The following is a 115,343-nucleotide window of genomic DNA, read 5'->3' as shown; positions in this document are numbered from 1 at the left end:
TGAGCCTACTTTGCCCGAAGCTCCCAAAATAAACACCCGAAGCTTTTCCGGTTTTGAAACAGAGTTGCTCTTCATAGCTTATTATTCATCCTGACTTCAGTCCCCAACACGCAAAGCCGGCATGTTGCGCCCGTTCTGATGCAGGGTCAGCTTTGTGGCTTTTCCGTCTTCCACAGTGAAACTGATTTGCGCATCAACTTCGCGCAGAAAGAATTTCGTATCGCTCTCCGGATAGGCTGCAAAACGCTGCTGACCGGTCAATTGCAGAAATAACTGCCCTTTTTCTTCGGTTATGCTCATAATTGCACCGGGGGCGAGCAGATACTGGCCGACATAAGCGGGCAGTTTTGCGGTATCAATCGCAACAGCAATGCGTATCGGAGGCTGGGGCAGCAGTTCTTGCCGCGCGTCCAGCAAATGAGCGCCGATATCATCAATACCCGTAATGCTCAGGCGATTGGACAAGACAATAACGCCATTGCCATTCTCACGGTCGAAACCGGCGAAACTTTCAAAGCCGCCTGTCCGGCCATTGTGCCAGACAATCGTACGGCGGGCGAGTTTGGAAATGACCGGACCAAGACCAATCTTACGTGTTTTCCCGCCAGCCGGTCGGCTATGTTCCGTGAGCAAGGCAAAGGCATGTTTAAGCGGGGTTTCCGTTTGTCCTGAAGCTGCAGCTATAAATTTGGCAAGATCACCAGCCGAAGTGATGAGCGCGCCTGCCGGTGCAAATGCATCAAAATCCCAATGGCTCACCGGTTCCCCGTCCCGCCCATGACCTGTTGCCATATCCGGCGGCGTATTACCGGTCAAAGCCAGCACGCTTTGTTTCATGCCCAGCGGATCAAGAATTTCCTGCTGCACCATCTGGGCATAAGAGCGGCCATCAATATGGGTAATCACCAGCCCCAGCAAAGCGGTACCGGCATTGGAATAGGAAAAATCCTTACCAACCGGCCGGTTCAGACGATATGTCGCCAGCCAATCGAAAAGACCCTGACTGCCATATCCGGTATAGGGATTATTAATATCCGCAGTCATCAAATCATCCGGCAAGCTCGGCAAACCGGATGTGTGCGTGGCAAGATCAAACGCTGTAATTGCCTTGCCCTTATAGGTCGGCAGAACAATATTTGCAGGCAGATAGTTGGCAATCGGGGCGTTGAGATCAATCCGACCGTCCAGTACCAGTTGCGCCAACAGCAGATTGGTGAAAACCTTGGTAATTGAACCGGCTTCAAACAGAGTATTCTCATCCACCGGTCGCGGATCATTACGGCCAAACTGACCATGTGATACAAAGCGGGATCTGCCATTCTCGATCAAGGCAACAACAATGCCGGTCTGACTTCCATCAATTCGGTCAGTCAGAGTTTTCTTAACGTCATCATCAGAAGGCAGTGTCACTTCTTCAGCAAAGACCGGCACCAGCATCAGAGCTGTGGCCATAAATGCAGACAGAACGCGCTTCATATTTATCTCCAGTCACTGGTGTTCAAATCTGGAATAAAACTGCGAAGATATGGCGGGGAATTTACCCAAATTGGCCTTATAGAAGATGTTTTTCGCAGGGCTGTTTTTCCGTCGCGATGTTAGAGCATAATTCCTTAAACTTGGATCAGTTTGAAGTAAAATTATGCTCTCATTTTAAAGTGTTAGAGCGACCTTTGTGTGCCAAGTCTGGCACACGGCGCTCTAATTCAGATGTTTTCAATAAAAAAGGCCGGAGCCGTGTATGACAACACCGCTCCGGCCTTCCTCGTTAATATCACACTGCGATGCTTTAGAAATCAAACGAAGCGGAAAGCATGAATGTACGCGGTGCACCGGCCGAGATAAAACCACGGGCTGACGATGCCCAGTAATTTTCGTTGAGAACATTTTCAACTGTTGCTCTGAACTCTACCGGCTTGCCATTCTCACGGAGCATTGTGTAACGCGCGCCCAGATCAACGCGTGTCCAGTCCGGCACTTTCTGCAGGTTTTTCTGGTCATAATAAGTGCTGCCCGTATGGACAACACGACCGGTCAGCGTCAGCCCCTCAACCCACGGCGTGTCATACTCACCATAGAGGCTGATAGCTGTTTTCGGAACACCCGGAACTCTGTTACCGTTCGTTTCGGGATTTCCTGTTTTATCCAGCTCGGCATCCATAAATGTAATACCACCGAGCAAACGAATACCGTCAACCGGCTCGCCGAACACAGAGAGTTCCAGCCCGCGATTGACCTGAAGACCGTTCACCGCAAAATTGTTTTTCGCATCAGTAAAACCGTTCGGCTGTCTGATCTCAAACAGAGCTGCGCTCAGCATCAGATCGCCAAGATCATATTTGACCCCGACTTCCTTCTGCTTGTTTACAACAGGAGGAAAGCTCTCTGTATTATTCGCAGCGCGGGACGGTGGCTGCGGCCCTTCAGTCAGTGCTTCTGCATAATTTGCATAGACCGACAAGCTGTCAGTCACATGGGCAACAGCAGCGACGGCAGGGCTGAATCTAGATTCCGAATAATGATAAATCTGCGCACCAAACGGCACATCCGGATTTGGACGTGTATTGAAGGTACGTGTGCTCATATGCTGATAACGTCCGCCAAGCGTCAGCTGGAAGCGATCATCCGCAAAAGACAGCGTGTCAGAAATCGCGATACTGTTAGCGACCAGCTCGGAGAACGGATAGAGATTATCCGAGCGCGGCAGCCCGCTTATATCTACCCAGTTATCAGGCACATAGGCCGGATTGTAGATATTGATCGGGTATTTTCTGAAACCCAGTTTTCCCGGATGGAAGCGACCGCGATGGTTCTCATTTTTCGCGCCACTCACCGAAATATTGAACTTATGGCCGACAGGTCCGGTATCAAATTCAGAGCGGACACCAATCTCACCCGACAGCCCCTGAATCTGCTGCGGATTATAGCCAAATTCAACTTCTGCATCGCCGTTGGAATTGAGAATTGTGTATGATGTAGACAGGAAATCCTCACGATAACGGCTGATGCCACCGGCGGCATAGACAGTCGTATTATCCAGAACATCAACCTCGACACGGGCAGCGGCCATATTGTGCTTGCTGTCGTGATATTCGAACGGATTGGCTGTGTTAATCCGACCATTCGGTGCATCCGGAATTTCAACACCTTCTTTTACCGCATTAAACAGCGAAGTCGGCGCATCGATATTCTGTCGGGAATGATTGAGATCAAGCGAGGCACGTACCCGTTCACCGCGATAATCAAGCCCCAGTGACAAGACACCAACCTGAATGTCATTATGTTTCATCGCAGTCTCGCCGCCGCGATAGGAACCATTGAAGCGAATGCCCCATTCCCCATCCGGTCCGAAGCGACGACCAACATCAACATGTGACCATAATTGCGCATCGGACATATAGGTCGTTGTCAGGCGTGTCAGCGGCTCATCCGCAGCACGTTTTGGCACCAGATTGATTGTACCCCCGACGCGGCCGACACCGCCATTGACCAGAGCGCTTGGCCCTTTGAGCACCTCAACGCGTTCAATGCCCTCAAGATAGCTGCGACGCGGATTGGCAAGGTAGAAAAGTCCGTCATATGCAACATCCAGATTAGTCACAGAAAAACCACGGATGAAGAAAGAGTCACGCTCACTGAAAGTCGGCGCATCCTGACGCACGGACGGATCATTGAGTGTAATATCAGCGATCGATTTTGCCTGCTGGTTGCGGATCAGCCTATCTGTATAGCCGGTCAGGCTGAATGGTGTATCGCGAACAGACCGGTTTCCGAGTGTTCCGAGCTGCGCACCGGTGGCAACCTGCCCGCCGGCATATTCAGCCGGTGGTTGGCCTATAGTGCCGGTAGAAGGATGTCCCTGCCCCACCACCACAATTGTATCCAGCACTGTTGCACCAGTGGTATCGGAAACCTGTTGAGCCTGCTTTTGGCGCGGCACGCGATCAGTCTTGCCTGTTTCCTGAGCGAAAGCCGCCACAGCACTTACAGCAAGCAATGAGACACCGGCTAAAGCGGCACAGCCGCGCTCATAGGTAACCAATTGATATCTGCCCCTCATTCCAATCCCCAAGTTTTCAAAAAATGTAAAAATTCAATGGTCATCATTGCTTGTCAGCAAAACCGACATGTCATAAGAACGCGCGCATTCGGTTTTGGGGTGTCATCACATCTGCCCAAACTTAGCCGTCTTAAGAACAATAATATTATCTGCGATATTAAACATGATTATATAAGTCAAGTTTATGCGCCCGTCTTGTGCACACGCAGATCAGTTCTTGATGAAATATCCACACATTCCGAAAACACCTCTGCCTGATCACTGACAGATCAGATGCCGATGCGTGGCTCCATGCCCAAAAAAGTGAATGTTTTCCGAATGATTTCACCCGCAACCGGTGCTGCGGTTACACCGGCTGTCTGTCCGCGCGTGGCAGATTTCGGAGCCGGATCATCAACGATAACCAGATAGACATATGTCGGATCGTCCATCGGCATGGCCGCTGCAAAAACATTGAAATTCCTGTTCTTTGCATAGCGGCCGTTGACCACCTTCTCAGCCGTACCGGTTTTTCCGCCGACATTAAGGCCGCTGATATTCGCACGGCGGCCGGAGCCTTTTTCCGCGCTCAAGCGATATAAATGCCGGACAATCGCACTTGTTCTTTCGGTGACAAGACGGCGGGCAGGCAAAGCAGAATGGTCGGAATCGCGCTTCAGGAGTGTCGGGGTAACGAGAACACCGCCGTTCAATATTCCGCCGATACCGGCGGCTGTTTGCAATGGTGTGGTTGCAAAACCATGACCGAAAGCTGCGGTAATCGATGTCGGCACAGACCAGTGCCGCGGTTCCATTGGTTTTGCTATTTCCGGCAGTTCCAGCGCCGCTCTCTCCAGCAGGCCGGAACGGATAAGAAAGTTCCGGTGCCCTTCCACCCCGACAGAAAGCGCTTCCTGTGCGGAGCCGATATTGGAAGAAAACAGAAACACTTCCTCCAGCGTCAGCGGCCGTTTCTTGCCAAAATAATCACGCACAAGCTGATTACCGACCCTGATCGGATAGGTCGCGTCATAGATTGTATCAAGTCCGGCACCCGCATGTTCAACTGCCATCGCCGTTGTAAAGGTCTTAATGATAGACCCCATTTCCGAGGCACTGGCTGTTATACGGTTCAGGCGGTCGGCCAGATGTATCTCCGCAGGCGTATTGGGATCAAAATCCGGTAATGAAACCAGCCCTAAAATTTCACCTGTTTTAATATTGAGGATGAGACCACCGACACCCGCCGCGCCATATTTAACAAGCGCTTTTGACAATTCATCATGCAAAGCATGCTGCACACGTAAATCGATGGATGTCACAACCGGCGCAAAATGTTCAGGGACTGAGAAACCGGCATTGCGGATATCGGCAATGCCCTGCCCGTCGATCCATTTCTCCAGACCGGCAACACCGGTATTGTCAATATTTGTCAGGCCGACAATGTGCGAAGTGGTACGTCCGGCCGGATAGGCTCTTTGTAATTCGGTACGGAAGCCAATGCCGGGAATACCTTCTGCCATCAGCCTGCTTTTAACCGACGGCGTTAATTGCCGTGCGAGCCATATAAAACGGCGCTGCCCTGACAGTTTCTTATGAAGCGTTTGCAGCGGAATCTCGGGAATGATGCGGTGCACTTTTTCTGCCACTTCATCAATATCCGTAATACGGCGGGGCTCCGCATAAAGTGAATATGCCTTGATATCTATCGCGAGGATTTTTCCGTTCCTGTCCAGAATAAGCGGCCTGTGCATGCCGACAGGAGACATTGCCGCATGTTCTGAAGCAGGTACAATCGTGCCGAAGTAAACCATCTTTGAAAACAGCACACAATAAATCGCCACGAACAATAATATCGCAAGTATATATCTGTTTGTATTATACGACTTCTTCATACACACACTAAAATTAATAATTAAAACTTCTTGAGCAGATTTTTTGTTATTCACAAAAATTCACGAATGATTTCACATAGAAATAAATGATGTGATGGTATATTAGGGCTCGATAAGTCTCAATTCACCGCAATTTTCACTCACTTTCAGCGCGGATAATGCAATGCCCGATCAAAACAAGCTGGATGATTACGATAAATCGCTTCTCAGACTGCTTCAGGAAGATGCCTCAAGATCACAAAAAGAATTAGCCGAGCTTATTCATCTGTCACCCGCCGCCGTACAGCGCCGCATCGCCAAACTTCAGAAAAAAGGCATCATCAAAAAATTTGCAGCCGTTGTTGATCCTGCTGCCGTCGGCCTGCCCGTGACCGTTATTGTCGAGGTCACGCTCAGCGACGAGCGGTCAGTGACGGTCGCCGCGGCCAAAAAAATGTTCAAAAATGCTGAGGAGATTCAACAATGTTATTGGGTTGCGGGCAGTGCGGGTCTTATCCTGATCATGACCGTTCCGACGACTGAAGAATATGAAAGCAGGACAGCGCAATTATTAGGAGAAAATCATCTGGTAAAATCTTACAGAACCATCGTTGTACTGGACAGAGTGAAAGTCGATCTGTCCCTTCCCTTGTAATAGTCTTCCTGTCATATTTATTAAATTCGCCTTATTCATAAAATGTCAGACTGACTTGATATTTACAGAGTTATTTTTTGTTTTCTTAAAAACATGAAACACTAACCTGCGAGAGTTTTCATGCCAGCAAAGTTCATTATAAACGCACCGGTATTTTTCGGATCCATCATTGTCATCAGTGTGTTTCTAGCAATCGGGATCGTGGTTCCCGATCAGGCTGCGAGTATTTTTACCCAGCTTCAGACCGTTATTCTCGCAAATTTCGGATGGTTCTACCTGCTATCCGTCGGCATTTTTCTGGTGAGCGTATTGCTTCTCTGTCTGGGACGGTACGGACGTCTCAAACTCGGCCCCGACGATTCAACACCTGATTTCAGCTTCCTCTCGTGGATTGCAATGCTTTTCGCTGCGGGTATGGGTATCGGACTGATGTATTATGCCGTCGGTGAGCCGATGACGCATTTCATGGCACCGCCAACCGCAGAACCGCGCTCCATTGCAGCAACACGCGAAGCCATGGCGGTTACATTTTTCCATTGGGGAATTCACGCCTGGGCTATTTATGCCGTTGTCGGCCTGTCCCTTGCTTATTTCGGATATCGTTACAATCTGCCGCTCACCATCCGCTCCGGCCTTTATCCGCTGCTCAAAGAGCGGATTAACGGCCCGATAGGCCATGCGGTCGATATTTTCGCCATCGTCGGCACCATGTTTGGTATTGCAACCTCGCTGGGACTTGGCGTTTCACAGATTAATGCCGGACTTCACTATCTGATCGGCCTGCCAATCGGGTTGCAGGTTCAGCTGCCACTTATTATTGCAATCACGGCACTGGCAACGATTTCCGTTGCAACAGGTCTGGATAAAGGCGTGCGCATTCTCTCTGAGACCAACCTGCTGCTCGCTATTCTCCTGATGCTTTTTGTGCTGATTGTAGGGCCTACAGCAGAGCTTTTCCGCGATTTTGTGCAGAATATCGGCCTCTATCTCGATACAATCGTCCTGCGTACCTTCAATATTTATGCCTATGAACCAACGCCGTGGGTCGATGCATGGACGCTGTTCTACTGGGCATGGTGGATATCGTGGTCGCCTTTTGTCGGTATGTTTATTGCCCGTATTTCGCGTGGCCGCACGGTCAGGGAATTTGTGACAGCGGTGCTGTTTATCCCGGCCGGTTTCACATTCTTCTGGATGACCGTTTTCGGCAATTCGGCAATTCTTATTGATACGACAGTCGCAGGCGGCAAGTTAGGAGCAGAAATTGCTGCTGATGTTTCCGTCGGCCTGTTTCATTTCTTTGAATATTTGCCATGGACGACACTGACCTCGACTTTGGCGGTCATGCTGGTTGCTATTTTCTTTGTTACATCTTCGGATTCCGGCTCTCTTGTTATCGATTCAATCGCCGCGGGCGGGGAAACAGAAACAACAACCGGACAGCGGGTTTTCTGGTGCACATTGGAGGGTGTGGTTGCTGCAAGCCTTCTGGTTGCAGGTGGTCTGGGAGCCTTGCAGGCTGTGACCATTGCAAGCGCCCTGCCATTCAGCATCGTCATGATCGCGCTTGTCTGGTCACTGTTTAAGGGGATGAAAGCCGACCTTGCACAACAAGCCGCCCATGCCGCAATTCCGGTTGCACCAAGTGCGCAACCAGCCTCGGGGCTCACATGGCAACGCCGATTGTCACTGATTTTGCATGCGCCAACCCAGCGTGAAGTTGCAACATTTATCGCAGGTCCCGCCAAGGATGCTTTGAATGCAGTTACCACCGAACTGAACAATCGCGGTCGGGAAACCGTTGTTGTTACAGAAGACAATGGTGCAATCGCACTGCGTTCCACGGCAGAAGGCACACGCGATTTCATCTACGGTATCATGCCCGTTGCCCAGCACATCCCTGCTTTTTCGACACTGGGGGTCGGCAAGCCAAATCTCCGTCATGAAGCACGGACATATTTCTCAAGCGGCGGCAGAGGTTATGATGTGATGGGTTTCACAAAAGAGCAGCTGATCGTGGATATTCTGGTGCAATTTGAAAGATATCTGGCTTTGGTTCATGCGCCGGAAACACAACTGGTACACAGCGCGCCGGAACATTCAGCGGATATGTAAATTTCCCACATGCTGAAGGCCGGATGAGGCCGTTAATATACACATAAAAGCACGCGTTGCTCCATATGGCAGCGCGTGCTTTGCGTATACCTCAAAAAACGACGCTTTAAGACTGATAAGTTCACTCAGAGATTTTATTTTAAATTGAAATTTATACTTAAAAAATCACCTTATTTATTTTCATTTTTACCTGTAAATAATCAAAAAGTGTTAGTTCAGCAGTACAAATTCAGACCATAAATTTTATACATTGACATATAATTATAGTTGTAAGATTTAAAGGCAGAACACTTTGCTGTTCATATTGTTGGCGGACAATTCGAAAACCGCGCCGGTTTAGTTAACCGGCTATTTCTCAAAACAGGACTTATCCATGAGTGAGATTACAATCTCGCGGGACTCCGAAATTTCATTTCGGCGTATATCTGCGTTAACTGTCGAAGATGTCTGTGATCTGAGTGAAACGCTTTCCGATGAGCATCGCGGCATGGTTGCCGACAATGGTACATCCATTGCCGCAGCACATTTTTCCGAAAATGCCTGGTTCCGTGCAATTTATGCTGACGATACACTGATCGGTTTCATAATGCTGCATATTGGCGCCGACCATGATGACGGAATTGACTGTCCGGGGGTCTTTTTATGGCGTTTTATGATCGCAACACCATTCCAGAAATTCGGCTTTGGCCGTCAGGCTATCGGGCTTTTAAAACGTGATATGAAGCTCAAAGGCTACAACGAGATTTTCACAAGCTACGGCACCGGAGAAGGTAGTCCGGAAGGTTTTTACACTCTACTTGGCTTTGAAAAAACCGGTGATAGCTATGGCGATGAACTGGAAGCCGTGTTGAAATTCTAAATCAGACTACGGGCGTTAGCGATGACACACTAACGCCTGTTCTCTCAGCACTGATCCTTGTATTATCGGATTTGAACGATACAAAAAACAGGTGTGGCTACGTGGCAAAAGGCTCGTTCAAAATAGCGCCTTGCAAAATCAACGGGATCACGGCGGTTGCGGCGGACTCATCCCACACATTCGGCCGCCATACGCATGACCAGTTCGGCATTGGCGTCATCATCCGCGGTGCGCAAAAATCCTTGAGCGGACGGGGCATTGTTGAGGCGACAGCCGGTGATATCATCACTGTCAATCCGAATGAGGTTCATGACGGCACCCCGATCGGTGACCATGGCCGTGCGTGGTATATGTTATATTTTGATACCGATATTTTAGCCGAGCCGATGAAGGAAATTCGGGGCGGTAACACGAGAATATCGGAGCTTGCAAAGCCGGTCTTGCACGACACGGCTGCAACAAAGCATTTCCGCTCTCTGTTCAAAAGCATAACCAATCCGTCAGATATTTGCAGCGAGTTTGAAATACAAGAAAACCTGCATCTGTTGCTGACACGGCTTGTTACAAGCCACAATTCTGCCGACAAATACAATGCACCCTCAGCAATCGAACTGGCACGCGAGCGCATAGATGATGACCCTTGCTCGCCGCTTTCTCTCGGCGAATTATCTGCGCTTGGCAATGTCAGCCAGTTTCAGTTGATACGGGGTTTTTCAAAACACACCGGTCTGACACCTCACGCCTATCTCATTCAGCGCAGACTGCAATATGCGCGAAAAATGATCATAAATGGCTCAACGCTGAGCGATGCAGCCTATGCGTCCGGCTTTGCAGATCAGAGCCATATGACCCGTTTATTTGTAAGCACCTATGGTATCTCACCAAAGCAATATGCCGGTGTCAGAGCCTGAGCTGCAATTTTCTTCAAGACTTTGCGGTCAATAACGACGCAAATGGCTCAAAAAACGAGCCAGAGCAATGTCCATTCACTACCGCTATTCCCCGTCTGTACTGACTTCTTTCCCGCAAATGCAATCCCGTGGTTTGCTGATTGACGGCATCAACCGCAATGCCGACCCAAATGCTGCAATGTCTCAACTGACTGCCATTGCCGAAAACCGTCTCGCTCTTGCTACTGAAGGGGAGTTTCCTGAAATCAAAGCATGGCGCCGCGCCTTTTCCGCCATGGGATATAAACCGACCCAATACAGATGTGCTTCGGAAGCATTGCTGCGTCGTTTCCGCATGGAAGGTTCACTTCCGGTGCTGCACCCTCTGGTTGATCTCTGCAATGCAACATCGCTGGCTTTTGCAATACCCGTTGCCGTTTTTGATGTCGAAAAAATCAACGGCATTCTCAGTATCCGGCACGCTGACGGCGATGAAATTTATGAGACATTCGGCGGGAATATGGAAAGCCCCGAGCAAGGCGAAATCATATATGCCGATGACGACAGGCGAGCACATGCCCGCCGCTGGACAAACCGGCAGAGCGGCTGCTCTGCGATAAATAGTGAAACAAAAACTGCGCTGATTGTGACTGAAGCACTGCATGAAACTGCACAACAAGACACGGATAAGCTTATAAATTCGCTGATGACAACATTGAAACAGCTATGGCCTGCGTCGAAAATCACTCGGGTTAATCCGGCATGACTTTCGAATATTTACTGACAGCTTTTATTGTCAGCGCCATCCCCGGTGCAGGCGTTGTTTATACCGTTGCGGTCGGTCTTGCGGGCGGCAGGCGCGGCTATATCATTGCAGCACTAGGTTGTACGCTTGGCACCTTGCCCCATATTGCAGCGGCAATCAGTGGCCTTGCGGTTTTGCTGCACACCAATATTACGATCTTCATCATCATTAAATGGCTTGGCATTGCCTATCTGTTCTACATGGCATGGAAGATGGTGAGCGACCATACGATGCTGCAACTGAATGAAAAGACCAAAGATAAAAGCGCGCAACAAATAATCAGCTCAGCGGTTTTCATCAATCTGCTGAACCCGAAACTGTCCTTGTTCTTTCTTGCCTTTTTACCGCAATTTATCAGCCCGCAAGAAGCATCGCCGGTTTTGCGCATGCTGGAGCTGAGTGTAGTTTTCATGATAATCACATTTGCGGTTTTCATCGCCTATGGTGCTTTTGCCGCCTCAGTCCGGCACTATCTGATTTCCGATCCGTCAGTGCAAAAACGGGTTCGCTATGGCTTTGCCTTTGCTTTCATGGCACTGGCGCTGCAACTGGCTTTCACCAACACCAATCCTCATGCGGAAAACAACAGGTCAGCCAGAGCAATGCCGGTGAGTGTCAGCTCTTCAGGCATGATCTGGCCGTCTGTTTTTACCTATGACTTGTTCAGTTCAGAAGAGATGCAGCAATCAAGCCCGAGCCTGAATGTCCCTTTCCGGCGCTTTTTCCTTGTCAGATTTTAGGCCGGAATCCGTATCAAAACTCAACAAGCTCTACATCGCCTGTTGCTGCACTCACCATAATTTCAACGCGCATGGACGGATCGCCCAACTCGACTGCGCAGCAACATCTGACCGGCGGCGCATAAGTGGCAATCCAGTCTTTCCAGACCTGATCCATACCCTCAAAATCTGCCATAGATGTGATCCAGATTTCCGCGGTCAACAGACGGGATTTATCACTGCCTGCACGTTGCAGCAGATCATCAATTTTACCAAGCGTCTCTTTCGTCTGCTCTTCAATCGTGCCGCCTTTATCAGAGAACTGACCGGACAGATAACAGACACCATTATATTTCACCAAGCGGCTGCGACGGGCATTAATATCACTGCGTTCAAGCTTCATTTCATCCTCACGATACTCAGATTTCAAGTCCGGCTTTGCGGCTTTCAAGAGCGGAAATCACACGGAAACCGATGCTGCGGAAAGGCTCCGGCGCTATAAAACTGGCCTGTCCCATAACCTGCTCAAGAACGGAATGATCGCCAAAGCCGCACATCAGTTCCGCCAAATGCCGCCCAAGCATTGTGCCCTTGGCAATGCCGCTGCCGTTGCAGCCGCCGGAAGCATAAAGCCCGTCTTCCAGCTTGCCCCACCATGGTGCACCGTTCATAGTCAGGGCTGTGGTGCCGCCCCAAACATATTCAAATTGCACATGGCGCAACCCGGGCCAGCGGCGTTCAAAGCGGTGCCGTAATTCTGCTTCCACGTAAGTCTGTGTCAGTTCTTTTTCATGGGCATAAAGGCTGCGCACCATCAACCGGTCAGAACCGATGCGCCGCAATGTTGTGCCAAGCCGGTGAGACGGCAGCAAGCCCCATGACGGATCTTGTCCCAGCAGCGCTCTGTCCGCCTCGGGAACGGATTCTGTCACTGCCGCATAGGTATAAATAGTCGTCATTTTGGTATTCAGATAACCAAAACGGCGGATAAAACCATTATTTGCCAAAGCAATATTCTTCGCCCTGATCTGCCCCGACCGTGTGGATAATAGCCAGTCACCCTGATGCTGAATCCGTTCAACCGGTGTGTTCTCATAGAGTTCAACATCAGCAGGCAGAGCATCGGCCAAACCGCGGATCAAGGCTGCAGGCTGTAACAGCCATGTATCTGAGAGATACAGACCGAAGCGGTAATAATCGGTGCCGATCCTCTCTGCGATATCGCTCCGTGACAATTCCTGATGTGTTACACCAAGTTTTTTCGCCACTTCAAGAACAGAGCGGACAGAGGCCTCTCCGCGTTCTGTTGCAGCGCCGCGAATGGCACCGACCTGCTGCATATCGCATTGGATATTATTCTCACGGATAATATCCGTCAGCCATTTGAAGGCTTCCGAAAACAGGTTTGATTGCAGCCGCGCTTTCTCGGACATTTCCACGGTAATATTCCGTGGCAGAACATCTGTGCCGGTAAAGCCGGAATTGCGAGCGGAAGAGCCCTCGCCCACGGTCGTCGCTTCAACAACAGCAATATGGGCATCGGGGCGAAGTTCACGCAGACGACGTGCAACAGCAAGTCCGGTATAACCTGCGCCGATCACGGCAAAATCTACGTTAATGTCGCCATCAAGCGCAGGTCGTGGTGTGCGCGGCGGAAGCATCGCATTCCAGCCGCAAATATTGGAATAATCAGGATAAGTCAGTTTTGACATGTTCAAACCACAGGAAATGTGGCTGGCGCAGAGCCAGCCACGTACGGTTTCAATCAGTGAAATGCGTCTGTTCAGTTACAAGCGGTCCGAGCGACAAAGAGCCTTTCAACTCAAAGCCCCAATCAAGGCTCTTTTTGCGAACCCAGACCTGCGCGGTTTCATTCAGCGGAATTGCGCAGACATCCGCGACAATCAGTTTCTGGGCTTCATGCCAGAGCTGGAGCTGCTTATCCGGATCCACTTCTGACCGTGCCGCAACAATCTGCTCATCAGCAACCGCACAATGACTGAAATTGGTCACTGCGGTTGGTTTGCCGACAATACTGTCTGAATGATAGAATTGTGTGAGGTAATAATCCGCGACCGGAAAACGTGCGGCGCCATACATCACAATCGGGCTGAGATCCTTGCGGATCATCTGGTGCCAGGTCGCATGTTCCACCGGTTCCAGTTCCAGCTTGATACCCGCTTTGGCAACCTGTGCCTGCAACATCTGTGCCGACTGCTCCAGACTTGGCAGCTGGCTGGACAGCATTTTAATCGTTACGCCGTCCGGATAGCCTGCTTCGGCCAGCAGGGCCTTGGCTTTTTCCGTATCATTGGAGACAACGCCAGCCTCATCCGTATAACCAAGATTATTACTCGGAATGACCGATTTCACTTCACGGGTGAATTCCTTGCCGCGGAACTGTGCCATCTGGGCGGCATTGACCGCATAGGCCAGCGCCTGTCTGACGCGGATATCGTCAAACGGTTTCTTGGTCCGGTTTACATGAAGCAGCGTCAGTTCCGCCGGATCGAAAATATCAACTACGGATTCCGGTACTTCCCGTGTCCGCGCCAGCCATTTTTGATCTGTGGTGCCAGCGGAGACATCAATCTCACCGGAGATAAAGGCCAGATCGCGTGCGGAAGCCGCATTCAGAAAGCGATAGATGATTTTCTCAAGTTTCGGCTTACCGCGGAAATAGCCATCATGGGCTTTGAACTCGATGGAAACACTAGGCTCAATTTTTTCCAGTGAGAAAGGCCCGAAACCAACCGGACGACGCTGAAACTCGTCGCCGCGCTCCTCATAGGCTTTTTTACTCAGGATAAAGCCGCCGGAATAATTCGACACCAGTCCGAGCAGACTAGGCACCGCTTTGGCAAGCGTGATCTTCACCGTATAGGGATCAACCGCTTCGACAGATTTCAGAGCAGCATAATCAGTCGCGAAAGCTGATGTTTCCGGTTTCCCAGCTTTATTGAGGGAGAACACGACATCATCGGCCGTTACCTCGCCATAACCCTGCTGAAACTGTACGCCTTTGCGCAAATGGAATGTCCATTCCATTTTATCTGCTGAATGCTCCCATTTTTCAGCAAGATCAGGCTCAATTGTTGAAGGATCGGTGCTGCCGGGTGCAAAGCGCACCAGTCCGCCGAAAATCCATGCAACCAGTGTGCGATCCGATGTCGAATTGGCAAAATGCGGATCAAGCTTGCCGACATCTGCTGCCGCAGCCCCTAAAACGAGTTCTGTTTTAGCCGCAAAAGCCGGCATCGATACCAGTGCCGAACAGGCCATAAAGGCTGCCAGTGCTCCGGTTTTTAAAACTGTTCTGTACATATTATGCTCCTCCTCTTTTATTTTATAATTTGTCTGCTCAAAGCAGCGTGCACGGGGGTAAATCCTGCCTGCGGAAAATCCGCAAAAGCCTGAAGCAAAGACTGCTGGTCATCGGGGGTGATATACGCCGCATTAATCCGCCGGAATTTCGTGACAATATCCGCATAGCCAAGCGGATTGGCCACATCTCCGCGTGGATGCAGCACTTCCATGATCTCAATGCCTTGCCCCTGATCCAGTGAGACACGCGCCGGTGTTGATTTTGGAAAAGCCGAAGCAAAATCAGAGGTGGCCTCGAGCGTAATCCGCTCCGCCAGAGCCAGTATTTCAGGGTCGGCCAGCGTGTCCGGATTAACCGGCTGCAATGCAGCTTCGCCTTTCAAGGCTGCCAAGGCACAGCTGAAATAAAAACTATATTGCCCGCCTTCGAGTGTTTGCGGTGAGCGTTCATTGGACAGGCGTAAACTCTGCGGAAATGTTTCGATTTTCAGTGAAAGCACCGGCAGCTCCGGCTTACGCATTGCCAAAATAGCATCGACAGCTGCATGCATATAACGGCAGCAGGCATAGGGTTTGAGATAACACTGCATCAACCACCATTGCTGACCATGGTCAGACAGCAATATTGCAGGGTCATATTTTTCTGCATTATCCAGCAAATCGCGGGGGCCTGTAGCACCGGCCGCAGCGCGATAGGCAGCGGTAATCCCTGCTACAACCGCAGGCGGGATCATTTCTTTCACCGTCGTGCCCTGATAGCGCGACGTACCGGACGGATAACCGATCGGCCCTTCCGCACCGGCAATCGCCAATGCATGAGCCATGGCCGGAGCACTCAGTTTTAAAAGTCGCCCTGCGGCAGCGGCAGCACCATAGCCGACCCAGCGACCGCTATTATAACTGTCAATCGCAGCGGTTGGTCTGGAAGTGGCAATGCGCAGCGCAATATCGTAGCCAAGCGCTATCGCATCATAAATATCCTCATCGGCACTGCCCAAAGCTTCAGCCACCGCTAAAGCTGCCGGAATAACACCGGCACCGGCATGACCTGCAGCGCCGCGATGGCCGTCATCAATATCCAGCGCACTGGCCGCAGCACTATTCGCCTGAGCAGCACCGGCAACAGAGGACTTTTCTCCGGAAAGCCAGAGTGTGGCTGCACTTCCCCCGTAAGCATGAATTGCCGTATAACGCGCCGCTTTTGCCAGATCAGATGTAAAGCCTGCGCCGGTTGCCGCAACCAGATCCAGAACCAGCAACCGGATGCGCTCTTTCACATCCGCAGGCAATTGTCCCTGCGGATGTTCCGCAGCAAAAGCAGCAAGTTTATCGATGATATGCATTGAATAAATGCCCCGTTCTCATTGCATTTCGTTATGCGGATTGCCGGATATAATGCCCGTCGGATGCTCTCGCCCATCGGCTGACCGGTGGGCTGTAATCAAGCGGCTTCAGCGGGCTGCGTGGTTTCTCCTTATCGGCGGCGGTTATAATGCGCTCTTTTCTCTGTGCCGGATGCGTGACCGGTATCGCGGATAGCAAACGCTGCGTATAAGGATGAACCGGATTGGCGATGACATCTTTCTTGGCACCGATCTCTACGATCTCGCCAAAATACATGACCGCAACGCGGTCACAGATTTTCTCGACCGCTGCCATGTCATGGCTGATGAAGAGATAGGAAACGCCAAACTCCTGCTGCAGATCAATCATCAGATCAATGATCTGTCCTTTGATCGCGACATCGAGAGCGGAAACCGCCTCATCCGCGATAATCAGTTTCGGTGACATCGCAAGCGCACGGGCAATACAGATACGCTGCCTTTGCCCGCCGGAAAATTCATGCGGCAGGCTGGCAGCGCGGCGCGGATCAAGCCCCACTCTTTCCAGCAGCCAGTGCATTTTCTCCCGTGCCTCTTTACGCTGAGCCAGACCATGCACAGTCATCGGTTCCATGATTGCGGAACCGATGGTTTGTCTGGCATTCAGGGAGCCGAAAGGATCCTGAAAAATCATCTGCACATCGCGGTGCAGAGCCGACAGGCTCTTGGAATCTTTGTAGTCAATCTCCCGTCCGGAAAGCTGAATCCGACCTGCATGAACGGGAGCGAGATCAATAATTGCTTTGCCGATCGTTGATTTTCCTGAACCGGATTCCCCGACAAGTCCCAGTGTCTCGCCTTTGCCGATTGCGAAGGAGACATTCTCAACAGCATGAACATTGCCGGTCAGTCTGCTGAGAAGACCGGAGCGCACCGGAAAGCGCACGCAAAGATCATTGACCGTAATCACCGGAGCATCTTTTGTGTCGCTTGAGCCTTCAGTCAGCGGCAGTTCCTGCAAAACTTCCAATGACTCGACCTGTTTCACCGATCGTCCGACAAGGCTTGGCGCTGCTGCAATCAGCGTGCGGGTATAGTCATCTTTCGGGTTCGAAAATATCTCGTGAACTTCGCCCCGTTCAATCTCGCGCCCTTTTTGCATGACCAGCACATGGTCCGCCATTTCAGCGACCACACCCATGTCATGGGTAATGAACAAAATGGCTGTGCCGGTTTCACGCTGCAATTCCCGCAGCAAATCCAGAATTTGTGCCTGAACCGTCACATCCAGCGCCGTTGTCGGCTCATCAGCAATAATCAGTTTCGGGCTACAGGCCAGTGCCATGGCAATCATGACACGCTGGCGCATACCGCCGGAAAATGTATGCGGATATTGTTTCATGCGTGTTTCAGGATCAGGTATCCGCACCTTGCGCAGCATCTCCAGCACAGCCTCACGCAAGGCCGCTCCTTTCAACCCACGATGCAACCGGATAACCTCTGCCAGCTGATCGCCGATCCGCTGCACCGGATTGAGCGATGTCATCGGCTCCTGAAAAATCATGCTGATCTGACTGCCGCGAATACTGCGCATCCGGTCTTCTGGAATACCCAGCAATTCTGTATCTCCGAGCCGGACAAAACCTGTTGCATGGCCGGTTGCTTCCGGTAGCAGTCCCATAACCGCAAGCGAGGTTACACTCTTACCGGAGCCGGATTCACCGACAAGCGCCAGTGTTTTTCCTGCTTCAATCTCAAGATTAAGGCCATGAACAACGGGAACGGCACCAAAAGAGATATGCAAATCCCTGATAGACAAAATGGAATTATTCTTCATCACGATGCATCCTTCAAACGGGGATCAATCGCATCACGCAACCCGTCACCGATCAGGTTAAACGCAAGCACCAGCAGCAGAATTGCCAGACTTGGAAACAAAGCCAGATGGAAAGCATTGAGAATATTGTCGAAACCTTCACGCACCATGCCGCCCCATGTCGGAGTTGGTGGGGCAAGACCCAGCCCGATAAAAGCCAGCGATGCTTCAGTACGCACAGCCGTTGCCATCCAGAGGGATGTCATCACCATCACTTCGGGCAGAATGGCCGGAAGAATATGCCGGAACAGAATACGTGGTCCTGAAAACCCCATTGAACGACCGGCCTGCACATATTCACGGTCACGCTGGGTCAGCACCGCCGCGCGGGCAATACGTGCAAAGGCGGGCGTGGCAGTAAAGGCAATCGCGATAATAATATTGGTCAGTGTCGCCCCCATAAGCGCCACCAGTGCCAGTCCGAGAATGAGCGAAGGAAAGGCCAGCACCACATCCATGATCTGCATGCAGATAATATCTGTGCGTCCGCCGAGATATCCGGCAAGCATACCAATCAGCGAGCCGATAATGGTTGCGGCGGCAATCGCCAGCAGACCAATGGTAAGACTGTAACGGGCACCCCAAAGCAAGCGGGAGAGTATATCCCGCCCGAAATTATCCGTGCCAAACCAGTTCTCAGAACTCGGCGGCATCAGTTGTTTGAAAATATCCTGCTCTGCCGGATCGTAAGGTGCAAGAAGCGGTGCAAATATTGCAGCACCGATCAGCAGCACAACAACAAGAATGCCGATCCATGTCGAGATACCCAGCCTGCGCAGAAACGGTATGACAGAACTGAAGGCTGTCTTTTCGTAAGATGTGGAAATCGTGCTCATTTGTACTGAATCCTCGGATCAAGCAGGCCATAGGTCAGGTCTGTCACAAGGTTCACGATGACAACCATGAAGGTGTAGACCACAATCATGCCCTGCAGCAGTGTGTAGTCACGCTGGGTCAGAGCCGACAAAATCAGCTTGCCAAGCCCCGGACGGGAAAACACAATTTCTGTCAGAACCGAATTGCCGATCAGAATGCCGAGATAGAGACCCACAACCGTTGCAATCGGTACGAGACAATTGCCAAGCGCATGTTTCCAGACCACACTATATTGCGATGCACCTTTAGCGCGGGCAGTGCGCACATAGTCCTGACTGAGGACTTCCAGCATGGCAGAACGTGTCACACGGGTGATGTAAGTCATCATAATCAAGGCAAGAGATAATGTCGGCAGTGCCATCTGACGCAAGCGCTCCAGAATATCTCCCGAGCCGCCGGCGCTGATAACCGGAAACCATTTCAGCTGAATAGCAAACACCATCAGCAACAGAATGGCGGCAACAAAAGCAGGCAGGGACAGGCCAAGCAATGAGATGAAGCGGATAATGTAATCCGGCATTTTATTACGTTTTACAGCCGCCCATACACCGGCCGGAACACCGAGGATGAGACCCAGTGCCAGTGCCGCAATGGTCAGTTCGAGCGTATAAGGTAAAACATTGAGAATTTCCGCCGAGACCGGCCTGCCGGTGATCATGGAGTTCCCCAGATCACCTTGCAAAGCATCCCAGAGAAAACTGCCATATTGAACCAGAACCGGCTTATCCAGCCCGAGTTTCTGGTGCACCGCAGCAATACTGGCAGGGCTGGCCTGATCGCCAAGCAAAACCAGAGCAGGATCTCCGGGCAATATCCGTACAAGTAAAAATACCAGCGTTAATACGCTGAAAAGAGTTATGGCGGCAAAGCCAAGTCTCCTCGTCACAAAAGACAGCATCTCCCCTCCGAGATTCCCGTCACCGTGAAAGCAGCAAATATTTTTCTGTTCCCATCCAGCTGTTTCAGCCGCGGGTTATGCCTGTCAATTCATGGTCACGATTTATGTGTTCTCCTGCCTGTAATGACAGCTAAAAAATTTGTTTGTGTCAATCTATTTCTTTTAATGGAATTATTATTTATAATTATTCTGATTATTAGAATATGAGATTCTTTATGACGACAAATAATTCATCTTCAAATGCCTCACGGGCTTTGGATATTTTGCTATTGCTCGGCGATTATGGTGAAGACGGTGCTGCGCTTGCCGAAATCGCCAAATCTCTGAATGTCGCCAAATCGGCAGCCCACAGAACTCTGATGGCGCTGACAGAACAGGGCTTTGCGGAACCTGCAGAGCGCTATGGTCATTACCGGCTGGGCTCGGCTATTTTCCTGCTGGCTCAGCGCCAGCAACGGCTCACGCCGCAAATTCAGAAACTGCAACCCGGCATGACTGAATTCACCAAAAAAACCGGATATACGACCTATATTATAGCACAATCGGGCTTTGATGCGGTGTGTGCTGAAATGATAAGCCGTTCCATTCTGCCGCAACAGCAATTCGGCATCGGCGAAAGAATGCCTTTAGGGATTGCGGCAGGCAGTGTTGCTTTGATGGCCACTTTGCCGGAAGGTGAGCGCGAAGCAATTTTACAGGCAAATACAGAGCGGTACACGCAATATCCTGCCGTGCGCCATGTGGACGTGGATGTCGTAAAACAACAAATTAATGAGACACTTGCGCGGGGTTACGCGGTTAATATGGGTTATTACCTGCCGGGTGTCGGCGGTCTGGGTTTGCCTTTGCCAAAACCAAACCCGTTCCGCGTCAATGTTGCTATTTCTTTCAACATCCCGTTGGAAAATATGAAGCCTGATGTGATGGACAATCTCATTGATCAGCTCAAAGAATGTTTGAATGTAACGAACTGATTGCTACTTTTTTAAAGCCCGCTCTGCCTCAAACTTTCTCTGCATGTTGGCGGGCTTTTTCAAGCCAGCGCCGGTCATTTTCCTGTTGCGGTTCGGCAGCCGGTCTTGTGATCCACTCGAACGGCGGTAAATCTGCGAAAATCGTATCCTTGGTGTTTTTGATACGCTCCTGTTGCAGTCGTTGCTGAAAGCGCTTCATCATATTGGAAAAAGCACTTGCCGTATAACCAAGATCCGCAGCGACAATCTTGGCCGCAGTGCCACGCTCCAGTTCCGCACAGGCATAATTAAACCGGATTGTCTCAAGCCAGTGCCGGTAACTCATACCCAGCTCATTTTGAAATTGACGTGCAATGGTCTTTGGGGTGCTCGCTGCTTTTTTAGCAAGTTGCGCAAGAGACAATGTTTTTGACAAGTCCTGCATAATCTCTCTGCACAACACTGCCAGCTTTTCGCCGGCAGGCATCGGAACTGTGCAGGAAACGCGCTGTGCCGAAGCAATTTCTCCGCGTAATAATTGCAAAATTGCCTGTTCACGTTTGATATTCCGCTGATTTTTATGAAAGTTCAGCGTCTCAACAAGCAAAGCACGCATCAGAGGCGGCATTTCAATAACACGGCAATCCAGCAGTTCCAGTTCCGCACCGTTCTGTAACAGCAGAGAAGTAATATTAGTATCTGTCAGCATGGTGACTTCGTGCTCGCAATAGGGCGGCAGCCACATGGCACGGTAAGGAGGGATAATAAAATTGCCGTGTCTGGTAATAACACTGACAACACCGGAGCTCGCATAAAGCAATTGTCCGAACGGATGCATATGATTTTCAATGACCAGCCCGCGGCTGAAATTGCGCACGAGCGGCGCAAAACATATTACATCGCCCGCCACAACATTATCCGTTGTTTGCAAGGCACTTCTCCCGTTTTTATTCTGCGTTCCACTTTTTGTGACCGTTAACCGGCCGCTTTTGTTGTCCTGTTAGCGCAATCGAATGTCCGTTTCGCAATAGCAGAACAACTCGTATCAATCCCCCGCATCGTCGGATAGTACACCGCGATTGCCGCTGGCAACAAGACAGAATCTCTCCGCTTTCTGCATCTGACGCCACGGCACATTCTGAATATTCGGGAGGATTTTAAAATGACGATTACCCGCAAAGAGCTGTTCCGGCTCGGGGCTGCTGGTCTGGCAACAGCTGTTGCCACCGGCCGCAGTTCCGCCGCATCAGCCACAAAACCGGCCGAAGCAAAGACCGGTGCGAAGGCAGATCCGTCTCGCGCAACACTGATCCGCAATGCGGATATTCTTACAATGGATAAAAAACTCGGTGAGCTGAAAGCCACCGATGTTCTTATCAGGAACGGTAGAATAGTTGCCATTGCTAAGGGTATGAAAGTTGATGATGCGGAAATCATCGATGCAACCGGTAAAATTCTGATGCCCGGCATGATCGACGGTCACCGTCATGTCTGGCAGATCATGAATGCCGGCACTCTGGTAAAAACCCATGCCGCAAAATACGATCATTACCAGACCTGGAAAGAGCGCACCGTCGTTTGTATGACACCGGAAGATTTTCATCTGGCGGGATATGTCGGTGGTTTGCTGGCGATTGATTCAGGCGTAACCAGTGTGGTTGACTACGCCCATGGCCAGCACAATCGTGAGAAAGCCTTTGCCGGTGCACGCGGATTGATTGAATCCGGTGTCGGCGGAACTTTCTGCTATCAGGTTGCCCATGATCCCACCTATGGTCCGGGCGATACGATTTCGCTTGCAGAGGCTTCGGCTCAGCGTCTTGCCCCGCCTGCAGATGCGCATTTCGAAACTGCCAGAATGCTGCGCGATGAACTGTTTTCCGCAAGCGACAGTCTGATCCGCTTTGGTATTGCCTCCAGTAACGGACTGGGACGCCACACTATGCGGCAAACAAAATCAGAGTTCGACCGCGCCCGCGCGCTTGAGCCCTATCTGATTGCACTGCACATTCATAAACAAAACCCCATGCCTCCGGAAGGTATCTACCGCAACATTGCCGATCTGCACAAAGCCGGTTTGCTGGGACCAGAAATTCACGTCTCCCACGGCGTACAGATGACCGATGAAGAAATTATCATGCTGCGGGATACAGGTGGCATGTTATGCGCAACGGTTATGGGTGAATTTCCTTATGTTGCCCCTGCAATTCATGGCAAAGCACGTCAAATGGGATTGCCATCCGGTATCGGTATCGATGTTAATCTGGCCTTGACCCAAGACTATTTCGAGCATGTGCGTGCCGCGTTATGGAATATGCAACGCTCGGAAGAATATGCCCGTATTGCCCGTGAATATGAGCCAGCCGATCTGCTGGATTATGCAACCGGTTCCGGTGCCGCCGCCATCCGCATGGGTGACATGACCGGCACAATCAGTGTCGGCAAACAGGCTGATCTCGTTTTGCTGAGCACCAGCCGCTACGGTTTCGCCATCGCCGGAACTCTGGCTGACCGTGTGTTCAGCTTTGCCAACCTGTCCGATATCGACAGCGTCTGGGTGCGCGGAACTTTACGCAAGCAAAACGGAAAAATGCTGAATGTGGACTGGGGCAAGCTCAAAGCAGACATGCGTGAGGCGCAGGCACGGATTGTACGCGATGCCGACACAATCACCTTCACATAAAAGCTTTTAACCTACCTCCATACGTTATTTTCAGCCGGTTCAGAGCACAGTCGGGATTTCTTATTTTTCCCGCGCAGGCCTGCCGGACAAGAAGGAACCAGTTCATGGAACTAACACGCAAAGAGTTTTTGAAACTCAGCGCTGCCGGTGCAGCCGTTGCAGCCAGCGGTCTGCCCCTGCATGCAGCACAAAGCGTTGCTGCCAGCGCAAAATCTGCTGTGCCTACACTCATCAAAGGCGCAGATATTCTGACAATGGATGCAAAGTCAGGAGAATTATCCGCCACGGATGTGCTGATTACCAACGGGAAAATCACCGCTATTGATAAAAATATCAAGCATGACAATGCAGAGATTATTGATGCAACCGGCATGATTTTGATGCCCGGCATGGTCGACGGTCACCGCCATGTCTGGCAAACGGCAGAAGCCGGACAAATTGTAAAAGGTTCCAAACTTTATCGCCATTATGACCGTGAGAATAATCTGAAATATGGATTATGTTTCACACCGGAGGATATGTATTTTTCTTCCTATATCGGTGGTCTTGTCTGTCTGGATTCCGGCGTTACCACAGTGCTTGATCACATGCATGCAACCAATGGCAATGAGATTGAAGATGCGGCGGCACGCGGGTTGAAAGATTCCGGTGTCGGCGGCTATTTCTGCTATCAGATGCGTCAGTCTCCACGCTACGGGCCCGGTGACACCTATCCGCTGGCACAAGCGCGCGCCGATCGTGACGGCCCGCCGGATGAACGCCATTACAAACAGGCTGAATTACTGCGTGACCGTTATTTTTCCGATGAAAACGGTCTCTTGCGGTTTGGCATAGGGCTAACCGGCTCGGTCGGCACACAGAGCATTGCACAAGCCGCTGAGGAGTTTAAACGCTGCCGTGAATTGCAGGCGGCAATTCTGACGCAACATATGAACCAGACATTCCCCGAGCCTAATCCGCCAATTTTACGCGGTATACGTGATCTGCATGAAGCAGGCCTGTTAGGGCCGGATTATCATATTTCTCACGGCAATGACGTAACCGATGAGGAATTGCTGATGATGAAAGCCGCCGGTTCAAAACTCTGCTCCACCACGCTTGGTGAATTTACCTATGACACGCCAAGTCTGCATGGCCGCGCCCGCGCGCATGGCGTGGATACCGGTATCGGTCTGGATGCTGCCATTGCCATGTTACAGGATTATTTCGAGCATGCGCGTTCCGCTTTCTGGATTCTTTACAAGACGGAAGACGGTGCAGCCATTGCCAATAATTATACCTCAACTGATGTTCTGGAATTTGCAACCATCGGCGGCGCACGATCGCTTGGCCTTGGCGATGTGACGGGGTCCGTTACGGTCGGCAAGCGGGCTGATCTTGTGCTGTTACGCACGGACAGAATGGGCTTTGCCAATCTGGGAACACTCGCTGACCGCGTGCTCAATTTTGCAGCCATGCAGGACATTGACAGTGTGTGGGCAGCAGGTCGTGCAGTAAAACGCAATGGCATTATGTCCGGTGTGGACTGGGCAGCAGCACAAAAACAAACCGCACAAGTGCAACAACGTGTTTTCTCACTGGCACAGACCATCAATCTGACCGAGTAAACTGTGTTTTACCCCCCGCATAGCCACACTATGCGGGGGCAACATTTCCTATGCCAGAGCAAAATAAAGCTAAAAAACAAGCGGCTAGAGCAATTACCCTTCCCCATTGTCTGTACGGGGTGCTATCGGTCGTGTCAGCAGGAATTTATTGCAGGCTTTTCTCATGACACACTATTCGGATCCGCAACGCCTCCAGACCCTGATCGACGGACTGGATCAGTTCAACGCCACTCCCGGTAAAGGCACCACTCGCCTGACCTATAGTCCGGAATTCCGGCAGGCCGCGGATTATCTGCGCAACCGGATGGAGGAAGCAGGTCTTACCGTGCGCGAAGATGCCGTTGGTAATATTATCGGCCGGATGGAAGGGAGCAATCCGGAGCTTGCACCGGTTATGGTCGGCTCCCATTTTGACTCCGTGCCAAATGGCGGAAAATTTGACGGACAAGCAGGCGTCATTGCCGGCATAGAAATTGCTTTCCAGCTGAAAAGCCGCGGGCTGACACCCGTCCGTCCTGTTGAATTTATCGCCATGATTGAAGAAGAAGGCACCCGTTTCGGTGGTGGCTTGCTGGCCTCGCGCATCATGACCGGCAAGGTGGACATGCAGCAGCTTGTCACTTTTACTGATGGTGACGGCATATCCGTTGCGGAGGCAATGCAAGCCTATGGACTTGATCCCACACTGGCACATCAGGCAATCCGCCAGCCCCATTCAATTCATGCTTTTCTTGAACTGCATATTGAACAGGGTCCTGTATTAGAGAGCCATGGCGAGGACGTGGCTGTTGTTGACGCTATTGTCGGTCTCGGCCAGTTGAAAGTCGCATTTCGTGGACAAGCAGGCCATGCCGGTACAACCCCGATGAATGCGCGTCGCGATGCGCTCACCGGCGCTGTCACCGCTCTTGCGCAATTGCCTGATCTGGCACTTGCTATCGGACAGGACGCGGTTCTGACTGTCGGCAAGCTGGATGTTTATCCGGGCGGTGCCAATGTCATCCCCGATCTGGTCGTTTTTACTGCCGATATTCGCGCACCAAAGGAAGAGGTTGTCCGTACATTGATGGATCAGACCCGTGCTGTCATTGAGCGGGCAGGCGGCAACGGACTTTCGGTAGAGGTCGAAGAACAGCTCTTTGTCGCGCCGGTGCCGTTATCCTCCGAACTGCATAAATGCCTGTCGCGCCATGCTGATGCGCTTGGCCTGAAAAGCCGGACAATGGTAAGCGGTGCCGGTCATGATGCCATGATTATGGCTGATTTTGCACCGACCGGTCTTGTCTTCGTTCCGAGCCGTAACGGTATTTCTCACGCTCCTGAAGAATGGACGGATTATGACCAGCTGGCTAAAGGCGTTGACGTGCTTTTTCTCACAATTTGCGATCTCGCTGAGGTAAAACTCACAGATTAAAGCCGCTGCTTGTTCGTATTTCTATATCGAACCTTAATGGCGAACCAATTGTAAATTGGTTCGCCATTATTTTTACTAAACATCTTGAATTACAGCAGATAATTTGCATTATTAAACAAAAGTATAATAAATCGGGAAAATTACCAGCACAATGGCCGTTACCAATTCATCAAATTCAGAACCAATCTGTATAATGGTTCGATTGATTCATGGTTCATGCCATGCATGACCTCAATGATAATACCGGTATTGCCTTAGAAAACCTGCGCACATTACTGACTGAGCAGACGGAGGGGCAGGAAAACCGCCTTCCCTCTGAACGTGAACTGGCCCTGCGCTTCAATGTCAGCCGCCGTGCCTTGCGTGCAGCCCTTGATGTGCTCGAAAACGAAGGGCTGATCTGGCGCAGGCAGGGTCAAGGTACTTTCAGCGGTGAACGTCGTCCCGATGGCAATATGCTGGCCCAGCAGATTGCCGACTTCACCAATCCTATCGAAGTTATGGATGTACGGATTGAAATCGAACCGGCGCTGGCGCGCATGGCCGCAGCCCGCGCTACACCTGCTCTGGTGGAACAACTGGAAAAGCTGGCTCTGAAAGCCGAGCAGTCAACTGATATTGCCTCATGGGAGCGATGGGATTCAGCCTTTCACAGCAAGATCGCTGATGCATCCGGCAATCAGCTGTTTATAGCCATTATGGGCATCATTGATGAAATCCGGCGCAATGATGCATGGCAGCAATTTCGCACCCGCGTGCGTTCGGCAGGCCGTAATTCGCTGTCGGTAAACCAGCACAATGCCATTCTGGATGCGATCCGGCGCTTTCATCCGCGCGATGCGGAAGATGCCATGCGTACGCATCTTATGTCGCTGCGCGAAGCAGTGATCGGCGAAATTGGCGGAGCCGCACGAACACAAATACCGGCACCACAGCCTGTAACGACCGACTAAAGGAGTTTTCGCATAGCGGATGAAAGCCGCATGCAAAGGGAAGAACGGATTTAGCTCAGGAGGAGGAGCCCGTTCCGACCATTCAAGTGCAGACCACAGAATAATCTGGCTATCAGCAGAACAAAATAAGGGGTGGAGAATGAAATCTGTTTATAGAACTGCTCTCAAAACTGCGGCGCTGTCCGCAGCAGCAATTGCTCTGACTTTACCGGCACTGGCCGCTGATTTACGCATCGGCTTGCAGGATGATCCCGATGTGCTTGACCCGCATCGTGCACGCACATTTGTCGGTCGTATCGTTTTCACGTCCTTATGCGACAAGTTGTTTGATATTAATGACAAGCTGGAAATTCAGCCGCAGCTCGCCAAGGAATGGAGCTGGTCTGAAGACGGTAAAACACTGCATATCAAATTGCGTGATGACGGGAAATTCCATGACGGCTCGGCCATTACCGCGGCCGATGTGAAAGCCAATCTGGAACGGGCAAAAACACTGCCGGAATCCCTGCGTAAAAGTGAAGTCGCAGCGATTGATAAGATTGAGGTTGTGGATGATACGGCGCTCGATATTCACCTCACCAGACATGATGCGGCACTGCTGTCCCAGCTTTCCGACCGCGCGGGTATGATCCTGTCGCCAAAGGCATTTGCCGGTGGTGAATTTGCCCAGAACCCTGTCTGTTCAGGCCCGTATAAATTTACCAACCGCGTACAGAATGACCGGATAATTCTGGAGAAATTCGCTGATTACTGGGACGCCGCCAATTACCACTTTGACAAGGTAACCTATCTGCCGATTCAGGATTCAACCGTGCGCTTTGCCAATCTGCGCTCCGGTGATTTCGACATGATCGAGCGCCTTGCCTCTTCAGATATTGAAGCCGCAAAAGCCGACAGCAATCTGGCCTTCTTGCCGGTCACAGGTATCGGTTATCAGGCTCTGACTTTCAACATGACCAAGGGCGACAAAGACAGTTTCCCGATCGGCCACGACAAGCGTATCCGACAGGCTTTCGAGCTTTCCCTCGACCGGAATGCAATCAATGAAGTTGTCGGTCAGGGCGTATTCCAGCCCGCTTATCAGGCCTTTCCGCCATCGAGTTTTGCCTATAACCCGAAATATGAAACTGTGACCCGCGACGTTGAAAAAGCCAAACAGCTGCTTAAGGAAGCCGGTCATGAACGGGTCAGTTTTGAACTGGCTTTCGGCAACTCCACAACATCCCAGCAGGTCTATGAGCTGATACAGGCCATGTCTTCCGAGGCAGGTTTTGATATCTCTCTGCGTCCGACTGAATTTGCTGCCCTGCAATCCGCATTAAAAGAGAAGTCTTTTGATGTCGGCCAGAGCGGTTGGTCAGGCCGTGCTGATCCGGATGGCAATATCCATCAGTTTGATACCTGTAAAGGCAGCCTCAACGATGCCGGTTTTTGCAGTGAAAAAGTTGATGCCCTGCTGGAAGAAGCCCGCGGTATCAAAGATCAGGCACAGCGCAAGGCACTCTACGATCAGGCACAGGAAATCCTGCAAGATGAGCTGCCGATCGTCTATCTCTATTATCAGCCATGGACATTTGCCACCCGCGCAAATCTGAAAGGCTTTACTGCGCATCCGGACGGCATGATCCGCCTGAAAGGCGTGACACTGGAAAAATAAGCAAGCCGTCTCCTTCTTTTTGAAAACACCTTTCGAAAGAAGGAGCTGAAACGGCTCAGCGGGAAGGAACAGGCGGATTAAATTCTGTCACTTCCATCCCGCTGCCTGCTGTTCTGTTTTCATGCGAATGGAACTCATTCTATGTTTGAATTAATTATCCGGCGTTGTCTTGTGGTGATCCCGACCCTGTTTCTGGTATCGGTTATTGTTTTCGGTATGCAGAAATTGCTGCCGGGCGATCCAATTTTGGCACTGGCCGGTGAAGACCGTGATCCGCAGACGATTGCCTATCTTCAGGAAAAATACCGGCTGAATGATCCGGTTATCACGCAATATCTGAGCTGGCTCGGCCGCATCATGACCGGCGATTTCGGGGTATCCATCCGCACGGAAAAACCGGTGCTGGAACTCATCTTGCAGAAACTGCCGGTTACTTTGCAGCTTGCAGCTTTTGCGATGTTCGTTGCGCTGCTGATCGGCGTGCCTGCAGGGATCATTTCTGCTGTACGCAAAGGCACATTGACCGATTATTCGATCAATATTGCCGCGCTGTCCGGTTTATCAATCCCGAATTTCTGGCTCGGCATTCTGCTCATTCTGTTTGTTTCCGTACAATGGCAGTTGCTGCCTTCATCCGGCTATACATCACCGTTTGAAAATCTGGGACAGAATATCCGCACCATGATTATGCCAGCTTTTGTGCTCGGCACCGGCCTTGCCGGCGTATTGATGCGCCATACGCGTTCGGCCATGCTCGGTGTGCTGCGCTCGGACTATGTGCGCACCGCACGCGCCAAGGGGTTGAATGAAAAGACTGTTATTCTGCGCCATGCGCTGCGCAATGCTCTTGTACCGATCATTACCCTGACCACCCTGCTTTTTGGCGAATTGCTCGCCGGTGCAGTGCTGACCGAACAGATTTTTACCATTCCGGGTTTCGGCAAGCTGATCGTGGATGCGGTCTTCACCCGTGACTATGCCGTTGTGCAGGGTGTTGTGCTGTGTACCGCTGTCGGTTTCATTCTGATGAATCTTCTTGCCGACATTCTCTATATTATCGTCAATCCGAGACTGAGGGATGCAACATGAGTGCGCTCGCAATTCCGGCAAAAAAATCCCGCAACCGCACTTTGCAAAAATTTCTCTCCAACAGAGCAGCGGTTCTCGGTGCAATATTGGTTGGCTTTTTTGCTCTGCTGGCCATTCTGGCACCACTGATTACCGGTTATGATCCGTTGCAGACAAGTTTTACCGCTATTCGCAAACCGCCTTCTGCCCTGCATTGGCTGGGGACAGACGAATTGGGACGCGACCTGTTTTCCCGCATGGCCTATGGCGCACGTACCTCGCTGATGGCGGGCGTTGTCTCGGTATGTATCGCGATGATTGTCGGCGTACCTTTCGGGATTATCGCAGGCTATTTCGGCGGCTGGGCAGACAGTATTATCTCCCGTCTGATTGATGCTATGCTCGCAATACCATTTCTGATTATGGCAATTGCACTGGCTGCCTTTCTCGGTGCCAGCCTTACTAATGCGATGATCGCAATTGGCCTTTCCGCAGCACCGGTTTTTGCCCGTCTTACCCGTGGTCAGGTGCTTTCCATCCGCAATGAAGAATATATCGAAGCCGCTCAGGTTCTGGGTCTGCGTCATCCGCGCATCATTCTGCGCTACATTCTGCCCAATGCCATGTCACCGATTATCGTTCAGGCAACTCTGACCATTGCGGCAGCCATTATTGCCGAGGCCAGCCTGTCCTTTCTCGGCCTTGGTCAGCAGCCGCCGAACCCGTCATGGGGATCAATGCTCAACACTGCAAAAAACTTCATCTCACAAGCGCCATGGATGTCTGTATGGCCGGGAGCCGCAATCTTTCTCGTGGTTCTGGGTTTCAATCTGCTTGGCGATGGTCTGCGCGACGCCATTGATCCGCGCGAATATTAATAGCTTACAGGAACATAACCATGAGTATGTTTACAACCCGCCCTGAAATTCTCGGTACTTTCGGTGTTATTACTTCCACCCACTGGCTGGCTTCGGCCGCCGGTATGGCGCTGCTGGAGCGCGGCGGCAATGCTTTTGATGCAGCCGTGGCCGCAGGCTTTGTCTTGCAGGTTGTCGAGCCGCATCTCGTTGGTCCTGCCGGTGAAGTACCGATTATTTTCCACTCTGCCAAAACCGGTAAAACCGAAGTGCTGTGCGGTCAGGGCGTGACACCTGATGCAGCCACGATCGAGCGTTACAAACAGGAAGGGCTGGATCTGGTTCCGGGTTCCGGCCTGCTCGCAGCCGTGGTTCCGGGGGCGTTTGATGCATGGATGCTGATGCTGCGCGATCATGGCAGTATGAGCCTGCGCGATGCGTTGGAACCGGCAATCTATTATGCCCGCACCGGTCATCCGATGCTTCCGCGCGTTGCCAATACAATCCGCGATCAGGCCGAGTTTTTTAAAAAAGAATGGCCGACATCCTATGCCACATGGGCGCGCAACGGTAATCTGCCTCAGGCGCATGAACTGTTCGTCAATGAAGCGCTGGCAAAGACCTATCAGCGTCTGGTGGATGAAGCTGAAGCCAAAGGCGGCAGCCGCGAAGAGATTATCGATCATGCGCGTGACGGTTTTTATCGCGGCTTTGTTGCGCAGGCGATTGAAGATTTTTGCCGGAATACTGAGGCGATGGATACCAGTGGCAAACGTCACAAAGGCATTCTGACCGCTGATGATATGGCGCGCTGGAGCGCCACTTATGAAACCCCGTTGAGCTATGATTATCACGGCTGGACGGTTTCCAAGACCGGCCCTTGGGGTCAGGGGCCTGCCCTGCTACAAAGCCTTGCTTTGCTGAAAAACAGCGATATAGGCGCTATGGGGCCGGACAGTGCGGATTTCATTCATACCGTAACAGAGGCCATGAAACTGGCCTATGCCGACCGCGAAATCTATTACGGTGATCCTGATTTTGCAGATGTGCCGATGAAGCAGCTGCTTTCGGAAGACTATAATGCACAGCGGCGTAAACTCATCGGCTCTGCGGCTTCTCATGAGCTGCGCGCCGGTATGATCACAGGTTTTGAAACTCAACATGCCCGCAGCGTAGCACAGTTCCGCTATGCCGAGACCAACGGCAATGTGGCACCGGGTGCCGGTGAGCCGACTATGGCGCATCTGCGTACCGAGAAACGTGGCGACACGGTACATGTGGATGTGATTGACCGCTGGGGCAATATGGTTTCCGCCACCCCGTCCGGCGGCTGGCTGCAATCATCACCGGTTATTCCGGAACTCGGCTTCCAGCTCAATACCCGTGCACAGATGTTCTGGCTGGAGCCGGATCTGCCGACCAGCCTCGCGCCGCGCAAACGTCCGCGCACCACGCTCACACCGTCACTGGCAAGCTATGAGGGTAAACCACGGCTTGTCTTCGGTACGCCGGGTGGTGACCAGCAGGATCAATGGCAGCTCATCCTGTTCCTGCGCCGTGTCCATCACGGGCTGAACCTGCAGGAAGGTATTGATCTGCCGCTGTTCCACACCATGCATTTCCCGTCATCTTTCTATCCGCGTGAAGCCATTCCGGGACGGCTTGTGATCGAAAAATCGATTGGTGAGGCCGTGATTAATGATCTGAAAACACGCGGTCATGATCTGGAAATCGTTGATGAGTGGACAGTCGGGCGACTGACCGCAGCCGAACGTGAGAGCAACGGGCTGTTGCGGGCAGCGGCCACACCACGCCTGATGCAAGCCTATGCAATCGGGCGCTAAAACAGGGAATTGATGCAGTGATAATGGGTATTGAATTTCAGGAGCTGCTGTGGCTTGCCCTGAGCATGCTGATTGCCGGTGGTATCACCGGCCTGCTCGCAGGTCTGTTCGGTGTCGGCGGCGGTACTGTGGCGGTTCCGGTGCTGTATGAGCTGTTCCGCTATCTGGGTGTGCCGGAAGATGTGCTGATGCCGCTGAGTATCGGCACATCGCTTGCCATCATCATTCCGACATCCATCCGTTCTTACCGCGCCCATCTGGCACGCGGAGCCGTGGATACAAGTCTGCTGAAAGCATGGGCTGTACCGGTCGTTGCGGGTGTGATTGCAGGGAGTGTGATTGCCCGTTATGCACCGGCGGAGCTGTTTAAATTCGTCTTCATCGTGGTTGCCGGTGTTTCGGCAATCCGGCTGCTGTTCGGCAAAGACAGCTGGAAACTCGCCGATCAGTTGCCGGGCAAACTGGCCATCCGGTTTTGCGGGTTGATTATCGGCGTATTGTCCTCACTGATGGGGATCGGCGGCGGACAGCTCTCCAACCTGTTCATGACCTTTTATAACCGGCCTATCCATCAGGCTGTTGCCACATCTTCGGGCTTGGGCATCCTGATTTCAATACCGGGTGCGCTCGGCTATATTTATGCAGGCTGGCCGCGTGCCGCCCAATTTCCGGATGTTGCCGCTTTGCAGCCGCCGCTTGCACTCGGCTATGTCTCCCTGCTCGGATTTTTCCTCGTTATACCGACAAGTATTCTCGCAGCCCCTGTCGGCGTAAAGCTGGCGCATAGTCTTTCAAAACGGAAACTGGAAGTCGCTTTCGGCGTCTTCCTGCTGCTGATCTGCCTGCGTTTTTTGATAAGCGTCATTTATTGATAGAAAGATCGAGTCATGCAAGAAACACTTCTTTCTGTAAAAGATCTGAAAATCTCTTTCTCTACCGGAGGCCACTGGGCACCGGTCGTGCATGGTATTTCCTTTGAGATTAAAGCCGGCGAGACGCTTGCTATTGTCGGAGAGTCCGGCTCCGGCAAAAGTGTTACCGCGCTTTCCCTGATGCGTTTGCTGCCGCCGCTCAATAGCCGGATTGAAGGTACGATCCGTTTTAACGATACCTCGCTGACGCAGATGAATGACAGCGCAATCCGTCATATTCGCGGCAATGAAATCGCAATGATTTTTCAGGAACCGATGACCTCGCTCAATCCGAGCCTGACCATCGGTTTCCAGCTTGCCGAAGTGCTGATGACCCATCGCGGTATGAGCCGTGAACAGGCTGAAACCGAGGCTGTGCATCTGATGGAGCGTGTACGGATACCATCTGCCGCCACACGGGCGAAAGATTATCCGCACCGTCTGTCCGGCGGCATGCGTCAGCGTGTGATGATTGCCATGGCACTCGCCTGCAAGCCGAAATTGCTGATTGCTGACGAGCCGACGACCGCATTGGATGTGACCATTCAGGCGCAGATTCTTGATCTCATCAAAGACCTGCAAAAAGAAGAAGGCATGGCCGTGCTCTTCATCACCCATGATATGGGCGTGGTGGCAGAGATTGCCGACCGTACCATCGTGATGCTGCATGGCAATATTGTTGAAAGCGGCAATACAGAGGTTATTTTTGCACAGCCGGAACATCCTTATACCCGTGCTCTGCTGTCTGCCGTGCCGAAACTCGGCTCGATGAAGGGTGAAAATGCACCGCTGAAATTTCCTGAAATCGACCGCACAACCGGCCTGCCGGTTGAACAGCCTGTCTCAGAACCTGATACCATCACAGACAGCAAAACTGCTCAGACGCAAACCGTGCTTGAAGTGCGCAATCTGCGCAAATATTTTGACCTGCCAAACGGTCTTTTCCGTAAACCTGCCGGACGGGTTCATGCGGTTGAGAATGTATCCTTCTCGATTGCGGCGGGTGAAACGCTGTCTCTGGTGGGGGAATCCGGTTGCGGAAAATCCACCACCGGCCGTGCAATTATCCGGCTTACTGAGCCGACATCCGGCGAAGTCCTGCTGAATGGCCGCGATATTCTCAACATCAGTCAGGCGGAGTTCCGTGACACACGCCGCCAGATACAGCTGATCTTTCAGGACCCGTTTGCAAGTCTGAACCCGCGCATGAAAATCGGTGAAGCGGTTGCAGAACCGATGATTGTGCATAGCATTGCCGGTGCTGCGCAGGCACGGCAAAAAGCCCGTGAACTGCTGGAACAGGTCGGTATTAATCCCGCAACTTATGACCGCTATCCGCACGAATTTTCCGGCGGGCAGCGCCAGCGCATCTGTATTGCCCGTACATTGGCACTCGATCCGCAATTGATTATTGCTGATGAGGCCGTGTCCGCACTCGATGTTTCCATCAAGGCGCAGGTCGTCAATCTGATGCTGGAATTGCAGGAAAAGCTTGGTCTGGCCTTCCTGTTTATTTCCCATGATATGGCTGTGGTTGAGCGTATCAGCCATCGTGTGGCCGTGATGTATTTAGGCGAGATTGTCGAAATCGGCAGCCGTGCGGATATCTTCGGAAATCCGCAGCATCCCTATACCAAGCGCCTGCTCTCAGCCGTACCGGTGCCTGATCCTGCAACGCGCGGCACCAAGGCAAAACTCCATGTCGGCGAGCTGAAAAGCCCTGTGCGTCCGGTTGATTATCAGCCACCGGTGCGGATTATGCAGGAAGTCAGCTCCGGCCATTTTGTTCAGCAATGGGGCGATGAATGGGAATTGCGTAAAGCAATCTAGTAAAAAATAAATAGTCCGGCTAGCATGTTGATCTGAAAGAACACATGCTAGAGCGGTTTACGTCCAGATTGGATCATAGTGCTCGCTCTGGATTGTTTATTTGGTCGCATTATCACGGGCGTCAAGTTGATCCAACTTGACATAATCAAGAAGTCAAGTTGATCCAACTTGACTGTGAAATGCTCTAGCCGGCGACGAGATGTCCCCCGCCGATATCCACGAGTTTCACGCGCTCAGGCTGCTGACCGGCTTTCCAGACAGGGCTTGGAATTTCACCGGTGAGCCGCAGGCTTTCACCACGCTGACGGCGCGGATCAGGTACCGGCACCGCAGAGAGCAGACGCTTTGTATAGGGATGCTGCGGATTGCTGAACAGCTGCGCGCGTGTTCCCATTTCCACAATCTGCCCCAGATACATCACCGCCACACGGTCGGAAATATTCTCAACAACCGCCATATCGTGACTGATAAATAAATAGGTAACGCCGGTTTCTTTCTGCAGATCACGCAGCAATTCCAGAACTCTTGCTTGAATAGACACATCAAGTGCAGCAACACTTTCATCACAAACAATGAGTTTCGGTTTCAGTGCCAGCGCACGGGCAATACAGATGCGCTGGCGCTGCCCGCCGGAGAACTGATGCGGATAACGGTCATAGACTGCAGCGGAAAGCTCCACGCGCTCCAATAATTCGCAGACCCGCGCTTTTTGTTCCGCAGCTGTGCCAATATTATGAATAACCAGAGGTTCGCGAATAAGCTCACCTATTGTCATCCGCGCATCAAGCGCCGCCATCGGATCCTGAAACACGATCTGCAACTCGCGGCGCATGGCTTTGCGCCCTTTATAATCGAGTTCGCTCAAAGCCTGCCCGCCGACATCAATCCGGCCGCTATGCTGCACAAGTCCGACCAGTGCTTTGGCCATAGTGGATTTACCGCAACCGGATTCACCGACCAGAGACAGCGTTTCCCCGCGATAAATATCCAGCGACACATGTTCAACCGCATGAACATTGGCTGCCACGCGCCCGAGCAGGCCTTGCCTAATTGCAAATTTTACCGATACATCATCATAGCGCACCAGAACCTCACGCCCCTCATGCAGAGGGCGTTTGGCACCGGCACCGATACGCGGCACCGCCGCCAGCAAATCCTTGGTATATTGTTCTTTGGGCGTATCAAACAGATCAACCGTGCTTGCGGTTTCAACCATTTTCCCTTTGCGCATAACAATAACGCGGTCGGCCATTTCCGCGACCACGCCCATATCATGGGTAATCAGAATAACCGCTGTGCCCAGTTCCTTCTGCAAATCACGCAGCAGATCCAGCACTTCCCGCTGAACCGTCACATCAAGTGCTGTGGTCGGCTCATCAGCAATCAGCAAAGCCGGTCGCAGCGCAATAGCCATGGCAATCATCACACGCTGGCGCATACCGCCGGATAATTCGTGCGGATATTGTTCCAGCCGTTTCTCCGGCTGCGACAGTCGCACCGCGCGGACAGCTTCCAGTGCACGGGCACGCGCTTGCGCAACTGAGAGCGGTTCATGCGCACGGATTGCTTCTGTCAGCTGGCGTCCGATAGTCATCACCGGATTAAGCGCCGTCATCGGCTCCTGAAAGATCATGGCAATACGCGCACCGCGTACTTGCTGCATTTTCTTTTCAGGCAGACCGGTCAGTTCCAGATCACCGAAGTGAATGGAGCCGCCGGTTACCCGTACCTGAGGCTGTGGCAGCAGCCCCATACAGGCAAGCGAGGTGATCGACTTGCCTGAACCGCTTTCCCCCGCAATTGCCAGAGTCTCACCCCGATGCAGATCGAAACTGAGCCCCTGAACAAGCGGCATCAACCCGTCTTCAGTACGGGCGGAAACCTGCAAATCCCGTACCGACAAAACAATATCAGCCGCAGGATCAGCAACGGGAGAAAGCATCGCTACACTCATTCGAATACTGCCCTCGGAAAGTAGAAGCTGACGACAACATTCGGCATATCCACGATCTCGGAGATACGCAGATCACCGCAGGTCGAAACCAGCATATAAGCATCAACCGGATCCATCTTCTGTGTGGTGGCCAGAAGATCGACCATATTGGCCACGGCATCACGTGCGGCAGCCCAGAGATCAGGGCCAATACCTGTGGTGACTTCATAACCCTTGGCATCGAGATGACGGGTTACAGGCCCCGGCGTGGTGAAGCGCGGGGTTTTCAGCGGCTGATTTTTGATGAGGTCAAGCGTCAGCACAACATCGAACGGACTTTCGATAGCCGTACCGCAGACTTCTCCGTCGCCCTGTGCGGCATGAGTGTCGCCGACCGAGAATAATGCACCATCCACTTCAACCGGCAGATAGAGTGTCGTGCCCGCGGCCAGATCCCGGATATCAAGATTACCCCCAACACGGCGTGGCGGCACCACGCTGTGATGACCTTTTTCCGCCAGTGCATTGCCGATTGTCCCTGCAAAAGGCTTGAGCGGTACGCGACCGTTCTTACCGAACAAGGCAGGCTCCATGCTGGTGGCATCAAATTTCCACACATGCAAAGCAGGATCAGGAAACTGGTCAGTCAGCAGGCCGAAGCCCGGAATATTCGCTGTCCAGCCGAAACCTGCACCGTCCCGCAGCTGCGGCGTGAAGCTTTCAATCGTCACCTTCAGCACATCACCCGCTTTTGCGCCGTCGACAAAGATCGGGCCCGAAACAGGATTAATCTGACCAAAATCCAGCGCCTGAACATCCTCAACAGTGGACCGGGGGCCAAGCTGGCCCCCTGAACTGTCAAGGCACTGAAACAGGATCGTTTCACCCGGAGCGGCAGTCAGAACAGGCGCAAAGCTGTTATCCCAGCCGAAATGATGCTGACGGGCGTGAATCGTGTGGTTGCAGTGCTTGCACATGCCTGCTTACTCCTTGATATACACGTAATCGTAATTGACCGGTATCGACACCGGATCAACATAAAGCGCATCGTCACCGCCCATACGCGCTGACTTCAGCGTGAAGCGCTGCTCGTTGAAAACCGGTGCCCATGGCGCATCTTCCATCACCTTGGTGTAGATTTCCGACCATTTGGCCAGACGCTCATCAGCCTTTGCAGGATCGACAATGGAATCTGCCTCCGCAGCTTTCTTGTCGAGATCTTCACTGCAATATTTCGACCAGTTCCAGCCGCCCTCTACCGCACCGGCACAACCAAGGATCGGGCCGTAGAAATTCGCCGGATCAGGGAAATCGGCAATCCATGCCATACCGCCGGACCAGATCATCGGAGCATTGCCCGCACCGCCTGCTTCAATCACATTGGCCTGCGCCAGCGATTTAATACCGGCCTTGATGCCGATTGCTTTCAGATCCTGCTGGATTGCCTGCGCAATACGTGGGTTCGGATCGGTGTTCATGACATAGAGTTCAGTCTCGAAACCATCCGCATAGCCTGCATCGGCCAGCAGTTTCTTGGCCGCGGCCTGATCATAGACATAGCCTTTATAGTCTTTTGTGTAACCCGGCATTGACGGTGGAAGCGGCTGGGTGGCAGGCACCGCACGGCCGTTAATCACCTGAATGATACGGTCTTTATTGATCGCCATATTGACGGCGCGGCGCACTTCCACCTTGTCAAAAGGTGCTTTGGTCACATTCATCGTGACATAACCGGTGTGGAGCTGGCCGCCTTCGACAACATTCTTGGACTGTTCAGGATCTTTCATCACTTCGACAAATTTTGCCGGCGGAATGCCGTCGCCCGGAATGTCAATTTCGCCTTTCTGCGCGCGCAGCAGGGCTACAACCGGCTCCTGCCCGACTTCCACGGTGAAACGGTCGAGATAAGGAACGCCGGAAATCCAGTAATCAGCATTTTTCTCAAAAACAAGACGCTGGCCGAGTGTCCATTCAGTCAGCTTGAAAGCACCGGTGCCGACAGGTTTTTTACCAAAATCCGCGCCCGCAGCCTCCACAGCTTCCTTCGGTACGATGAAAGAGAAATTCAGCGCCATAATGTGCAGGAAAGTTGCATCCGGACGTGAAAGCTTAATCACAACCGTATTGGCATCCGTGGCACTGACACCGGAAAGTGTCGCGGCTTTACCGGCAGCGGCATCATCATAGCCTTCGATCATCGAGAAGAAGCCCTGCCCCGGGGACTGGGTTGCCGGATTAACAACACGGTTCAGGGAGTAGAGCACATCATCTGCGGTGAATTCACGGCCGTTGTGGAATTTCACGCCTTTACGCAGTTTGAATGTATAGGTCTTGCCGTCTTCTGAAATCTCATAGCTTTCGGCCAGACCCGGACGCAATTCCGTGGTGCCCGGCTTATAATCCATCAAGCCGTCAAAGACCGATTTAATCATCGACCAGTTCTGCCAGTCATAGCCGATCGCCGGATCGAGTGTTGCCACATCATCCTTATAGGTCACGATCATATTGCCGCCGGATTTCGGCTCTTGCGCCTGTGCCGGAGACATCGCCTGCATTGCCACCAGACCCGTCAGAGCAGTCGCCAGAGCGGTTGAAAGGAATAGTTTCTTCATTGCCTCACTCCTGTTTAGAATAATTAACGTAGCTTGATGCGCGGATCGATAAGCGGGGAGATCAGATCGGCGATGAGATTGCCCAGCACAATGCCGCAGGCAGAGACGAGCGTTACACCCATGATGATCGGAATATCGACACGCTGAATGGCCTGCCATGCCAGCTGTCCGATGCCGGGCCAGCCGAAAACACTTTCCACCACGACAATGCCCGACATGAACATGCCGATATCGATGCCGATCATTGCAATAATCGGCAGAATGGCATTGGGCAGAGCATGGCCGAAAATAACGCGGCTGCGGCCAAGCCCTTTGGCACGGGCAGTGCGGATAAAATCGGCACGCAGCACATCAATCATGGACGAGCGCACAATGCGCGAATACCAGCCGGAGCCGAGAATACCGAGGGTCAGCGCGGGCAACACAATATGCGAGAAACTGCCATAGCCGCCAATCGGGAACCAGCCGAGTGTGACCGCGAAAACAAATAACAACAGCAGAGCCACCACAAATTGCGGTGCTGAAACGGTCATGAAACTGGTCAGCATCAGCGCATTATCAAGCAGCTTGCCGCGATTGAGCGCTGCAACAATTCCAAGCGGCAGGCCGATCAGCAATTCGCAGATAATCGCCGCCACCAGCAGTTGCAAAGTAGCGGGCAGACGTGACAGGATGAGGTCGGTTACTTCCGTTTTCTGCAAGTAAGAACGACCGAGATTCCCGTTGAGCAGGTTCCAGAGATAATCGCCATATTGCACGATAAAAGGCTGATCCAGCCCGAGCTGTTGCCGGATACTGGCAACGGTTTCCGCTGTGGCTGAACGTCCTGCAATCTGCCGTACGGGGTCGGCAGGCAGCACATAGAGCAGCACAAAGGTGATGAAAGAAACACCAAGCAGGATCAGCGCGGACTGGATCAAACGTCGGAGAATATAGGCAAGCATCAGTCACGCCCCTGTTGTGTCGGGTCGAGAATATCGCGCAGCGCATCCCCCACGAGATTAAAGGCAAGCGCCAGCAACAGGATCGCGGCACCCGGAATGAACACCAACCAGGGCGCGGACTGAAAATAGGTCTGGTTTTCGAAAATAATATTACCCCATGATGGTGTCGGCGGCTGCACACCGACGCCCAGATAGGACAGAGTTGCCTCCAGCAACACAGTCGTGGAAATGCCGAGCGTTCCCCAGACAATCAGTGTCGGGATCAGATGCGGCAAAATATGCCGGAACAGAATACGGCCATGGCCTGCACCCAGTGTTTTTTCCGCAGCGATATAATCACGCTCGGCCAGAGACGAGGTTTGCGTATAGATCACCCGTGCCGTCTGCACCCAATTCACAAAGGCAATCACCATCGCCACAATCCAGAGTGACGGCGAGAAAATCGCCGCCAGACAGATCGCCAACAGCAGTGCTGGAAAAGCCATCATCAGATCGGTAAAGCGCATCAGCACCGCACCGGTAATGCCGCGAAAATAGCCCGCTGTCACACCGATCAGCGTGCCGATCAGCAGGGCTGCACCATTGGCCACAACCCCGATCACCAGAGATGTCTGCGCACCATAAAGCAGACGCGAAAACAGATCGCGGCCAAGCAAATCCGTGCCGAACCAGAACTGCTCTCCCGGCGGCATCGGCGCGCCTTCAATCGTCAGCCCGTCAAAAAACTGCTCATTGGGATCAAATGGCGCAATCCATTTGGCGAAAACCGCGCCGCCGACACAGATCAGAATGATGATCAGCCCGAGCAGTGCCAGCTTGCGCTGCAACAAGCGCCGCATAATGGATGAGCCGCGTTTTGGTGCCGTAAACGGTTCAGGCGAGGTCGATGCGTCTGCCATCATTGGCGCCCCTCTCTGCAGAATGATTGGCGACAATGCGTTCGGCCGCAGTCTCGATTGTAACCTGCCAGGCCATGGCAACCTGCCGCAGCAGATCATAGGCCTCGGCTTCGGTTTTACCCTTCATCATGGAGATCATCACAGCCTGCACAATGGTCTGGCGGGCGGACAGCCGGTTTTCCAGATCCGTAATCAGAGCTTGTGATGCTTTCGCCTGATCGAAATTACTGCGTGCCACCAGCAGTGCCGCATAGACGCCTTTGTCGCTGACAGGCTTGAGCAATTGCGCATGAGCGCCCATATCCATCGCCCATTTTAACCGCCCCGGAACTTCCGAACCGATAAGCGCAATCATCGGCATAGGCGAGCCGCCTGCACGCCATGGAAACTGCTCATTATGGCCGCTATCGGCATCGTAGAATATAAAATCAGCGTTGAGGGCTTCAGCCGGCAGTTCCGGCCATGCCTCCCGCACATTCAGCCCGATAACACTTAATTGCCGGATCAGACCCTGAACGGACGGATGCGGACGATGGAGTATCCACGCTACGGCCCCGCCGAGATTTTCCGTTCTGATCCGCATTATGACACCACCTTCAGAAATCCTGTGCTTTGCGGGCGCTGGACATGATGCGTGAGATAAGGATCTGCCCGCATTTGCGGCAGGCGTTTGATTTCTTTGAACTGATTGCCTTCGAGACGGGCAATGACTACCGGCTGCGCGGCATGAAGATTTGTCGGGTCAAGCCTTGGCTGATAGCCATGCTGCAATGCAGCCAGCAACAATTCCGATAAAGACAGTTTTTCCGCATGCGGACGATTATGCAACAAATTTGCCAGCTCATGCACGGCTTGCCGCGACATTTCCAGCAATGAGCCGCCCTGACCATTTTCAGGCTCAAACCACGGCCCCGCCGAGATAAGGCCTGCGGCCGCACCATTGGCAGGAGCGATTTCGCACTCTGTAAAATTGCAGGACAAAACTGCCGGACTGTTCTCAGAACCAAATTCAGCTTTCAGACCGGCCAGCCGCTGCAAAAACGCATAGGAACTGTCACCGACCAGAGAATTCAAAATAAAATCCGGCTTCAGCGCGCGGATATCATGGATAATATGATCGAGCTCCGTATCGCCGATTGCCAGATAACGGTCGCCGAGAACTGTACCGCCCGCATAAGCAATTTGCTCACGGGCAATCCGCGCCATTTCCCAGCCCCAGATATAATTCGAGCCGACAAAATAAGCCCGCTTGCCTAAGACAGGCAGCGCCCAGTCCAGCAATGGCAGCAAATGCTGATTGGGACATGAATGCATATAGGCCACACGTTCCGAGGCTTCAAAACCCTCATAAGGCAGCGGATACCACAACACGCCATCGAAACGCTCAAGCTCGGGAATAACCTCTTTTCGGGAAGCGGAAGTTACACAACCAAAAATATGACGTACCTGAGAGTTTTGCAAAATCTCGCGGCAGAGCGGCGCATAACGATCCACCCTTCCCTCAGGGTCACGCTCGATCACATGAAAGGCGACATCCAGCGCATTGTCCGCATTCACTTCATCAACGCCCTGCAAAACACCGGCACGGCTGGCGCGCGAAATAGCGGAATAGTTTCCGCTCTGTGACTGCAAAAGGCCGATTTCAACAATGCGTTTCATCTTACCCCGAAAAGAAAAAACCCCGCATCGAACCTCACCACTCTGGAGAGGCCGAAACGGGGCTTGGATGCCATTTATTGAATGGCATTTAATATAAGATTTTCGCGCTTTGCAAGATGTATAATGAATAGGAGCACAAAGAGAAATTTAATTGCGCTAAAAGCGACAAAAATGTCGCTTTAATTATTTACAGTCCCATGTGATGTTCAGCTATATCATCCTCATATTCACGCACAGTTTCGTCCTTGGCGAATAGAACGCACGGGCCGTAAGACCCGCGCGGATCATAAGCATAACCTTTTTCCGCCAGCGCCTGTGTTATATCGCGGATACCGGCCAGACCGTAGAGATGATCATGAAGCTCAAGAAAAATACGTTCAATGCCGCTCAGATCCGCTTTTTGCAGCAGATCGCGCTCGGCACCTTCAATATCCATCACCAGCACATTGATATCATGCGCAGCTATAAAATTATCAATATTGGCTGAGGCCAGCGAAATTTCATGCTCATAAGGCCCCTGCTCCTTGTCCATTGAAGACATCCAGAGATCTTTGCGGACATAAAAACGGTGATCGGCCGGTTCACCTGCAGCGAGAATACCCTGCGTCAGCAACACATTGCCCGCAGTATTTGTATCCAGCACACGCTGTGCAAGTGCTGCGGTTGAAGGATTGGCTTCAAAAGCCCAAATCCGCACATCGGGGATCGTGGCCATCAGAGAGGTGATCACACCGATACCGGAACCGAGCTCCAGAACACGGTCGCCGCGTTTCACCGCTTTAAAAACCCATTTGGCTTCTTTAGCCTCATAACGCCCGCTGATAATTGCCTGCCAGATAACAGGCGAAACTTCATCAGGGGCGAAAGGGATCTTAATACCGTGCAATGTGACAGTGTCCACGCCTGTGCTCCTTTGGCGCTTGAAATTTGCGACATTTCAGGAGCACAAACAGGCTGCCCATGCGCTCTTCTGAAAGAATAGGCAGGACATAACATATATATGAAATTTAGTATATTTTTTAACGCATTATATTGCTTATATTATGTGCGAAGATGCGCCAGCTCAGAAGCTGAAACCGGACGGCCGAACAAATAACCCTGAACCTGATCGCAGCCGACCCGTTTCAGACATTCCAGCTCTTCTTCGGTTTCAATCCCTTCTGCAATCGTAATCATACCAAGGCTCTGACCGATCCCTGTCACCAGTTCCACGATAGCCAGAGCATCAGGATTGGTGGTCACATCACGGATGAAAGACCGGTCAATTTTGATCTTATCAAAGGGGAAGCTGCTCAGGCTGCCCAGCGATGAATAGCCGGTACCAAAATCATCCATGGCAATCTGAATACCAACGGCTTTCAATTGCCGCAGCGTATGCAAAGTCTGCTCATTCTTGTCGAGCAAAACGGATTCTGTAATTTCCAGTTCCAGCCGCTCAGGATTGAGTCCGCTTTCCCGCAAAATTGACGTGACGCGCTGGATCAGATTTTTTGTGATGAACTGTACCGGTGACAGGTTGACGGCAACTTTAAACGGTCTGCGCCAGCGGACAGCCTCCTGACAAGCCTGTTGCAGAACCCAGTCTCCCAGCTCATGGATCAGGCCGGTTTTCTCGGCAACCGGAATAAATTCTGATGGCGGAACAGCACCGCGCACCGGATGTGTCCAGCGCAGCAATGCCTCATAACCGCAAATCTCACGCGTATAGGTGTCGGCCTGCGGCTGATAGAAAACTTCCATCTCGCCGTTTTTCAGCGCATCACGAAGATCGGCCTCGAAGGCTTTTTTCTCGACAAGCCGCGTTTGCATATGCGGCTGGAAAATGCAGGCATGGCCGGTACCCAGCGCTTTGGCCTCATAGAGCGCAAGATCGGCATGTTTGAACAGCTCTTCCACATCAGGTTCGGTCGAGGAAATAGCAACACCGATACAGGTGCCGATCTTAATTTCCCTGTCATTGATATTATAGGGAGAGCTGATGACGCGCATCAGATGGCGGGCAAATTCAAGGGCTTTTTCAGGAAAAAGGCCCGCTGATAAAACCGCAAATTCATCACCGCCCAGACGGCAAATCAGTTCATCTTTATGGCTGAACTCAACCAAACGGTTGGCAACCGCCTGCAAAAGCACATCCCCGACATCATGCCCCAGCGTGTCATTCACATCCTTGAAACCGTCAAGGTCAAACAACAAGACCACGGCAGGCGGCCCGCCTTCCCTCGCATCCTTCATACGCGCATTGAGATCCTGACGGAACAGAACACGGTTCGGCAAGCCCGTCAGCGCATCATGATGAGCTGAATGCTCAAGCCGGTCATTCTGCGATTGCAATTCACCCGATGTTTCACGCAGGTCTTCTGTCAGACGCTGCATATGCCCGTGTGCACGGTTCAACATACTGTTCTGGCGCAGCAGCAGGATAATCATGGTGATACCGCAGAGGATAAGTCCTGCTGCAAGGGCAGTATAAATATAATGGAGATTGCCCACTTCAAGCTGTGCGGCATCAATCACACTCACATCATATTCAACAGAAGAAGATGCCAGCCCAGTCAGCGGCCCGACCAGCTGGCTCATTTCCGGCAAAAGCTCTTTCGCCCGTTCCGGTGTGAGTTCCGCCAGCTGATGATCCAGCTTATTAAGCGCGGCGCGGAGATTTTGGATAACCAGATAGCGGGATGGGTCTTTATTGACGAATTCCTGCAAGGTACCTTGCTGCACAAATTCCATGCGGCTGATCATGATATCGAGCCGGAGCGAAATCTCGTCAATATCCGCATTTTTCAAGCCGAGAGCATAAGCGGCAAGTTGCTGTTCAAGGCGCAAATATTCTGACACCATCTGGCTGACAGCCCAGGAGTCATTATAACGGGCAACCTTCTGCAGTGCAGTTTGTCGCTCAGCAATGACATAGGCTATGTAGCCTGTTGCCAATACAAAACAGCAAATAACAATACCGAGTATGCGTCTCACACAAGCCTCTATTCGACTATGAGCTTCGCCACCTGCCACGCGGAGCGTGTGTAGTAAGTCTGGCTTTGCAATTGCGGATCACTGTCATACGGGTAGATAATGAAAAGCGGCCCTTTCTCGCGGACCGTGATAAAACTTCCGTCACGCTTCATGGCCAGTATGACCTTAAATTTCTTAAAGTCTTCTAACGGAATTTTCGTCACATAATCATTCAGTGCCACAGCTGTAACAGTTGTGCCCTTGGCACCGACCGTTTCCATGAGCTTGTCGAGAGACACGCCTTCAAAACGGGTTCGGCCGTTATACCACGGGTTAGCGGTCTCTGTGACCTGCATCCCCATCGCCACCAGCATGTCGCGGTCAAATTCTGCGGTATCGCCGTTGTTCTTATTTTCAATCGCACCGGATATCACCAATATCGGCTTACCTTCCGGCTTTGCGAGTGAACCGGCAGCTGCACCGGAAACCATCATACAGGTCAGAATCAGATAGATCACCAAGCGCTTTAAGATCATTATATTTCTCCCTGATAATTTAGAATAATATATTGAAATCCATCAATCAGTACATGGGAAAATATGCACATCCCAATCTATTTGTTTTAAGGTAAATTAGCCGTTCATTTTTAACGCGTCCTTGCGAATCACATAAGTCTATGCTTATCTGTTAGGCATGACAGAAAACGATATTTTCAAGGCTCTGGCCGATCCGACACGACGCGCTGTTTTTGAAAAACTGGCAACCGGCAGTATGAATGCCAGCTCCCTGCGCGAAGGTATGGACATCAGCCAGCCGGCAATGTCCCAGCATCTTGCGGTTCTTCGCAGCGCTAAACTGATCAGAGAACAGCGGCAGGGACGCTTTGTGAATTACGAAGTCGATCCTGAGGGGCTTGCCCTCATCGCCCAATGGCTTGCAAAATACCGCGCTTACTGGCCTGCACGTGTTGATGCCCTCAAAACCCTGCTGAAGGATATGGATCAATGACACAGGAAGAGCATACAGAAAACGCAGTCCGTCTTGTCTTTGAATATGATCTGGATGTCAGCCCGCAAAAAGTCTGGCGTGCGATCAGCATTCCTGAACTGCGGGCAGACTGGCTGCCGGACGCCGGTCTGAGTGAGACAGAACCGTCTGCCATTATTCCGCAGCAACAAGCCTCTTACAGAATGCGGGAAACGGAACCACCATATCTTGAAAGTGTCGTCACTTTTCAGATTGCCGCCAATGACAATGGCGGCACCAGTCTCACGATTATTCATGAGCTTGATGATGCGCGCCTGCGTCTCAAACCACAGGCAGCCAATACCAATATGCAGTCTGTCATGCGTGCCGCGTAAAATATAACAGCCTTATAATCTTCTAAAACGGAGCTTGCCGATGCGCGAGATGATGCAACTCGTCCCTATGGTTGTTGAACAGTCAGCAAAAGGGGAACGCTCTTTCGACATTTACTCCCGCCTGCTGCGCGAGCGGATCATTTTCCTCAATGGCGAGGTCAATGATACTGTGGCCGCTCTGGTCTGCGCACAATTGCTGTTTCTGGAAGCGGAAAACCCGAACAAACCGGTCAGCCTTTATATCAATTCCCCCGGCGGGGCGATCACCAGTGGCTTGGCCATTTACGACACCATGCATTATATTCACGCGCCGGTGCACACATTATGCATGGGAACCGCCCGTTCCATGGGCTCATTTCTGCTGATGGCCGGAGAACCGGGATTTCGTGCAGCATTACCCAATGCCAGTCTGCATGTGCATCAGCCGCTTGGCGGTTTTCAGGGGCAGGCATCCGATATCTTCATTCAGGCCGAAGAGATGCGCAAAACCAAACATCGCGTCATTGAATTCTACGCCAGACATTGTGGCCGCAGCTATGAAGAGGTTGAACAAACTCTGGACCGCGACCGTTTTATGGATGCGCAGGAAGCACTGGAATGGGGCCTGATTGATAAAATTCTCGACAGCCGGTCACTCTGACCGGCTGCCTTTATGAGAAACCAGAGCATTTCACAGTCAAGCTGGATCAACTTGACGCCCGTGATAATGCGACAGACTAAGGAATCTAGAGCGAACGCTATGATCCAACATAAACGTAAATCGCTCTAGTGCTTGAGCGGTAAAGACAGATGCCCACGCAGTGTATCTTTCTGATAATCTGTGCGGAACAAGCCGCGTTTTTGCAGAACCGGTACCACCTGCTCGACAAAGTCCTCAATCGAGGAAGGCAATGACGGCGGCATCAGGTTGAAACCGTCTGCCCCTTCATTGCGCCACCACAATTCCATCTGGTCAGCAATTCCCTCAGGAGTGCCCACAATCGTGCAATGCCCCCCGCCTGCCGCCAAACGCCCGAGCAATTGCCGTAATGTCGGCTGTTCCGTTTCAATAATCCGCAGGATTGTTGCATAGCGCCCTTTCGGCCCCGTGAAGTCCTCCAGCGGCGGCAAAGCTGGCACCGGCGCATCCAGTTCCCAACCGGAACAATCCTGCCCGATAAACACCCCAAGCTGGCGAAGGGAATCTCCTGTCGGCAGTAATTCGTCGAGTTCCCGCTGCTTAGCTTTCGCCTCTGTCTGCGTGGAAGCCACATAGGTCACCAGACCCGGCATCACCGGTATACCTGCCTCCCGCCCTGCCAGTTTTGCACGACGCTGAATATCGCGATAGTAATCTTGTGCGGCTGGCAGATCATAAGCCACGGCATAAATCGCCTCGGCTTTTTCCGCTGCCAATGCTCTGCCCTGATCCGATGCACCGGCCTGAAACAGAACCGGATGCCCCTGCGGCGGGCGCGGAATGGTCAGCGGCCCCTGCGTGGTAAAATGCTCGCCTTTGTGGTGGATAGCGCGCAAACCATCCTTGCGCGCATAATCACCGGAGCGGTCACTGGTAATCGTATCCGCATCCCATGAATCCCATAATTTCTGCACCGCTTCGATAAATTCTGCCGCACGGCCATAGCGCCATTCATGCGGCGGCATGGCATCATAGCCATGATTACGCGCTTCGCTGTCAAACATGGAGGTCACCACATTCCAGCCGATGCGCCCTTTCGACAGATGATCCAGCGAAGCCAGCATACGCGCCGCATGAAACGGTGTGGTGAAAGTGCTGGAAACCGTGCTGATAAGACCGATTTTCTCGGTTACGCCTGCCAATGCTGCCAACAAAGTCAGCGGGTCAAAATAGCTGCGCGGCCCGTCCGCAATATTATCAATCGCATGCCAGTCGGCGAAGAAAATCGCATCAAATTTACCGCGCTCGGCAATCTGCGCCAGATTTGTGTAATAGCTGATATCACTAAGCTGTTCGACCGCCGATTGCGGATGCCGCCATGCAGCACGGTGATGTCCGCAACCGAAGATAAACAGATTGAGGTGCATTTCCCGCATCAGTTTTTCACCAAACCGCCGTCCACAACCAGATTTTGTCCGGTCACGGAACGCGCCCATGGCGAGGCAAAAAACAGAGCCGTATCGGCAAATTCCGCAGGCGTGGTTACACGGCGCAACGGCGTGGCAGAGGCGATATAATCAAACACTGCCTCCGGTGTTGCAGCAGACGCATCAGTCGTGCGCAGCAAACCGCCGGACAACATATTGACGGTGATATTCTTCTCACCCAGATCCTGCGCAAGTGTGCGGGTCAGTGACAGCAGAGCGGCTTTAGCCGCTGTATAATCATGGTACGGCACAACCGGATTTTGAAACAGGTTGGTGCCTATATTGATGATACGGCCGAAACCGGCCTGCTCCATGCCAGCCAGAGCGGCCTGCGTGGTATTGAGTGCACCGCGCACAATGCCTTCCATCTGCTGGTTCATCTGTTCCCAGCTGATCACATCCGCATGGGCGCGGGCATCACCGTTGAAACTGAAAGCCGGCAAAGCATTATTGACGACAGTTGTCACCGGCACGCCAAAATGCTGTTGAGCTTTGGCAAACAGTGCCTGCACGGCAGTAACATCGGTCACGTCGGCCTGTACCGCCAGTGTCTTTTCCGGTGCCAGAGCAGCCAGTTCCGCTGCCGCATCCACACTGGTGTGATAATTAATCACAACACGCGCGCCCTCGCGCAGAAAGGCTTTAACAAGATCGCGCCCCAGACCGCGCGCGCCGCCGGTGACAAGAACGAGCTGCTGGTGAAGTGGCAGATTAACTGGATCAGACATATAAATTCCCTCGTCTAAAAGAATACGGACGGCCAAGGGAATAAGGGCTTACACCGCATAAAATACGGCCGGGCACACAGACATCCCTTCGCCAGTATGAGCTGGATCAGGTTCAACGGGTTTAAAATCTCAGCCCTGTAAAACAGGACACCCCGTGTCATTCACGCAATGCTCTAGCAAGTTTAATCACTGCGGACAAGCCTCCGTGGTTGTTCTGACGGATCAAGCCGGATAAGAAACCCTATGTCTGAAAATAACACTGCCCCTTCATCCGACCGGTTCTGGCTCAGTATCATTGCAACAACGCTCTATGCGGTGCTGCTATACATCCTCATATGGTTGATACGCGAAGGCAGCGGCATGGCCTTTATCACCGGCCTGATCCTGATGCCGATGGCGATTACCAGCCTGCTGATTATTCAGATTGACCCGCAAGGCACAGGCAGTATTCGCAAGCATATGAAAACCGCCATGCTCTGCATGTTGGGCTTTATCCTCATCTCGATGATTATCTTCGGTGAGGCCGGTATCTGTGTGGCCATGGCCGCGCCGTTTCTTTTCGCAGGCACAGCGCTTGGTGTTTATGTTACCATGCGGCTCTTACGTAATTATCAGGCTAAACGCAGTGTCACATTTGTGATTGCCCTGCCTTTTCTCGCTCTGCCGCTGGAAAATCAGATTGAATATCAGGATCATTTCAGTTCGGTCACAACCGTCATTGAGATCAATGCCCCTGCTGATGTGATCTGGAACAATACGCTGGAAATTCCCGACATCCGCCCCGATGAACTGGGCATGACTTTCAGCCACAGCATTGTCGGTGTGCCGAAGCCCGAAGATGCGCGGATTACCGGCTCCGGTGTGGGAGCCGTGCGTCATTTGAAATGGGGCAAAGGTGTTAATTTTGAAGAAGTTATTACCGGCTGGCAGGAAAACCGCTATCTGCGCTGGGATTTCCGTTTCAGCGACACCTCAATCCCGAAAGCTGTTGAAGCGCATATCAGCGTCAATAGTGACTATCTGGGCCTGGATTATGGTGAATATCTGCTGGAGCCGATTGATGAAAACCGCACGCGTCTGACACTGAAAACCCAATACCGAATTGCAACGCCGATCAATATTTACTGCGATTGGTGGGGACAGATTTTCCTCAATGATTTCCATTCCATTGTGCTGAATGTCATTAAGGAACGTTCGGAAAGCGCAGTTCAAGCATGAGAATTGCGGCGGATTATAAACCCGCCGCCACTTTAAATTATTTGTTTTTACGCATTATCCAATGCATCGAAGCGGGAATAGAAATCAGTCCGGCGAACTGATTTCCCCGCGTAGGCGCTACGCACTTTTGCTGGAAATGCTATAATTTCAGATCATCGCTTCGATCAGGAACGGGCCTTTGCGTTTGCATGCTGTGGCAAACAAATCAGCAAATTGTTCAGCCGTTGTGGCGCGTGCGCCTTCAACACCAACACCTTTGGCAAGGCTTACCCAGTCAATCGTCGGCTCGACCAGATCGAACATGCGCTGCGCATTGCGTCCCGGTGCACCGGCACCAACATTCTGCAATTCACCATGCAGGATCGCATAACGCTGATTGGCGAAAATGATGGTGATGATATTCAGGTTTTCGCGGGCATGAGTCCACAGTGCCTGCATCGTATACATACCGCTGCCATCGGCCTGCAAAGCCACCACCTGACGATCAGGACAGGCTACAGCCGCACCGGTTGCCAGCGGCAGACCGATACCGATTGCACCACCGGTCAACTGCAGAAAATCATGCGGCGCTGAATTATGCGTCAGCCCGAACATTTCCCGACCGGATGTAATGGATTCATCAACGATAATCGCATTTTCCGGCAGGAGTGACGCAACAATCGTGCTGATTTTATCATCATCGAGTGTGCCGGTCGGCATGACCTTCTCGCCACGCTGATTGAGCAATGGCGTGACAGATGCCGGAATGTTCATTTCATCGGCCAGCGCCTGCAATGCATAGAGCTGGTCGTCGGCTTCACCGGCATAATCGACCACGGCGCAACCTTCCGGCAGGAAAGTGCTTGGTTTGCCCGGATAGGCGAAGAAGGCGACCGGAATTTTCGCGCCCAGCAGCACAACCTGTTCGATGTCGGCCAGATCGGCCAGTGCATCATCCACACGATAAAGCACACGATTAACAGCAACGCGCCCTGCACCGCGCTCAATACGGCCATTGGATTGCTGTGCCTGAATGCGCGCACCGGACACTTGCGCAATACGACTGGCGATTTCCAGCGCATTGGCACGCAGTGCAAGATTACCGAGGAGGATGAGGGTGCGCTTACCATTGCGCAGTGCCTGAGCTGCTTCTCGCACGGCCTCTGCATCAACTTTACGACGTTCGGGACGGCTCAAAGGTTGCACAATCTGCTGCGGTGCTTCAGTCCATGCGGTATTGGCAGGCAGGATCAGCGTTGCCACCTGTCCCGGTGCATTGCAGGCAGCGGCATAGGCTTCAGCGGTATCTGCAGAAATATCATCTGCTGATTTAGACGTTTTCACCCAGCCGGAAACCGGACGCGCCAGCGATTCAATATCACTGGTCAGCGGTGCATCATATTTCAGATGATAGGTTGCATGATCGCCGACAATATTCACAATCGGCGTTTTTGCACGTTTCGCGTTGTGCAGATTGGCAACGCCATTACCAAGACCGGAACCCAGATGCAGCAAAGTTGCTGCCGGTTTATCCGCCATACGGCCATAGCCGTCGGCAGCACCCGTTACCACGCCTTCAAACAGACCCAGCACGCAGCGCATCTGCGGCTTGCGATCCAGCGCAGCCACAAAATGCATTTCTGATGTGCCCGGATTGGCAAAACAGACATCGATCCCATGCGCCAGCAGGGTGTCGCAAAGGCTATCAGCACCGTTCATTTCTCACTCCCATTATGCTTGCTCTCACAGTCTAGAGATCACGCGTTTCCTCCATGCGCCATCACTGTGAGCCGCAACAGCTATATCCGGCTTTGCGCTCATGTCGCAAGCTTTGCGCAAAACTATTCCATTTGCCTATCAGTGTTTCGGAATAATTTTATGCACAAGCATCATGTTTCAATAAATTTAATAAAATCAGTTATTTAAAATTCAATATGACATATTTTTAAATGCAGGCAGGCCAATCACAAATTTTTGGTTGCACAATATGGCGACTTCATAAAAAATCACCTGCGAAACAGAGCCTCTATTTTACATTTTATCTGTCCGTCTAATACTTTAGGATGATTAGGGCTCTTTTTGTACATTAAATGTCTTGGTGATGTTAATCGGGGATTGTTCTGAACCACCGGCTTACAGCAAGATATTATACGGGCGGTCACAGTCACAACCGGGAGAGTTGATGGCTGAGGAAGAGCCGCCCATTGAGTGAAATATGGAGGATTTCATGGGTTATTTGGGTAAAAAATCACTTTTATCAGCCTTTGCAGCGGTCACACTGACATTTGCCGCAGCTGAAGCAAATGCGCAGAATTTCATCAATATTCTGACCGGCGGCACAAGCGGTGTTTATTACCCGATGGGTGTTGCCCTTGAAAAAATCTATTCCGGCATTCCTGATGCCCGTCCGTCTGTGCAGGCAACCAAAGCCTCGATTGAGAATATCAATCTGATCAATAGCGGCCGTGGCGAAATCGCTTTTACACTCGGCGATTCCCTGCGCGATGCGTGGGAAGGCAATGAAGAAGCCGGCTTTAAAAAGAAGCTGGAAAATATCAGCACAATGGCCGCGATTTATCCGAACTATGTGCAGATCGTTGCTTCCAAGGAATCCGGCATTAAAACGCTGGCGGATCTGAAGGGCAAACGCCTGTCCGTCGGCGCGCCGAAATCCGGCACCGAGCTGAATGCGAAAACCATTCTCGGCGCTGCCGGTCTTTCCTACAGCGATCTTGGCAAAGTGGAATATCTGCCATTTGCGGAATCCGTGGAACTGATGAAAAATCGTCAGCTGGACGCCACTTTGCAGTCCTCCGGTCTTGGCGTTGCATCACTGCGCGATCTGGCCAATGCGGTTGAGATCAATGTGGTGGAAGTGCCTGCCGATATTATTGAAAAAATCGGTGCGCCATATCAGGTCAACACTATTCCGGCCAATACCTATACCGGTCAGGACAAAGACGTGACCACGGCATCGGTGATCAATTATCTGATCGTACGTCCGGATATGGATGAAGAACTGGTCTATCAAATGACCAAAGGTCTGTTTGAAAATCTGGATCAGCTGACAGCAGCCCATTCCGCAGCCAAAATGATCAAACTCGACAAGAGCACGATCGTATCGCCAACGCCGATCCATCCGGGTGCGATGCGCTATTACAAAGAAAAAGGCATTGAATAATCACGCCTGAAGCGGATTTTAAGGCTGCATATTCTGTGCTCTACAGAATATGCAGCCTTTTCTGACCGCCTGTTCCTGTCATTTTTTGCGGTTTTAAATTTATGTCATCTTCAGAAAACAATGCGGTTGAATCGGCCGAGCATATTCCGGGTTGGGGTGTCAGCACCGGCGCCAAAATCTTGTTTGGCATTGCCGTTGCTTTCTCCGTTTTCCAGCTCTGGACTGCGGCTTATTCACCTTTACCAAGTCAGGTTGTCCGCTCCGTTCACGTCGGCTTTTTGCTGCTGCTGCTGTTTGGCCTTTATGCCAATGCAGCTCCGCGCGGTTCATTTAAAAAATTGCTGATGTGGTCAGCTGCCATTCTGGCTTTTGCCGTCAGCTTCTATCACTGGGTTTTCTATAATGATCTGATCCTGCGTGCCGGTGAGCCGGAAATGCAGGATATTGTGATCGGTGTGCTTGCTGTTGCTCTGGTGTTCTGGGCGGGGCAGCGCATGATGGGCTGGACACTGCCGCTGATCTGTCTGATCTTTCTGGCCTATGGTCTGTTCGGCCAGTATCTGCCCTCACCGCTCAACCATCGCGGCTATGATTTTGAACAGGTCGTTGAAGTGTTGTTTCTGGGAACAGAAGGTATTTACGGCACGCCAATTTACGTCTCATCCAGCTATATTTTCCTGTTTATTCTGTTCGGCGCGTTTCTTGAACGCGCGGGCATGATCCAGCTGTTCAATGATGTAGCAATGGGCTCTGTCGGCTCGTCGCGCGGTGGCCCTGCCAAAGTTTCGGTAATCTCTTCCGCATTGATGGGCACCATCAACGGTTCCGGCGTGGCTAATGTGGTAACAACCGGTGCCTTCACCATTCCGCTGATGAAACGCTCCGGCTTCAAGCCTGCTTTTGCAGGTGGCGTGGAAGCCGTTGCCTCGATGGGTGGTCAGATTATGCCGCCGGTAATGGGCGCTGTCGCCTTCATCATGGCGGAAACGCTGGGTCTGCCTTATCTCGAAATCGTCAAGGCGGCGATTGTTCCGGCAGTGCTCTATTTCATCACCGTTTTCATTATGGTGCATCTGGAAGCCGGTCGCCTTGGTCTTAAAGGCCTGTCAAAGGCTGAATTGCCAAGTGCACTCGGTGCCTTGCGCAAGCACTGGTATCTGATCCTGCCGCTCGTAGCACTGGTCTGGCTGCTGTTCTCCGGCTATACGCCGCTCTTCGCCGGCACCGTGGGTATGGGACTGACCGCACTGATTATTCTCGGCGTGCCGGTCTCTGCCAATATGCCAATGGCAGTGCGTGTGCTGTTCTGGGTTGCTCTGGGTCTGATGTCCGCTGCCGCCTTCGGCACCAGCTTTAATATTCTGGGACAGGAAATCCGTGGCATCACGCTGATCCTGTTGCTGATTGCCGCATTGGTTCTTGTCAATTTCACCATTCGCGGTGGCCGCGAGACGCTACGCCTTTGCCTTGAAAGCCTTGCAGAAGGTGCAAAAAACGCTCTGCCTGTTGGTATTGCCTGTGCGCTTGTCGGTGTGATTATCGGCGTGCTTGCACTCACCGGTGCCGGATCAAGCTTTGCGCGTGTGATTGTGAGTGTGGGTGAAAACTCCCTGTTCCTGTCGCTCGTGCTGACCATGATTACCTGTCTGATCCTCGGCATGGGTATTCCGACAATCCCGAATTATATCATCACCTCATCCATTGCAGGCCCTGCTTTGCTGATGCTGGATGTGCCGCTGCTGGTGTCGCATATGTTCGTGTTCTATTTCGGGATCATGGCTGACCTGACGCCACCGGTTGCACTGGCTGCATTTGCCGCTGCGCCGATTGCGAAAGAATCCGGCATGAAAATCGGGATGCAGGCCGTGCGTATTGCCGTTGCCGGTTTTGCCGTACCGTTCATGGCGGTTTATGCGCCGGTTATCATGTTGCAGGATGGCGGTCCGCTGGCAGAAAGCATGGGCTTCTGGCCTGCTGTTGCCTATATGATCGGCAAAGCTCTGCTCAGCATTGTAATGTGGGGTGCAGCAGCGATTGGTTACTTGCGCGGACATCTCAAAATCTGGGAACGTGTCTGGGCATTTGCAGCCGCCGCGATGATGCTGGCAACCTATCCGCTCAGTGATGAGATCGGCTTTGCTGCCTGTATGGCCTTCCTGCTGTGGCACTGGTGGAATACCAGAGAGCCACAGATGAAAGCCGCCTGATGGCACTCTGTGCACTATCCGCAGCCGGTGTGCTGCGGATAGTGACCACATCTTTCATGCTGCAATGGACACATAGTGTCGAGAAAATACCCTGGCAGGAAGACTGGCAGATTACACCGGCGGGTTTTGCGCTCACAGAAGCCCGTGTGCAAGGCTCCGGTGCAGGTATGGAACCACCGGAAGGCGCTGTGTTACGGGATGGATGGTATCATTATGTGCCGAAAATCCCGCCGCGTCAGGAATTGGTTCTGGCAGCCTCCGGTGAGACGGTCAGCGGCTGGAAACTCTGTGCAAATGGCCAATGTCACGAGCTTGGCACGACTGCAGAACAGCCGATTAAAATCACACAATGCCAATAAAAAACGCCCGATACCAGAAATGGTATCGGGCGTTTTTTAAACAATACTCAAATCAGTTCAGGCCGAGCTTGCCGCGCAATGTCGACAGGTCTTCCGCCAGCGTGTTCACGGCAATGGAGAGCACTTTGCGGTCTGCTTCTGTCAGCTTGTCATAGCTCTGATAGCCATCACCTTCTTTGTATTTATCAAGGGTCTGGGAAACCGTGTTGAAGTTTTCATCCACTTTCTTGGTGAATTCAGCTTCTTTCGCTTCGATCAGCGGACGAACCAGATCAAAAATCTTGCGGGAACCATCAAAATTGCCTTTGAAATCCCAGAGATCTGTATGGCTGTAGCGGTCTTCTTCACCGGAGATTTTGGTGGCTGCCACTTCTTCCATCAGCACTGCCGCACCACCGACAACTTTTTCCGGCGGGAAAGTCAGATCAGCAATACGCTTGTTCAGCTCGCTCACATCAGCCATCAGCTTGTCAGCAACCGGTGTCAGCTCTTCGGTCGAGTTCTTTTCCCACAGACCATATTCAATACGGTGGAAGCCCGTGAAACCCGGATCTTGCTCGGCCTTTTCCCAGTCGTCAGCGCGGCTGTCAATTGCCACGTCCAGATCGCTGAACAGTTCTGCAATCGGTTCAATGGCTTCATAGCTCAGGCGGGTTGGCGCAAAGAGCGACTTTGCCTTTTCCACGTCACCGGCTTTCACAGCATCGGTAAAGACCTTGGTGTCTTCTTCCAGCTTCTGCACTTTTTCACTGACATAGATTTTATATTCTGCCAGCGGCTCAACGAGGTCATAGGTGGTGTCTTGCGCAAAAGCCTGAAAGGACAGGCAGGAGGCAAGTACCGAGGCGGCAAGTAAAGATCCAAACTTCATTACAGACGTCCTTCTGATACGCTTCATGTTTTTAGAGTTGCAGCCGTTCTTACAAACGGTTGTAGGTTAAACCTTGTTATCCGGATGGTTGCGGATGGCCTCAACCAGAGTGCTGCCGAGATAATCCTTCTCGTCCACCGCACCCGGTAAAATATAAAAATAACCGCCGCCGACCGGCTTGATATATTCTTCCAGCGGCTCGCCATCGAGTTTGCGCTGGACGGTGATAAAGCCCTGCTCCAAATCGGCCTGATAGCAAATGAAAAGCAGCCCCTGATCGAGCTGACCAGACTTGGTAACACCATTGGAATAGTTGAACGGACGACGCAGAATGAGATTTTTCTGCGTGGCATGGCTGCGGTCATTGGCAAGACGGATATGCGCATCCATCGGCGTGACTTTACCTTCAGGGTCTTTGGAGTAGTCCGGCACCTGACTTTCCTTGGTGCCATCCATCGGCGCACCGGACATTTTTTTACGTCCGAAAATCAGTTCCTGTTCCTGCAAAGGCGTGCGATCCCAACGCTCCACAAAATTGCGGATAATACGCACCGCCTGATAGGAGCCATTGGCTGCCCAATCCGGCTCTTGATGGGTTTCCCCTACCCAGACCAACTGGTTCATCAATGCACTGTCACCGGCATCAGGATTGGCAGAACCATCGCGGAAGCCCAGAAAATTGCGTGCGCTTTCAACCTCACCGGAAGGCGAAGGCGGGATCACCGGCACATTGCCTTCCTGTTTCCAACGCAGGAAAACCAGATCGGACATGGTTTTGAGAATATCGCGCAAAGCGTGAATATTGGTATCCGGCGTATTCGCGCAAAATTGCAGCGACAGATCGCCGTGGCAAAGATCAGCCACCAGTGCATCATTCGGGAACTTGGTCATGCGCTGCAAAAGCTTCGGCTTATGGGCTTTTAGCCACGGATGATGCTCAAACAGGCTGTCGCCAAGACCTACCGTAATCGTCAGGTTATCCGGCCGGATTTCAGGGCCGATAATACCGGAATCCGCAGGCGGCAGTTTCGGATCAAGCTCCGGCGGTGTGCCGCCCTGCGTGAGAAAAACAATGCGCTGCGTTAGAGTGCGAAACAGCCGTTCCAGATCATCCGGTGTTTTCACCAGTACATCGAAAGACGCAACCAGACCATGTGCAGGACGGGCATTGGTGATACCGGACTGATGAATGCCATAAAAAGGCTGGCGCTGATGAAAACCATTGCTGCCGACCGGCGCATCGGTCACATGATGCTCAACCGGAGCCGATGAGGCTTGCGCATGACCTGCAGTCCCCACAGTTATCGTGCTGCCCAGTGCCAGCCCCAATCCTTTGAGGACATTACGGCGGTTTGCAGTGAGCTTATTCTCTTCCTTTTTCATCACTTACTCCAATCCAATTGCAGACATCAGTGCGGTGATTTTCTGGCTGAGTGTTTTCACTTTTTCCGCCAAAGCGCGGCGGGCTGCGTCATCAATTTCCACATAGGAACGCTCAGGGTTTCCGGCCGACAAGGTCGTTAGTTCCTGTCGAACATCCTGTAAGGCAGACAGCGCATTTTGTGTCTCACCCGCAGCCGGTTTTTCACTGAGCGGTTTCAGCAAAGTGAGAATTTTTTCCGCGCCGTCGAGTTTTGCCGTCAGGTCAGCCAGATCAAGATGCGAATAGGCATTATCACCGGCAATAACGGCACCTTCAGCCTGCTGGTTCAGATAGGTTGCAAGACTGCGCAGCAGCATATCCGGCGTCAGTTTTGTGGTTTTCAGGCGCTCTTTGAGCTCGGTCAGATCAGTTGCCAACTGACTGGCAAAAATATCCAGTCCTGCGGTACTGTTCTGCGCCCACAGACCATATTCAATACGGTGGAAACCGGTAAATGCGGGGTCTTCCTCGCGTTTTTCCAGATAATTAGCGAGAGGGTCAATCTTAGACGCCAGATCGGAGAAGCGACCGGAAAGCACATCTGTGCGTTCATAGGCATCACGCGCCTGCGAGAATGCCGTGCGCGCTGCCTGCACATCGCCTGCGGCAATTGCTGCTTGCAATGCCTGCGTATTTTTAAGCGCCGCATTGCTCTGCATAACCAGAAACACTTTATATTCCGAGAGCATACCAATGAAAGCGCGGGTATCCGGCTTGGCCGCTACAGCCGCTTTCGAATGTTCGGACGGCGTTACCGTCAACTTGCCGCGCGGATTGGAAAGCAGACCGCAGGTAATCTCATACTCACCGGGCAGCAACTGCGCACGCAGCACAGATTTCATTCCCGGAATAATATTTTCGCGCTCTTCTACGACCATCACACCGTCGAGAATTTCCCATTCAACAGGGCGGTCGGAACGGTTGTGGATTTCAAAACTGTGAAGGCCGGACGGCAAGGTCAGATTCATCGGATCGCAGGCTTTGGCACCAACCTCAATCGGGATCAGCTTTTCATTGCCCACCGTGTTTTTCGTGATGGTTGCATAATAAAACAACCCGCCTGCAGCCACTGCCAAAACAGCAGAACCGGCAACAGCCAGTTTCATAAGGCCTGATGAAGGTGCGGATGGATTCTTACTCATCATAGCCTCTTACGCAGCAGCGGTTTTTTGTGCAGGTACCGGCCGCAGATAAATGGCCAGTGCCGCAAACAGGAAGATAAAATAGGCAATCACTTCGCCAATCGCTGGTGTATCGTGATAGCCGAGCAGGCCGGACAGCAATGTGCCGAGCGGTGTAGACAGCGGCAGCACATGGCTCAGATCCCATGCAGGTGCCTGCAAATAATTCCAGATGCCAGCCTCATGCAGGCTGCGAAGTGAGCCGGACAATAAACCGGCAGCAACAAAAATAATCAGAATACCTGTCCAGCGGAAAAACAGCCGCAAATTCAGGCGCAACCCGCCCTGATAAATCAACATGCCGAGCACGACAGAAACGGCTACGCCCAAAAAAGCACCAAGTGGCGCCGCATAGCCTTCGCTCTGCTGAAAAATCGCCAGCAGGAAGAACACGGATTCCAGCCCCTCGCGCGCCACGGCAAAAAACACCATGCCAATCAGGGCCCATGTCGCTGATTTCGCGGCAAGTGCATGTTCGACGGAATGCTGCAATTCATCTTTGAGAGAGCGTGCGGCTTTTTTCATCCACAGCACCATCGACATCAGCACGATCACCGCGACAAAACCGACAATGGCTTCGAACAATTCCTGCATTTTTTGCGGAAATTCAGCGCTGATGATCTGCAAGGCAGCGCCCGCCAAAAAAGACAGCGCAATGGCCAGAAAAATGCCGATCCAGACGGCAGGCATATAGGATGAGCGTCCGGTCTTATTCAGGTAAGACGCAATAATACTGGTGAGAAGAGCAGCTTCCAGCCCCTCACGTAACATAATCAGAAACGGTGCCAACATCGGCTTGCTCTCAGTGTCGTTTAAACAAATGCAAGCCGGAAAAGCCTGCGCAACAATGAAAATGCCCGGCCGGAACGATCACTAATTCAGTAAAAGCAGAGGTCTAAGCAAAGACAGTTAAATATGTGAATTAAAGTCACCTTTTACATGAAACTGCTATTTCCGACAACGCAAAAACATGGGAGCGGGCAGATTTTTCTAAAAACCCGAGGACCGGCAGAAAATCTCTATCCCTTTTTAAAAACTCATAAAAATACAATAATCATACTGATGCCGCCTGTTTACCTGCAAACGAGTAGCCGTTTATACCGGCATCATGATCTTAAAAACTAAGAAGCCTGCACCGGTGATTCCGGTGCAGGCTTCTGGTTGTCACAGAGCGTGTCGCGTTTAATTCTATCCACTGCGCTCGCTCTGTCTCCTTGTCTTTCCACATGTCGTTTTCGGAAAACCGGTATCCACTTTTCCGCGACATGCTTTAGCTTGCTAGATCAGAAGTCGAACAACTCGCCCAGCAGCGATTTCTTTTTACGGTATGGCTTGCCATGGCTGTAATCATCATGATCACGGCGGTCACGATCATAATCGCGATCACGGTCATGACCGCGGCTGTCGGAGCGATAATCATCCTTGCTCGCTGTGCGCACAGGTTCTGCAGGAACTGAGCGCTCAATAATCTTGTCCAGCTCACCACGATCCAGCCATACACCACGGCATTTCGGGCAATAGTCGATTTCAATTCCCTGCCGGTCAGACATGACAAGCTCGGTATTATCGATAGGGCAAAGCATTATTAAGAGCCTCCTGATTGGTCAGGATTTGCACTTGGGTTGCGAATTGTGGTTTTTCAAGTGCGAGACCTCAGTTTTATCTCTGCCCGCCCATATTTCATCTCATCAGAGAAATTTCGCTTAATCCATTGACGGAACAATACTTTTGATGATGGTTCGGTCAAGTTCTTCATACTGGTTCAGCCCGATTGCATCATAAAGTTCGGCACGGGTCTGCATTTCATCAACCATGGCTTTGGTGGCACCATCCCGCTTGATCGTGGCATAGAGTTTTTCCTGCGCTTTATTGGCGACACGCAGAGAGGACACCGGCCAGATCACCATTTTATAACCCATTTCCTCAAATTCCTGCGCGGTGAAGAAAGGGGTGCGGCCAAACTCAGTCATATTGGCCAGCAGTGGCACGCCGGGCATACGTCTGGCAAATTCACGGAACATTTCAGCCGTGTTCAGCGCTTCAGGGAAAATCGCATCGGCACCAGCTTCCATATAAAGCTTGGCGCGCGCCACAGCGCCGTCCATGCCTTCACTGGCAGCAGCATCGGTGCGGGCAATCAGATAGAGATGACGGCGTGCTTTGGCAGCAGCAGCCACTTTTGCGGCCATATCCTCAGCACCGGCCAGCTTTTTATCATTCAGATGGCCGCATTTTTTCGGCAGCAACTGATCTTCAATATGCACAGCGGCAGCGCCTGCATCTTCAAATGTGCGCACCATATGCATCACATTGAGCGCCTCACCATAACCGGTATCTCCATCGACCACGAGCGGCAGACCACTGGAGCGGGCAATCTGACGAATGAAAAACGCCACCTCGTCCACGGTGATAATACCAAGATCCGGCAAGCCCATTGAAGCCGTCATAGCTGCGCCGGAGAGGTAAAGCCCTTCAAAACCGGCATTGCGCGCCTGAATTGCGGCCATACCATTATGCGCACCCGGCAATTGCACAATGCCGGGTCTGTTCATCAATTCACGGAACCGCTCACCGGCGGGTTTGGTTGGCAGATCGGAAGCAGATAAATAAGGCATAATACTCACTCGGGCTGTCTCAGTTAAATAGTCTTGGGAGTGGATGCGGATCGTTCATCAATCGGCACAAAAGTCAGATTGTCAGGGCCGATATAATTCGCGGACGGACGGATAATCTTATTGTCGATACGTTGTTCGATAATATGCGCTGCCCAGCCGGAGGTGCGGGCAATCACAAAAAGCGGCGTAAACATTGCGGTCGGCACACCGAGAATGTGGTAGGAAACAGCACTGAACCAATCGAGGTTCGGGAACATTTTCTTGTTGTCCATCATCACCGTTTCAATACGCTCGGCAATGTCGAACATTTTCGTGGTACCCGCCTCTTCCGACAGTTCCAGCGCGACTTTCTTGATAATCTCATTACGTGGATCGGCAATCGTATAGACCGGATGGCCGAAACCGATCACTACCTGTTTCTGCTCAAGCTGGCGCAGAATATCGGCCTCTGCTTCATCAGGATCGGCATAGCGCTGCTGGATTTCCAGCGCCACTTCATTGGCACCGCCATGTTTCGGGCCGCGCAGCGCACCGATAGCACCGGCGATGCAGGAATAGACGTCTGAGCCTGTGCCTGCGATGGTACGCGCCGTGAAAGTGGACGCGTTAAACTCATGCTCTGCATAGAGGATCAGCGAGATATTCATCGCCCGCACGGCTGCCGGTGTCGGTTCTTTGCCGTGGAGAACACGAAGGAAGTGACCACCGATTGTGTCATCATCGGTTTCCAGCTCAACCCTGCGGCCATGATGGGCAAAGTGATACCAGTAGAGCAGCATCGAGCCGAGGGAAGCCATCAACCGGTCGGCGATATCTTTGGCACCAGCCTGAGGATGCCCGCTGACTTCCGGAAGCACGCAACCGAGAACAGAGACGCCGGTACGCATCACATCCATCGGATGGCTGGCGGCTGGCAGCAATTCGAGCGCCGCCTTCACATTGGTCGGCAAACCACGCATGGCTTTGAGCTTTTGCTGATAGGCAATCAATTCGCGTTTGGTCGGCAGCGTGCCATGCACCAGCAAATGCGCGACTTCTTCAAAATCGCATTGCAAGGCTAGATCATGAATATCGAAGCCGCGATAATGCAGATCATTACCGCTGCGCCCCACGGTACAAAGGGCAGTATTACCGGCAACCACGCCGGACAGTGCCACGGATTTCTTTTTTGGCGGCGTCACCGGTGCATTTGTTTCACTTTCTGCAATGCTCATCATTCTCTCCCTTGGCCGCTTTATGAGTTATCCGGTTCCTCCACCGATAATTCTGCAGCACAGATTGTGCGTTGCGACATGCAGGCGAGATCACTTCATCCCGCCTGCACAGTGTCTCTAGCCCTGCCAGTCGAAAATACCATGTGCTTTGCCCGGTTCGCATTTGCCCGGCAGCGCTGTGATATTGAGACCGCCCAGTTCATCCGCTGTGAGATCAGTCAGGCGTTCAACGGTTTTGATGAAACGATCCTGTTCTTCCTGCCCGATAATACCCTCAGCCAATGTGCGGAATTTACGGACATAATCCGGTCGTTTGAACGGGCGGGCGCCCAACGGATGCGCATCGGCCAGCGCCAGTTCATCTTCGATCACCGAACCATCCTGCATGGTAATCACCACACGGGCACCAAAGGCTTTTTCATTCGGATCATGGCTGTGATAGCGCTTTGTCCATGCCGGATCTTCCACCGTGCTGACCTTGTGCCAGAGCGCAACTGTCTCCGGACGTTTGGCACGCTCCGGTGCATAGGAATGCTCATGGTGCCATGTGCCGTCTTCCAGTGCGACTGCAAAAATATACATGATCGAATGGTCAAGCGTCTCGCGGCTGGCATTCGGATCCATTTTCTGCGGATCATTGGCACCGGTACCAATCACATAATGCGTATGATGGCTGGTATGCAGCACAATGCTGGCAATCTTAGAGAAATCCTTAACACTTGAGCGCATCCGCCGTGCGAGATCAATCAGTGCCTGGCTCTGATACTCAGCCGAATGTTCTTTCGTATAAGTATCCATGATCGCACGTTTGCGCTCACCGATTTCCGGCACCGGCACAAAATATTCAGCTTTCGGGCCACCAAGCAGCCATGCAATGAAACCGTCTTCACCTTCCCATGCAGGAGACGGCGCACCCTCACCGCGCATGATACGGTCAACGGCTTCCACTGCCATTTTGCCGGCAAAGGCGGGTGCATAGGCTTTCCAGCTGGAAATTTCGCCCTTGCGGGACTGACGTGTGGTGGTTGTGGTGTGCAGACCCTGCTGAATAGCCTGATAAATCTGCTCAGTGCTCAGGCCAAGCATGGTGCCGATACCGGCCGCTGCTGACGGCCCAAGATGGGCAATATGGTCGATTTTAAACTCATGCAGACAAATGCCTTTCACGAGATTGACCTGAATTTCATAACCGGTAGCAATACCGCGTGCCAGCGCAGAACCATTCAATCCGCAATGCTGCGCAACCGTCAGCATCGACGGAATATTATCCGCCGGATGGGAATAATCGGCAGCGAGAAATGTATCGTGAAAGTCCAGCTCGCGTACTGCAACACCATTCGCCCATGCTGCCCATTCCGGTGACACGCGCTGATCCGCAGGCAACCCAAAAACTGTGGCACCGCGCTTATAAGGATGGGCTAGCGCCTGCATTCTTGCGCTGACAACCGGACGGCGCATCAATGATGCCGCCGCCACAGACGCATTGTCGATGATACGGTTGCCGATCATCTCAACAACATCATCATCCAGCGGCACATCATCGGCAGCCATAGCGGCAAATTTCCATGCCAGCTGATCTTCACGCGCCAGATGTTCTGCAGATTTATAGGTACGCACTTTATGGAGTTTCACAGAAAAATCCCTCTCTGTCTTAGCCAAAGACTATGACAACCCGTTTCTGCCGTCCTCCGACAGCAGTGAATTGTGTAACTTGCGAAGCCGAATGCACTCTGTAAACCAACTATACAGCGGCAAATCTTTGCGCCTATGGCTGAAAAAGCGAAGTGACGGCGGTGATTTTTTGTGAAATTGTGAAACTTGCGAAGTCGTCACAGTTTCGCAAACCGCATGCAAATAAAAGGAATGACGAGAACAGCGTTGATCTGAAAGGTCGGGAGGGCCTGAAGAATGCGTAAGACTTTTGTTGGCATAAAATTGAGAAAATTGCGGGAAGAGCGTCAGCTCACCCAGATGTCTCTGGCGAAAAGCCTAGGGATTTCTTTGAGTTATCTCAATCAGATCGAGAATAATCAGCGCCCGCTGACCGTGCAGGTTTTGCTAAGGCTCAATGAGGTCTTCGGCATAGATGTTCAGCTTTTTTCTGAAGCCGATGAGGCGCGGCTGTTCAGCGATTTGCGTGAAGTTTTTGCCGATCCGCGTTTGAATGAGCAACTCGGCAAAACTGAAATCCGCGAACTTGCCGCCAATATGCCCGCTGTCGGACGGCTGATTGTGGAAATGCACAAACAGCTTGGCGAGGCGCAGGAGCAATCTGCATATCTTGCAAACCAGCTTGGCAATGACCGCTCCGCCGATCTGCCGGTGATGCTCTCCACACCCTATGAGGAAGTGCGCGAATATTTCTATGCACACCGCAATTATATTCCGGAACTCGACCATGAAGGTGAGGCGCTGAGCCACAAACTCGGTCTGCCTGTCGGCAAAATGAAACATGCACTGGCAGAACGTCTGATGCAAATGCACGGCGTGCGGCTGGTTGAGCAATCAGGGCCTGACAGTTCAGACAAGGTTCGTCATTACGACAGCAGCACCCGCCTGCTCTCTCTCTCCCCGCGTCTTGATGAAGGCCAGCAGGCCTTTCAGCTGGCAACGCAAATCGCCTTTATGGAACAGAAACATCTGCTGGATCAGTTACTGGAAAAAACGGCATTTTCAAGCCCTGAAGCACGGGTACTGGCGCGGATCGGGCTTGCCAATTATTTCGCCGGTGCCGTGCTGATGCCCTATATGCATTTTCTGCAAAGTGCAGAACAATTACGTTATGATATTGAATTACTTGGACAAAAATATGCAGTGAGTTTCGAAACCATCTGCCACCGGCTCAGCACTTTGCAGCGGCCTGAGGCACGCGGCGTGCCGTTTTTCTTCATCCGCGTGGATCGTGCAGGCAATATTTCCAAGCGTCAGTCAGCAACCGATTTTCACTTTTCACGCTTTGGCGGCACATGCCCGCTGTGGAATATTTATGCGGCTTTTTCCTCACCGGATCGTATTCTGACCCAGCAGGCCGAAATGCCGGACGGCCGCACTTATTTCTGGATTGCCAAAATGATCCGCCACCGGCAGGGCGGCTATAAAGCGCCTTCAAAAAGCTTTGCTATCGCATTGGGTTGTGATCTGCATCATGCCGACCGGCTGGTCTATTCCAAAGGTATGATCCTTGATGATCCGGCGGCACGCACACCGATCGGCGCAGGATGTAAAATCTGCGAACGGCAAAAATGCCCGCAACGTGCCTTCCCACCGCTCTATTCCACAATACAGGTTGATGAGGCGCAGACGAATTTTGCTCCCTATATGACCGCCTGAGAAGTGATTGCCTCCCGTCAGGGCACTGAATTCAAAGGAGTTTTTTCTTATTATACTAAAGTATAATGTGGTTTCTATCTATATCAGAAAGGTTGACAAGTCGCGCCGGTCTTTTCATGTTCACTGCAGAGGATATTCCAGAGGGAGAGAGAATATGAAATTTGGCAAAAATTTTCGCCGCTTTATGGCCGCAGCTGTTTTGGGAACGGCAGCACTCGGCGTAACCATTGCAACTGCACAATCACCTTCGTTTTTCCGTATCGGCACCGGCGGTACCGCAGGCACTTATTATCCGATCGGCGGATTGATCGCCAATGCGATCTCCGGCAATGGCGATCAGGGCGTTCCGGGTCTGGTGGCAACTGCAGTCTCTTCCAACGGTTCTGTCGCCAATATTAATGCAGTACAAAGCGGTGGTCTTGAAGCCGGTTTTACCCAGTCTGACGTCGCCTATTGGGCCTATACCGGCACCGGCCTCTATGAAGGCAAGGGCAAAGTGGAAGACCTGCGTCTGATCGCAACACTCTATCCGGAAACCGTGCATCTGGTTGCCCGTAAAGATGCAGGCATCAAATCTGTTGCTGATCTCAAAGGCAAACGCGTCTCACTTGATGAGCCAGGTTCCGGTACCATTGTCGATGCCCGTATTGTACTTGGTGCCTATGGCATGACAGAAAAAGACGTGAAGGCCGAGTATCTGAAACCGGGTCCTGCCGGTGACCGCCTGAAAGACGGCGCGCTGGATGCTTATTTCTTCGTTGGCGGCTACCCGACCGGTGCGATTTCCGAACTCGCCAGCACCAATGGTATTTCTCTGGTTCCGATTGAAGGACCGGAAATGGAGAAAATCCTCAAAGAATACAGCTTCTTCGCCAAGGATACTGTACCGGCCGATACTTATAAAGATGTCGGTGCAACCGATACAATTTCCGTTGCCGCTCAGATGGTGACAAGTGCGAAACAGTCCGATGAACTGGTCTATAACATCACCAAGACCATGTGGAATGACGCAACCCGCAAGGCGCTGGACGCCGGCCATGCAAAGGGTAAAATGATTACCCTGCAGAATGCAGTGACCAGCCTTGGTATTCCGCTGCATCCGGGTGCTGAACGCTTCTACAAAGAAGCCGGCCTGCTGAAATAAAAAACCGTTTATCCTGCACCAGACTCTCGTAAAGTCCGGTGCAGGATTTTCTCACAGGTTTACAATACGCATTTTGACGGGCGAGTGCGTCCGGCTGCTACAGTCAGCCCGTGAACGCCAGCGCCTTTAGCCATATTTTCAGGAAATTTCCCCATGACCACAGAGCAACAATCGTTGAAACCTATGGAGCTGGATGAAGAAAAAGCGCGCGAACTCGAAGAGAAATTCGATTCAGAAATCCGCTTTCGCCCGTTGTTGCCTGTTACTGCCCGCATAGTCGGCACATTGCTGATTATTCTCTCGCTGTTTCACTATTACACAGCCGGTTTTGGTATTCTGTCTGAAACCATGCATCGCGGTATCCATCTGGCTTTCGTGCTGGGTCTGGTGTTTCTGGTATTTCCGTTTTCGCCAAAAGGTTACACGGAACCGGCAAAATCCACTTTGCTGCGGCCGCTCGGTATTTCCATCATCGACTGGGCGCTGGCGATTGGTGCTGTCATTGCGGTGATGCATGTGCCGCTCATCCCGCTGGATGATCTGGCCTTCCGCGTCGGTAATCCGACAACAACCGATGTGATGCTCGGCGGTCTGCTGATTATTGTGCTTTTGGAAGCCACACGCCGTTCGGTCGGCTGGCCGCTGCCGATAATCGCTGTGCTGTTTATGCTCTATGCCTATTTCGGCCCGTCCATGCCCGGCATTCTGGTGCATCCGGGTTCGTCCGTTTCTCAGATCGTTGACCATCTTTATCTGACAACACAGGGTGTTTACGGTATCGCGCTTGGTGTGGTTGCTACCTATGTGTTCCACTTCGTGTTGTTTGGTGTTTTTGCCACCCGTATCGGTCTGGGACAATTGTTTCTTGATTGTGCCGCATGGGTTGCAGGGCGCTATGCAGGCGGCCCTGCCAAAGTCTCGATCTTCGGCTCGGCGCTGTTTGGTATGATTTCCGGCTCCTCTGTTGCCAACACGGTAACAGTCGGCTCGCTCACCATTCCGGCGATGATCCGCCTTGGCTATAAACGCAATTTCGCAGCCGCAGTTGAAGCCGCCTCCTCGACCGGTGGGCAGATCACCCCGCCGATTATGGGTGCTGCGGCCTTCCTGATGATTGAGTTCCTCAATCTGCCTTACACCACTATTATTATTGCCGCGATTGTTCCGGCCTTCATGCATTTCTTCGGTGTTTTGATGCAGGTGCATTTTGAAGCCAAGCGCACAGGCCTGCGTGGCATGACACCGGATGAAATGCCTGATCTGAAAGAAGCTTTCAAACGTGACTGGCCGACGGTTATTCCGCTTGTCGTTCTGGTTGGCGTACTTCTGTCCGGTTACACGCCTTATCTCGCCGCGTTCTGGGGGATTACGCTGTGTATTGCCGTCGGTCTGCTCAATCCGCGTAAGCGCATGTCCGTCAAAGAGATTTTTGAAAGCCTGCGCGACGGTGCAAAATATGCACTCGCGGTTGGTGCAGCAGCGGCAACAGTCGGCATTGTTGTCGGCGTGGTCACACTCACCGGTGTCGGCTTCAAAATCTCCTATATTGTGACCACAACAGCTGCGGATATTGCCGCATGGTTTGGCACATTCCTGCCTGCCGCGCTTATCGGTGCCTCAACGCTGACTTTGCTGTTTACCCTCATCATGACCGGCATTGTCTGTATTCTGATGGGTTGCGGTATTCCGACCACGGCAAATTATATCATCATGGCAACCATTGCCGCGCCGACGCTGGCACTGCTGGGTGTTGAACCGATTGTTGCACATTTCTTCGTGTTTTATTACGGGGTTCTGGCCGATATCACGCCGCCGGTGGCGCTTGCAGCCTATGCCGCGGCGGGGATGGCCGGTGCCGATCCGTTTAAAACCGGTAATACCGCCTTCCGCTTAGGTTTGGGTAAAGTGCTGGTACCGTTTGTGTTTGTATTCTCGCCGTCACTCTTGCTGGTCAATGCCAATTTCTCATGGGGCGAATTCTTCACCGCCTTTATCGGCTGCGTGATCGGGATTACCGCCTTGGGTGCTGCGCTGTCTGGCTTTATGCTGGTGCGTACTAAACGCTGGGAACAGGTGCTGCTGATTATTGCAGCAATCCTGCTGGTCGTACCGGAAATTTATACATCCCTGCTGGGTCTGGCACTGCTCGTTCCTGTGCTGCTGCGACAAGTGGCAGGTGTGCGGCAGGCACAGCCGGTATAATAAAAAGGGCGCTTAAAGCGCATTCCGAAAAGTGTGAAACGTCTGCGCAGGGTAATCAGTTCACAGGACTGATTACCAATCCTGCTTCGATCAGATAAAATGCGCGTTCTTCAAAATGAGAGCATTTTCATCTTATATGAAATGCTCTCACCGCCCTTTTTAATGGTCATCTTTTGTCTGTTTCAAATCCGGCAACCGGCTCCAGAATTTTTCAATCACAGAACGCTGATTGTTTCTGGAGCGGTAAAGACGGATTTCCAGCGGAATATTCCATGACATATCCGCACCATGCACCAGCTGGCCGGTGGCCAGTTCTTCGGCAATCAGGCTGTGCGGCACCCATGCCACGCCCCATCCGGCCATTGACATGCCTTTGAGACCAATCGACATACTGCCTTCATGAACCAGACGATGTTCCGGCATTTTCAGCGCAAATAATTCACTCAGCAAATGACCGAAGAACGATGATTTTTCATAGCCGATATAATCAAACGGCTGCTCGCCGCGGCCAACCATATGCAGCGGGTTGCCATCAGCATCCGGTGCGCTGATCGGAATGATCTGCTCAAAGCCGACAACTTTGTAATCAAAGTCTGCAGCATCGAGCAGCAGTGGCACAGACGGATGCACATAGGTCAGCAGAAAATCACAATCGCCGTCAACAAGCGCATTCACATTGCCTTCAACACTGCCTGTATCCGGCCGCAACCGTGTGAAAACCGGTGCGGTATTATCACTGGTTTCCTTCACCCATTGCGGGAAAAATGTGAAAGACAATGTATGCAATGCGATGAAAGAAATTGTCTGTGCTTCCAGTGTCTGGTTTGCCTGAAAGCCCTGACGCACCTGATAGAGTGACTTCAGTGTTTCCTGCGCCACCGGAATAAACTTCTCACCGGCCTCGGTGAGCCGCGAAGGATAAGTCGCACGGTCAATCAGGGTCGTGCCGAGCCATGTTTCCAGCTGCTTGATACGGCGGCTGAAAGCAGACTGGGTAACGTGGCGTTCATCTGCAGCTTTGGAGAAATTTAAAGTATGAGCAAGCGCCAGAAAGTCTTCAACCCACTTAATTTCCACAATACGGATCCTTCGTCATGATTGCCTGTTTTGCATACAGGCATGCAGGTTCAGAATAGGCCTTATACGATATGTCAGCATATTTGAACAGAAACATAAAAAACGGCCGCTCTCTTAAATATCCGCAGATATCAGAGAACGGCAGTCACTTCAGTTACTGAAGATTAGCGGGTATATTCCAGCATACGGCTGCGGCTCAGCACCAGTTCAACGCGATTATCGCTCAATCGGTTGATGCAAACCCGTTTCACCCACGGGCCGTCATGCAGCGTAAACAGATAGCGGCCATTGCCAAGATCGGTGACAGGCATTGTCTGTTGAACAGGGCCGACACCCATAATTACCGTGCCGTTGGCGATCTCAAAAGCAGCACCGTAAACCGACTTCCAGCTACCGTCGAGTTCATTACCGGCAGGCTTTGGTGTTACCGGATAAAGACGGCGCGGTGCATGGCCAAGTTCCCCTTCCAGCACCTCACCTGTCCAGCGCAGCAGGATTGGTGACGTAGCCGAGCGGGATGAAAACCAGCCATTACCTTCATAATAGAGCGCATCTTCATTGTCGATATAAGTGACGTTACCGCCCTTCATCTCAACCCAGTGATGATCGGTTTCGGTGACATAAAAACCATCCGGAATTGTACTTCCGGTCTGCGGTAACGAACGACCTGCAAGCGCAGCCATTGCAGCCTGCGCCATCTTGCTGCCATTGGCGTCATCACGGTTGGCGACAACCACAAAACCACACTGATGCTCAGGGCAGATCAGCACATAGCTCTTATAACCCGGATGCGAACCGCCATGACCGACCAGCTTCAGACCATTAAGTTCAGAAGCAACAAAACCGAGACCATAGGCAGACAAACGACCATCAGCCATTTTACGTGGCTCACTGATCTTTTCAATCACACCGGAAAGCTGGTCTTTGCCGCACATCAGAGCCTGCGCCCAAGTCGCCAGCGCTGTACCGCTACCGGTCAGGCTACCCGCTGCGGAAATATAAAGACCGGCTGAACTGAGCTGCCATTTTTTGCCATCATGCCAGTAGCCCGGCACCAGACCATCCACCGGATCATTCCAGACATCCGGTGCTTTCAGCTGTACGCCGAGCATTGGTGCGATTTCATTTTGCAGATAATCATCAAAGCGCAGACCCAGACGCTCCAGCGCAATTTCCACCAGACGATAGCCGGTATTGGAATAGGAGACCTGCGTACCGGCATCAAAATTGAGGCGTTCCATCGTCGCGTGGAAGTCCATCAGCCGGTCATTATGGGTTTCCGTATAAATCGACAGGCCGAGCAATGTCAGGCATTCGCGCGTGTCGGGCAGACCGCCGCTCATATCCAGCGCCTGACCGACAGTCACTTCGCTCAAAGGCTTTTTCAGTTCCGGCAGATGTTTGCCGAGCGGATCATCAAGGCTGATCTTGTCTGCATGTTTCAGCACCATAGAAACAAAGACATGCTTGGTCACAGAGGCATAGCGCACAACACTATCGGCGGAAAACGGCTTATGGGTTGCCAGGCTTTCCACACCGCTGGCAGTGCTGAAACGGATACCATCGGCATCAAAGCCGATAATCACGCCTCCCGGCTCATTGGCAGGCCATTGTGCAGTCAGTTTTTGTGCGGTTGATAAGGCGGCGTCCCAGTTCATAGCCATGATCGCTTCTTCCCATGCCCCTGTTCATGCAGGTTTTTAATTCAATATTGCATAAAGAACAGGCCGGAAAATCCGGCCTGTTACACTCTCATTATTTTGGTTCTTCAACCGTTACGCTCAACTCGCGTAGCTCAGTCGTATGCGGATGGGTGGTGCGGCCTAAACGCAGATCTTCTGCTGTCAGCTGTTCCACCATCACACCATTCTGCATCACGCCCACTTCCGGGCAGAGATGGGCGATAACTGCGAGATTATGGCTCACCAGAACATAGGTCAGATTGCGTTCTTCACGCAGATCCGACAACAGGTTGAGAATTTCCGCCTGAACGGAAACGTCCAGTGCCGAAGTCGGCTCATCGAGCAGCAATACCTGCGGATCTGCAATCAGAGCACGGGCAATCGCCACGCGCTGACGCTGACCGCCGGACAACTGGTGCGGATAGCGGAAACGCGCCGTCTGCGGCAGAGCCACATCAGACAGAGCCTGCTTGATCCGTCCTTCAACATTGTCGATCTTATGAACCAGCAACAGCTCGCTCAGAATACGGTCAATGGTCTGGCGCGGATGCAGGGAGCCAAACGGATCCTGAAACACCATCTGAACAGAACGGAAAAATTCCGGTGTCCGCTTCAGCGGCGCGTCTTTGCCGTCAAAAGCAATACGTCCGCTCCAGCTTTCGTTCAGACCGGCCATCGCACGCAGGATTGTCGACTTACCCGAACCGCTCTCGCCCACGATACCGAAGCTGCCGCCTTTTTCGACGTTAAACGAAACGCCCTTAACGACCTGCTTGTCACCGAACTGAATTTTCAGATTATCAACTTCAATCATTATTTCAGCCACTCCGGATCACGGGTCATTACCGGCAGACGATCACGCGGATGCGTCAGCGACGGAATACAGTTCAGGAGACCCTTGGTATAAGGATGCTGAGCATTATTGAGTTCCGATGCTTTCAGCTCTTCCATCACCTGCCCCATATACATGACCATAACGCGGTCACAGAAATGGGAAACAAGCGGAAGATCGTGGCTGATGAGGATCAGCCCCATGCCGCGGCTGTCGACGAGATCATCGATCAGACGCAGAATTTCAGCCTGCACGGTTGCGTCAAGCGCCGAAGTCGGCTCATCGGCAATCAGCAGTTCCGGATCCGGTGCCAGCATCATAGCGATCATGACCCGCTGCCCCATACCGCCCGATACTTCGTGCGGATAGGTATGTGCCACTTCACGCGGATTGCGGATTTTCACCTGATCGAGCAGATCAATCGCCGCTTCCAGAGCCTGTTTTTTGCTGCCGCCTTTGTGTGTGCGCCAGGCTTCCGCCACCTGCACACCAATGGTCTTCACCGGATTCAGCGAGTATTTCGGATCCTGCAGAATGAAACCAACGCGCTTACCACGGATCTGACGCATCTGTTTTTCAGATGCGGTCAGCAGATCCTGTCCGTCAAAACTGAGCTTATCAGCTTTGACTTCCGCAATATTCGGCAGGAGTTTCATCAGAGCGCGGGCAGTCAGAGACTTGCCCGAGCCGCTTTCACCCACAATACCCAGCTTTTCACGGCCAAGCTGCAGAGAGAGACCGCGCACCGCCTCAAAACGGGTGGTGCGGGTTTCAAATGCGATTCTCAGATTTTGAATATCTACCAGCATTTTATCCCTCAATTCTGCTTCGGATCGAGGACGTCACGCAGACCGTCGCCGAGGAAGTTGAACGCGAGTGAAACGAGGAAGATCGCAATACCCGGAATTGTAGCAACCCACCACTGCTCAAAAATGAAGCGTTTGGCTGTTGCAATCATCGCACCCCATTCCGGTGACGGCGGCTGCGCACCCATACCGAGGAAGCCAAGGCTTGCAGCGGTCAGAATGATCGAGCTCATATCCAGCGTAATACGTACAATCAGGCTCGGCACGCACAGAGGTGCGATATGACGGGCGATAATACGTGCAGGGCTGGCGCCGGTCAGGCGATAGGCTGCGATATAGTCAGTGTTACGGATGGTCATGGTTTCCGCACGGGCCAGACGCGCATAAGGCGGCCAGGCTGTGAGTGCAATCGCCAGAATCGCGCTTTCAACACCCGGTTTCAGCGCGGCTACGAAAGCCAGAGCCAGAATAAGACGCGGGAAAGCGAGGAACACGTCGGTTACGCGCATCAGGATTGTATCGACAACACCGCCGAAATAACCTGCCACGCAACCGATGATCAGACCAAGCGGTGCAACCAGAATAACAACGGCAATAACCATGCCGAGTGTTACGCGGCCGCCATAAAGGATACGCGAGAAAATATCGCGTCCCAGCTCGTCCGTACCGAACCAATGCTGAGCAGAAGGTGCCGCAAGACGATTGGCGAGATTTTGAATGCTCGGATCATGCGGTGCCAGCCACGGGGCAAAAATGGCGATGAAAACAAAGACCGCAATGATGAACAGGCCGATCATCGCCAGCGGATTTGACTTCAGATTGAGCCAGATACGGTAGCGCCGGCCCCAGAGAGCCTGCGACGGCGAGGACGGAGTTTCGTCCAGCGCCCAGTTATGAAAATTAGAGAAAATCATCTGACGCGTGGATCCAGTACCTTGTAGAGAATGTCAGCGAGCAGGTTAAGCCCGACATAGATGACACCAATCAGAAGAGTGGCGCCGACGACAGGGTTCATGTCTGCATTCATCAGCGAAACAGTCAGATACTGACCAAGACCAGGCCAGCTGAACACGGTTTCGGTTACAACTGCACCTTCAAGCAGACCGGCATAGGTCAGTGCAAGAACGGTCACCAGCTGCACGGCCACAGTCGGGAAAGCGTGTTTCCAGATAACTGCAGTGCCGGACAGGCCCTTGGCGCGGGCTGTAACAACAAACTCACCTTTGAGTGCATCCAGCATGAATGCACGGGTCATACGGGTGATATAAGCCATGCTGAAATAAGCGAGAATGATAACCGGCTGGGCCATATGCGCGAGCGCATCCCAGAAAGCATCCATATCGCCGTCGATCAGCGTATCAATGGTCAGAATACCAGTGACATGCGGGATCATGTCCTGAAAAATAATATCCTGACGGCCGGGTCCCGGTGCGATACCGAGCGCGGCATAGAAAACCAGAAGCGAAATCAGCGCCAGCACAAAGGTCGGCACGGAGTGACCGGCCAGACAGATAACACGGATCGTCTGATCCGTCAGAGTGCCCTGACGCACCGCTGCCCAGACACCCAGAGGAATACCGATCAGGGCAGCGAGGAGGAGCGCTGCGGTGGCCAGTTCAAGGGTTGCCGGAAAATAGCGGGCAATATCCGTGGTAACAGGGTTGCGGGTCAGAATGGAATTGCCGAGATCACCCTGCAAAACCTGACCGATATAATGGAAGAACTGCACGACGAGCGGCTGATCCAGCCCCATCTCCGCGCGCACACGCTGAATAACAGCCTCCGGCGCATTATCGCCGACGGCTGCAATCACAGGATCAACCGGCATAACGCGGCCGATCATGAAAGTGACAATAGCAAGTCCGAACAGCGTGATTAACACGCTGCTCAGAGTACCAGTCAGAGTTTTCAGTCTCTTATTCAAGCTTTCGCAATCCCTGCGTAAGAGTGGGTATCGGACAGAACGCCGAGACGCATGCCGGTAACATCTTTACGGCAGGCAGCAGTCATTACAGTCTGCAGCATGACAACAAACGGGCTGTTGTTCATGAATTCGCGCTGCAGGTCTTCGTAAAGCTTAACGCGGGTTGCCGGATCTTTTTCATCGCGGGCAGCCAGCGATTTCTTGGCGAAATCTGCGTTCTGGTAGTTTGAGCGCCATGCGAAAGGCTTGCTCTTTGCATCATCCGACAGGTCGGTCACGTTGCAGAATACGTCCGCATTGGTGTTCGGATCGAAATAGTCCGAACCCCATGAAGTCAGAGCGATTTCATGTTCACGGGCACGCATTTTGGTGAGAACCTGACGGTTTTCAGCAGCACGCAGTTCCAGCTTGATGCCGATTTCTGCGAGGTTTGCCTGAATCGCCTGAGCGATATCCGGCCAAGGCTGTGCGGAATAATGATCCATGCTGATGGAGAAACCATCGGTGAGACCTGCTTCAGCCATCAGAGCTTTTGCCTTCGCAGTGTCTTTCTGGAATGGTGTGTCGTTAACTGCACCCGGGAAACCTTCAGGAATAATGGTCTGATGGATCTGGTGGGTCAAAGGCACGATATTTTCCTGAATGCCCTTATAGTCGATCGCCCATTTGATTGCTTCCCAGACCTTAGGATTGGTCAGCTTTTCAACTTTCTGGTTGAGCGACATCAGGCCGATACCGGCAATACCTTTACGCACGAGCGTAAAGTTTTCGTCGTTCTGGATCACGCGCAGCTGCTCGGAAGTCAGGTTACGGGCGATATCCACGTCACCTTTCTGGAGCATCAGCAGCTGGGATGAAGGGTCAGCAACGTGACGCAGAACAATACGCTTCACATTGCCTTTATAGGCGCCGTGCGGGTTCAGGTTCAGCATAACGCTTTCGCTTGGCTTCCATGCAGCCAGAGTCCATTCAGCGGAACCGGCGCTGTTTTTACGCAGCCATTCGTTACCGAGATCGTCACCGGCTGCATTTTCCATCACCAGTTTCTTCTCAACAACGCTACCGACGCTGGAAGACAGGCAATAAAGCAGGAAGGACAGGGAAGTCGGAGTGTCGAGAGAAATGGTCAGCGTACCGGCATCGGTCGCGACAACAGCTTTCTCAACATTCTCAGGGGTCAGACCGAACTGGCCGATGATGAAAGCAGGGCCTTTGTTCATCTTGATCGCGCGGTGCAGCGAGAACGCAGCATCTTCAGCGGTGATCGGATTGCCGGTCGCAAATTTTGCTTCAGGGTTGATTTTGAAAGTATAAACCTTACCTTCAGCATCAGCTTCCCATGAAGTGGCTACGCCGCCTTCAATCTTTTCAGGATTTTCAAAGCTCGGATGCACAAGACGCTGATACATGTTGTTGCAGATTTCGCTGCCGACAGCTTCAAAGCTCTCATGCGGATCGAGCGATGTCATGTTGTCCAGCTGCATGGCCACAACCAGAATGTCCTGACGACCGGCAGCGATCGCAGGCAGCATGCCGGCATATGACAGGAACGGAACAGCAGCAGCGCCCGCCAAAAAATTACGTCTTGAAATCACGGTGATTTCCTCTTCCCTATCCGTAAACGCAAGAAACCGGCCGGGTTGCCCCTGCCAGTGGTTAAGTTTTCTAACAGCTTTGAAAATGAGTTATCTTCGCGGGAGATCGTCCACCGGACCGATTTTTGCCCGTTCCGATCCACCCGAAACTGCATCAAAACAATGTGTATAAGAAAACCGTCTAATGTCCGGTTCAGTTATCATGAAGCCCAATAACGCGGCCAATGCAGATTTTGCCAGTGGCTATGCATGGTTTGCATGCAAAATCTTGTTCAAAACTTTGTTATTTTCTAATTTAAATTAATATGCAGAAGAGGACTATCCCCTGCAAGAAAAGGCATTTGCAATTTGGTTGCAAAATGGTCAGTCTCGCAAATCACGCGACGACTTGTATTTCCGCAGTGAAAAACCGCAGAATCGCAGGTGCCTCCCTGAAATCTCAGAGGAATACCGTTGCTAACGAGATGCAATAACAGGATTTAATCCGCTAAATGTTTCTGTTTGCGACATATTTTATGTCGCCAGCCAGAAAAGTAAGGTTCCCTTTCCCATGTCCAGTTCCTCAACGGCAGACAATTTCACCCCTGTCTTTGATGGCCATAATGACGTTTTGCTGCGTCTGTGGTCGTCAAGCGAAGCCAATCCGGTCGATCGCTTTATTGATGGCGAAAAGGTGGGTCATATTGATCTTCCACGCGCTAAAAAGGGCGGCCTCGCAGGCGGCCTCTGCGCAATTTATGTGCCGTCCCCTTCGATGGAAAAAGACGCAAACGGCGATTATCCGACGCCGGAACACGACAGCGCCTTAAGAATCACCCTCGGCATGGCCGCGCTTCTGGCGAAGATTGAAGCGAAGTCCGCAGGCGGCTTGAAAATCTGCCGTTCTGCCGATGATATCCGCACAGCGATGGCCAATGGCGCATTTGCGTCAGTACTGCATATTGAAGGTGCGGAAGCGATCAGCGCCGATCTGGATGAACTTTATGTGCTGCATCAGGCAGGCCTGCGCACTTTGGGTCCGGTCTGGAGCCGTCCGAATATTTTCGCATATGGCGTGCCGTTCCGCTTCCCGAGTACACCGGATATCGGCCCGGGCCTCAGTGATGCGGGCAAAGCCCTGATCCGCGCCTGTAACGAGCTGAAAATCATGGTCGACCTGTCGCACATGAATGACAAAGGCTTCTGGGATATTGCAGCGATCTCCGATGCACCGCTCGTTGCCAGCCATTCCAACGCACACACATTGTGCACCCACAGCCGCAATGTGACCGAAAAACAGATGGACGCCATCAAGGAAACCGGCGGCTTGATGGGCATCAATTTCGGCGTGTCCTTCCTGCGTGCAGACGGTCAGAAAATCACTGCCACGCCGCTCAGCGAAATGGTGCGCCATATTGATTACATCATCAATCGTATCGGTGTTGACCATGTGGCTCTCGGCTCCGACTTTGACGGCACGACCATCCCGGATGCTCTGGGCAGCGCCGCTGACCTGCAGCTGCTGATCGCCGAATTGCGCAAAGCCGGTTACGATCAGGAAATCATCGACAAGATCGCCTATAAAAACTGGATCCGCGTCCTCGAAAAAACCTGGGCGTAAGATTGCTGCATTTATAACCGCAAAATTGAAAAAGGCCTCCGCTATAGAGCGGAGGCCTTTTTCGTGATGTTAAGACGGCTGAGGCACCGGATATTGCAGCTTTGCTTTGTTACGTCCCAAACGCATAAATGGTTTCTCAATAATCAGATAAGAAATCTTCGCGCCGATAAGACTTGCAATAATAATTGCTATCACCGCCAGCGGAAAAGCCCAGCCACCCAAACCAAGCCGGTTGAAGACCGCCCAGCCCGCACCGACGACAAACATATGTGTCAGATAGAGCGAATAGGAACTGTCGCCAATTTGTACAAACAGATTACGCGGCGATAAAGTTTTAACCCAGCGATCCGTACAAAGCGCCACTACAACTAGCAGCACAGATGCGGTCAGATAAGCAAGATTTTCGATAAATAGCGGAAGCACCGTCAGATCAACACTGAACAGCAAACCTATGCTGAGCGCCACGAAAAACAGCAATACCGGCAAGGAATTGACGGAAAAATCGCTCCAGAAACCGCGGCGCTGCATTTCAGCAAGCCACATACCGGCAAGAAACGGCATCAGATTAAAGTTAAGATAAAAAGCTGTAACACTGCTGTTTCGCTCAACAAAAAACGCACCTGCAATCAGCACACCGAGTGCCAGACTCATGAAGACCGTGCGCCGCAAACTGCTCTCACACCACCAGAACAGAATAAAGATGAGATAGAAAAACATCTCATAATTGAGAGACCAGCCCGGTTTCAGCAAAGGGCGCCAGTCATCAACAGTCCCCGGCACCAGTTCCGGAAGAAAAGCGAGCGAGCTAAACAAATAATATGGCGTAAAACTTGTCGACTTGAACAAGCTCGGCAAATAAACCGCGCAGAGCGCAAGAAATATTGTGCAGAGCCAGTAAAGCGGCACGATGCGTATAATGCGCCGCCACAAAAAGCCTGCCGGTGCGAAGTCACGCGGATGAATATAGCTGATAATAAATCCGCTGATTACAAAGAAAATTGAAACACCAAAAGCACCCAAAACACCCAGTATCGGTGGCGGCTCAGCCATCGGATGCTGTAATGTGTGCCCGATAACGACCAGCAATGCCGCCAGGCCGCGCAAGATTTGCACAGAGTTGAATTTCTCACTCTGAATAACAGTGTTTGTCTGCATTTGCCTCACCCGATCACATGTATCAAATGCACGCACAGTCCATTGCAGCGCATTTATTGTTTTTGTTCCGGCAAGATTCCAAGCAAAAACACACTCAATATGCATTATTAAAATATAAATTTATAATTAAGCAAACTAATTAAATATAATCTCTAAATTGCCAAAACTATATTTCTATAATTATTCAATTTATCAATAGTCAATAGCGCAATATATACTTTAAATATCAATAATACATATCATTACTTAATAAAAATACAGAAAACAAAGCGCAAATATCGGAAATAATTACATTGCAACGATCTTTAAGAGCGTAAAATTTCATCACCCCATGCCGTTTATGCAGTTGTAATCACGGGGTTTAGGTCTAAACTGCGCGCAAAATTTCTAAAAAACCGCATAAACAGCATGACAGGATGGGAACTATGGATCACGCGCTCAAATTTTATATCAACGGTGAATGGGTTGATCCGGCAATAAGCCCAATTACAACACTGGATGTCATCAATCCTGCAACCGAGCAGCCTTTTACCAAAATCGCAATGGGCACCGCTGCCGATGTCGATAAGGCAGTAGCCGCCGCCAAAACCGCTTTTGAAAGCTTCTCCGTCACCAGTAAAGAAGAGCGTCTCGCTCTGCTTAAGCGCATTCTCGAAATTTTCATCCGCCGCTCGGATGAAATCGGCGCCGCAATCTCGCAGGAAATGGGCGCACCGCTGGCCATGGCTAAGGCTGCACAGGCCGGTTCTGGCACTGCCCATCTGATGGAAGCAATTAAAGCCGCTGAAATTTTTGAATATGCCTATATGCAGGGCACAACCCGCGTTGTGCATGAACCGATCGGCGTGGTGGCAATGATCACCCCTTGGAACTGGCCGATCAACCAGATTGCCGCAAAAGTTGCACCAGCCATTGCTACCGGCTGCACAATGGTGCTGAAGCCTTCAGAAATTGCGCCGGTCAGTGCCATTCTGTTCGCAGAAATCATGGATGAAGCCGGTGTGCCGAAAGGCGTGTTCAACCTCGTTCATGGTGACGGTCCGACTGTCGGCGTCGCGCTTTCCGGCCATAAAGATGTGGATATGGTGTCCTTTACCGGCTCTACCCGCGCCGGTGTCAGCGTTGCACAGACCGCAGCACCGACCGTAAAACGTGTACATCAGGAACTCGGCGGTAAATCCCCGAACATTATCCTGCGCAGTGCCGATCTGGATAAGGCCGTGCGTACCGGCGTCACCCGTTGCTTCGGTAATAGCGGTCAGTCCTGCAATGCACCGACCCGCATGCTGGTACCGCAGGAAGCTATGGATGATGCGATTGCAATCGCCCGTGATACAGCAGAAAAATTCCGCACCGGCGATCCGAATTCCGCCAATACCGATCTCGGTCCGGTCGTCAGCCAGTTGCAGTTCGACAAGATTCAGGATCTGATTCAGGCAGGTATTGATGAAGGTGCGGAACTGGTAACCGGCGGCACCGGCCGCCCTGCGGAACTCAATGCCGGTTATTATGTGCGCCCGACCATCTTTGCCCGTGTCGGCCATGATATGCGCATTTCCCGCGAGGAAATCTTCGGCCCTGTTCTGTCGATGATTGGCTATGATGATCTGGATGAAGCGGTCGAAATGGCCAATGATACGGTCTACGGCCTTGCGTCCTATATTCAGGGTGATCTGAAAGAAGCGCAGGCTTTGTCGAAACGTCTGCGCACCGGCAATGTCTATATTAATGATGCGCCATGGGACGGTGCGGCACCTTTCGGCGGTTACAAACAGTCGGGTAACGGCCGTGAATACGGCGTTTTCGGTCTGCGTGAATTTGTCGAAATCAAAGGTATCGTCGGCTTTGAAGAATAAGCCCCGGCCATAACCAGCCATAAAGAGACAAGAAATAGCGCGTCCGTCAAAAGACGCGCTGTTTTATATAATTGTTTTGATATATATCACATAAAGACTGACTATCTGCCGAAGCGCGCAACTGAGAGATACTCTCTCCGATGACAAAGCATGTCGCAGGCAGCGGATCACTCAAAATACGGCCAGCATATCCTGCCAGCAGATGCCTGCACTTATGCTGCATTCTCACATATAAGGCTGCTTCATAAGAAGCGGCAGGTTAAACATGAACAAGTCACCCTCCGAAGCCGCGCCAATCAACGCAACCGGCCTGCTGCAAAGCACGCCTGAGACACAGAGAAAAGCGATTATCGCGCTTTTGCTTGGCGGGCTGCTCATCAGCTGTTCGCCTATTCTGGTGCGTTTTGCCGAAACCGGCCCGATTGTTACGGCTTTCTGGCGGCTGGCACTGGCGATTATCCCGATGCTGATCCTGAATAACCGGATGAAGCATGGCGTGGATCAGGTCAAACCGGCTTCTCTTGGTGATCTGGCAATCCTTGCCGTTCCGGGCATTCTGATCGGGCTGGAACTGGTGGTCTGGCATATTTCGCTGACCATGACATCCGTTGCCAATTCGACGCTGATTGTGAACCTGTCCCCGATTTTTGTAGCGCTTGGCGGCTGGCTGTTTCTGAAACAGAAAATCAGCCGGATTTTCATCAGCGGTCTTGTTATTGCAATTTTTGGCGTGCTGATCCTCAAAGGCGGCCCCGACCTTTCCGGCCACAGCAGCCTCAAAGGCGATGCCGTGGCTCTGGGCGCTGCCATTCTTTATGCCGCTTATATTCTGATGCTCGGCTTCACGCGCCGCCGTTTTTCCACCTCAACGATCATGCTCTGCACCACAATCAGTGCAACCCTGACTATTCTGCCGCTCGCATTGATTTTTGAAACGCAATATTTCCCGCTGACCTTGTTTGGCTGGGTTGTTGTCTGCGCCCTGGCATGGATGACGCAAGCCGCCGGGCAAAGCCTGATTACATTTGCCATTGCATGGCTGCCGGTTGCGTTTTCTTCGCTCACACTTTTGATCCAGCCTGTTGTGGCAGCAATTCTGGCATGGATCCTGCTGTCAGAACCGCTGAGCATCTGGCAGATTTGTGGCGGCCTCATCGTCATCGCCGGCATTATGCAGGCAAGGCGTGGCTGACCACTTGTCGGGACGATTATATGCATAGACATATCAAAGCGCCCTGCAAAAACTGTGGCTGAAATACACAGGCGCAATTATTTTACGTTTTGGTCAAAAAAACTGTGAACATGACCTTGAACTTATTTAACGCTTGCTCCATATGAAGGTCACTTGCTGGCGCGCTTCCTCCCATTTCGCGCTGCAAGTGTTCCCCTCGAAGGCATCTAAATGTCTTCTTAAATTCAGCCGGGCTTTTTAGTCCGGCTTTTTTTCTGCCTGAATTGTGGATTTTCCACCTGTAAGTGGCGAAGAATCACCCTGCCCGCAGCATTTTCCTGAAATCACGAACTTTATGGCACGTAATTTTATTATCGCTTGTTTTGTGACAAACTCTTCGCCAAAATGTGTCTGCGCATAGAATTATGCGTGAATAGCTTTCGTAATTGTGCTTTTCTCTTTCGTATTAAATGTTATATGCGCTAAAACGAAAGAGCTTAATGGCAACCACGGAACTCTCGTCTGAACGGCGTACACATAACACCGGCTCAGCGATATTCCGTTTCATTGATCTTCAGGGACCTTCAGGGAGAAGTCATGTCCAAACGTCTGATGACTGTTTCAGTAGCGGCATTAACAATGTCCGTTGCATTCGCATCCAACGCATTTGCGGTTACCGAACTGCAATGGTGGCACGGTATGGCCGGCTCCAACAACGAAGTTGTTGAACAGCTCTCCAAGGAATTCAATGAAAGCCAGAGCGAATTCAAAATCGTTCCTGTTTATAAAGGCACCTATCCTGAAACTCTGAATGCGGGTATCGCTGCATTCCGCGCCAAGCAGGCACCGGCAATTTTGCAGGTTTTTGATGCTGGCAGCGGCGTGATGATGGGTGCTGAAGGCGCAGTTATGCCGGTTGCCGAAGTGCTGGAAAAAGGCGGCTTCACATTTGATAAGTCAAAATACCTCGCCGGTATTACCGCTTATTATTCAAAAGCAGACGGCACCATGCTGTCCTTCCCGTATAATTCGTCTTCACCGATCCTTTATTACAACAAAGACGCTTTCAAAAAAGCCGGTCTTGATCCTGAAGTTGCGCCAAAAACATGGCCTGAAGTGTTTGAAGCAGCACGCAAGATCAAATCCAGCGGCGCAGCAGCCTGCGGTTATACATCTACATGGCTGACATGGATCCAGACAGAAAACTTCGCCGCATGGAACAATGTTCCTTACGGCACTAATGAAAACGGCCTTGCCGGTCTGGACGTAAAACTGGAAATCAATGCGCCTCTGTTCGAGCAGCATTTCCAGGGTCTGGCTGATCTCGCCAAAGACGGCGCGTTCCGTTACGGCGGCCGCACATCGGAAGCCAAGCAGCTCTTCACTTCCGGTGAATGCGCTATGCTGACAGAATCCTCCGGTGGTCTGGGCGATGTGGTTAAATCCGGCATGAATTACGGTATCGGCCAGCTGCCTTATTATGAAGGTGAAGGTCGTCCGCAGAACACTATTCCGGGCGGCGCCAGTCTCTGGGTATTCGGCGGCAAGAGCGATGAAGAATATAAGGGCATTGCCCAGTTCTTCAACTTCCTGTCCCAGACCAAGATTCAGGCTCGCCTGCATCAGGTGTCCGGCTATCTGCCGGTAACACTGGAAGCCTATGAAGAAACCAAGAAATCCGGTTTCTACGAAAAGAATCCAGGTCGTGAAACACCAATCCTGCAGATGATGGGCAAAGAGCCGACCGCCAATTCCAAGGGCGTACGTCTCGTAAACCTGCCGCAGGTACGTGATATTCTCAATGAAGAATATGAAGCGATGCTGGCCGGTAAACAGGATGCAAAAACTGCGCTGAAAAACGCCGTTGAGCGTGGCAATGCAGCCATTGCTGAAGCTGTAAACCGCTAATACTCATAGCCGCGCATCCTGCAAAGGATGCGCGGTTTTCTTCACTCTGCATATAAACCCATCTTCAGGATTGCGTTGAGGATTGGCTTATATGTCAGGGCACATTCCGGAAAAGTCTTACCACCTCCGGAAGCGTGTAAAAACGATCAGGCAGAGTATTTCATGATGTCCGCGCAGGACGAAAATGCTCTGAGCTGACAGCACAGTCTCTGCCTGCCAAGAGCATCAGAAATTGTGTAACATTTCAAAAATCTTGCTGTGCCCCTTCAGCACCTTTTCGGTGTGTGGCGCTGCAATTTGAAGGAGATCTTTGTGCAGCGTGTTGTTTTTCCCAACAAGGTGCTACCCTATTTATTAGTTGCGCCGCAGCTCATACTCACATTCGTGTTCTTTTTCTGGCCGGCCAGTCAGGCTATTTATCAGTCGATGATGCGTGAAGATCCGTTTGGTCTGCGCAGCGCTTTTGTCGGTTTGAAAAATTTTCAGGCCTTGTTCGCCGATCCGAATTATCTGCATTCTTTCCAGATTACGATCTTTTTCAGTATTGCGACTGCTTTGCTGTCGATGGCTGTTGCCCTGTTTCTGGCAACCGCTGCGGAAAAAGTCGTGCGCAGTAAAAATCTGTACCGCACCCTGCTGATCTGGCCTTATGCCGTGGCACCAGCCATTGCCGGTATTTTGTGGCTGTTCATGTTTTCGCCCGCGATGGGAACACTGGCCTATCTGCTGCGCAATGCCGGTTTTGACTGGGACCCGCTGCTGAAAGGCGATCAGGCGATGGCACTGGTTATCTTTGCCGCTTCGTGGAAACAGATCAGCTATAATTTCCTGTTCTTCGTTGCCGGTCTTCAGGCAATCCCGAAATCCCTGCTGGAAGCAGCGGCCATTGACGGCGCACGCGGTGTCAAACGGTTCTGGTCGATCACCTTCCCGCTTCTGGCACCGACCACGTTCTTCCTGCTGGTTGTGAATACTGTTTATGCGTTCTTCGACACATTCGGTATCATCCATGCGGTTACCGGCGGCGGCCCTGCCAAGTCCACTGAAACTCTGGTCTACAAAGTGTATAATGACGGTTTCGTCAATCTGAACCTCGGCTCCTCTGCAGCACAGTCCGTGGTGCTGATGGTGATCGTTATTGCCCTTACGGCGTTCCAGTTCCGCTTTGTTGAAAAGCGCGTGCATTATTCCTGAGGTCAGACAATGATTGAACGTAATCCCGTTACTATCGCAATCAGCCATCTGGCGCTGATTATCGGCATCATCATTGTTGCCTTCCCGATCTATTATACATTTGTGGCTTCAACCATGACGTCGGCGGAAATCCTCCGCCCTCCGATCCCGCTCTGGCCGGGTGACCACTTTATTGAAAATTACCGTGATGCAATGACCGGCGGTGTTGAACGCACCGTAGGTGTGAGCCTTGAACGTCTGCTGTTCAACTCGACTGTTGTTGCACTGGCGATTGCCATCGGTAAGATCATCATTTCTTTCACCTCTGCTTTTGCGATTGTGTTCTTCAACTTCCGCTTCCGCATGGTGTTCTTCTGGATGATCTTCATCACACTGATGCTGCCGGTGGAAGTGCGTATTCTGCCGACCTATAAAGTGATTGTGGATCTCGGGCTGATCGATACTTATGCCGGTCTGACACTGCCATTAATGGCTTCAGCAACGGCGACATTCCTGTTCCGCCAGTTCTTCCTGACTATTCCGGGAGAGCTTGTGGAGGCAGCCCGCATTGATAATGCCGGACCGTGGCGCTTTATGAAAGACATTCTGCTGCCGCTGTCCAAAACCAATATTGCAGCACTTTTTGTTATTCTGTTCATTTTCGGATGGACACAATATCTCTGGCCTCTGCTGGTCACCAATGATGCAAAGATGAACACAATCATCATCGCTTTGCGCAAAATGGTGGACTTCGCCGATGCCGCAACACCATGGCATTTTGTGATGGTGACAACGATCCTTGCGATCATCCCTCCGATCATCGTCGTGGTTCTGATGCAGCGATGGTTCGTCAAAGGTCTTGTTGAAACGGAAAAATAATGGCCCGCATTTCTCTTCAAAATGTAAAAAAAGTCTATGGCGGTCATGTCGAGACCATTAAAGGCATCTCGCTGGAAATCGCCGATGGTGAACTGGTTGTTCTGGTCGGCCCTTCCGGCTGCGGCAAATCCACTTTGCTGCGCATGATTGCCGGTCTGGAAAGCATTACTTCCGGTACTGTCTCGATCGCTGACCGTGTGGTCAATGAGCTGGAACCGGCAGAACGCGATATTGCGATGGTGTTCCAGAATTATGCGCTCTACCCGCATATGACTGTGCGCCAGAATCTGGCTTATGGTCTGAAGAACCGCAATACTCCGAAGGCCGAGATTGAACAGCGCATTACCAAAGCCGCCAAGGCACTGGAAATCGAGCAGTTTCTGGAGCGTAAACCGCGTCAGCTTTCCGGTGGTCAGCGCCAGCGTGTTGCCATGGGTCGTGCGATTGTACGTGAACCTGCTGCGTTCCTGTTTGACGAGCCGCTCTCCAATCTGGATGCCAAGCTGCGCGTGCATATGCGCGTGGAAATCAAGCGTCTGCAGCGTTCCCTCGGCGTGACAAGCGTTTACGTAACCCATGACCAGATGGAAGCCATGACACTGGCCGATCGTCTGGTGGTGCTCAATGCCGGTCATATTGAACAGGTCGGCACACCGATCGAGCTTTATGAAAAGCCTGCAACAACCTTTGTTGCAACTTTCATCGGTTCGCCGTCGATGAACCTGCTGTCCTGCAAAGATGCTTCCGGCAAAGATGCACCATGGATGCAGCAGCTCAGCTCGGTTGTACCGGCCGGCACTGCAACTGTCGGCGTGCGTCCGGAAGGCTTTATGATTGGCACAGAAAATGCGGCCTTCACCACGGATGTGACTGTTGATGCCGTCGAACTCGTGGGTGCGGAAAGCTATGTCCATGCCCGTCTTGCAGATGACACAGCCATCATTTTCAGCGTTGCCGGACGCAGCACGATTGCAAGTGGTGAAGTGCTGAAAGTCAGCGCAACAAAATCCGCCCTCCATTGCTTCGACAAGGATGGCAACCGCATTGAACTGACCGTTTGATGTTTTGAAATTGGTGATCCCGAAAGCAATTTCGGGATTATTGTCGCCGATGCCTGCGCTTGCTGGCAATCGGCGACACCATGATAATCATGCCCCCGTATGAACTCTCATGGCTACCCTGTTCGGGAATCCCAAGAAGTTTGCAATCAGATTGCTGCTTCTTTGTAAGAAGCTTAACTTTTTAATGCGCCATAATTAAATTTATAATTTTGATAGAGCACATCATAAATATTCATAATGCGGCTATCTCTAAATTATCATGTGTTTATAAAGGGAATGCCGGAAATAAGCGCCCTCACATAGCGCTTTTTCTGAAAATAGCCGTTTAATGATACGCGCGGAAATGATTGCGGATGCTGCAAACACGCTGCATTCAGCATCGCGGGTTGCGTTGTCACAGCCACTGCAAAGTCCGACTCACGCGCCGCAGCAAAAGTATTTTCACTCACCGCAGTCTTCCACCCATATGGATAAGAAAATGATTGCGGAGCCACGCCCAGCTCATCTTTCAGCCATTGTGCGGATGTTTCAATCTCATATTTCATGCGCTGATGATCAACGCGGCTGAGATTAATATGGCTCACCGTATGCGCACCAAAATGCACCAGCCCGTTGTCACACTGCTGCAAGACCCGCAATTCCGACACGTCCATCGTCAGATCACGCGTAAGGCGTAACGGATCAATGCCGCTCTGCACAGCGAGATCCGCAATATGGCTCACCGCTTCATCTTCATCATGACTGTCGACATAACAAGCGAAGCGGGCAAAAGCCTTTGTCTTCTCCCATCGCGTTTTTAATGACAAGGTTTTGGCGCCTGTGCCGAAATCAAATGTCAGTGTGTCTTTATCACGCAGGATTTGTTCAATAACTTCCCACCACAGAATATTCTTACGTTCTGCAAAGCCCGACGTGATGTAAATTGTATAGGGGATATTATAACGCCTGAATATCGGAGCAGCGTAATCAGCATTGTTCCGGTAACCGTCATCCAGCGTAAAACAGACATAGCGCTTATTTTCAGGATTATTCGCCAGCAGCTCCGGCAAATCATGCACATGAACAGGGATCATTCCTGCCTGCAGAACTTCCTGTATCGCCTGTTCCAGAAATTGCGGCGTGACCGAGAGAATTGCGTTGGGAGAGAAATGCTGCGCGGCGTTTTCCGGCCGTACATGATGCAGCGTAAAAATCAGGCCGTTTTGAGCAGCAGACGGCAGAATTTTACCCAGATGCAGCGCGGAGATCGCATCCAGCCCTGCACGGATAACGGAGTATTTCAGCAGACGTTTTGCTTCATGCAATCCGTATATCATCCTGTCTGTCACCAGCCGAAAATATTCAAAGAAGAGCTGCGATATTATAAGCCCATATCGCAGCTTTAAATCTTGTATATTTTACAAGCGGTAAGACGGAGTTAACGGCAAGCTCCGTTGCGCATATTTTCATAACCGGCATTGCGCGCGACACAGGCATTCGGGAATGTCTGGCTGCGGCCGCGGCTGGTGGCACAAACCGGCGCATATTCGCGTGTGCAGGCGGTTTGCGGACGGATATTACCACCCCAGTTTCCGCCATTATTGCCGCCCCAGTTCCCTGACGGGCGACCCGGTCGCATAGCTCCACTTGGATAATCCGGTCGCATAGCTCCGCTTGGATAATCCGGTCGCATAGCTCCGCCGGGACGATCAGGATGTTGCTGCCACTGCGGTGGGCGCGATTGTGGCGGTCTGCACTCGCCATTGCTGATAATGCGATAGCCCTCGGCGCGTGCCTGACAGCTATTGCCCAATGTACGGGTTTTTCCATTACGCACGCCGCAGACCGGCGCATATTCCATCGTACACATTTGCGGACGATCCGGCCGGACTGGCGGGCGCTGCGGCCTGCCCTCATCAACTGAAACACTACAAGCGGAAAGCACCATCAAGGCTGCCAGCGGCGCAGCAAGATGTTTTAAATGCGATAAAACAGAATAACCCATCATTGCGCCTCATTTTTAACCGGACAAAACTGACGCAATACTATCGCCCTTATAATAAAGCGCAATAAAAAAGCTCAGAGACTTGCGCCCCTGAGCTTAATTTAATTCCGGAACAGATCAAAATCAGAAAATCTGACGTTCGCCCTGCTCATCACGGATCCAGGTAGTCAGACCGATCTTGCTCATTGTGGTCAGGAACGGACGCGGATCAAGTTCTTCAACATTGACCATTGTCTTGGCATCCCACTCACCGGTCGCAACCAACATGGCAGCCGCTACCGGCGGAACACCGGCAGTATAGGAAATGCCCTGCGAACCAACTTCGTTATAGGCATCCTTATGGTCTGCCACATTATAAATGAAGACTTCACGGTCTTTACCGTCTTTGCTGCCCTTAACCAGATCACCGATACAGGTCTTGCCGGTATAATCCGGTGCCAGTGATGACGGGTCAGGCAGTACAGCTTTGACCACTTTCAGCGGAATGACTTCCAGACCTTCAGCGGTTTTAACCGGCTGTTCGGACAACAGGCCAAGATTGTTCAGCACAGTAAACACATTGATGTAATGATCGCCGAAACCCATCCAGAAGCGCACATCCGCACCCTCGATATTGCGTGCCAGTGAATGCACTTCATCATGACCGGTCATATAGGCTTTCTGCTTGCCGACGACAGGAAGATCATATTCCTTGCCGACTTCAAACATCTTATTGACCTGCCATTCACCCTTCTGCCACGAGTAAACGCGACCGGTGAATTCACGGAAATTGATTTCCGGATCGAAATTGGTGGAGAACCAACGGCCATGGGAACCGGCATTGATATCGATGATATCAATATCGGTGATCTTGTCGAAATACTCGTCCTGAGCCAGACGGGCATAGGCGTTCACAACACCCGGGTCGAAGCCGATACCGAGAATAGCAGTAATACCTTTTTCAGCGCAAAGCTCGCGGCGCTTCCATTCATAGTTTGCATACCACGGCGGGGTCTCACAAATCTTGTTCGGTTCTTCATGGATAGCGGTATCCATGTAAGCCACGCCGGTTTCGATACAGGCCTGCAGCACCGACATATTGATGAAAGGCGAACCGACATTAATCACGATCTGTGAATTTGTCTTGGTAATCAGTGCCTTCGTGGCTTCAATATCCAGAGCATCCAGTGCATGGGCTTCCAATACGCCCTCGACCTTCATACTTTTCTTTTCACGAACGCTTGCGACCATATCATCGCATTTTGATTTCGTTCGCGAAGCAATGTGAATATCACCCAGTACATCGTTGTTCTGCGCACATTTATGCGCCACAACCTGCGCCACGCCTCCGGCACCAATAATCAGGACATTTTTTTTCATTTCACGCGGTACGCTCCATAGTAGCCTTTTCGGCATAATCACAAATTTTTCCAATGATGATTATGCACTAATCAATGATACGCCCTGTACAGACTGCTCCGCACAAAGCGCATCGGTTGCATTTTATAGTATCTGCCTCAGGAAAGGGCGGCAGCAAAGTCGTCAAAGGTAAACTCTTTGACAAGCTCTTCAGTTCCGTCGAGCTGACGGACAACGATGGATGGCATTTTAACGCCGTTAAACCAGTTCTTCTTGACCATTGTATAACCGGCCGCATCCTGAATGGAGAGACGGTCACCGATCTGCAACGGTTTTTCAAAACGGAATTCACCGAAAATATCACCGGCAAGGCAGGACTTGCCGCAGATCATGATTTCATGATCGCCTTTATTCGGCTCCAGCTTCGCAGTCTGACGATAGATCAGCAGATCGAGCATATGGGCTTCGATCGAGCTGTCGACAATCGCAAGATTTTTGCCGTTGAACAACGTATCGAGCACGGTCACTTCTAACGTAGCGGATTTGGTAATCGCAGCTTCACCCGGTTCCAGATAGACCTGTACACCATATTTCTCGGAGAAAGCTTTCAAACGCGCGCAGAACTGATCCAGCGGATAGTTTTCGCCGGTAAAGTGAATACCGCCGCCGAGGCTGACCCACTTCACGCGGGAAATCAGATGGCCGAAACGCTCTTCAATAATGCCGAGCATCTCATCAAAACGCTCAAATTTATCGTTCTCACAATTGTTGTGGAACATGAAGCCCGAGACTTTATCCATCACGGTTTCGATCTTCGCAGCATCCCATTCGCCAAGACGGCTGAACGGGCGCGCCGGATCAGCCAGCGAGAAGTCGGAAGTGGAAACCTGCGGGTTCACACGCAGACCACGAATGTGGTTTCGGGATACTTCTTCAAAACGGGTCAGCTGACCGATGGAATTGAAGATAATCTTGTCGCTGTTCGCGAGCACATCTTCAATTTCATCATCCGCATAGGCAACACTGTAAGCATGTGTTTCGCCGGCAAATTTCTCTTTGCCAAGGCGCACTTCATAGAGCGAAGACGATGTCGTACCGTCCATATATTCACTCATCAGATCAAACACGGACCATGTGGCAAAACATTTCAGTGCCAGCAGCGATTTCGCGCCGGACTGCTCACGCACATATTTAATCTTTTCCAGATTTGGCAGAAGTTTGGTCTTATCAATGAGGTAATACGGGGTCTTGATCGTCAATTCGTTTGTCCGGTCCGTTACTGTTACGTGTTTTGGCGGGGAAATTTATCCTGTTAACAGGAGACCGCGCGGCAAGACTGCCGGACTGCGGTAGCTTTCTTTACTGCATAATCTTCAAAATCGAAACTGATTTTATAAATTTATACAGAGCGCAATATAAAAAACCTCCGTCCGCCTGTGCTTTGGGTGTCAGATTATATCTGTCTTTATATAGGGGCTTAATATGACGGTTTAAATAAGGGCTGATAAAGCTTTGCCGTAATCGCTTTTTGTGCCCGCAAATATGCGGCCATTATCGAAAAAGTTCAAAAAAATTGCCTGTGCGGTTGGCAGCCCCGCAATCCTGACGGATAATACAGCATTCTTTCGACCCGATCAAAACCAATGATATGAGGTAATCGAATGTCCCTTACCCGCAGAAATATATTCAACCTCGCCACGGCTGCAACACTCACCGGCCTTGCTGCGCCGCAGATTTTAACCCGTGCGGCCTTTGCTGATGTACCGCTTTCCGGTGTCTCATCACCCGGTTTTCACCGTTTCATGCTCGGTGATTTTCAGATCACAGTCTTGCTGGATGGCCTGCGCGCCGGTGAAGCCCCGCAAAAAACCTATGCCATCAATCAGCCGGAAGAAACGGTTGCGGACTTATTACAGGCCAATCTTCTGCCTGCTGATCGTTTCGTCAACGGATTTACACCGACACTGGTCAATACCGGCTCAGAACTGATCCTGTTTGATACCGGCATGGGTGCCGCTGCCCGCGAAAACGGACAGGGAAAATTACCGGCAATGATTGAAGCTGCCGGTTACAAACCGGAACAGGTCACTATTGTGGTACTCACCCATTTCCACCCTGACCATATTGGCGGGTTAATGGAAAACGGCGCTCCCGCTTTTGCCAATGCGCGCTATGTTACAGGTCAGGCAGAATATGATTTCTGGACCAGTCCTGACCGTGCAGGCACACCGGCCGAAGGCGTGCAGAAAATTGTTCTCGCCAATGTCAAACCGCTGGCAGACAAAACCAGTTTTCTTAAAGACGGAGATGCTGTTGTTTCCGGTATTACGGCACTGGCCGCTTTCGGCCATACACCCGGTCATATGGCTTTCCGCGTTGAATCCGGCGGCAAGCAGATCATCCTGATTGCTGATACAGCCAATCACTTTGTCATCACATTGCAAAAACCGGAATGGCATGTGGTTTTTGATGCCGACAAAGAAATGGCGGCTGCAACCCGCAAGCGCATCTTTGATATGATCGCTTCGGAACGCCTGCCATTTATCGGTTATCATATGCCGTTTCCGGCTATCGGCTATTTGCAGGCGATGGATCAGGGGTACCGGTATGTTCCTGAGAGCTATCAGCTCGATTTATAATAAAGAACAAGAGCTATCAGCTCGACTTATAGAGGCGCGCAGCAAAATAAATCACGCTGTTTTTCATCAACAGCGTGATTTTACATGAAATAGGTAGCGATGCGCTTGCCTTCGACATCCTGCACTTTGAACACGGTGCCATAGATGGATTCCAGCACCACAGGACAAACGATTTCTTCCGGCGTACCCTGACAGAAGAGCTTGCCGTGCTGCATTGCAACAATATGGTCGGAATAGCAGGATGCGAAATTAATATCATGCAGCACAACGACAACCGTCTTGCCCAGATCATCCGCTGCTTTGCGCAAGAGTTTCATCATCTCGACAGAATGTTTCATGTCGAGATTATTCAGCGGCTCGTCAAACAGCGTATAATCCGTGTCCTGACACAGCACCATTGCCACATAAGCGCGCTGACGCTGACCGCCGGACAACTCATCAAGAAAACGATCAGCCAGATCATTCAGGTTCAGATATTGGATAGAACGCGCCACGAATTGCGCATCTTCTGCAGTCGGCCTGCCTTTGCTGTAAGGATAACGGCCAAAAGTCACCAGATCGCGCACAGTCAGGCGCGCCGTCATATGGTTTTCCTGACGCAGGATCGACAAACGCTTGGCCAGCACATCGCCGGCGGTACGCGCCACATCCATATTGTCGACCAGAACCTGCCCTTGATCAGCCGGAATAAGACGGCTGATCATCGATAACAGCGTGGATTTTCCCGCACCATTTGGGCCGATAATTGATGTGATACCGCCGGATGGCAATGTCAGGGAGACATCATTCACCACCAGAGTTTCGCCATAGGTTTTACTGACGGCTTTGACCTCGATCATCGGGCAACTCCTCGTACCAGCATCAGAATAAAGAACAGACCACCGACAAATTCGATCACAATACCCAAGGCGGTATTGAAAGCGAAAACGCGCTCGAGAATAAGCTGCCCGCCAACCAAAGCGATCACAGCCAGCAACACAGCAGCAGGTATTGTGTAACGGTGACGGGTAACCGGCATAATCATATAGGCCAGATTGGCCACCAGCAGCCCGAAGAAAGTGACAGGCCCCACCAAGGCAGTGGACACCGAAACCAGCACCGCCACCATCATCAGAATGATCATTGTTGTGCGCTTGTAATTAATACCCAAGCCGATGGCTGTTTCGCGCCCCAGTGACAGAATGTCGAACCGGTGACCAATGCGCCATGCCGCGACAGAAACCAGCCCGACAACAAGGGATGAGAGGCCGAGCAATTGGCTGTCAATCGTGTTGAATGATGCAAACAACCGGTCCTGCAACACCACAAAATCATTCGGATCGATAATTCGTTGCATAAAGCCGGTGCCGGAGCGGAAGAATACGCCGAAAATAATCCCCACCAGCATCAAAAGATGCAGCGAGCGCCCCTCACCGGCAAACAGCCAGCGATAGAGCAGACCGGAAAAACCCATCATCAAAGCGATTTCAACCAGAAACATCAGCTTCGGATTGGCCATTGAAACCGCATGAGCACCCAGCGAGAACACCAGCACCGTCTGCAACAGCGCATAAAGCGCGTCAAAGCCCATGATCGAAGGTGTGAGAATCCGGTTATTGGTAATGGTTTGAAACAAAACCGTCGACAAAGCGATGGAATAGGCCACTAAAATCATGGCCGCGAGCTTGGTGCCGCGAAACGGCAAGACAAAACTCCAGCTGCCCTTGGCACCAATGGTCATGAAAGCCGCCATCGCAATTAGTGCCAATGCACCAAGCAAGATCAGCCGTTTCACAGCGCTTCTGCGATTGGCCGGATTTTCAACCGGCAATATGCCTTCACTGCGCACCGAATAGATTGTTTCATGCACCACGGGCGGACTTCCTTAAAACAAGATACAGGAAGAAGGCACTACCCAGCACGCCAAGAATTGTACCGACAGGAATTTCATAAGGCGCGTTAATCGTGCGGCCGATCATGTCGCAGATCAGCACCAGCCCTGCGCCAAGCAGCGCAATCCACGGCAGCGAGCGGCGCATACTGTCGCCCATCACCATGCTCACCACATTCGGCACAATCAGACCAAGAAACGGCACAATACCAACAGTCGTCACCACGCAGGCCGTGACCATGGAGACAATAGTCAGACCCAAAGTCATCACGCGGCGGTAATTCAGACCGAGATTGGTGGTAAATGCCTCGCCCATACCCGCAACAGTAAAACGGTCAGCGGCAATATAGGCGGCAATGGTCAGGCCGAAAGACAGCCACAACAGCTCATAGCGCCCGCGCAGCACGGCAGAAAAATCACCCGTCGTCCATGCGCCCATGGATTGCAGCAGATCAAAACGATAGGCAAAAAATGTGGTGATTGCCGAGATCACACCGCCGAGCATAATGCCGACAAGCGGTACAATCACCGGCGAGCGCAGCGGAATCTGGCGCAAAATCAGCATGAACAGCGCAGTGCCTGCGAGTGCAAAACTGGTTGCAACCAGCATTTTGCCAAAGACCGGCAAACCGGGTGCAAGGATCATCACGGTGAGAATACCGAGTGAGGCAGAATCCACCGTACCGGCCGTTGACGGCTCTACAAAACGGTTGCGCGCCAGAATTTGCATGATTGTGCCGGAGACGGCCATGCCTGCACCGGCAAGGATCAGCGCAAGCGTGCGCGGAATGCGGGTCTCCACCAGTACGAATTGCGCACGCCGTGCGGTCTCATCGCCGAACAGGCTTTGTAAAGACACGTCGCTCACCCCGATAAACAGACTTATCAGGGCAAGAAGAACCAGCAGGCATGTTGCAGCGATCAGTTTCACAAGGCGGCAACCGTTCTAGGCGCATCCAAAAAACGGAACAGGACGCACAGACACACAACAAGCTATTCCGCAGACAGAGAGGCTCTGACAATTGCGGTCAGCGGCGGGCATAATACAGGACAAACAAAAGGCAGCAGTGACAATGCATTGCCGCCTTTTTTGATATCCTTGCAGACAATCCGGATGCTTTAACCTGAAAGAACCGGCGGGGTAAAGTCAAAACACGACATATTTACTCCGCTTATCCGCAAAGCCCTCCGAAATCTTATTTCCGCAGGCTTATTTCTTTAAACCGGCAATCAGTTCATCCACAATATTGCCCATCGAGGTCAAACCGCTGGCATTGAGATACCATGCGGAACCGTCCAGATAGATGACCTGCTTGTTCTTCCAGGCATTGGTCTGGGCAACCACGGCATTGTCGAGGAACTTCTCAGCAGCCACACCTTCACGGCCGATCGCTGCGTCACGGTCGATCACATAGAGCCAGTCTGGATTCTTTTCGAGGATATATTCGAAGGAGATCGGCTGGCCGTGACCACCCGGCTTGATATCATCAGCCGCAGGCTTCACACCGAGATCGTCATAAAGCACACCAAAGCGCGAACCCGGACCATAGGCGCTGATCTTACCGCCGGTTGTCAGAACCAGCAGACCGCTGCCTGCTTTTGCAGTCAGTGCTTTCAGCTCGTCTTTTTTGGCATTCAGCTTGGTCAGCGCATCTTCAGCTTCTTTGTCTTTGCCGAAAATATTGGCCAGAGTGCGGACATTGTCTTCCGAGCTTTTTACGAAATTGGCAGCATCGGCAGTGAGGTCGATTGTCGGCGCGATTTTTGCCAGTTCAGCATATTTGGCGGCGGAGCGACCACCAACAATAATCAGATCCGGCTGTGCGGCATTGACAGCTTCATAATCCGGCTCAAACAATGTACCGATCTTGATATATTCATCGGCATCATATTTGGTCAGGTAATCCTGCTTTTTGATGGTCGGAACACCCAGAACCTTAACGCCCAGTGCATCCAGCGTATCAAGGGATGAAAGGTCAAAAGTGATAACTTTCTGCGGAACATCCGGCAGTTTGGTTTCACCCTGTGCGTGTTTCACGGTGACTTCACCGGCAAGAGCCGCGCCTGCAAACATTAGGGCACCGGCAGCGATGCTTGCGAAAAGTCCTGTCATCCGTTTCATTGCTTTTCCTCTTCAATAGCCTGATTTATCCGGCAGATTTTCGAAATTCACGTATCAGTCTTCAACATGGTCATGGCCGCCGATACGACCCGGACGCCAGTAACCTTCGGAAGCGATCTGTTCGCGGGTCAGGCCGCGCGAGATCAGATTCTGGCGCTGCTTGCGCACATTGCTGGTTTCACCGATCAGAATGGCGTGGCCACGGCCATGCGGCAGCATAAAACCGGCAACCGCCTCTGCCATCAGATCGCTCGGACCGGCTTTCTGATCGCCGCGATGCAGCCATGTGATCTGCGTTGCCGACAATCCTTCGCGGACATCATTCAGCGCGATCTGCGAGGCCACACTGTCCACCTCGATCAGAACATGCATCTGCGCTTTTGCAGGCATGGTTTCAAGAATATGGAAAATCGCCGGAATGCAGCATTCATCACCGGTAATCAGATGCCAGTCAGCATCCTCACGGAAAGACGCGCCACCGCGCGGACCACGTACACTGATCTTGTCGCCGATCTTGGCATCACGGGCAAAAGCCGGTCCGGGTGTCAGATGTGTGCCGTCACCATGCATGAAGAAATCCACATCCAGCAGGCCTTTTTCTTTATCAAGACTGCGGATTGTATAGTCACGGCGGCCAAATTCGCCATCGCCGGTCGGCAGCATCATCACAATGGCCTGTCCTGCACGATAGGTGAATTCTGCAATATCCGGCGCGGTAAAAGTGACACGACGCATATTGGCCGGAGCATCCGCCACAGCGGTTACAGTCAGTTCCCACTGACGCAGTTGCGGACGGCCTGTTGGTGCCTGTGGTGTCTGTACTGGCGCAGTTTGATCCGGTGTCATTTGCATATTCACTCCCTATAGGCATTCAGAGCGCCATGCGCCCAATGGGGCGTACAAAACTCGCTACACGGCAGGCAAACATCATTTCTGACGATGCCTCGTCGCTTTGCCTTATGCTATAGATAAGTGGATAAAAGAAATCAACTTTGTATTATCTTATCCGGAGCTTTTCACCGGCATATCCGGCTGCACCAGTCGCGCGAGGGCTGCAAGCAGGTCGGTTTGCGAGATCAGCCCCTGCACATGGTGGTCCTTATCAACAATAATCACCGCATGAGAACGGCCATTGGTGAGTACCGGCAAAAGACTCAGAGCCGTATCCTGCGGCTGAGCCACAGGCGGGCTGGTCATCAGTGCTGCAACAGCCCCTTTGCCTTTCAGCAATTCACGCAAGCCCACTGTGCCAAGCAACACATTGCGATCATCAACTACCGGCAGCGAGCGGATATTATGCCGGAGCAATAATGAACGGGCATAATCATCCGTATCATCCGCTTTCACAGACACAACGTGGCGTGACATAATCGACGCGCAATCGGGTCCCGCTTTACCCGCAGCATTGTTACGCATGACAGACTGCATCTCGATCTGCCGCAGCAAGACTTCCAGATCTTCACGGCTGATATCGAAACTCTCCTGCATTTCAGACAACGCAGCATCAATATCAGCGGAGGTCGGGCCGCCGCGCATTTGCGTCGGCGTATCCTGCGTCTGGTGCGGATTAATAACCGGTATTGTGTGCGGATAAGGGCGTCTCAGCAGCCTGTGAAAGACAATGCCGAACAGCACTACAATTGCAGAGTCCAATGCCACCGGCGTAAACGGAAACAAGAAGCCCGCCTCGGTCACCGTATGGCCGCCGATGACGGCAGTAAGCGCAATCGCGCCGCCGGGCGGATGCATGGCACGTGCCAGCGACATGGCAAGCACAGATAAAGAAACCGCCAGACCGGCCGCCAGAAACGGCTCTTTCACCAACTGATAGACAATAACGCCGATCAGGGCTGAAATCGTGTTCCCGCCGATAATTGCCCATGGCTGCGCCATCGGACTGGTCGGAACGATGAAGAGCAAAACAGCCGAGGCACCGACCGGTGCGATCAGAAATACATAATGCGTGGTGTGGTCATAGAGCCATGCGCTGACCATGCCGGTCACAACAACACAGAGCAGAATACCAAGACTGGCAATCAAGCGGGAACGAAAAGTTGCACCGGCCAGCAAGGGCGCAAAAAGACGGTCTGCCGTGCGTTTCATACGGCTGCCGTTTTTTTCAGGCGAGGACATTTGAGAAAACCACTATCACATTTCGGAAGCCTATGTGATTAACAGCTGCACATAATGATGAACAAGTCGGAAATCAGAAAAATTCAATATCGTCAGGTACCGACCCGAACAACTGTGCCGAGAAGTGCTTTCATTATGCCAGCGATAGAGATCCCCAAAAACGCACCGGCAGACAAGCCTGAGGCCAAACTATAAATGACTACAAATTTCAATTCAGCAGGGCTTTCCGGATGATAAGCGGCATAGACATTCACAATATATAAGCAACTAAAACTAAACAAAACAACAACCAACGGCACCTTGGAGCCGGGACGCTGGACCATTCCTGTTGCCGCATCCAACACCGCAGGGACACGCTTTGCCATAATGAACTTGCCAAGAAACAAGCCAGCTATCAAAGCAGCAACATAAATTAAAAGTGCCGTCCACGGCATATGTAACTTGCTGAAAATACCATAGATGCCCCAGAGCAAAAAAATGCATGGCATCAAAAGCATTCTCCAAAGAGACGTCTCGTTGGGAGACAAAAGAGAAACACCGCTATAAATAAGATATGCAAGCAGAACCCATACCCACCACGGCGTATGCATTACAATCTCTATAAGCTGCATGATTCACCTTTTAAAAAATCAATGAAATAATAGAGAGTTTTTGAAAACCGGCTATACCCTGCCCTTGCTCGCAATTATTACAGTCTAATGGCTGAAAATCCTGCGGAATTGCATAATTTGCGCAAATGGTGCCGAGCGCACTTTGCCGAATTTGCTGCCATCCACTACCAGATAAGAGTCCATCGCGCGGGCAATTGCCATCTGCTTGACCGGAATCTCATGGAAATGTGAACAGGTCACACCATGTTCATCATGCACACCGCCCGCCGAGATAAAGGCCTTATTGATGATAATTTTCTTCAATGTCTCAATCCCCTCCTCACCGGAGAAAGAGGCAGCGGAACGGTGGAACAGGCCACCCAGCACAATCAGGCGCACATCCTCACGGGATGACAGGATTTCCGCAACATTGAGTGAATAACAAACAACCGTAACCGACTTATTCTCAGGCACCAGACGCGCCAGATGCGGTGTGGTCGTACCGCAATCGATGAAAATCGTGTCGTGTTCTTCGATCATCGCGGCAGCTTCCGCGCAAGCCTGCGCCTTGGCGCCCGCATGGCAGTCACTTTCGTGGTCAAGACTGTAATCGCTGTGACCATTATTATCCTGCGCAGAGAAAATATAACCGCCAAGGCAGTTTAGTCCCTTGAGCACATCACTATCCGAGCGCGTCAGATCCCCGCCGTTGAGATCCCGCTGCGCCATATCACGACGGATGGTCATTTCAGAAACACCGAGCTGCGCTGCCGCATCCCGCAAACGCATCACACCTTGTTTTTCCATCAAAGCTGCGAGTTCTGTGAGACGCTCGTCCCTGCGGCTGGTTCTGCTCAAGATTCTCCCCCTTTTTGAATCATTTTTACTCTCCCACCTACAAAAAATAGTGCGTTGCGTGAAGCAGCAGTCTTTGCAGACTTGACACATTAAATTATTTAGTGAAACGATCCAAACATAATGATCGGATACTAACAATATAATATCCGTCTTATTGTCAGATAATTTCCATGATCCGGGGGTGACGGGAATTATCGGATAACAGGATGTTTAACAGGTAGGGTTTCTCAGGGAGGATCGCGTGAAAAAACTTCTCGCTTCTGTTGCAGTTGCAATGTCCATCGCTATGCCATCCGCTTTCGCGGAAGGTGTAATCGACACATCCAAGGTCAATAAAGACCTCATCACCACAGCCAATGACAAGAAATATACCATTGCGACCGTTGTTAAGGTCGATGGTATTGCATGGTTCGACCGTATGCGTGACGGTGTGGCTCAGTTTAAAGATGAAACCGGCCATGACGTATGGATGGTTGGCCCAAGTCAGGCTGATGCGGCCGCTCAGGTGCAGATCGTTGAAAATCTGATCGCACAGGGCGTTGACGCTATCACCATCGTACCATTCTCGGTTGAAGCGGTTGAGCCGGTTCTGAAAAAAGCCCGCGAGCGCGGCATCGTGGTTATCTCCCACGAAGCATCCAACATTAAAAACGTCGATTATGACATCGAAGCCTTCGACAACAAGGCTTACGGCGCTAATCTGATGAAGCAGCTCGGCGAATATATGGGCGGCAAAGGCAAATATGTTGCCACTGTCGGCAGCCTCACCTCGAAGTCCCAGATGGACTGGATTGACGGCGCTGTAGAATATCAGAAAGCCAATTTCCCGGAAATGTCGCAGGCAACTGAGCGTCTGGAAACCTATGACGATGCCAATACCGACTACACCAAGCTGAAAGAAGCAATGACCACCTATCCGGACATTACCGGTATTCTGGGTGCGCCTATGCCGACGTCTGCCGGTGCCGGTCGTCTGATCGCTGAAGGCGGTCTGAAAGGCAAAGTCTTCTTCGCAGGTACAGGTCTGCCATCGGTTGCCGGTGAATATCTGAAGAATGACGATATCCAGTATATCCAGTTCTGGGATCCTGCTGTTGCCGGTTATGCCATGAACATGCTGGCTGTTGCTGCTCTGGAAAAGAAAAACGACCAGATCAAAGCCGGTCTTGACCTCGGCCTTGCCGGGTACAATTCTCTGCTCGCTCCGGATGCTGCACAGCCGCATCTGCTCTATGGTGCAGGCTGGGTTGGTGTAACCAAAGACAACATGGCTGAATACGACTTCTAATCTGTAAAGAGCCGGAGGCGGTAACAGGCTTGTTGCCGCCTCTGTTTTTACCGGAGCAGACTATATCCAAATTCAATCATGGATATCGCTCTGGTTTCTTTAATGGCCGCATATCACAGATGTCCGAATTGGTCCGGGTTGACTGTGAAATGCTCCAGCTCTGCGGGAACACATCCGTTCTGTCACAGGCAGGAATAATATGACTGAAAATCTGATAGAACTGCGCAATATCGGCATGCGCTTCGGGGGTGTTAAAGCCCTTGATGATGTGTCGCTGACCATCCGCCGCGGTGAAATCCATTGCCTTGCCGGTGAAAACGGCTCCGGAAAATCCACAATCATCAAAGTGATGTCCGGTGTTTACACACCGCAGGACGGCGAAATCCTGTTTGACGGCAAACCTGCCGGCAAGCTCAATCCTGTCAAATCCGTTCATCACGGCGTTCAGGTGATTTATCAGGACTTTTCCCTGTTCGGAAATCTGACCGTTGCCGAAAATCTGGCGCTGAACACTTTCCTGATTGAAGGCCGCAAAACCATCAACTGGAAACAGGTTCGCGAACTGGCACAGAAGGCGCTCGACCGCCTTGATGTAAAAATTAATCTCGATGCAAAAGTCGACAGTCTGCCAACCTCGGGCAAACAGATTGTTGCCATTGCCCGTGCGGTCATGGCCGATGCGCGCCTCATCATCATGGATGAGCCGACGACAGCACTGACCCGCCATGAGGTGGATGCACTCTTCAAGATCGTGCGCGATATTCAGGCACAGGGCATTGCCGTGCTGTTTGTCAGCCACAAAATGCGCGAAATGCTGGAAATCAGCGAGCGCCTCACCGTATTCCGCAACGGTAAGAAAGTCGCGGAAGGCCCGATCAGTGAATTTGACGAACCGGCAATTACCCGCGCAATGACCGGTCTGGATCTGAAACCGGACAGCTATGTCTGGCAGGCACAAGAACAGAGCACACAGCCGGTGCTTCAGGTTGAAGACCTGAAAGCCAAAGATTCAGCGACCGGCAATGTGTTGCTCGACGGGGTAAACCTGTCGCTCCATGCCGGTGAGATTGTCGGAATTTCCGGCCTGATCGGCTCTGGCCGTACAGAGCTCGCTTTGTCGCTGTTTGGTATGCTCCCGCAATGCACCGGAAAAATGCAGCTGAACGGCAAAACCATTCATCCGAAATCGGTGCGTCAGGCCATTGATCTCGGCATTGCCTATGTGCCGGAAGACCGCCTCACGGAAGGTCTGTTCCTCACCCAGTCGATTGAGCGCAATATTATTGTGACCTCGCTGGATAAGATGGTGAGCGGTCTCTTCATCAACCGCAAAAAAGTCGATCAGGTCACGAAAGAAATGTTCGACGCCATGCAGATTGCAGCACCGGGCCCGCATACACCGGTCAACCATCTGTCCGGTGGTAATGCGCAGCGCGTGGTGCTTGCCCGCTGGCTTCTGACCGGTGCAAAAGTGCTGATCCTCAACGGCCCGACGGTTGGTGTGGATGTGGGCTCCAAAGCGCAGATTCATGCGATTATCCGCAAGCTCGCCAAGGATAACGGCCTCGCTGTTCTGATGATCTCCGATGATGTGCCGGAGCTGGTGCAGAATTGTAATCGTGTTGTCGTGATGCATCGGGGCAAGCTGGTGGATGAATTGTCCGGCAGTGCCATGACTGAAGATGCCGTCAATGACCGGCTGAAGACACTGAACTGAGGAACCGGTCATGAAGTTCTATCAAACAACAGAATTTATCATCGCCTGCGTTCTGCTGCTGGCCATGATTACTATCGGTTTTATCAATCCGGCCTTCTGGTCGCTGGATAATATGTTCGGCCTGCTGCGCTCCAATGTCGTGATCGGCATTATGGCGCTCGGCGTGTTGCTGGTGATGATCTCCGGCGGGATTGACGTGTCTTTCACTGCTTTCGCGATTGCGGCTATGTATCTGACTGTTAAAGCCATGGTCGCCATCGGTTATGACGGCGTGGTTATTCCGTTTATCGCGGCCACGCTGATCGGTCTGGCGCTCGGCGCTTTCAACGCGGCGATTATTTACAAGTTCCGCATGATCCCGCTGATCGTGACACTCGGCACCGGCTCTATTGTACGCGGTCTGGTTCTTGGTCTGGTTGGCACCAGTATCGTCAACATCAACAAGATGCCGAAAGAGCTGATCGAATTCGGCAAGACCGATGTTGTCTCTATGACTTCGGCCACCGGTACGAATTTCGGCCTCACGGCGATGGTTGTGGTCTATCTCGGCATCGCGCTGCTCATTCATCTGATGCTGAAATATACAATGATCGGCCGCTCGATCTATGCCTATGGTGGCTCGCCTGAGGCGGCAAAACGCGTTGGCTTCAGCACCGCCAAGACCATTTTCGTGGTCTATTGTGTGGCCGGTGCGCTGGCCGGTTTTGCAGGCTTGCTGCATTCCTCGATGATCTGGCTTGCCAATCCGCGTGACTTTACCGGCCTTGAGCTGGAAGTGATTGCAGCGGTTGTGCTCGGCGGCGCGTCGATCTTCGGCGGACGCGGCTCGGTGCTTGGTACTTTGCTCGGCGTTTTCATGCTGGTGATGGTCAAGAACTCGCTGATCATCATGAAAGTCGACACCACATGGCAGAAAGTTGTCGTTGGTCTCATCATCATCATCGCCACGGCAATTACCGCATGGCGTGACCGGAAAAATCTGGTGTGAGCGGCGGGGATAAAGATATGAAAAAAGATATTGATACGCGCCGTTTCCTGAGCCCTGCAAACATGGATCGCAACATCCTGCAGCTGGTGATTATCACCGTGCTGGTTTTTGCTGCCATGAGCTGGCTCAATCCGGATAAATTCCTGCGCTATTACAATTTTGAATCGATCAGCTACATCATGCCCGAACTCGGCATTCTGTCGATTGCCATGATGATTGCCATGCTGACCGGCGGTATTGACCTGTCGGTTGTGGGGATTGCCAATCTCTCCGGCATTCTCGCCGGTGTCTATTTCCACTCCACCATGGTGCAGGCCGCCCAGAATTCCGACAGTAATATGCTGTTCTATACGGTGATTGGTGTGCTGCTTGCCTTGCTGGTGGGACTGGTGGCAGGGCTGGTCAACGGGATATTGATCGCCAAATTGCGCATCACGCCAATTCTCGCCACGCTCGGCACCGGTCAGGTATTTATGGGGCTGGCACTGGTACTCACCGGCGGCCCTGCGATTGTCGGCTTTCCTGATGCATGGAACATGATCGGCAATGGCAAAATCTTCGGTATTGCCACACCTTTCATCATCTTTGTTGCTGTGTCCGGTCTGATTGCACTGCTGCTCAGCCGCACCACCCTCGGCCTCAATCTGATGCTGATCGGCACCAATCCGAAGGCTGCGGTATTTGCAGGTCTGAAAAAAGACCGCATGATCCTCTATTCCTATATGCTCACAGGTATGCTCGCCTCGCTGGCCGGTATCATCCTGTCTGGTCGTACCAATGCTGCAAAATCCGATTACGGTGCATCCTATCTGCTGCAGGCCGTGCTGATTGCCGTGCTCGGCGGCACCAATCCGGCTGGCGGTAAAGGGCGTGTGCTGGGTGTGGGTATTGCGCTTGTGGCGCTGATGCTGCTGTCATCGGGTTTCCAGATGCTGCGTTTCTCCAATCATCTGATTGATTTCATCTGGGGTGCATTCCTCATTCTGGTGATTGCAATCAATGCATTCCGCAATTCAGACAGGTAAAGCCATGCAGGATATTTCCGTTCATCTTCGCCGTCAGGATTTCACCGACAAGCCGCATGAAATTGCTTCATCGGATGGTCTGACCGTTACTGCATTCCGCTACGCCACCGGCGTTGAAGCGCTGATGATTGAAAATCAGCGCGGCCATCTGATCGTTCTGCCCTATATGGGGCAGATGGTCTGGGGTGCTGAATTTGACGGCGTTGACCTGACCATGGGCAACAGCTTTGCCATGCCGCGTCCTGCCAAAACCATTGCCGAGACCTATGGCTGCTTTGCCTTCCATTCCGGCCTGCTGCGCAATGGTGTGCCATCGGCACAGGATACCCATGCCGCGCATGGCGAAATGCCATGTGCCAATATGGATGTTGCAGGTCTCATCTTTGGTGAGGATGAACAGGGCGCCTATGTCGAAGTGACAGGCGAATATGAATATGTGATGGGCTTCGGCGCGCATTATCTGGCACGACCATCCGTGCGCCTTTATGCGGATGACACATTATTCGACATCGAAATGGACGTGGAGAACCTCTCCTATGCCCCGATGGAACTGATGTATATGTGCCATGTCAACTTCGCCTATGACGAAGATGCCCGTATCATTCAGCCGACATCTTTCTCGCCGGAAGATACTAAAGTGCGCACTGCCGTGCCGGCCCATGTAACACCAAATCCTGACTATCTGGCGCTGATTGACGAGCTGACAAAAGACCCGTCCGTCATGGAAGTGCTGGACAATCCTGATCGTTACGATCCTGAACAGGTTTTCTATCTGCGCAATCTGAAACAGGATGAAAACGGCACCATTCATCAGATGATGAAGCTGGAACAGGGTGAGGCTTTTGCCATTTCCTATCCGGCGGCAGATTTCCCGAAATGCGTGCGTTGGGTTCTGGTCAATGGCGATGCGCAGGTTGCAGCTTTTGCCCTGCCTTCCACCTGCGAACCGGAAGGCTATCTGGCAGAAAAAGCCAAAGGCAATGTGCGCCTGCTGGCTCCGGGCGAACGCGCGACTTTCCCTGTACGCCTCGGCTATCTGGCACCTGCAGAAGCTGATGAATTTGAGCAGATGATCACTGCGCTTTAAGGCACTGATCCGGAACAGCTGATGGTGTTCCGAATAAGATTAAGTGCGGAAACAAAGAGATAGAGTAGTTCTGATGTCGAAAAAAATCGCTGTTGTCGGTTCCAATATGGTCGATCTGGTTACCTATATGGACCGTATGCCAGTTCTCGGCGAAACGCTGGAAGCGCCTTTGTTTGAAATGGGCTGCGGCGGCAAGGGTGCCAATCAGGCATTTGCTGCAGCACGTCTTGGTGCCGATGTAATGATGGTAACCAAAGTCGGTGATGATATTTTCGGCGACAACACTATTTTCAACCTGAAAAAAGCCGGTATCGACACCAAACATGTCGGCGTTATCAAAGGTAAATCCAGCGGCGTCGCCCCGATTTTTGTCGATAAAAGCGGTGAAAATTCCATTCTCATCGTTAAAGGCGCCAATGCCGATCTGCTGCCGCAAGATGTGGATGATGCAGCCGAAGATCTGAAACAATGCGGCCTGATCCTGATGCAGATGGAAGTACCGGTCGAGACCGTCTATCACACCATCGCTTTTGCAGCGGCAAACGGCATTGAAACCATTCTCAATCCGGCACCGGCTGCGGCTGATCTTGATCCTGAACGCATCCGTCAGGTGTCATTCCTCGTACCGAACGAGACCGAGCTGGCGCTGCTTTCCGGCATGCCGACCTCGACGGATGATGAAACCATTGCCGCTGCCCGCTCGCTGATTGCCAAAGGCATCCGCACCGTCATCGTCACACTCGGCGGTCGTGGCGCACGTCTGGTGACAGCAGATGAGGTGGTCAATATCGCACCGGTCAAAGTCACCCCGAAAGATACAACCGGCGCAGGTGATGCCTTTATCGGCTCTTTCGCACGGTTTTATGCTGAACACGGCAATGTGGCGGAGGCTCTGAAAAGCGCCAGCCTCTATGCCGCCGACAGCATTACAAAGACAGGCACGCAGAAATCCTATGCATCTCTCGAAGAGTTTGCAGAGTTCTGCAAAAGCCATAGCTAAACCAGAGCGGTTCCAGCCAATATTGAACCATTGGAACCGCTCTATCTATTTGCCTAACGCATTTCCGAACGCAAAACCGGCTCCCACTTTTGCTGGAAAGTGCTCCTAAATATGCTGCGCAAAACGCCTGATAACAGGCAGAACAGCGCGTTGATTTAACCGGTGCAATCACCGGAACTGACAGCTTTCCGGTTTTACCCCCGTAGCCGGAAACCTGTCAGGACAGCTTGCTTCCACCCAGAACAGGCCTCTGATTGCACCCCAATTTTACGGATATACGATGAGCACTTCTCATGCACGTAACACCGGAACCCCGCTGAAAACCGAATGGTTTGACGATATCAACGTCAACCGCTCGGCACTTGAGCGCCGTGCCGCGACCATTCCCGCCCGCCGTTCGGTGAAAAAGGAATATCAGGCTGCCTGGCTGGTACGCGCCATCCAGTGCATTGACCTGACAACACTGGCCGGTGATGACACTGCCGGTCGTGTGCGCCGCCTTTGCGCCAAAGCCAAAAACCCGATCCGTGCGGATATTCTGGAAGGTCTTGGCCTCGCTGATGCCAATATCACCACCGGTGCGGTCTGCGTTTATCCGACAATGGTTCCCCATGCGGTTAAAGCGCTGGAAGGCACAAATATCCCCGTTGCTTCCGTCGCCACCGGCTTCCCTGCCGGTCTTATTCCGCTGCCGCTGCGTCTGGCTGAAATCCGTTATGCGGTTGAAGAAGGCGCGAAAGAAATCGATATCGTCATCACTCGTGAACATGTTCTGACCCAGAACTGGCAGGCGCTTTATGATGAAATGGCTGCGATGCGCGAAGCCTGCGGTGAAGCCCATATGAAGGCCATTCTGGCCACCGGCGACCTGCAAACGCTGACCAATGTCTATAAGGCATCTATGGTTGCAATGCAGGCCGGTTCCGACTTCATCAAAACCTCGACAGGCAAAGAAGAAGTCAATGCAACCCTGCCGGTCAGCCTGACCATGGTACGTGCACTGCGCGATTACGGCGAACTCACAGGCCAGATTATCGGCTTCAAGCCTGCCGGTGGCCTGCGTACTGCAAAAGAAGCCCTCGTCTGGTTGTCGATGATGAAGGAAGAGCTGGGTCATGACTGGCTGCAGCCGGATCTGTTCCGTATCGGCGCTTCCTCATTGCTCGGCGATATTGAACGCCAGCTCGAACATTATGTGACCGGCCGTTATGCCGACCTCTCCCGTCACGCTGCGGCATAAGGAATTACGACTATGGCACAGATCAAGGATATTCTGAACACAATGGAATATGGTCCGTCTCCCGAAGCCAATGGCGATGTTGTTGCATGGCTGAAAAATCATTCCGCGCCGTTTGGTCATTTCATCAATGGCCGCTTTACCGATGCAGGCAATGCGCAGATTATTGATGTCATCAATCCGGCAACAGAACAGCGCCTGGCAGGCATTGCCAAGGGCACTGCGGAAGATGTTGATACCGCTGTCAAAGCCGCGCGCGCCGCGTTTGGCAAATGGTCGAAACTCTCCGGCCATGAACGCGCCAAATATCTCTACGCAATTGCCCGACATCTGCAGAAGCGTGAGCGTTTCTTCTCCGTGCTGGAAAGCATGGATAACGGCAAACCGATCCGCGAAAGCCGCGATATTGATGTGCCGCTGGCTGTCCGTCATTTCTATCATCACGCCGGTTGGGCTGAGATGGTGGAAGATGAGTTCCGTGGTTTCTCCCCTGTCGGCGTCTGCGGTCAGGTGATCCCGTGGAACTTCCCGCTTTTGATGCTGGCATGGAAAATCGCTCCTGCACTCGCTGCCGGTAATACGGTTGTACTGAAGCCTGCCGATCTAACCCCGCTGACAGCGATTGCCTTTGCGGAAATCTGCCATGAAGTTGGTCTGCCTGCCGGTGTGGTCAATATTGTACAGGGCGACGGCGAAACCGGTGCGCTGATCTGCGGCCATGATGATGTCAACAAGGTTGCCTTTACCGGTTCGACCAATGTCGGCCGTGTCATCCGCGAACAGATTGCCGGTTCGGGCAAAAAGCTGTCGCTGGAACTCGGCGGCAAGTCACCGTTCATCGTTTTCGAAGATGCCGATCTCGACAGCGCTGTTGAAGGTGTTGTTGATGCGATCTGGTTCAATCAGGGTGAAGTGTGCTGTGCAGGTTCCCGCCTTCTGGTTCAGGAGGGTATTGCGGAGCGTTTCTATAGCAAGTTGCGCAAGCGTCTTGAAACAATCCGCGTCGGTGATCCGCTGGATAAATCCACTGATGTCGGCGCAATCGTCTCCCCGTTGCAGGTTAAGCGTATTTCCGCACTGATCGCCAAAGGCGTGGAAGAAGGCGGTGCACTGTGGCAGACACCAAATGCTCTGCCAGCCAAAGGCAATTTCATCGCGCCGGGCTTCTTTACAGAAGTGGATCAGGCTTCCACAGTTTGTCAGGTTGAAATCTTCGGCCCGATTGCGGCAGCAACAACCTTCCGCACACCGGTGGAAGCGATTGCACTGGCCAATAACACCTCTTACGGACTGGCCGCTTCCATCTGGTCGGAAAATATCAATACCGCTCTGGATATTGCAGCTTCCGTTAAAGCCGGTGTTGTCTGGATCAACTGCACCAATATGCTCGATGCCGGTGCCGGTTTCGGCGGTTATCGTGAAAGCGGTTTCGGCCGTGAAGGCGCGCGCGAAGGGCTTTATGAATATCTGGTCAGCGACTGGGAAAAAGCCCTGCCGCTCGTTAAAGAAACCGATGCACCATCTTTCTCCGCTCTGCCTGTCGCCGGTGAGAAAGTGGCTGCCGGTTCCATCGACCGCACCATGAAAAACTATGTCGGCGGCAAGCAGGCACGTCCTGACGGTGGTGCAAGCTATGCGGTTTACGGCAAAGGCAATGTTGTCATCGGCGAAGCACCGCTCAGCAACCGCAAAGATATCCGTAATGCCGTAGAAGCAGCAGCCAAAGCCGGATCATGGGGCGGTGCAACCACCCATAACCGTGCACAGGTACTGTATTACTTAGGCGAAAATCTCGAACAGCGCCGTGCTGAATTCATTGAATTACTCACCACCAGCACCGGTGTTTCCGAGAAAAAGGCAGAAGAAGAATTCGACGCTTCAATCCGTCGTATTTTCTATTATGCCGCACAGGCAGACAAGTTTGACGGAGCCGTTCACTCCACCAAATCGCGTCATGTCACACTGGCCATGAATGAGCCATGGGGCGTGACCGGTATTGTCTGTCCTGATGAATTACCATTGCTCTCAATGGTCTCACTGATCCTGCCGGCAATCGCTATGGGCAACCGCGCTGTGGTTGTGCCGTCCGGCCGTCATCCGCTAATCGCCGGTGCTTTCTATCAGGTGCTGGATACATCAGACGTACCGGCCGGTGTGGTCAATCTCATCACCGGTGAACGCGATGTGCTGGCGAAAACACTCGCTGAACATGATGCCGTATCCGCGCTCTGGTATGTCGGCTCGCAGGCAGGCAGTGCCATGGTTGAGAAAGCCTCGACCGGCAATCTCAAAGCCACATGGGTAAGCAATGGCCGTCAGCGTAACTGGCTGGATACAGCACAGGGTCAGGGACGTGATTATCTGCGCCGTGCAGTGCAGGTGAAAAACATCTGGGTGCCATACGGCGCATAATTCAGATTACAGCGTAAAAAAGCCGCCGCCTGTTTTCAGGCGGCGGCTTTATTTATGAATCCTGTTTGCAATTTTACTTGTGTGTTTTGACAGCACTCAATCTTTTGCGGCGCAATTCACCCGGTGTCACCATCCGGCATTTTTTCAAGGCTGTAGTCATATGGCTCTGGCTGGAAAATCCTGCCCTGTCAG

General features: G+C 51.9%; 97 protein-coding genes and 1 riboswitch (2 of these 98 only partly in view). Of the genes, 43 read left to right on the top strand and 54 right to left on the bottom strand.

Annotated elements, in window-relative coordinates; all coding sequences use genetic code 11:
* The 4 genes from JNC80_RS12850 to JNC80_RS12835 form a co-directional block, all read right to left on the bottom strand.
* A protein-coding gene (locus JNC80_RS12850) for an NAD(P)-dependent oxidoreductase (RefSeq protein WP_376710579.1) crosses the window boundary here: on the bottom strand, positions 1-75 show its 5' portion. 588 nt of this gene lie to the left of the window's left edge; only the first 75 of its 663 coding nucleotides appear in the window; its start codon is at positions 73-75; its stop codon lies beyond the left edge, outside the window.
* Positions 76-96: 21 nt separating this feature from the next.
* The gene (locus JNC80_RS12845) at positions 97-1,476 is read right to left on the bottom strand and encodes a serine hydrolase (RefSeq protein ID WP_376710578.1); all 1,380 of its coding nucleotides are present in this window, start codon (positions 1,474-1,476) and stop codon (positions 97-99) included.
* A gap of 310 nt (positions 1,477-1,786) precedes the next feature.
* Positions 1,787-4,057: a TonB-dependent receptor gene (locus JNC80_RS12840; protein ID WP_376710577.1), complete on the bottom strand. Its 2,271-nt coding sequence runs from the start codon at positions 4,055-4,057 to the stop codon at positions 1,787-1,789.
* A 269-nt stretch (positions 4,058-4,326) separates the two neighbouring features.
* Positions 4,327-5,865 carry a peptidoglycan D,D-transpeptidase FtsI family protein gene (locus JNC80_RS12835; RefSeq protein WP_376710576.1) on the bottom strand — a complete coding sequence of 513 codons (1,539 nt, stop codon included), beginning with the start codon at positions 5,863-5,865 and terminating at the stop codon, positions 4,327-4,329.
* A 229-nt stretch (positions 5,866-6,094) separates the two neighbouring features.
* On the opposite strand from JNC80_RS12835, the gene JNC80_RS12830 reads away from it, so the two are divergent.
* The 6 genes from JNC80_RS12830 to JNC80_RS12805 all read left to right on the top strand — a co-directional run bounded on the left by JNC80_RS12830 (position 6,095) and on the right by JNC80_RS12805 (position 11,974).
* The gene (locus JNC80_RS12830) at positions 6,095-6,565 is read left to right on the top strand and encodes an Lrp/AsnC family transcriptional regulator (protein ID WP_225688778.1); all 471 of its coding nucleotides are present in this window, start codon (positions 6,095-6,097) and stop codon (positions 6,563-6,565) included.
* Between the two features lie 120 nt (positions 6,566-6,685).
* Complete coding sequence (locus JNC80_RS12825; protein WP_376710575.1) at positions 6,686-8,680, top strand: BCCT family transporter; 1,995 nt, start codon at positions 6,686-6,688, stop codon at positions 8,678-8,680.
* Positions 8,681-9,053: 373 nt separating this feature from the next.
* The gene (locus tag JNC80_RS12820) at positions 9,054-9,539 is read left to right on the top strand and encodes a GNAT family N-acetyltransferase (RefSeq protein WP_116088271.1); all 486 of its coding nucleotides are present in this window, start codon (positions 9,054-9,056) and stop codon (positions 9,537-9,539) included.
* A gap of 101 nt (positions 9,540-9,640) precedes the next feature.
* The gene (locus JNC80_RS12815) at positions 9,641-10,450 is read left to right on the top strand and encodes an AraC family transcriptional regulator (protein WP_376710574.1); all 810 of its coding nucleotides are present in this window, start codon (positions 9,641-9,643) and stop codon (positions 10,448-10,450) included.
* A gap of 73 nt (positions 10,451-10,523) precedes the next feature.
* Positions 10,524-11,195, top strand: a complete 672-nt coding sequence (locus JNC80_RS12810; RefSeq protein WP_376710600.1) for a B3/B4 domain-containing protein — start codon at positions 10,524-10,526, stop codon at positions 11,193-11,195.
* Entirely contained in the window at positions 11,192-11,974 is a 783-nt protein-coding gene (locus tag JNC80_RS12805; protein WP_376710573.1) for a LysE family translocator, read from the top strand. The genes JNC80_RS12810 and JNC80_RS12805 overlap by 4 nt, the downstream gene beginning before the upstream one ends.
* 13 nt (positions 11,975-11,987) lie before the next feature.
* Here JNC80_RS12805 and JNC80_RS12800 read toward each other — a convergent pair whose 3' ends face one another.
* The 7 genes from JNC80_RS12800 to JNC80_RS12770 are packed head-to-tail and all read right to left on the bottom strand — an operon-like array spanning position 11,988 to position 20,249.
* Positions 11,988-12,356: a RidA family protein gene (locus JNC80_RS12800; protein WP_376710572.1), complete on the bottom strand. Its 369-nt coding sequence runs from the start codon at positions 12,354-12,356 to the stop codon at positions 11,988-11,990.
* Positions 12,357-12,372: 16 nt separating this feature from the next.
* Positions 12,373-13,665 (bottom strand): NAD(P)/FAD-dependent oxidoreductase, encoded by a 1,293-nt coding sequence (locus tag JNC80_RS12795; protein WP_376710571.1) that lies wholly within the window; start codon positions 13,663-13,665, stop codon positions 12,373-12,375.
* Between the two features lie 49 nt (positions 13,666-13,714).
* Positions 13,715-15,277: an ABC transporter substrate-binding protein gene (locus JNC80_RS12790; RefSeq protein WP_376710570.1), complete on the bottom strand. Its 1,563-nt coding sequence runs from the start codon at positions 15,275-15,277 to the stop codon at positions 13,715-13,717.
* Positions 15,278-15,294: 17 nt separating this feature from the next.
* Complete coding sequence (locus tag JNC80_RS12785; RefSeq protein ID WP_376710569.1) at positions 15,295-16,620, bottom strand: MmgE/PrpD family protein; 1,326 nt, start codon at positions 16,618-16,620, stop codon at positions 15,295-15,297.
* 31 nt (positions 16,621-16,651) lie between these two features.
* Complete coding sequence (locus tag JNC80_RS12780) at positions 16,652-18,436, bottom strand: ABC transporter ATP-binding protein (RefSeq protein WP_376710568.1); 1,785 nt, start codon at positions 18,434-18,436, stop codon at positions 16,652-16,654.
* Positions 18,436-19,311 (bottom strand): ABC transporter permease, encoded by an 876-nt coding sequence (locus tag JNC80_RS12775; protein ID WP_376710567.1) that lies wholly within the window; start codon positions 19,309-19,311, stop codon positions 18,436-18,438. The genes JNC80_RS12780 and JNC80_RS12775 overlap by 1 nt, the downstream gene beginning before the upstream one ends.
* Positions 19,308-20,249: an ABC transporter permease gene (locus JNC80_RS12770; RefSeq protein WP_022712044.1), complete on the bottom strand. Its 942-nt coding sequence runs from the start codon at positions 20,247-20,249 to the stop codon at positions 19,308-19,310. Before JNC80_RS12770 ends, JNC80_RS12775 begins: the two co-directional genes overlap by 4 nt.
* A 215-nt stretch (positions 20,250-20,464) precedes the next feature.
* Between JNC80_RS12770 and JNC80_RS12765 the strand changes: the two genes are divergently transcribed.
* The gene (locus tag JNC80_RS12765; protein ID WP_376710566.1) at positions 20,465-21,223 is read left to right on the top strand and encodes an IclR family transcriptional regulator; all 759 of its coding nucleotides are present in this window, start codon (positions 20,465-20,467) and stop codon (positions 21,221-21,223) included.
* A gap of 28 nt (positions 21,224-21,251) precedes the next feature.
* On the opposite strand, the gene JNC80_RS12760 is transcribed toward JNC80_RS12765, so the two are convergent.
* Positions 21,252-22,133: an AraC family transcriptional regulator gene (locus JNC80_RS12760; protein WP_376710565.1), complete on the bottom strand. Its 882-nt coding sequence runs from the start codon at positions 22,131-22,133 to the stop codon at positions 21,252-21,254.
* Positions 22,134-22,364: 231 nt separating this feature from the next.
* On the opposite strand from JNC80_RS12760, the gene JNC80_RS12755 reads away from it, so the two are divergent.
* The 10 genes from JNC80_RS12755 to JNC80_RS12710 all read left to right on the top strand — a co-directional run bounded on the left by JNC80_RS12755 (position 22,365) and on the right by JNC80_RS12710 (position 36,026).
* On the top strand, positions 22,365-23,885 hold the full coding sequence (locus tag JNC80_RS12755; protein ID WP_376710564.1) for an amidohydrolase family protein: 1,521 nt from the start codon (positions 22,365-22,367) through the stop codon (positions 23,883-23,885).
* A 104-nt stretch (positions 23,886-23,989) separates the two neighbouring features.
* Positions 23,990-25,492 carry an amidohydrolase family protein gene (locus tag JNC80_RS12750; protein ID WP_376710563.1) on the top strand — a complete coding sequence of 501 codons (1,503 nt, stop codon included), beginning with the start codon at positions 23,990-23,992 and terminating at the stop codon, positions 25,490-25,492.
* A 163-nt stretch (positions 25,493-25,655) separates the two neighbouring features.
* Positions 25,656-26,906, top strand: coding sequence for a Zn-dependent hydrolase (locus tag JNC80_RS12745; RefSeq protein WP_376710562.1), 1,251 nt, complete (start codon positions 25,656-25,658; stop codon positions 26,904-26,906).
* Between the two features lie 221 nt (positions 26,907-27,127).
* Complete coding sequence (locus JNC80_RS12740) at positions 27,128-27,859, top strand: FadR/GntR family transcriptional regulator (protein ID WP_376710561.1); 732 nt, start codon at positions 27,128-27,130, stop codon at positions 27,857-27,859.
* Positions 27,860-27,998: 139 nt separating this feature from the next.
* Positions 27,999-29,516, top strand: coding sequence for an ABC transporter substrate-binding protein (locus tag JNC80_RS12735; protein ID WP_376710560.1), 1,518 nt, complete (start codon positions 27,999-28,001; stop codon positions 29,514-29,516).
* 141 nt (positions 29,517-29,657) lie between these two features.
* Positions 29,658-30,605, top strand: coding sequence for an ABC transporter permease (locus JNC80_RS12730; protein WP_075656602.1), 948 nt, complete (start codon positions 29,658-29,660; stop codon positions 30,603-30,605).
* Positions 30,602-31,462, top strand: coding sequence for a nickel transporter permease (gene nikC, locus JNC80_RS12725; protein WP_151159639.1), 861 nt, complete (start codon positions 30,602-30,604; stop codon positions 31,460-31,462). Before JNC80_RS12730 ends, nikC (JNC80_RS12725) begins: the two co-directional genes overlap by 4 nt.
* Positions 31,463-31,482: 20 nt before the next feature.
* Positions 31,483-33,285, top strand: a complete 1,803-nt coding sequence (locus JNC80_RS12720) for a gamma-glutamyltransferase family protein (RefSeq protein WP_376710559.1) — start codon at positions 31,483-31,485, stop codon at positions 33,283-33,285.
* A 17-nt stretch (positions 33,286-33,302) separates the two neighbouring features.
* Positions 33,303-34,157 (top strand): sulfite exporter TauE/SafE family protein, encoded by an 855-nt coding sequence (locus JNC80_RS12715; protein ID WP_376710558.1) that lies wholly within the window; start codon positions 33,303-33,305, stop codon positions 34,155-34,157.
* Between the two features lie 15 nt (positions 34,158-34,172).
* A complete protein-coding gene (locus JNC80_RS12710; protein WP_376710557.1) occupies positions 34,173-36,026 on the top strand; it encodes an ABC transporter ATP-binding protein in 1,854 nt (617 codons plus the stop codon).
* A gap of 184 nt (positions 36,027-36,210) precedes the next feature.
* Here the strand turns inward: JNC80_RS12710 and JNC80_RS12705 are convergent, their stop codons facing one another.
* The 10 genes from JNC80_RS12705 to JNC80_RS12660 all read right to left on the bottom strand — a co-directional run bounded on the left by JNC80_RS12705 (position 36,211) and on the right by JNC80_RS12660 (position 47,561).
* Positions 36,211-37,980: an ABC transporter ATP-binding protein gene (locus JNC80_RS12705; RefSeq protein WP_376710556.1), complete on the bottom strand. Its 1,770-nt coding sequence runs from the start codon at positions 37,978-37,980 to the stop codon at positions 36,211-36,213.
* A complete protein-coding gene (locus tag JNC80_RS12700) occupies positions 37,977-38,936 on the bottom strand; it encodes an acetamidase/formamidase family protein (RefSeq protein WP_213600280.1) in 960 nt (319 codons plus the stop codon). The genes JNC80_RS12705 and JNC80_RS12700 overlap by 4 nt, the downstream gene beginning before the upstream one ends.
* Before the next feature lie 6 nt (positions 38,937-38,942).
* The gene (locus JNC80_RS12695) at positions 38,943-40,571 is read right to left on the bottom strand and encodes an ABC transporter substrate-binding protein (RefSeq protein ID WP_376710555.1); all 1,629 of its coding nucleotides are present in this window, start codon (positions 40,569-40,571) and stop codon (positions 38,943-38,945) included.
* Between the two features lie 23 nt (positions 40,572-40,594).
* Positions 40,595-41,515, bottom strand: a complete 921-nt coding sequence (locus JNC80_RS12690; protein ID WP_022712029.1) for an ABC transporter permease — start codon at positions 41,513-41,515, stop codon at positions 40,595-40,597.
* A complete protein-coding gene (locus JNC80_RS12685) occupies positions 41,515-42,354 on the bottom strand; it encodes an ABC transporter permease (protein WP_238481542.1) in 840 nt (279 codons plus the stop codon). The genes JNC80_RS12690 and JNC80_RS12685 overlap by 1 nt, the downstream gene beginning before the upstream one ends.
* 34 nt (positions 42,355-42,388) lie before the next feature.
* Entirely contained in the window at positions 42,389-42,997 is a 609-nt protein-coding gene (locus tag JNC80_RS12680) for an ANTAR domain-containing response regulator (protein WP_376710554.1), read from the bottom strand.
* On the bottom strand, positions 42,997-44,073 hold the full coding sequence (locus JNC80_RS12675) for a transporter substrate-binding protein (RefSeq protein WP_376710553.1): 1,077 nt from the start codon (positions 44,071-44,073) through the stop codon (positions 42,997-42,999). Before JNC80_RS12675 ends, JNC80_RS12680 begins: the two co-directional genes overlap by 1 nt.
* A gap of 187 nt (positions 44,074-44,260) precedes the next feature.
* Positions 44,261-44,974, bottom strand: coding sequence for an FkbM family methyltransferase (locus JNC80_RS12670; RefSeq protein WP_376710552.1), 714 nt, complete (start codon positions 44,972-44,974; stop codon positions 44,261-44,263).
* A 140-nt stretch (positions 44,975-45,114) separates the two neighbouring features.
* Positions 45,115-47,046 carry a putative bifunctional diguanylate cyclase/phosphodiesterase gene (locus JNC80_RS12665; RefSeq protein ID WP_376710551.1) on the bottom strand — a complete coding sequence of 644 codons (1,932 nt, stop codon included), beginning with the start codon at positions 47,044-47,046 and terminating at the stop codon, positions 45,115-45,117.
* 8 nt (positions 47,047-47,054) lie between these two features.
* The gene (locus JNC80_RS12660) at positions 47,055-47,561 is read right to left on the bottom strand and encodes a putative pterin-binding protein (protein WP_022712023.1); all 507 of its coding nucleotides are present in this window, start codon (positions 47,559-47,561) and stop codon (positions 47,055-47,057) included.
* 157 nt (positions 47,562-47,718) lie between these two features.
* Between JNC80_RS12660 and JNC80_RS12655 the strand changes: the two genes are divergently transcribed.
* The 3 genes from JNC80_RS12655 to JNC80_RS12645 are packed head-to-tail and all read left to right on the top strand — an operon-like array spanning position 47,719 to position 49,026.
* Positions 47,719-48,033, top strand: coding sequence for an ArsR/SmtB family transcription factor (locus tag JNC80_RS12655; protein ID WP_376710550.1), 315 nt, complete (start codon positions 47,719-47,721; stop codon positions 48,031-48,033).
* Positions 48,030-48,386, top strand: coding sequence for an SRPBCC family protein (locus JNC80_RS12650; protein WP_376710549.1), 357 nt, complete (start codon positions 48,030-48,032; stop codon positions 48,384-48,386). Before JNC80_RS12655 ends, JNC80_RS12650 begins: the two co-directional genes overlap by 4 nt.
* A 40-nt stretch (positions 48,387-48,426) precedes the next feature.
* Positions 48,427-49,026, top strand: a complete 600-nt coding sequence (locus JNC80_RS12645; RefSeq protein WP_225688719.1) for an ATP-dependent Clp protease proteolytic subunit — start codon at positions 48,427-48,429, stop codon at positions 49,024-49,026.
* 125 nt (positions 49,027-49,151) lie between these two features.
* Here the strand turns inward: JNC80_RS12645 and JNC80_RS12640 are convergent, their stop codons facing one another.
* Positions 49,152-50,441 carry an LLM class flavin-dependent oxidoreductase gene (locus JNC80_RS12640; protein ID WP_376710548.1) on the bottom strand — a complete coding sequence of 430 codons (1,290 nt, stop codon included), beginning with the start codon at positions 50,439-50,441 and terminating at the stop codon, positions 49,152-49,154.
* The gene (locus JNC80_RS12635; protein ID WP_376710547.1) at positions 50,441-51,220 is read right to left on the bottom strand and encodes a 3-oxoacyl-ACP reductase; all 780 of its coding nucleotides are present in this window, start codon (positions 51,218-51,220) and stop codon (positions 50,441-50,443) included. Before JNC80_RS12635 ends, JNC80_RS12640 begins: the two co-directional genes overlap by 1 nt.
* A gap of 66 nt (positions 51,221-51,286) precedes the next feature.
* A riboswitch (TPP riboswitch) is annotated at positions 51,287-51,385 on the bottom strand.
* Between the two features lie 78 nt (positions 51,386-51,463).
* On the opposite strand from JNC80_RS12635, the gene JNC80_RS12630 reads away from it, so the two are divergent.
* A complete protein-coding gene (locus JNC80_RS12630) occupies positions 51,464-52,438 on the top strand; it encodes an SRPBCC family protein (RefSeq protein WP_225688714.1) in 975 nt (324 codons plus the stop codon).
* 147 nt (positions 52,439-52,585) lie between these two features.
* On the opposite strand, the gene JNC80_RS12625 is transcribed toward JNC80_RS12630, so the two are convergent.
* Positions 52,586-54,136: an acetolactate synthase large subunit gene (locus JNC80_RS12625; RefSeq protein WP_376710546.1), complete on the bottom strand. Its 1,551-nt coding sequence runs from the start codon at positions 54,134-54,136 to the stop codon at positions 52,586-52,588.
* Positions 54,137-54,644: 508 nt separating this feature from the next.
* On the opposite strand from JNC80_RS12625, the gene JNC80_RS12620 reads away from it, so the two are divergent.
* The 3 genes from JNC80_RS12620 (at position 54,645) to JNC80_RS12610 (ending at position 58,164) form a co-directional block, all read left to right on the top strand.
* Positions 54,645-55,598 (top strand): TAXI family TRAP transporter solute-binding subunit, encoded by a 954-nt coding sequence (locus tag JNC80_RS12620; RefSeq protein WP_028233887.1) that lies wholly within the window; start codon positions 54,645-54,647, stop codon positions 55,596-55,598.
* A gap of 101 nt (positions 55,599-55,699) precedes the next feature.
* Complete coding sequence (locus JNC80_RS12615; RefSeq protein WP_376710545.1) at positions 55,700-57,805, top strand: TRAP transporter permease; 2,106 nt, start codon at positions 55,700-55,702, stop codon at positions 57,803-57,805.
* The gene (locus JNC80_RS12610) at positions 57,805-58,164 is read left to right on the top strand and encodes a DUF1850 domain-containing protein (RefSeq protein ID WP_376710544.1); all 360 of its coding nucleotides are present in this window, start codon (positions 57,805-57,807) and stop codon (positions 58,162-58,164) included. Before JNC80_RS12615 ends, JNC80_RS12610 begins: the two co-directional genes overlap by 1 nt.
* A 52-nt stretch (positions 58,165-58,216) precedes the next feature.
* On the opposite strand, the gene efeO (JNC80_RS12605) is transcribed toward JNC80_RS12610, so the two are convergent.
* The 8 genes from efeO (JNC80_RS12605) to JNC80_RS12570 form a co-directional block, all read right to left on the bottom strand.
* On the bottom strand, positions 58,217-59,035 hold the full coding sequence (efeO, locus tag JNC80_RS12605; RefSeq protein WP_221719839.1) for an iron uptake system protein EfeO: 819 nt from the start codon (positions 59,033-59,035) through the stop codon (positions 58,217-58,219).
* Positions 59,036-59,101: 66 nt separating this feature from the next.
* On the bottom strand, positions 59,102-60,418 hold the full coding sequence (gene efeB / locus JNC80_RS12600) for an iron uptake transporter deferrochelatase/peroxidase subunit (protein WP_376710543.1): 1,317 nt from the start codon (positions 60,416-60,418) through the stop codon (positions 59,102-59,104).
* Between the two features lie 3 nt (positions 60,419-60,421).
* Positions 60,422-61,600: an iron uptake system protein EfeO gene (efeO, locus tag JNC80_RS12595; RefSeq protein WP_376710542.1), complete on the bottom strand. Its 1,179-nt coding sequence runs from the start codon at positions 61,598-61,600 to the stop codon at positions 60,422-60,424.
* Between the two features lie 9 nt (positions 61,601-61,609).
* A complete protein-coding gene (gene efeU / locus JNC80_RS12590) occupies positions 61,610-62,431 on the bottom strand; it encodes an iron uptake transporter permease EfeU (RefSeq protein ID WP_213600294.1) in 822 nt (273 codons plus the stop codon).
* A 491-nt stretch (positions 62,432-62,922) separates the two neighbouring features.
* Positions 62,923-63,222 carry a TFIIB-type zinc ribbon-containing protein gene (locus tag JNC80_RS12585; protein ID WP_376710541.1) on the bottom strand — a complete coding sequence of 100 codons (300 nt, stop codon included), beginning with the start codon at positions 63,220-63,222 and terminating at the stop codon, positions 62,923-62,925.
* Positions 63,223-63,342: 120 nt separating this feature from the next.
* Positions 63,343-64,254 carry a methylisocitrate lyase gene (prpB, locus tag JNC80_RS12580; RefSeq protein ID WP_075656550.1) on the bottom strand — a complete coding sequence of 304 codons (912 nt, stop codon included), beginning with the start codon at positions 64,252-64,254 and terminating at the stop codon, positions 63,343-63,345.
* 23 nt (positions 64,255-64,277) lie between these two features.
* On the bottom strand, positions 64,278-65,468 hold the full coding sequence (gene prpC / locus JNC80_RS12575) for a bifunctional 2-methylcitrate synthase/citrate synthase (RefSeq protein WP_075656548.1): 1,191 nt from the start codon (positions 65,466-65,468) through the stop codon (positions 64,278-64,280).
* A 117-nt stretch (positions 65,469-65,585) separates the two neighbouring features.
* Positions 65,586-67,100, bottom strand: a complete 1,515-nt coding sequence (locus tag JNC80_RS12570) for an MmgE/PrpD family protein (protein ID WP_376710540.1) — start codon at positions 67,098-67,100, stop codon at positions 65,586-65,588.
* Between the two features lie 276 nt (positions 67,101-67,376).
* Here JNC80_RS12570 and JNC80_RS12565 point away from each other — a divergent pair, with 276 nt between their 5' ends.
* The 3 genes from JNC80_RS12565 to JNC80_RS12555 all read left to right on the top strand — a co-directional run bounded on the left by JNC80_RS12565 (position 67,377) and on the right by JNC80_RS12555 (position 72,144).
* Positions 67,377-68,798, top strand: coding sequence for a short-chain fatty acyl-CoA regulator family protein (locus tag JNC80_RS12565; protein WP_022712004.1), 1,422 nt, complete (start codon positions 67,377-67,379; stop codon positions 68,796-68,798).
* A gap of 154 nt (positions 68,799-68,952) precedes the next feature.
* A complete protein-coding gene (locus JNC80_RS12560; protein ID WP_075656542.1) occupies positions 68,953-69,942 on the top strand; it encodes a TAXI family TRAP transporter solute-binding subunit in 990 nt (329 codons plus the stop codon).
* A gap of 153 nt (positions 69,943-70,095) precedes the next feature.
* On the top strand, positions 70,096-72,144 hold the full coding sequence (locus JNC80_RS12555; RefSeq protein WP_376710539.1) for a TRAP transporter permease: 2,049 nt from the start codon (positions 70,096-70,098) through the stop codon (positions 72,142-72,144).
* A gap of 159 nt (positions 72,145-72,303) precedes the next feature.
* On the opposite strand, the gene JNC80_RS12550 is transcribed toward JNC80_RS12555, so the two are convergent.
* From JNC80_RS12550 to JNC80_RS12520, 7 genes are all read right to left on the bottom strand, one after another.
* Positions 72,304-73,221 carry a LysR family transcriptional regulator gene (locus JNC80_RS12550; RefSeq protein ID WP_376710538.1) on the bottom strand — a complete coding sequence of 306 codons (918 nt, stop codon included), beginning with the start codon at positions 73,219-73,221 and terminating at the stop codon, positions 72,304-72,306.
* 164 nt (positions 73,222-73,385) lie between these two features.
* Positions 73,386-74,885: a serine hydrolase domain-containing protein gene (locus JNC80_RS12545; RefSeq protein WP_376710537.1), complete on the bottom strand. Its 1,500-nt coding sequence runs from the start codon at positions 74,883-74,885 to the stop codon at positions 73,386-73,388.
* A gap of 91 nt (positions 74,886-74,976) precedes the next feature.
* The gene (locus tag JNC80_RS12540; protein ID WP_022711999.1) at positions 74,977-75,717 is read right to left on the bottom strand and encodes an ABC transporter ATP-binding protein; all 741 of its coding nucleotides are present in this window, start codon (positions 75,715-75,717) and stop codon (positions 74,977-74,979) included.
* Positions 75,717-76,544, bottom strand: a complete 828-nt coding sequence (locus tag JNC80_RS12535; protein ID WP_116088315.1) for an ABC transporter ATP-binding protein — start codon at positions 76,542-76,544, stop codon at positions 75,717-75,719. Before JNC80_RS12535 ends, JNC80_RS12540 begins: the two co-directional genes overlap by 1 nt.
* An 8-nt stretch (positions 76,545-76,552) precedes the next feature.
* Entirely contained in the window at positions 76,553-77,455 is a 903-nt protein-coding gene (nikC, locus tag JNC80_RS12530) for a nickel transporter permease (RefSeq protein ID WP_376710536.1), read from the bottom strand.
* Positions 77,452-78,465 (bottom strand): ABC transporter permease, encoded by a 1,014-nt coding sequence (locus JNC80_RS12525; RefSeq protein ID WP_022711996.1) that lies wholly within the window; start codon positions 78,463-78,465, stop codon positions 77,452-77,454. The genes nikC (JNC80_RS12530) and JNC80_RS12525 overlap by 4 nt, the downstream gene beginning before the upstream one ends.
* Positions 78,462-80,060 carry an ABC transporter substrate-binding protein gene (locus JNC80_RS12520; protein ID WP_075656530.1) on the bottom strand — a complete coding sequence of 533 codons (1,599 nt, stop codon included), beginning with the start codon at positions 80,058-80,060 and terminating at the stop codon, positions 78,462-78,464. The genes JNC80_RS12525 and JNC80_RS12520 overlap by 4 nt, the downstream gene beginning before the upstream one ends.
* Before the next feature lie 550 nt (positions 80,061-80,610).
* Between JNC80_RS12520 and JNC80_RS12515 the strand changes: the two genes are divergently transcribed.
* Positions 80,611-81,660: a dipeptidase gene (locus JNC80_RS12515; RefSeq protein ID WP_376710535.1), complete on the top strand. Its 1,050-nt coding sequence runs from the start codon at positions 80,611-80,613 to the stop codon at positions 81,658-81,660.
* Between the two features lie 69 nt (positions 81,661-81,729).
* Here the strand turns inward: JNC80_RS12515 and JNC80_RS12510 are convergent, their stop codons facing one another.
* Positions 81,730-82,815 carry an acyltransferase family protein gene (locus JNC80_RS12510; protein ID WP_376710534.1) on the bottom strand — a complete coding sequence of 362 codons (1,086 nt, stop codon included), beginning with the start codon at positions 82,813-82,815 and terminating at the stop codon, positions 81,730-81,732.
* A 425-nt stretch (positions 82,816-83,240) separates the two neighbouring features.
* On the opposite strand from JNC80_RS12510, the gene JNC80_RS12505 reads away from it, so the two are divergent.
* The 6 genes from JNC80_RS12505 to JNC80_RS12480 all read left to right on the top strand — a co-directional run bounded on the left by JNC80_RS12505 (position 83,241) and on the right by JNC80_RS12480 (position 90,863).
* A complete protein-coding gene (locus tag JNC80_RS12505; protein ID WP_376710533.1) occupies positions 83,241-84,671 on the top strand; it encodes an aldehyde dehydrogenase family protein in 1,431 nt (476 codons plus the stop codon).
* A 265-nt stretch (positions 84,672-84,936) separates the two neighbouring features.
* Positions 84,937-85,863 carry a DMT family transporter gene (locus JNC80_RS12500; RefSeq protein WP_022711990.1) on the top strand — a complete coding sequence of 309 codons (927 nt, stop codon included), beginning with the start codon at positions 84,937-84,939 and terminating at the stop codon, positions 85,861-85,863.
* Between the two features lie 576 nt (positions 85,864-86,439).
* On the top strand, positions 86,440-87,750 hold the full coding sequence (gene ugpB, locus JNC80_RS12495) for a sn-glycerol-3-phosphate ABC transporter substrate-binding protein UgpB (RefSeq protein WP_221719826.1): 1,311 nt from the start codon (positions 86,440-86,442) through the stop codon (positions 87,748-87,750).
* A 312-nt stretch (positions 87,751-88,062) separates the two neighbouring features.
* The gene (ugpA, locus tag JNC80_RS12490; protein WP_028233882.1) at positions 88,063-88,944 is read left to right on the top strand and encodes a sn-glycerol-3-phosphate ABC transporter permease UgpA; all 882 of its coding nucleotides are present in this window, start codon (positions 88,063-88,065) and stop codon (positions 88,942-88,944) included.
* A 9-nt stretch (positions 88,945-88,953) separates the two neighbouring features.
* Positions 88,954-89,802, top strand: a complete 849-nt coding sequence (gene ugpE / locus JNC80_RS12485; RefSeq protein WP_022711987.1) for a sn-glycerol-3-phosphate ABC transporter permease UgpE — start codon at positions 88,954-88,956, stop codon at positions 89,800-89,802.
* Positions 89,802-90,863, top strand: a complete 1,062-nt coding sequence (locus tag JNC80_RS12480) for a sn-glycerol-3-phosphate import ATP-binding protein UgpC (RefSeq protein ID WP_376710532.1) — start codon at positions 89,802-89,804, stop codon at positions 90,861-90,863. The genes ugpE and JNC80_RS12480 overlap by 1 nt, the downstream gene beginning before the upstream one ends.
* A gap of 257 nt (positions 90,864-91,120) precedes the next feature.
* Here JNC80_RS12480 and JNC80_RS12475 read toward each other — a convergent pair whose 3' ends face one another.
* The 4 genes from JNC80_RS12475 to JNC80_RS12460 form a co-directional block, all read right to left on the bottom strand.
* The gene (locus JNC80_RS12475) at positions 91,121-92,167 is read right to left on the bottom strand and encodes a polysaccharide deacetylase family protein (protein WP_376710531.1); all 1,047 of its coding nucleotides are present in this window, start codon (positions 92,165-92,167) and stop codon (positions 91,121-91,123) included.
* Between the two features lie 113 nt (positions 92,168-92,280).
* Positions 92,281-92,850, bottom strand: coding sequence for a hypothetical protein (locus JNC80_RS12470; protein WP_376710530.1), 570 nt, complete (start codon positions 92,848-92,850; stop codon positions 92,281-92,283).
* Positions 92,851-92,970: 120 nt separating this feature from the next.
* A complete protein-coding gene (locus JNC80_RS12465) occupies positions 92,971-94,206 on the bottom strand; it encodes a saccharopine dehydrogenase family protein (protein WP_376710529.1) in 1,236 nt (411 codons plus the stop codon).
* A 137-nt stretch (positions 94,207-94,343) separates the two neighbouring features.
* Positions 94,344-95,438, bottom strand: coding sequence for a carboxynorspermidine decarboxylase (locus JNC80_RS12460; protein ID WP_075656923.1), 1,095 nt, complete (start codon positions 95,436-95,438; stop codon positions 94,344-94,346).
* 408 nt (positions 95,439-95,846) lie between these two features.
* Here JNC80_RS12460 and JNC80_RS12455 point away from each other — a divergent pair, with 408 nt between their 5' ends.
* A complete protein-coding gene (locus JNC80_RS12455) occupies positions 95,847-96,824 on the top strand; it encodes an MBL fold metallo-hydrolase (RefSeq protein WP_376710528.1) in 978 nt (325 codons plus the stop codon).
* 80 nt (positions 96,825-96,904) lie between these two features.
* Here the strand turns inward: JNC80_RS12455 and JNC80_RS12450 are convergent, their stop codons facing one another.
* The 8 genes from JNC80_RS12450 to JNC80_RS12415 form a co-directional block, all read right to left on the bottom strand.
* Positions 96,905-97,663: an iron ABC transporter ATP-binding protein gene (locus JNC80_RS12450; RefSeq protein WP_022711980.1), complete on the bottom strand. Its 759-nt coding sequence runs from the start codon at positions 97,661-97,663 to the stop codon at positions 96,905-96,907.
* On the bottom strand, positions 97,660-98,556 hold the full coding sequence (locus JNC80_RS12445; RefSeq protein WP_083647156.1) for an iron chelate uptake ABC transporter family permease subunit: 897 nt from the start codon (positions 98,554-98,556) through the stop codon (positions 97,660-97,662). Before JNC80_RS12445 ends, JNC80_RS12450 begins: the two co-directional genes overlap by 4 nt.
* A 109-nt stretch (positions 98,557-98,665) precedes the next feature.
* Complete coding sequence (locus JNC80_RS12440; RefSeq protein WP_022711978.1) at positions 98,666-99,625, bottom strand: ABC transporter permease; 960 nt, start codon at positions 99,623-99,625, stop codon at positions 98,666-98,668.
* 279 nt (positions 99,626-99,904) lie between these two features.
* Positions 99,905-100,816, bottom strand: a complete 912-nt coding sequence (locus tag JNC80_RS12435; RefSeq protein ID WP_116088326.1) for an ABC transporter substrate-binding protein — start codon at positions 100,814-100,816, stop codon at positions 99,905-99,907.
* 54 nt (positions 100,817-100,870) lie between these two features.
* On the bottom strand, positions 100,871-101,662 hold the full coding sequence (locus JNC80_RS12430) for a siderophore-interacting protein (RefSeq protein ID WP_213600311.1): 792 nt from the start codon (positions 101,660-101,662) through the stop codon (positions 100,871-100,873).
* Positions 101,663-101,818: 156 nt separating this feature from the next.
* Entirely contained in the window at positions 101,819-102,919 is a 1,101-nt protein-coding gene (locus JNC80_RS12425; RefSeq protein WP_376710527.1) for an HPP family protein, read from the bottom strand.
* A 122-nt stretch (positions 102,920-103,041) separates the two neighbouring features.
* On the bottom strand, positions 103,042-103,560 hold the full coding sequence (locus tag JNC80_RS12420; protein ID WP_376710526.1) for a DUF6622 family protein: 519 nt from the start codon (positions 103,558-103,560) through the stop codon (positions 103,042-103,044).
* Positions 103,561-103,644: 84 nt separating this feature from the next.
* Positions 103,645-104,397, bottom strand: coding sequence for a DeoR family transcriptional regulator (locus tag JNC80_RS12415; protein ID WP_376710525.1), 753 nt, complete (start codon positions 104,395-104,397; stop codon positions 103,645-103,647).
* A 241-nt stretch (positions 104,398-104,638) separates the two neighbouring features.
* Between JNC80_RS12415 and JNC80_RS12410 the strand changes: the two genes are divergently transcribed.
* The 8 genes from JNC80_RS12410 to JNC80_RS12375 all read left to right on the top strand — a co-directional run bounded on the left by JNC80_RS12410 (position 104,639) and on the right by JNC80_RS12375 (position 115,151).
* Positions 104,639-105,685, top strand: coding sequence for an autoinducer 2 ABC transporter substrate-binding protein (locus tag JNC80_RS12410; RefSeq protein WP_075656504.1), 1,047 nt, complete (start codon positions 104,639-104,641; stop codon positions 105,683-105,685).
* 199 nt (positions 105,686-105,884) lie between these two features.
* Entirely contained in the window at positions 105,885-107,402 is a 1,518-nt protein-coding gene (locus JNC80_RS12405) for a sugar ABC transporter ATP-binding protein (protein ID WP_376710524.1), read from the top strand.
* Positions 107,403-107,412: 10 nt separating this feature from the next.
* A complete protein-coding gene (locus JNC80_RS12400) occupies positions 107,413-108,390 on the top strand; it encodes an ABC transporter permease (protein WP_376710523.1) in 978 nt (325 codons plus the stop codon).
* A 17-nt stretch (positions 108,391-108,407) separates the two neighbouring features.
* Complete coding sequence (locus JNC80_RS12395; protein WP_028233306.1) at positions 108,408-109,415, top strand: ABC transporter permease; 1,008 nt, start codon at positions 108,408-108,410, stop codon at positions 109,413-109,415.
* Between the two features lie 4 nt (positions 109,416-109,419).
* A complete protein-coding gene (locus tag JNC80_RS12390; protein ID WP_376710598.1) occupies positions 109,420-110,502 on the top strand; it encodes an aldose 1-epimerase family protein in 1,083 nt (360 codons plus the stop codon).
* A gap of 73 nt (positions 110,503-110,575) precedes the next feature.
* The gene (rbsK, locus tag JNC80_RS12385) at positions 110,576-111,502 is read left to right on the top strand and encodes a ribokinase (RefSeq protein ID WP_376710522.1); all 927 of its coding nucleotides are present in this window, start codon (positions 110,576-110,578) and stop codon (positions 111,500-111,502) included.
* Between the two features lie 280 nt (positions 111,503-111,782).
* Complete coding sequence (deoC, locus tag JNC80_RS12380) at positions 111,783-112,742, top strand: deoxyribose-phosphate aldolase (RefSeq protein ID WP_022709622.1); 960 nt, start codon at positions 111,783-111,785, stop codon at positions 112,740-112,742.
* 12 nt (positions 112,743-112,754) lie between these two features.
* Positions 112,755-115,151, top strand: coding sequence for an aldehyde dehydrogenase family protein (locus tag JNC80_RS12375; RefSeq protein ID WP_376710521.1), 2,397 nt, complete (start codon positions 112,755-112,757; stop codon positions 115,149-115,151).
* A gap of 73 nt (positions 115,152-115,224) precedes the next feature.
* On the opposite strand, the gene JNC80_RS12370 is transcribed toward JNC80_RS12375, so the two are convergent.
* A protein-coding gene (locus tag JNC80_RS12370) for a helix-turn-helix domain-containing protein (RefSeq protein ID WP_221719815.1) crosses the window boundary here: on the bottom strand, positions 115,225-115,343 show its end. Its footprint extends 829 nt past the window's final position; only the last 119 of its 948 coding nucleotides appear in the window; the start codon falls outside the window, past its right edge — the gene reads right to left on this strand; the stop codon is at positions 115,225-115,227.

It is taken from the genome of Pseudochrobactrum lubricantis, from assembly GCF_041929865.1.
Classification (GTDB): Bacteria; Pseudomonadota; Alphaproteobacteria; order Rhizobiales; family Rhizobiaceae; genus Pseudochrobactrum; species Pseudochrobactrum saccharolyticum.
The sequence above is the reverse complement of the archived record's forward strand: the minus strand, read 5'-3'. Positions and strand labels throughout refer to the sequence as shown.

Excerpts from the sequence above, each read along its gene's own strand:
- JNC80_RS12845 (WP_376710578.1), bottom strand. The coding sequence starts at position 1,476 with ATGAAGCGCGTTCTGTCTGCATTTATGGCCACAGCTCTGATGCTGGTG.
- JNC80_RS12840 (WP_376710577.1), bottom strand. The coding sequence starts at position 4,057 with ATGAGGGGCAGATATCAATTGGTTACCTATGAGCGCGGCTGTGCCGCT.
- JNC80_RS12830 (WP_225688778.1), top strand. The coding sequence starts at position 6,095 with ATGCCCGATCAAAACAAGCTGGATGATTACGATAAATCGCTTCTCAGA.
- JNC80_RS12825 (WP_376710575.1), top strand. The coding sequence starts at position 6,686 with ATGCCAGCAAAGTTCATTATAAACGCACCGGTATTTTTCGGATCCATC.
- JNC80_RS12820 (WP_116088271.1), top strand. The coding sequence starts at position 9,054 with ATGAGTGAGATTACAATCTCGCGGGACTCCGAAATTTCATTTCGGCGT.
- JNC80_RS12805 (WP_376710573.1), top strand. The coding sequence starts at position 11,192 with ATGACTTTCGAATATTTACTGACAGCTTTTATTGTCAGCGCCATCCCC.
- JNC80_RS12800 (WP_376710572.1), bottom strand. The coding sequence starts at position 12,356 with ATGAAGCTTGAACGCAGTGATATTAATGCCCGTCGCAGCCGCTTGGTG.
- JNC80_RS12795 (WP_376710571.1), bottom strand. The coding sequence starts at position 13,665 with ATGTCAAAACTGACTTATCCTGATTATTCCAATATTTGCGGCTGGAAT.
- JNC80_RS12790 (WP_376710570.1), bottom strand. The coding sequence starts at position 15,277 with ATGTACAGAACAGTTTTAAAAACCGGAGCACTGGCAGCCTTTATGGCC.
- JNC80_RS12785 (WP_376710569.1), bottom strand. The coding sequence starts at position 16,620 with ATGCATATCATCGATAAACTTGCTGCTTTTGCTGCGGAACATCCGCAG.
- JNC80_RS12780 (WP_376710568.1), bottom strand. The coding sequence starts at position 18,436 with ATGAAGAATAATTCCATTTTGTCTATCAGGGATTTGCATATCTCTTTT.
- JNC80_RS12775 (WP_376710567.1), bottom strand. The coding sequence starts at position 19,311 with ATGAGCACGATTTCCACATCTTACGAAAAGACAGCCTTCAGTTCTGTC.
- JNC80_RS12770 (WP_022712044.1), bottom strand. The coding sequence starts at position 20,249 with ATGCTGTCTTTTGTGACGAGGAGACTTGGCTTTGCCGCCATAACTCTT.
- JNC80_RS12765 (WP_376710566.1), top strand. The coding sequence starts at position 20,465 with ATGACGACAAATAATTCATCTTCAAATGCCTCACGGGCTTTGGATATT.
- JNC80_RS12755 (WP_376710564.1), top strand. The coding sequence starts at position 22,365 with ATGACGATTACCCGCAAAGAGCTGTTCCGGCTCGGGGCTGCTGGTCTG.
- JNC80_RS12750 (WP_376710563.1), top strand. The coding sequence starts at position 23,990 with ATGGAACTAACACGCAAAGAGTTTTTGAAACTCAGCGCTGCCGGTGCA.
- JNC80_RS12745 (WP_376710562.1), top strand. The coding sequence starts at position 25,656 with ATGACACACTATTCGGATCCGCAACGCCTCCAGACCCTGATCGACGGA.
- JNC80_RS12740 (WP_376710561.1), top strand. The coding sequence starts at position 27,128 with ATGCATGACCTCAATGATAATACCGGTATTGCCTTAGAAAACCTGCGC.
- JNC80_RS12735 (WP_376710560.1), top strand. The coding sequence starts at position 27,999 with ATGAAATCTGTTTATAGAACTGCTCTCAAAACTGCGGCGCTGTCCGCA.
- JNC80_RS12730 (WP_075656602.1), top strand. The coding sequence starts at position 29,658 with ATGTTTGAATTAATTATCCGGCGTTGTCTTGTGGTGATCCCGACCCTG.
- nikC (WP_151159639.1), top strand. The coding sequence starts at position 30,602 with ATGAGTGCGCTCGCAATTCCGGCAAAAAAATCCCGCAACCGCACTTTG.
- JNC80_RS12720 (WP_376710559.1), top strand. The coding sequence starts at position 31,483 with ATGAGTATGTTTACAACCCGCCCTGAAATTCTCGGTACTTTCGGTGTT.
- JNC80_RS12710 (WP_376710557.1), top strand. The coding sequence starts at position 34,173 with ATGCAAGAAACACTTCTTTCTGTAAAAGATCTGAAAATCTCTTTCTCT.
- JNC80_RS12705 (WP_376710556.1), bottom strand. The coding sequence starts at position 37,980 with ATGAGTGTAGCGATGCTTTCTCCCGTTGCTGATCCTGCGGCTGATATT.
- JNC80_RS12700 (WP_213600280.1), bottom strand. The coding sequence starts at position 38,936 with ATGTGCAAGCACTGCAACCACACGATTCACGCCCGTCAGCATCATTTC.
- JNC80_RS12695 (WP_376710555.1), bottom strand. The coding sequence starts at position 40,571 with ATGAAGAAACTATTCCTTTCAACCGCTCTGGCGACTGCTCTGACGGGT.
- JNC80_RS12690 (WP_022712029.1), bottom strand. The coding sequence starts at position 41,515 with ATGCTTGCCTATATTCTCCGACGTTTGATCCAGTCCGCGCTGATCCTG.
- JNC80_RS12685 (WP_238481542.1), bottom strand. The coding sequence starts at position 42,354 with ATGCGGCGCTTGTTGCAGCGCAAGCTGGCACTGCTCGGGCTGATCATC.
- JNC80_RS12680 (WP_376710554.1), bottom strand. The coding sequence starts at position 42,997 with ATGCGGATCAGAACGGAAAATCTCGGCGGGGCCGTAGCGTGGATACTC.
- JNC80_RS12675 (WP_376710553.1), bottom strand. The coding sequence starts at position 44,073 with ATGAAACGCATTGTTGAAATCGGCCTTTTGCAGTCACAGAGCGGAAAC.
- JNC80_RS12660 (WP_022712023.1), bottom strand. The coding sequence starts at position 47,561 with ATGATCTTAAAGCGCTTGGTGATCTATCTGATTCTGACCTGTATGATG.
- JNC80_RS12655 (WP_376710550.1), top strand. The coding sequence starts at position 47,719 with ATGACAGAAAACGATATTTTCAAGGCTCTGGCCGATCCGACACGACGC.
- JNC80_RS12650 (WP_376710549.1), top strand. The coding sequence starts at position 48,030 with ATGACACAGGAAGAGCATACAGAAAACGCAGTCCGTCTTGTCTTTGAA.
- JNC80_RS12645 (WP_225688719.1), top strand. The coding sequence starts at position 48,427 with ATGCGCGAGATGATGCAACTCGTCCCTATGGTTGTTGAACAGTCAGCA.
- JNC80_RS12640 (WP_376710548.1), bottom strand. The coding sequence starts at position 50,441 with ATGCGGGAAATGCACCTCAATCTGTTTATCTTCGGTTGCGGACATCAC.
- JNC80_RS12635 (WP_376710547.1), bottom strand. The coding sequence starts at position 51,220 with ATGTCTGATCCAGTTAATCTGCCACTTCACCAGCAGCTCGTTCTTGTC.
- JNC80_RS12630 (WP_225688714.1), top strand. The coding sequence starts at position 51,464 with ATGTCTGAAAATAACACTGCCCCTTCATCCGACCGGTTCTGGCTCAGT.
- JNC80_RS12625 (WP_376710546.1), bottom strand. The coding sequence starts at position 54,136 with ATGAACGGTGCTGATAGCCTTTGCGACACCCTGCTGGCGCATGGGATC.
- JNC80_RS12620 (WP_028233887.1), top strand. The coding sequence starts at position 54,645 with ATGGGTTATTTGGGTAAAAAATCACTTTTATCAGCCTTTGCAGCGGTC.
- JNC80_RS12615 (WP_376710545.1), top strand. The coding sequence starts at position 55,700 with ATGTCATCTTCAGAAAACAATGCGGTTGAATCGGCCGAGCATATTCCG.
- JNC80_RS12610 (WP_376710544.1), top strand. The coding sequence starts at position 57,805 with ATGGCACTCTGTGCACTATCCGCAGCCGGTGTGCTGCGGATAGTGACC.
- efeO (WP_221719839.1), bottom strand. The coding sequence starts at position 59,035 with ATGAAGTTTGGATCTTTACTTGCCGCCTCGGTACTTGCCTCCTGCCTG.
- efeB (WP_376710543.1), bottom strand. The coding sequence starts at position 60,418 with ATGAAAAAGGAAGAGAATAAGCTCACTGCAAACCGCCGTAATGTCCTC.
- efeO (WP_376710542.1), bottom strand. The coding sequence starts at position 61,600 with ATGAGTAAGAATCCATCCGCACCTTCATCAGGCCTTATGAAACTGGCT.
- efeU (WP_213600294.1), bottom strand. The coding sequence starts at position 62,431 with ATGTTGGCACCGTTTCTGATTATGTTACGTGAGGGGCTGGAAGCTGCT.
- JNC80_RS12585 (WP_376710541.1), bottom strand. The coding sequence starts at position 63,222 with ATGCTTTGCCCTATCGATAATACCGAGCTTGTCATGTCTGACCGGCAG.
- prpB (WP_075656550.1), bottom strand. The coding sequence starts at position 64,254 with ATGCCTTATTTATCTGCTTCCGATCTGCCAACCAAACCCGCCGGTGAG.
- prpC (WP_075656548.1), bottom strand. The coding sequence starts at position 65,468 with ATGAGCATTGCAGAAAGTGAAACAAATGCACCGGTGACGCCGCCAAAA.
- JNC80_RS12565 (WP_022712004.1), top strand. The coding sequence starts at position 67,377 with ATGCGTAAGACTTTTGTTGGCATAAAATTGAGAAAATTGCGGGAAGAG.
- JNC80_RS12560 (WP_075656542.1), top strand. The coding sequence starts at position 68,953 with ATGAAATTTGGCAAAAATTTTCGCCGCTTTATGGCCGCAGCTGTTTTG.
- JNC80_RS12555 (WP_376710539.1), top strand. The coding sequence starts at position 70,096 with ATGACCACAGAGCAACAATCGTTGAAACCTATGGAGCTGGATGAAGAA.
- JNC80_RS12545 (WP_376710537.1), bottom strand. The coding sequence starts at position 74,885 with ATGGCTATGAACTGGGACGCCGCCTTATCAACCGCACAAAAACTGACT.
- JNC80_RS12540 (WP_022711999.1), bottom strand. The coding sequence starts at position 75,717 with ATGATTGAAGTTGATAATCTGAAAATTCAGTTCGGTGACAAGCAGGTC.
- JNC80_RS12535 (WP_116088315.1), bottom strand. The coding sequence starts at position 76,544 with ATGCTGGTAGATATTCAAAATCTGAGAATCGCATTTGAAACCCGCACC.
- nikC (WP_376710536.1), bottom strand. The coding sequence starts at position 77,455 with ATGATTTTCTCTAATTTTCATAACTGGGCGCTGGACGAAACTCCGTCC.
- JNC80_RS12515 (WP_376710535.1), top strand. The coding sequence starts at position 80,611 with ATGTCCAGTTCCTCAACGGCAGACAATTTCACCCCTGTCTTTGATGGC.
- JNC80_RS12510 (WP_376710534.1), bottom strand. The coding sequence starts at position 82,815 with ATGCAGACAAACACTGTTATTCAGAGTGAGAAATTCAACTCTGTGCAA.
- JNC80_RS12505 (WP_376710533.1), top strand. The coding sequence starts at position 83,241 with ATGGATCACGCGCTCAAATTTTATATCAACGGTGAATGGGTTGATCCG.
- JNC80_RS12500 (WP_022711990.1), top strand. The coding sequence starts at position 84,937 with ATGAACAAGTCACCCTCCGAAGCCGCGCCAATCAACGCAACCGGCCTG.
- ugpB (WP_221719826.1), top strand. The coding sequence starts at position 86,440 with ATGTCCAAACGTCTGATGACTGTTTCAGTAGCGGCATTAACAATGTCC.
- ugpE (WP_022711987.1), top strand. The coding sequence starts at position 88,954 with ATGATTGAACGTAATCCCGTTACTATCGCAATCAGCCATCTGGCGCTG.
- JNC80_RS12480 (WP_376710532.1), top strand. The coding sequence starts at position 89,802 with ATGGCCCGCATTTCTCTTCAAAATGTAAAAAAAGTCTATGGCGGTCAT.
- JNC80_RS12470 (WP_376710530.1), bottom strand. The coding sequence starts at position 92,850 with ATGATGGGTTATTCTGTTTTATCGCATTTAAAACATCTTGCTGCGCCG.
- JNC80_RS12465 (WP_376710529.1), bottom strand. The coding sequence starts at position 94,206 with ATGAAAAAAAATGTCCTGATTATTGGTGCCGGAGGCGTGGCGCAGGTT.
- JNC80_RS12455 (WP_376710528.1), top strand. The coding sequence starts at position 95,847 with ATGTCCCTTACCCGCAGAAATATATTCAACCTCGCCACGGCTGCAACA.
- JNC80_RS12450 (WP_022711980.1), bottom strand. The coding sequence starts at position 97,663 with ATGATCGAGGTCAAAGCCGTCAGTAAAACCTATGGCGAAACTCTGGTG.
- JNC80_RS12445 (WP_083647156.1), bottom strand. The coding sequence starts at position 98,556 with ATGGCGGCTTTCATGACCATTGGTGCCAAGGGCAGCTGGAGTTTTGTC.
- JNC80_RS12435 (WP_116088326.1), bottom strand. The coding sequence starts at position 100,816 with ATGAAACGGATGACAGGACTTTTCGCAAGCATCGCTGCCGGTGCCCTA.
- JNC80_RS12430 (WP_213600311.1), bottom strand. The coding sequence starts at position 101,662 with ATGACACCGGATCAAACTGCGCCAGTACAGACACCACAGGCACCAACA.
- JNC80_RS12425 (WP_376710527.1), bottom strand. The coding sequence starts at position 102,919 with ATGAAACGCACGGCAGACCGTCTTTTTGCGCCCTTGCTGGCCGGTGCA.
- JNC80_RS12420 (WP_376710526.1), bottom strand. The coding sequence starts at position 103,560 with ATGCAGCTTATAGAGATTGTAATGCATACGCCGTGGTGGGTATGGGTT.
- JNC80_RS12405 (WP_376710524.1), top strand. The coding sequence starts at position 105,885 with ATGACTGAAAATCTGATAGAACTGCGCAATATCGGCATGCGCTTCGGG.
- JNC80_RS12400 (WP_376710523.1), top strand. The coding sequence starts at position 107,413 with ATGAAGTTCTATCAAACAACAGAATTTATCATCGCCTGCGTTCTGCTG.
- JNC80_RS12395 (WP_028233306.1), top strand. The coding sequence starts at position 108,408 with ATGAAAAAAGATATTGATACGCGCCGTTTCCTGAGCCCTGCAAACATG.
- JNC80_RS12390 (WP_376710598.1), top strand. The coding sequence starts at position 109,420 with ATGCAGGATATTTCCGTTCATCTTCGCCGTCAGGATTTCACCGACAAG.
- rbsK (WP_376710522.1), top strand. The coding sequence starts at position 110,576 with ATGTCGAAAAAAATCGCTGTTGTCGGTTCCAATATGGTCGATCTGGTT.
- deoC (WP_022709622.1), top strand. The coding sequence starts at position 111,783 with ATGAGCACTTCTCATGCACGTAACACCGGAACCCCGCTGAAAACCGAA.
- JNC80_RS12375 (WP_376710521.1), top strand. The coding sequence starts at position 112,755 with ATGGCACAGATCAAGGATATTCTGAACACAATGGAATATGGTCCGTCT.